The 115,343-nt window shown below is 72.9% G+C and carries 54 protein-coding genes, 1 tRNA gene and 2 pseudogenes (2 of these 57 only partly in view); 24 read left to right on the plus strand and 33 right to left on the minus strand.

The window, feature by feature from the left end; translation table 11 throughout:
• The 11 genes from CG719_RS01850 to CG719_RS01900 form a co-directional block, all read left to right on the plus strand.
• Nucleotides 1–1,875, plus strand: the 3' portion of a protein-coding gene (locus CG719_RS01850; RefSeq protein WP_100566657.1) for a ThuA domain-containing protein. It extends 1,278 nt beyond the left edge of the window; only the last 1,875 of its 3,153 coding nucleotides appear in the window; its start codon lies off the left edge, out of view; it ends in the stop codon at nt 1,873–1,875.
• A 1,108-nt stretch (nt 1,876–2,983) separates the two neighbouring features.
• Nucleotides 2,984–4,108: an inositol-3-phosphate synthase gene (locus tag CG719_RS01855; RefSeq protein WP_100566658.1), complete on the plus strand. Its 1,125-nt coding sequence runs from the start codon at nt 2,984–2,986 to the stop codon at nt 4,106–4,108.
• Nucleotides 4,108–5,289 carry an SCO3242 family prenyltransferase gene (locus CG719_RS01860; RefSeq protein ID WP_100566659.1) on the plus strand — a complete coding sequence of 394 codons (1,182 nt, stop codon included), beginning with the start codon at nt 4,108–4,110 and terminating at the stop codon, nt 5,287–5,289. The genes CG719_RS01855 and CG719_RS01860 overlap by 1 nt, the downstream gene beginning before the upstream one ends.
• The gene (locus CG719_RS01865; protein ID WP_100566660.1) at nt 5,286–6,209 is read left to right on the plus strand and encodes a sugar phosphate isomerase/epimerase family protein; all 924 of its coding nucleotides are present in this window, start codon (nt 5,286–5,288) and stop codon (nt 6,207–6,209) included. The genes CG719_RS01860 and CG719_RS01865 overlap by 4 nt, the downstream gene beginning before the upstream one ends.
• Complete coding sequence (locus tag CG719_RS01870) at nt 6,206–6,916, plus strand: EboA domain-containing protein (protein WP_199836462.1); 711 nt, start codon at nt 6,206–6,208, stop codon at nt 6,914–6,916. The genes CG719_RS01865 and CG719_RS01870 overlap by 4 nt, the downstream gene beginning before the upstream one ends.
• On the plus strand, nt 6,916–7,764 hold the full coding sequence (locus CG719_RS01875) for a TatD family hydrolase (RefSeq protein ID WP_100566661.1): 849 nt from the start codon (nt 6,916–6,918) through the stop codon (nt 7,762–7,764). Before CG719_RS01870 ends, CG719_RS01875 begins: the two co-directional genes overlap by 1 nt.
• 3 nt (nt 7,765–7,767) lie before the next feature.
• Nucleotides 7,768–8,973 (plus strand): metabolite traffic protein EboE, encoded by a 1,206-nt coding sequence (eboE, locus tag CG719_RS01880; protein WP_100566662.1) that lies wholly within the window; start codon nt 7,768–7,770, stop codon nt 8,971–8,973.
• Nucleotides 8,970–10,391 carry a nucleotide pyrophosphatase/phosphodiesterase family protein gene (locus tag CG719_RS01885; protein WP_100566663.1) on the plus strand — a complete coding sequence of 474 codons (1,422 nt, stop codon included), beginning with the start codon at nt 8,970–8,972 and terminating at the stop codon, nt 10,389–10,391. Before eboE ends, CG719_RS01885 begins: the two co-directional genes overlap by 4 nt.
• Complete coding sequence (locus CG719_RS01890; RefSeq protein ID WP_376491652.1) at nt 10,388–11,545, plus strand: sugar phosphate isomerase/epimerase family protein; 1,158 nt, start codon at nt 10,388–10,390, stop codon at nt 11,543–11,545. The genes CG719_RS01885 and CG719_RS01890 overlap by 4 nt, the downstream gene beginning before the upstream one ends.
• 140 nt (nt 11,546–11,685) lie before the next feature.
• A tRNA-Leu gene (locus CG719_RS01895) sits at nt 11,686–11,770 on the plus strand.
• A gap of 143 nt (nt 11,771–11,913) precedes the next feature.
• Nucleotides 11,914–12,372, plus strand: coding sequence for a hypothetical protein (locus tag CG719_RS01900; protein ID WP_234375370.1), 459 nt, complete (start codon nt 11,914–11,916; stop codon nt 12,370–12,372).
• A gap of 187 nt (nt 12,373–12,559) precedes the next feature.
• On the opposite strand, the gene CG719_RS01905 is transcribed toward CG719_RS01900, so the two are convergent.
• The 15 genes from CG719_RS01905 to CG719_RS37285 form a co-directional block, all read right to left on the minus strand.
• Nucleotides 12,560–14,266 carry a PucR family transcriptional regulator gene (locus tag CG719_RS01905; protein ID WP_100566664.1) on the minus strand — a complete coding sequence of 569 codons (1,707 nt, stop codon included), beginning with the start codon at nt 14,264–14,266 and terminating at the stop codon, nt 12,560–12,562.
• Between the two features lie 26 nt (nt 14,267–14,292).
• Nucleotides 14,293–15,468 carry a M20 family metallopeptidase gene (locus CG719_RS01910; RefSeq protein WP_100566665.1) on the minus strand — a complete coding sequence of 392 codons (1,176 nt, stop codon included), beginning with the start codon at nt 15,466–15,468 and terminating at the stop codon, nt 14,293–14,295.
• 157 nt (nt 15,469–15,625) lie between these two features.
• Nucleotides 15,626–16,396: an SDR family NAD(P)-dependent oxidoreductase gene (locus tag CG719_RS01915; protein WP_100566666.1), complete on the minus strand. Its 771-nt coding sequence runs from the start codon at nt 16,394–16,396 to the stop codon at nt 15,626–15,628.
• On the minus strand, nt 16,393–17,433 hold the full coding sequence (locus CG719_RS01920) for an alpha-ketoacid dehydrogenase subunit beta (RefSeq protein ID WP_100566667.1): 1,041 nt from the start codon (nt 17,431–17,433) through the stop codon (nt 16,393–16,395). The genes CG719_RS01915 and CG719_RS01920 overlap by 4 nt, the downstream gene beginning before the upstream one ends.
• Complete coding sequence (locus tag CG719_RS01925; protein WP_159024799.1) at nt 17,430–18,398, minus strand: thiamine pyrophosphate-dependent dehydrogenase E1 component subunit alpha; 969 nt, start codon at nt 18,396–18,398, stop codon at nt 17,430–17,432. The genes CG719_RS01920 and CG719_RS01925 overlap by 4 nt, the downstream gene beginning before the upstream one ends.
• Nucleotides 18,399–18,444: 46 nt before the next feature.
• Nucleotides 18,445–19,347, minus strand: coding sequence for an allophanate hydrolase-related protein (locus CG719_RS01930; protein WP_100566669.1), 903 nt, complete (start codon nt 19,345–19,347; stop codon nt 18,445–18,447).
• 3 nt (nt 19,348–19,350) lie between these two features.
• Nucleotides 19,351–21,135, minus strand: coding sequence for a gamma-glutamyltransferase family protein (locus tag CG719_RS01935; protein ID WP_159024800.1), 1,785 nt, complete (start codon nt 21,133–21,135; stop codon nt 19,351–19,353).
• Nucleotides 21,136–21,229: 94 nt separating this feature from the next.
• Nucleotides 21,230–22,117 carry an SMP-30/gluconolactonase/LRE family protein gene (locus tag CG719_RS01940; protein ID WP_100566671.1) on the minus strand — a complete coding sequence of 296 codons (888 nt, stop codon included), beginning with the start codon at nt 22,115–22,117 and terminating at the stop codon, nt 21,230–21,232.
• The gene (locus CG719_RS01945; RefSeq protein WP_100566672.1) at nt 22,114–23,574 is read right to left on the minus strand and encodes an amidohydrolase family protein; all 1,461 of its coding nucleotides are present in this window, start codon (nt 23,572–23,574) and stop codon (nt 22,114–22,116) included. Before CG719_RS01945 ends, CG719_RS01940 begins: the two co-directional genes overlap by 4 nt.
• Nucleotides 23,571–24,428 carry an ABC transporter permease gene (locus CG719_RS01950; RefSeq protein ID WP_159024801.1) on the minus strand — a complete coding sequence of 286 codons (858 nt, stop codon included), beginning with the start codon at nt 24,426–24,428 and terminating at the stop codon, nt 23,571–23,573. The genes CG719_RS01945 and CG719_RS01950 overlap by 4 nt, the downstream gene beginning before the upstream one ends.
• Nucleotides 24,428–25,246 carry an ABC transporter permease gene (locus CG719_RS01955; protein WP_100566674.1) on the minus strand — a complete coding sequence of 273 codons (819 nt, stop codon included), beginning with the start codon at nt 25,244–25,246 and terminating at the stop codon, nt 24,428–24,430. The genes CG719_RS01950 and CG719_RS01955 overlap by 1 nt, the downstream gene beginning before the upstream one ends.
• Entirely contained in the window at nt 25,243–26,100 is an 858-nt protein-coding gene (locus CG719_RS01960; RefSeq protein WP_234375371.1) for an ABC transporter ATP-binding protein, read from the minus strand. Before CG719_RS01960 ends, CG719_RS01955 begins: the two co-directional genes overlap by 4 nt.
• Nucleotides 26,097–26,885: an amidohydrolase family protein gene (locus CG719_RS01965; RefSeq protein ID WP_100566676.1), complete on the minus strand. Its 789-nt coding sequence runs from the start codon at nt 26,883–26,885 to the stop codon at nt 26,097–26,099. The genes CG719_RS01960 and CG719_RS01965 overlap by 4 nt, the downstream gene beginning before the upstream one ends.
• Before the next feature lie 101 nt (nt 26,886–26,986).
• Nucleotides 26,987–27,964: an ABC transporter substrate-binding protein gene (locus tag CG719_RS01970; protein ID WP_199836463.1), complete on the minus strand. Its 978-nt coding sequence runs from the start codon at nt 27,962–27,964 to the stop codon at nt 26,987–26,989.
• 391 nt (nt 27,965–28,355) lie between these two features.
• On the minus strand, nt 28,356–29,144 hold the full coding sequence (locus CG719_RS37285; protein WP_324838179.1) for a transposase: 789 nt from the start codon (nt 29,142–29,144) through the stop codon (nt 28,356–28,358).
• 16 nt (nt 29,145–29,160) lie between these two features.
• Here CG719_RS37285 and CG719_RS01980 point away from each other — a divergent pair, with 16 nt between their 5' ends.
• Complete coding sequence (locus tag CG719_RS01980; protein WP_100566678.1) at nt 29,161–29,424, plus strand: DDE-type integrase/transposase/recombinase; 264 nt, start codon at nt 29,161–29,163, stop codon at nt 29,422–29,424.
• A 124-nt stretch (nt 29,425–29,548) separates the two neighbouring features.
• Here CG719_RS01980 and CG719_RS01985 read toward each other — a convergent pair whose 3' ends face one another.
• The 3 genes from CG719_RS01985 to CG719_RS35670 form a co-directional block, all read right to left on the minus strand.
• Nucleotides 29,549–31,930 carry a M14 family metallopeptidase gene (locus CG719_RS01985; protein ID WP_159024802.1) on the minus strand — a complete coding sequence of 794 codons (2,382 nt, stop codon included), beginning with the start codon at nt 31,928–31,930 and terminating at the stop codon, nt 29,549–29,551.
• A gap of 392 nt (nt 31,931–32,322) precedes the next feature.
• Complete coding sequence (locus tag CG719_RS01990; RefSeq protein ID WP_107488220.1) at nt 32,323–33,243, minus strand: IS3 family transposase; 921 nt, start codon at nt 33,241–33,243, stop codon at nt 32,323–32,325.
• A gap of 5 nt (nt 33,244–33,248) precedes the next feature.
• Nucleotides 33,249–33,500 carry a hypothetical protein gene (locus CG719_RS35670; RefSeq protein ID WP_199836464.1) on the minus strand — a complete coding sequence of 84 codons (252 nt, stop codon included), beginning with the start codon at nt 33,498–33,500 and terminating at the stop codon, nt 33,249–33,251.
• Nucleotides 33,501–33,548: 48 nt separating this feature from the next.
• On the opposite strand from CG719_RS35670, the pseudogene CG719_RS02000 reads away from it, so the two are divergent.
• Nucleotides 33,549–33,758 (plus strand): annotated as a pseudogene (locus CG719_RS02000) (hypothetical protein); the annotation flags it as partial.
• Nucleotides 33,759–34,431: 673 nt separating this feature from the next.
• On the opposite strand, the gene CG719_RS02005 reads toward CG719_RS02000, so the two are convergent.
• The 6 genes from CG719_RS02005 to glyA are packed head-to-tail and all read right to left on the minus strand — an operon-like array spanning nt 34,432 to nt 42,247.
• Nucleotides 34,432–35,808, minus strand: a complete 1,377-nt coding sequence (locus tag CG719_RS02005) for an L-serine ammonia-lyase (RefSeq protein ID WP_100566681.1) — start codon at nt 35,806–35,808, stop codon at nt 34,432–34,434.
• Nucleotides 35,808–36,425: a sarcosine oxidase subunit gamma gene (locus CG719_RS02010; protein WP_100566682.1), complete on the minus strand. Its 618-nt coding sequence runs from the start codon at nt 36,423–36,425 to the stop codon at nt 35,808–35,810. Before CG719_RS02010 ends, CG719_RS02005 begins: the two co-directional genes overlap by 1 nt.
• On the minus strand, nt 36,418–39,333 hold the full coding sequence (locus CG719_RS02015; protein ID WP_100566683.1) for a sarcosine oxidase subunit alpha family protein: 2,916 nt from the start codon (nt 39,331–39,333) through the stop codon (nt 36,418–36,420). Before CG719_RS02015 ends, CG719_RS02010 begins: the two co-directional genes overlap by 8 nt.
• Nucleotides 39,330–39,665 carry a sarcosine oxidase subunit delta gene (locus CG719_RS02020; RefSeq protein WP_100566684.1) on the minus strand — a complete coding sequence of 112 codons (336 nt, stop codon included), beginning with the start codon at nt 39,663–39,665 and terminating at the stop codon, nt 39,330–39,332. The genes CG719_RS02015 and CG719_RS02020 overlap by 4 nt, the downstream gene beginning before the upstream one ends.
• A 12-nt stretch (nt 39,666–39,677) precedes the next feature.
• The gene (locus CG719_RS02025) at nt 39,678–40,898 is read right to left on the minus strand and encodes a sarcosine oxidase subunit beta family protein (protein ID WP_100566685.1); all 1,221 of its coding nucleotides are present in this window, start codon (nt 40,896–40,898) and stop codon (nt 39,678–39,680) included.
• On the minus strand, nt 40,895–42,247 hold the full coding sequence (glyA, locus tag CG719_RS02030; RefSeq protein WP_100566776.1) for a serine hydroxymethyltransferase: 1,353 nt from the start codon (nt 42,245–42,247) through the stop codon (nt 40,895–40,897). The genes CG719_RS02025 and glyA overlap by 4 nt, the downstream gene beginning before the upstream one ends.
• Before the next feature lie 99 nt (nt 42,248–42,346).
• Here glyA and CG719_RS02035 point away from each other — a divergent pair, with 99 nt between their 5' ends.
• From CG719_RS02035 to CG719_RS02050, 4 genes are all read left to right on the plus strand, one after another.
• The gene (locus CG719_RS02035) at nt 42,347–43,018 is read left to right on the plus strand and encodes a GntR family transcriptional regulator (RefSeq protein WP_100566686.1); all 672 of its coding nucleotides are present in this window, start codon (nt 42,347–42,349) and stop codon (nt 43,016–43,018) included.
• A gap of 376 nt (nt 43,019–43,394) precedes the next feature.
• Nucleotides 43,395–44,708 carry an MFS transporter gene (locus tag CG719_RS02040; protein ID WP_100566687.1) on the plus strand — a complete coding sequence of 438 codons (1,314 nt, stop codon included), beginning with the start codon at nt 43,395–43,397 and terminating at the stop codon, nt 44,706–44,708.
• A gap of 75 nt (nt 44,709–44,783) precedes the next feature.
• Nucleotides 44,784–46,013: a M24 family metallopeptidase gene (locus tag CG719_RS02045; protein ID WP_100566688.1), complete on the plus strand. Its 1,230-nt coding sequence runs from the start codon at nt 44,784–44,786 to the stop codon at nt 46,011–46,013.
• Between the two features lie 92 nt (nt 46,014–46,105).
• Nucleotides 46,106–46,939: an IclR family transcriptional regulator gene (locus CG719_RS02050; protein WP_100566689.1), complete on the plus strand. Its 834-nt coding sequence runs from the start codon at nt 46,106–46,108 to the stop codon at nt 46,937–46,939.
• A gap of 71 nt (nt 46,940–47,010) precedes the next feature.
• Here the strand turns inward: CG719_RS02050 and CG719_RS02055 are convergent, their stop codons facing one another.
• Nucleotides 47,011–47,886, minus strand: a complete 876-nt coding sequence (locus tag CG719_RS02055) for a polysaccharide deacetylase family protein (RefSeq protein WP_100566690.1) — start codon at nt 47,884–47,886, stop codon at nt 47,011–47,013.
• Nucleotides 47,867–49,357, minus strand: coding sequence for a purine-cytosine permease family protein (locus CG719_RS02060; protein WP_100566691.1), 1,491 nt, complete (start codon nt 49,355–49,357; stop codon nt 47,867–47,869). The genes CG719_RS02055 and CG719_RS02060 overlap by 20 nt, the downstream gene beginning before the upstream one ends.
• Before the next feature lie 134 nt (nt 49,358–49,491).
• Here CG719_RS02060 and CG719_RS02065 point away from each other — a divergent pair, with 134 nt between their 5' ends.
• On the plus strand, nt 49,492–51,009 hold the full coding sequence (locus CG719_RS02065; RefSeq protein ID WP_100566692.1) for a PucR family transcriptional regulator: 1,518 nt from the start codon (nt 49,492–49,494) through the stop codon (nt 51,007–51,009).
• 36 nt (nt 51,010–51,045) lie between these two features.
• Here CG719_RS02065 and CG719_RS02070 read toward each other — a convergent pair whose 3' ends face one another.
• The 3 genes from CG719_RS02070 to CG719_RS02080 are packed head-to-tail and all read right to left on the minus strand — an operon-like array spanning nt 51,046 to nt 55,370.
• Complete coding sequence (locus tag CG719_RS02070; RefSeq protein ID WP_324838181.1) at nt 51,046–51,828, minus strand: amidohydrolase; 783 nt, start codon at nt 51,826–51,828, stop codon at nt 51,046–51,048.
• Between the two features lie 4 nt (nt 51,829–51,832).
• Nucleotides 51,833–53,641: an ABC transporter ATP-binding protein gene (locus CG719_RS02075; protein WP_199836465.1), complete on the minus strand. Its 1,809-nt coding sequence runs from the start codon at nt 53,639–53,641 to the stop codon at nt 51,833–51,835.
• Nucleotides 53,622–55,370, minus strand: a complete 1,749-nt coding sequence (locus CG719_RS02080) for an ABC transporter ATP-binding protein (RefSeq protein WP_100566694.1) — start codon at nt 55,368–55,370, stop codon at nt 53,622–53,624. The genes CG719_RS02075 and CG719_RS02080 overlap by 20 nt, the downstream gene beginning before the upstream one ends.
• Before the next feature lie 287 nt (nt 55,371–55,657).
• On the opposite strand from CG719_RS02080, the gene CG719_RS02085 reads away from it, so the two are divergent.
• The 5 genes from CG719_RS02085 (at nt 55,658) to CG719_RS02105 (ending at nt 109,672) form a co-directional block, all read left to right on the plus strand.
• A complete protein-coding gene (locus tag CG719_RS02085) occupies nt 55,658–56,692 on the plus strand; it encodes a GDP-mannose 4,6-dehydratase (protein WP_100566695.1) in 1,035 nt (344 codons plus the stop codon).
• Between the two features lie 163 nt (nt 56,693–56,855).
• Nucleotides 56,856–85,217, plus strand: coding sequence for a type I polyketide synthase (locus CG719_RS02090; protein ID WP_442802692.1), 28,362 nt, complete (start codon nt 56,856–56,858; stop codon nt 85,215–85,217).
• Nucleotides 85,218–85,237: 20 nt separating this feature from the next.
• Nucleotides 85,238–102,121: a type I polyketide synthase gene (locus tag CG719_RS02095; RefSeq protein ID WP_100566697.1), complete on the plus strand. Its 16,884-nt coding sequence runs from the start codon at nt 85,238–85,240 to the stop codon at nt 102,119–102,121.
• Between the two features lie 51 nt (nt 102,122–102,172).
• A complete protein-coding gene (locus CG719_RS02100) occupies nt 102,173–108,325 on the plus strand; it encodes a type I polyketide synthase (protein ID WP_100566698.1) in 6,153 nt (2,050 codons plus the stop codon).
• A gap of 153 nt (nt 108,326–108,478) precedes the next feature.
• On the plus strand, nt 108,479–109,672 hold the full coding sequence (locus tag CG719_RS02105) for a cytochrome P450 (protein WP_100566699.1): 1,194 nt from the start codon (nt 108,479–108,481) through the stop codon (nt 109,670–109,672).
• 305 nt (nt 109,673–109,977) lie between these two features.
• Here CG719_RS02105 and CG719_RS02115 read toward each other — a convergent pair whose 3' ends face one another.
• Genes CG719_RS02115 through CG719_RS02130 form a run of 4 tightly spaced genes read right to left on the minus strand, consistent with a single transcriptional unit; the run spans nt 109,978 to nt 113,895 of the window.
• Entirely contained in the window at nt 109,978–110,178 is a 201-nt protein-coding gene (locus tag CG719_RS02115) for a ferredoxin (protein WP_376491618.1), read from the minus strand.
• A gap of 52 nt (nt 110,179–110,230) precedes the next feature.
• Nucleotides 110,231–111,430: a cytochrome P450 gene (locus tag CG719_RS02120; RefSeq protein ID WP_100566701.1), complete on the minus strand. Its 1,200-nt coding sequence runs from the start codon at nt 111,428–111,430 to the stop codon at nt 110,231–110,233.
• Nucleotides 111,430–112,488 carry a DegT/DnrJ/EryC1/StrS family aminotransferase gene (locus CG719_RS02125; RefSeq protein WP_100566702.1) on the minus strand — a complete coding sequence of 353 codons (1,059 nt, stop codon included), beginning with the start codon at nt 112,486–112,488 and terminating at the stop codon, nt 111,430–111,432. The genes CG719_RS02120 and CG719_RS02125 overlap by 1 nt, the downstream gene beginning before the upstream one ends.
• 15 nt (nt 112,489–112,503) lie before the next feature.
• Complete coding sequence (locus tag CG719_RS02130) at nt 112,504–113,895, minus strand: glycosyltransferase (protein ID WP_100566703.1); 1,392 nt, start codon at nt 113,893–113,895, stop codon at nt 112,504–112,506.
• 381 nt (nt 113,896–114,276) lie between these two features.
• Here CG719_RS02130 and CG719_RS02135 point away from each other — a divergent pair.
• Nucleotides 114,277–115,343, plus strand: a pseudogene (locus tag CG719_RS02135) (type I polyketide synthase); its annotated part runs 3,001 nt beyond the window's last position; the annotation flags it as partial.

Here is a 115,343-nt window from a genome sequence, read left to right on the forward strand (position 1 = left end):
GGTGAGTTCGGCCGCCAGTGGATCAAGCGGATCGAGCAGGACGACGACGGCACCGTCAAGTCCATCAACCCCTTCCCCTGGTCCGGCACCCAGGTGATGGACATGGCCTTCGGCCCGGACGGCGCCCTCTACGTCCTGGACTACGGACTGTCCTGGTTCGGCGGCGACGAGAACTCCGCGCTGTACCGCATCGAGAACGTCACCAACGGCCACGCGCCGACCGTGACCGCCACGTCGGACAGGACGTCGGGCAAGGCGCCCCTGAAGGTGTCCTTCTCCGCGACCGGCAAGGACGCCGACGGCGACGCGCTCACCTACGGCTGGGACTTCGGTGACGGCACCACCGGCACCGGTCAGTCGCCCCAGCACACGTACCGCACCAACGGCACGTACACGGCCACCGTCACGGTGACGGACCCGACGGGCTACACCGCGACCGCCAACGTCCATGTGGTCGTCGGCAACACCGCGCCCACGGTGACCTTCCAGACGCCGGCCGACGGCACGCTGTTCCAGTTCGGTGACACCATCCCGTTCAAGGTGAAGGTCACCGACCCCGAGGACAAGAAGATCGACTGCTCCAAGGTCACCATCCGCTACATCCTCGGCCACGACAACCACGGCCACCCGATCACCTCGGCCACCGGCTGCGAGGGCACCATCACCGCGCCGGCCGACACCGAGCACGACCCCAACGCCAACATCTTCGGCGTCCTCGACGCCGAGTACACCGACAACGGCGGCGGCGGCCAAGAGGCGCTGACCACCCACGCCCAGGTCGTGCTCCAGCCCCGCCACCGGCAGGCCGAGCACTTCAGCGACCAGAGCGGCATCCGCACCTACGACAAGACCGAGGCGCACGGCGGCAGGACCGTCGGCGACATCGACAACGGTGACTGGATCTCGTTCAAGCCGTACAACCTGAGCGGCGCCCAGACGCTCACCGCGCGGGTGTCCTCCGGCGGCGCCGGCGGGTACCTGGAGGTCCGCACCGGAGGTCCCAACGGCACCCTGCACGGCTCCGGGGTCGTCCCGGTGACCGGCGGCTGGGAGACCTTCCAGGACATCGACATCCCGCTCAGCAAGCTGCCGAAGAAGACCACCGAGCTGTACCTGGTCTTCAAGGGCGGTGACGGAGCGCTCTTCGACGTCGACGACTTCATGATCTCCGACAAGAAGCCCGCGAAGAACGACAAGCGCGTCCTGGTCTTCTCCAAGACGGCCGGCTTCCGGCACGACTCCATCGAGACCGGCGTGCGGGCCCTGAAGGACCTCGGCGGGCAGAGCGGCATCACCGTCGACTCCACGGAGGAGGCACAGCAGTTCACCACCGCCAACCTCGCCCGCTACGACGCCGTCGTCTTCCTCTCCACCACCGGCACCGTGCTGAACGCCGACCAGAAGAAGGCGTTCGAGAAGTACATCGCCGGCGGCGGCGGTTACATGGGCATCCACGCGGCCGCCGACACCGAGTACGAGTGGCCGTTCTACGGCGGCCTGGTCGGCGCGTACTTCGACTCGCACCCGCAGATCCAGCAGGCCACGGTCCGGGTGCCCCAGCACGACCACCCGGCCACCAAGGGCCTCGACGACGCGTGGGACCGCACGGACGAGTGGTACAACTACCGCTCCAACCCGCGTGACCACGCCCGGGTGCTGGCCACCCTGGACGAGAGCACGTACCAGGGCGGAACGATGAACGGCGACCACCCGATCGCCTGGTGCCAGGCCTACCAGGGCGGGCGCTCCTTCTACACCGGCCTCGGCCACACCAAGGAGTCCTACGCCGAGGACGGCTTCCGCAGTCATCTGCTCGGTGGCCTGAAGTACGTCACCGGCCAGGAGAAGGCGGACTGCAAGCCGCGCAAGGCCTGACCGCCGCCGCCCGCCGAGGGCGCCCGAATCGGCGGCGGGCGAGAGACGCCGGACTCCCGCCCGCCGCCCCCACCCACCGGCCGGGACCCGCAGGCCCCTCGACGGGGGCCTGCGGCCCCCGCCACCCGGCACCTGGCTCGACCCGGCACCTGGCTCGACCCGGGGCTTGGCTCGGCCCGGCGACCCGGTCCAGACCGAGGCCGGTCCAGAGTCCAGGCCCAGGCCCGGTCTGGGCCCGGGCCCCGCCCGACCAAGGACCGGCGACCCGGTCCAGGCCGAGGGTCGGCGACCCGGTCCAGGCCGAGTCCCGGTCCAGGCCGAGTTCCGGTCCAGGCCGAGTTCCGGTCCAGGCCAAGGCCCGGTCCAGGCCAAGGCCCGGTCTGGGCCCAGGCCCCGCCCGACCAAGGACCGGCGACCCGGTCCAGGCCGAGTCCCGGTCCAGGCCGAGTCCCGGTCCAGGCCGAGTCCCGGCCCAGGCCGGGTCCTGGCTCCGGCCAAGGCCCGGTCCAGGCCAAGGCCCGGTCCAGGCCAAGGCCCGGTCCCAGCCGGGGCCGGACTGGACGGGGACGTGGTGTTGGATCGCGATTCCGGTCTCGGTTCCGGACCGGGGCCGGGTGCTCGATCCGGGCCAGGCTTGCCTCGGCCCCGGCCGGGAGCCGGTTCCTGGGTCCGGTCCCGAGCTTGGTCTCGGCTTGGGCCGAGGCCGCGACCGGCTGGGGATCCGGGCCTGGTCCGGCAGGTCCGGGTTCCGGGTTCCGGGTTCCGGTCTTTGGCCCGGCCCGCGCCGGGGCCTTGCCCGGCCGGAAATCCGGGGCCGGCATCCGATCCCGGTCTCGGACCTCGGCCCGGGCTCCAGTTCCGCTGCTGGTTCCGGGGCCCAGGCCCGGTCCGGCCTTGGCCCGGTCCGGCCCAGGCCCGGTCCGGCCCCCAGGCCCGGTCCGGCCTCGGGCTCGGTCCGGGGCCGGCTTCCGGGACCGGCGCGATCTGGTTCCAGAGGCCGGTTCTGGTTCCGGTTCGAGCCCGGTGCCAGGCGTCGGTGGCTTTTGGAGGCCGCCTGCGCTCGATCACTCGTCCGGCATCCGGTTCGCGTACGACAAGGAGGCTGCCCATGTCCGCCGAACCTTCCGTTTCCCCCTCCCGCACCGGCGTCTGGCTGATCGGTGCGCGGGGCTCCGTCGCCACCACCGCCATCACCGGCTGCGCCGCCGTCTCCGCCGGGCTGCATCCCACCGCCGGCCTCGTCACCGAGACGGAGCCCTTCGCCGCGAGCGGCCTGCCCGCCCTGTCCTCCCTCGTCTTCGGCGGGCACGACACCATGGACTGCCCGCTGCCCAAACGCGCCGAGACCCTCGCCGCCGGCGGCGTCCTGCCGCACGGTCTGCCCTCGGCCGTCCACAGTGAACTGGCCGCCGCGGACGGCGAGATCAGACCCGGCGGCCCGCTCCCCGGAGACACCCGGAGCGAGGACGCCCTCATCGACGCCCTCGCCGCCGACATCCGCGACTTCACCCGCCGAGGCGCCCTCGCCCGCACCGTCGTCGTCAACGTCGCCTCCACCGAACCCGCCCCCGACGGCACCGCCCTGCCCGCCAGCTCGCTGTACGCGGCGGCCGCCCTGCGCGCGGGCTGCCCGTACGTCAACTTCACGCCGTCGACCGGGCTGCACCACCCCGCGCTCGCCGCCGAGGCCCGTGCCTCCGCCCTGCCCTACGCGGGCCGCGACGGCAAGACCGGGCAGACCCTGCTGCGGTCCGTGCTCGGCCCGATGTTCGCGCAGCGCGCGCTGCGCGTGCTGGCCTGGTCCGGAACGAACCTCCTCGGCGGCGGCGACGGCGCCGCCCTCGCCGACCCCGCCGCCGCCGCGGCCAAGAACTCCGGCAAGGAACGGGTCCTCGCCGACACCCTGGGCACGGTCCCCGAGGGAGAGGTGCACATCGACGACGTGCCCGCCCTCGGCGACTGGAAGACCGCCTGGGACCACATCGCCTTCGAGGGCTTCCTCGGCTCCCGGATGACCCTCCAGACCACCTGGCAGGGATGCGACTCGGCGCTCGCCGCGCCCCTGGTCCTCGACCTGGCCCGGCTGCTGGCCCGCGCCCACGAACGCGGACTGACCGGGCCGCGCCCCGAACTCGGCTTCTACTTCAAGGATCCCGACCCGGGCGCCCCCGCCGCGCTGGGGGAGCAGTACGCCGCGCTCCTGGACTTCGGCCGACGGCTGGGGGACCAGTGATGACCCGCCACGGTCTGGTGGCCATCGCCCTGGCGGTGACCGTCGCCGCCGTCGTCGGAGCGCGCGGGTCCTCGGCCCGTGGCCGCCCGCGCCCCCGGCAGGCGGCCGACCCGTCGGAGGGACCATCGCGGCCTGTGCGGGCGGACGACGATCCCGTCGTGTCCGACGACCCGGCAGCCACCCCCACAGCCCGCCGTCCCGCCGCGGACTCCGTCCCCGCACCCACCCGCACCCCGCACCCATCCCAGCGCCCCGCCCTCGGCACCCCCGCCGACTGGGTCGAACTGCTGCGGCTGCCCGCCCTGTTCACCGTCCCCGGTGACGCCCTCGCCGGGGCCGCGGCGGCGGGGCGCGCCCCCGGGGCCCGTACGCTCCTCGCCGTCGGTTCGTCCCTGTGCCTCTACCAGGCGGGCATGGCGCTCAACGACTGGGCGGACCGCGCCGAGGACGCCGCCGAGCGCCCGCACCGGCCGCTCCCCTCCGGGCGGATCGCCCCCGGAGCCGCGCTCGTCGCGGCCGGCGCGCTCACCGCCCTGGGCCTCGCGCTCGCCGCCCGCGCAGGCCGGCCCGCGCTCACCGTCGCCGTACCGCTCGCCGCCACGGTCTGGGCGTACGACCTCGGACTGAAGCGGAACTGGGCGGGGCCGCCGGCGATGGCGGCGGCCCGGAGCCTCGACCTCGTACTCGGTGCCGCAGCGAGCGGCGGCCGGGTCCGCGACGCCGTACCGTCCGCCGCCGCCCTCGGCGTCCACACCCTGGCCGTCACGGCCGTCTCCCGCCGCGAGACCCAGGGCGGTTCCGCCGCCGTACCGCTCGCGGCCCTCGCGGTCACCTCCGGCGTCGCGTACGCACTGGTCCCGCCCGCCGTGGCCCTCCGGCCCCCGGCGGACCGAGGTGGAGCAGCCCCCCTCGGTCCGCCGGGCCTCACCCCGGCACCGGGCGGTGCGCTCCGTGCGGCCCTCGCGCTCGGCTACGCCGCCACCGTCGCCCGCCCCCTCGCCCACGCCGTCCTCAACCCCTCCCCGCCGCTCACCCAGCGGGCCGTCGGCGGCGGCATCCGCGCCATGATCCCGCTCCAGGCCGCACTGTCCGCCCGCGCGGGCGCACCGGTCACCGCCCTGTGCACGGCCGCCCTGGCCCCCCTGGCCCGAAGGTTCGCGAGGAAGGTGAGCGTCACATGAGCCACGGCCCCGCCACGGACCTCCGCTTCGGCTACGGCACCAACGGCCTCGCGGACCTGCGCCTGGACGACGCCCTCGGCCTGCTCGCCGACCTCGGCTACGACGGCGTCGGACTGACCCTCGACCACATGCACCTCGACCCGCTCGCCCCCGACCTGGCCGCCCGCACCCGCCGGGTCGCGCACCGGCTGGACACGCTCGGTCTTGGCGTGACGGTGGAGACGGGCGCCCGCTATGTGCTCGACCCGCGCCGCAAGCACGGCCCCTCCTTCCTGGACGCGGACCCGGAGGACCGCGCCCGGCGCGTCGACCTGCTGCTGCGGGCCGTACGGGTGGCCGCCGACCTCGGCGCACACGCCGTGCACTGCTTCAGCGGCATCACCCCGCCCGGCACCGACCGGGACACGGCGTGGAAACGTTTCGCTGAGTCCCTGGTCCCCGTCCTGGAGGCCGCCGGCGCCTCCGGCGTCCCCCTCGCCGTGGAGCCCGAACCCGGTCATCTCCTCGCCACCGTCGCCGACTTCCACCATCTGCGCCGCACCCTCGGCGACCCCGACAACCTGGGCCTCACCCTCGACATCGGCCACTGCCAGTGCCTCGAACCCCTCCCTCCGGCCGAGTGCGTCCGTGCCGCAGCGCCCTGGCTGCGGCACGTCCAGATCGAGGACATGCGCCGCGGCGTGCACGAACACCTCCCCTTCGGGGACGGCGACATCGACTTCCCGCCCGTGCTCGCCGCCCTGGCCGCCACCGGCTACCAGGGCCTGACCGTCGTGGAGCTGCCCCGGCACTCCCACGCCGGGCCGCACTACGCCGAGCTGTCCCTGCCGTACCTCCGCCGGGCGGCCACCGCAGCCGCACGTACGGGCGAGTGTCCGGCCCCCGAGCATCAGGTCACCCCAGAAGGGAGCACCCGATGACCCACCCGCACGACATCGGCACCGGCACCGCGGGCACCCCCACGGCCGGCACCGCCCCCCGCCCGGCCCCGGCGGACGAGTTGCGTGCCCGCACGGACGCCGGGCTCGCCCCCGCCGCACGCGCCTGGCTCGGCCAGGCGCTCGACGAGGCCGCCACCCACCGCGGCACCCACGGCCCGATCTCCGTGTGGGAGCTGCGCCTGGCCGAGGCCGGCCGCCGCTGCGGCCCCACCCACGCCGACGCCGCCCGCGTCCTCATCCTGCACGCGGCCCGCGCCGACCTGGACGCCCTCACCCGGGTCTACCGCCAGGGCACCGCCGACGAACGCCGCGCCGTCCTGCGCGCCCTGCCCCGCCTCGTGCCAGGACCCGACGCCCTCCCGCTCGTCGAGGACGCGCTGCGCACCAACGACACCCGGCTGCTCGCCGCCGCCGTCGGCCCGTACGCCGCCCGGCACCTGGCACCGCACGCATGGCGGCACGCCGTGCTGAAGTGCCTGTTCACCGGCGTGTCCGTGGACAGCGTCACCGACCTGGGCCGCCGCGCCCGCGGCGACGCCGAACTCGCCCGCATGCTCGGCGACTACGCCGCCGAACGCACCGCCGCGGGCCGCCAGGTCCCCGAGGACCTGCACCGCGTCCTGACCCTCACCGAGCCCGACACCGCGCCGCACGGCCCGGTCGACCCCCACGGCAAGGAGTCCTGATGCGCATCTTCGATCCCCACATCCACATGACGTCCAGGACCACCGACGACTACGAGGCCATGCACGCCGCCGGCGTCCGCGCCCTCGTGGAACCGGCCTTCTGGCTCGGCCAGCCCCGCACCTCGGCCGCCTCCTTCCTCGACTACTTCGACTCCCTGATCGGCTGGGAACCCTTCCGCGCCGCCCAGTACGGCATCGCCCACCACTGCACCATCGCCCTGAACCCCAAGGAGGCCAACGACCCGCGCTGCCTGCCCGTCCTCGACGAACTGCCCCGCTACCTCGTCAAGGACCAGGTCGTCGCCGTGGGCGAGATCGGCTACGACTCGATGACGCCCGAGGAGGACACCGCCCTCACCACGCAGTTGCAACTCGCCGCCGACCACGGGCTGCCCGCCCTCGTCCACACCCCGCACCGCGACAAGCTCGCCGGGCTGCGCCGCACCCTGGACGTCGTACGGGAGTCGGCGCTGCCCATGGACCGCGTCCTGGTCGACCACCTCAACGAGACCACCGTCAAGGAGGCCAAGGACAGCGGCTGCTGGCTCGGCTTCTCCGTCTACCCCGACACCAAGATGGACGAGGAGCGGATGGTCGCGATCCTGCGCGCCCACGGCCCCGAACGGGTTCTCGTCAACTCCGCCGCCGACTGGGGCAGAAGCGACCCCCTCAAGACCCGCAAGGTGGGCGACCTGATGCTCACCGAGGGCTTCACCGAGGACGAGGTGGACCGCGTACTGTGGCGCAACCCCGTCGAGTTCTACGGCCTCAGCGGCCGGCTGAGCCTCGACGTCGCCGCGCCCGGCGCCACCCACGAGGGCAACAGCATCCTGCGCGGCGGGGAGTGAGCGATGCGCTTCCGGCACCCCGACGGCTCCACCGTCCACCTCGCCTACTGCACCAACGTCCACCCCGCCGAGACCCTCGACGGCGTCGTGGCCCAACTGCGCGACCACTGCGAGCCCGTACGCCGCCGCCTGGGCCGCGACCGCCTCGGCATCGGCCTGTGGCTCGCCCGGGACGCCGCCCGCACCCTCGACACCGACCCGTCCGCGCTGCGCGCCCTGCGCGCCGAACTCGACGGGCACGGCCTCGAGGTGGTCACCCTCAACGGCTTCCCCTACCAGGGCTTCGGCGCCGAAGAGGTCAAGTACCGCGTCTACAAGCCGGACTGGGCCGACGCCGCACGCCTCGACCACACCACCGCGCTCGCCCGCATCCTCGCCGGCCTCCTCCCGGACGACGTCAAAGAGGGCAGCATCTCCACCCTGCCGCTGGCCTGGCGCACCGCGTACGACGACTCCCGCGCCGAGCAGGCCCGTACCGCACTGCTCACCCTCGCCCAACGCCTCGACGCCCTGGATGAGTTGACCGGCCGCTCCATCCGCGTGGGCCTGGAACCCGAACCGGGCTGCGTCGTCGAGACCACCCACGACGCCATCGCCCCGCTCACCGCGGTCGGCCACGAGCGCATCGGGATCTGCGTCGACACCTGCCACCTCGCCACCTCCTTCGAGGACCCGCACACCGCCCTGGACGCCCTCACCGCGGCCGGCGTCCCCGTCGTCAAGTCCCAGCTGTCCGCCGCCCTGCACGCCGAGCAGCCCCATCTGCCCGAGGTCCGCGAGGCCCTCGCCGCCTTCGACGAGCCCCGCTTCCTCCACCAGACCCGTACGTCCCCCACTCTCAACTCCGTTCGAGCGGGAGGGGCCCCCATCGCCGCAGGCCTGCGCGGAACCGACGACCTGGGCACCGCCCTCGGCGGCGACGTCCTGCCGGACTCCGCCCCGTGGCGCGCCCACTTCCACGTCCCCCTGCACGCGGCGCCCGCCGAACCCCTCACCTCCACCCTCCCGGTCCTCAAGGCCGCCCTCACACGGCTGGTCGGCGGCCCGCGGCCGCTCACCCGCCACCTGGAGGTCGAGACCTACACCTGGCAGGCGCTCCCGCCCGAGCTGCGCCCCCGCGACCGCGGCCGGCTCGCCGACGGCATCGCCGCCGAACTCGCCCTCGCCCGCGACCTGCTGACCGACCTCGGCCTGAAGGAACTGCCATGACCCGGCCCCAGGCACCGACACCCCTGCTCGTCCTGGACGTCGTCGGTCTCACCCCGCGCATCCTCGACCACATGCCCCACCTCAAGACGCTCGGCCAGTCGGGCTCGCGCGCCGCGCTCGGCACCGTCCTGCCCGCCGTCACCTGCGCCGCGCAGTCCACCTTCCTCACCGGCACCATGCCCGCCGAGCACGGAATCGTCGGCAACGGCTGGTACTTCCGCGAACTCGGCGACGTCCTGCTGTGGCGGCAGCACAACGGCCTCGTCGCCGGCGACAAGCTGTGGGACGCGGCCCGCCGCGCCCACCCCGGCTACACGGTCGCCAACATCTGCTGGTGGTACGCCATGGGCGCCGACACCGACATCACCGTCACCCCGCGACCCGTCTACTACGCCGACGGCCGCAAGGAACCCGACTGCTACACCCGCCCCCCGGCCCTGCACGACGAACTCACCGAGAAACTCGGCACGTTCCCCCTGTTCCACTTCTGGGGCCCCGGCGCCGACCTCGTCTCCAGCCAGTGGATCATCGACGCCACCCGGCACATCCTGCGCACCCGCCGACCCGACCTGACGCTCTGCTACCTGCCCCACCTCGACTACGACCTGCAGCGCTACGGCCCCGACGACCCGCGCTCCCTGCGAGCGGCGGCCGACCTCGACGCCGCCATGGCCCCGCTCCTGGACGACGCCCGCGCCGAGGGCCGTACCGTCGTCGTGCTGTCCGAGTACGGCATCACCCGCGCCGACCGGCCCGTCGACATCAACCGTGCCCTGCGCCGGGCCGGCCTGCTCGAAGTGCACACCCAGGACGGCATGGAGTACCTCGACCCGATGGCCTCCCGCGCCTTCGCCGTCGCCGACCACCAGATCGCCCACGTCTACGTGCGCCGCCCCGAGGACCTGGACGCCACCCGGGCCGCCCTCGACGGACTGCCCGGCATCGAGCGACTCCTCGACGACGAGGGCAAGAAGGCCCACCACCTCGACCACCCGCGCTCCGGCGAACTCGTCGCCGTCGCCGAGCCGGACGCCTGGTTCACGTACTACTACTGGCTCGACGACGAGCGCGCGCCCGACTTCGCGCAGCTCGTCGAGATCCACCGCAAACCCGGTTACGACCCGGTCGAGCTCTTCATGGATCCGCACGACCCCTATGTGAAGGTCAAGGCCGCGACCGCCGTGGCCCGCAAGAAACTCGGCCTGCGCTACCGCATGGCGGTCGTGCCACTCGACGCCTCACCCATCCGCGGCAGCCACGGCCGCCTGCCCGCGAGCGACGACGACGGTCCGCTCCTCCTGTGCTCCACCCCCCGCGCCGTCGGCGACCGCATCGCGGCCACCGACGTGAAGTCCCTCCTGCTCCACCTCGCCGGTCTCGGCCACGCAGACCCCAAGCCCGAAGAGAGGCACCCGTGAACGACATCCAAGCCACCGACCACGGCACCGACGAACAGCTGCGCCGCAGCCTGGGCATCGGCCGCCGCAGTTTCCTCAGCACCTGCACCGCCGTCGCGGCCGGGGCCATCGCCGCACCCGTCCTCGGCGCGGCCCCCGTGCTGGCGGCCCCCGCCGAGTCGAACGGCAAGGCCAAGGGCCACCTGCTCGTCCCCGAGGACAAGCGCGGCATCATCCTCTACACCGTGCGCGACGCCACCGGCCGCGACCCGTACTCCACCAGCCTGCCCTCCGGCTTCCGCGCCGTGTTCGAGCAACTGGCCCGGTTCGGCTACCGGCAGGTGGAGTTCGCGGGCTACGGCCAGCACGCCAACGCCCCCGGCGGCGCCAACCTGGAGAACGTCGAGGGCGCCCGGCTGCTGCGCCGCTGGCTGGACGAGTACGGGCTGCGGGCGCAGGGCAACCACGGCTTCATCCCGGGCTCCTGGCCGCTGACCACCGGCGACCTGGACACCTTCAAGAAGCACCTGGAGATCGCCAACATCCTCGGCATGCAGCACGTGGGGACCGGCAACGACCCCACCGGCAGCAACTACAAGGCCGACTGGGACGCCGCGGCGGAGAAGTGGCACGCCCTCGGCGAGATCGCCCGCCGCGCCGGGCTCAAGCTCTACACCCACAACCACGACGCCGCCTACGGCTTCCTGCTCGACGGCGGTCCGCTCGACGCGCAGGGCCGCCCGACCCGCAGCTCCGGCATCCGCAAGCTGGAGTACTTCCTGTCCATCACCGACCCGAAGCTGATCTGGCTGGAGATGGACATCTTCTGGGCGCACGTGGCCCAGTACAAGTTCCGCACCTACACCGACCACGACGGGGCCACCCGGCAGAACATCTTCGACCCGGCCGGGCTGGTCACCCGCCACAACAAGCGCTACCCGCTGTTCCACGCCAAGGACGGCGTCATCAACAACACCAGCGGACAGGGCTACGACATGGTCCCGTTCGGCACCGGCGTCATCGACTACACCACCTTCTTCACCCGGGTCGGCGACCCGAACTACCACCACCCGATGGTCGAGCAGGACAACGCCCCGAGCTCCACCGACCCGGCCCAGTCGCTGGAACACGCCCGGATCGGCTACCGGAACATGGCCGCGCTGCGCCGCAAGTGACGAACAGGGAGGGGCCCTCCCCGCGACCGCGGGGAGGGCCCCTCCCAGGGGTGGATACGCAGGTGAAACGCACTCCGAAAGCTTGGTATTGTTGTCCATGTCGCCGCGGGGAACGCCCCCGGTCAGGCGGCAGACACCTGGTCCGGGTGGCGGAATGGCAGACGCGCTAGCTTGAGGTGCTAGTGCCCTTTATCGGGCGTGGGGGTTCAAGTCCCCCCTCGGACACTCTCTGTAACGAAGAGCGAGGACCACGACCTTACGGTCGCGGTCCTCGTCGCGTTTCGGACACGGCCCGCCGCTGGTCGGCGACCTGGGCCCGCCTCAGCCGGGCCTGCCACTACCACGGGTACGAGCCGGCTTCCACGCACGTGGAGCTGTGTGCGTGGCGGGACGACGTCGAGCGGGTGATCAAGGCTTTGGCGCCCGGGCTGCGCACGGTCCCGCACCGGGCGCTGGTGCTCGGACCGGTCCTCGCCCAGGTGTGGCGCCCCCAGCCGGCGCTGGTGCATGCCCTGTCCGGGGTGCTGAAGGACTGCACGGTCCCTCAGGCCCGTACGTCGGAGCCGCCCATGCGCGAGACGAAGGCGGGCCGTCCGGAGTGTCTGGCCTGTGCGACGGGCCCGGACCTCGCGGACTGGCGGCGCATCGGCACCGCTCTGGGGCGGGCGGCCCTGCCGGCGAAGAAGAGGCCGGACGCGGTGGACGCCTGGGTGGCCCTGGCAGCGGCCCGGCACGGCAGCGCGGTCATTTTCACCACCGACCCCGCTGACATCCAGGCCTACCTGACGGTCCTCGCGCCGACGGATGTGCACGTGGTCGCCGTCTGACGACCGGGAACCACGATCCGCCCCGTCCGGATGGCCGCGCAGGCGGTGAACGATCCGTCGGCGGCAGGAGCAGGGCGCGGGGCTCGGCCTTCCCCTTACGGTCGGGGTGGCGATGGCAGCGTTGGCGCCGTCTTGTTGACCTGACGCAACGTCTCGACCGGCACCTTGGCGAGCTGCGGCGCGGGGTTCAGTCGCGGATGGCGTCCAGGGCCATCAGTGCCACCTCCAGCGAGACACAGACGTCCTCGGAGTCCAGGTCGACGTCGAGGATGCGGCTGACGCGGGTGAGGCTCTCGTACATCCAGGCGCGTGAGACATGGGCCGCCTCGGCCGCGGCGGTCTTGTTCCGTCCGGATTTCAGGTAGGCGTGCAGCAGCGGTACCAGCGACGTGCCGTTCTTCTCGTCGTACACCAGCAGGGGCCGCAGCTCGCGTTCGGCGAAGGTCTGCAGCCGCGCGTCGTCGCGCAGGAGCTGGAGGAGGCCGCGCAACCGAAGATCCGGCAGGCGGTAGTACAGCCGCCGGTCCGGCAGCCGGGTCGCGGCGTCGGCGACCTGGAGCGTGCTCAGGAGGGCGCGCCGTACCTCGGAGACGGAGGAGACGTAGTCCCCGACGGCCATGATGTAACGATTCTGCGGGATGCCTTGGTGGACCCGGGCCGCGAGCCGTTCGATCGTCGTCGAGGGGTCCTCGCGGGGCCCGAGCGAGACCAGTACACCGATCACGGTCTCCTCGACCGGGCCGACCAGCGCCAGCAGACCGAGCTCGCGGACCGCGTCGGTGGCCACCTGGGCGGTGGTGCGCAGGACGGACTGCCGGTCGAACGCGTTGTCGGGCAGCGTCTCGCGGGTGCGCAGGACCATCGGAAGGAGACGGCGGCCGTCGAGCGGCACACCGATGGCCCGCGCCTCCAGGGCGATCTCCGCGCTGGTCCGCTGGGGCGACAGCAGGCCGGACAGCAGGGTGCGGTGAGTGTGCAGGGCCAGGGTCTCCTGGTCGCGGGCGACCAGCCGGCCCAGGGCGAGCGTGGAGGCGGCCCGCTCGATGAGCATCGTCAGCCGGGGCGAGACGCCCGGCACCGACATCAGGACGAGCCGGCCCCAGTCCTCGCCGCGTGCGCCCACGGTGCTCACCAGCCAGCCGCTCTGCTGGTCGTGGGCGGTGCGGGTGGTGGCCTGGACGCTACGGGACCGGGCTTCCCACTGGCTGAGTACCTCCTGTGCGGGGAGTCCGGCGGTGTTGAAGGCGAGCACCTGGTGGGAGAGGTTCTCCAGTACGGCCGGACGGCCGGACATCCGGGCCGCCTGCCGCAGCACGTCCCCCGGTCCGGCCCCCTCGACCGCGAGTTCGTTGAAGGTCTGGTGGATGCGTTCGGACGCCTGCAACTCCTCGATCCGGTTCTCGAGGATCCTGCGGTGCACATCCTCGGTGATCTCCACGAACCGGGTGGTCCGCAGCAGGACGACCAGCGGCAGGCCGCGCCGCTCGGCAGCGGCCCGCATCTCCTCGGGCAGCGCGTCGTGGAACCGCGGCCCGAGGCCCACCACCACCCCGGCGGCTCCCACGTCGGCGAGGTCGTCGATGAAGCGGGCCAGGGACGCGTCGTCGGAAGGCAGCGCGATACCGGTCGTGAGGATCAGTTCGCCACCGCGCAGCATCGGCGCGATCGTCGGCAGCTCGCTGACATGCACCCAGCGCACGGGCGCGGTCAGTCCGTCCGCACCCGCCACGACCTCGGGCCGTCCCTCCCACAGCGAGGGGAACTCCAGCACCTGGGCCAGGGTGGGCAGCCCCCCGGCAGTGGGGAGGCAGCCGCCCGGACCGCCGTCGGCCTCGCCGTCAGGGCTTCCCGGGGGCTCGGCTCGGTGGTGTGTTTCCTCTCCTGTGTCGGCCATGCCCCTGGCACCCCTTCTCGGTGTTCTTATCCCGGGTTGTTCCGCCAATTGTCCACGAGGGTCCAGAGCACCCGGGCGCCGAGGTCCAGGTCAGCGAGCGGGACGTACTCGTCGGCGGTGTGGGCCTGGTCGGTCGCGCCCGGTCCGAAGACGGTGCACGAGGTGCTGCCGGTGAGCGCCGCCACCATGGAGGCGTCGGTGTACGCCTCGTGTCCGTCGGCCCCTCCGACCGGCACCGACTGGCCGGTGTGCTCCCGGTAGGCGGCTCTTATGCCCCGCACGATCCGTGAGTCGTCGGCAGCGCGGACCGGTGGGCGCTCGGCGCCGAGCGGATCGATCTCGTACCGTGCTCCCGGGTGCTCCTCGATCACGGCCGAGGCGACCCGCTCGACCAGCTCCACGGCGTGCGCGGGGGTCAGCGGGGGGACGATCCGGATGTCCAGGCCGGCCTCGCACACCGGGGGCACGACGTTCGTCGCCACCCCTCCACGCACGGTGCCGCAGGTGAAGCGCGGCCGGCCGAGCAGGGGATCCTCGTAGGGCAGTGCGGCGAAGACCGTCTTCAGCCGGTCCACGATCTTGGCCATCAGGTGGTTGGCGTCGATGCCGAGGTTCGCCCGGCCCGCGTGCGCCATCCGGCCGTGCACGCGCAGGGTCAGCCAGCGCAGACCCATCTGGGCGATCCGCAGCCGCATCCCGGTCGGTTCCAGGGCGAGCACCTGGTCGTCGGGGCGCAGCAGACCGCTCTCGACCAGGCGGTGCGCACCGGCCATGTCCGGGGCCTCCTCGTCCACGGTCGCCACCAGGAGGACGTCTCCGGCGGGCGGACGGCCACTCGCGGTGAGCGCGTCGAGGAGGTTGATCGACAGAGCCAGACCCGCCTTCATGTCGCAGGCGCCGCGCCCGTACAAGCGGCCGTCGGCCACGGCTCCGCCGAGCGGCGGGAAGGTCCAGCCCTCGCCCACGGGCACGGTGTCCATGTGGCTGAGCAGTACGAGCCGGGGGGCGGACCCCTCGCCGGGCACGCGGGCCACGACATTGTCGCGGCCCTCCGCCACCGGCATGCGCTCGGTGGCCACGCCCGCGTCGGTGAGCCGGTTGCCGACCCACTCGGCGCACTTGCCTTCGAGCGGTCCGGGATTCTGGCTGTCGATGCCGATCAGGGTGCGGGTGTCGGTGAGGACGACGTCCGGAGAGATCATCGCGTTCTCCTTGGTTCGGTGCGGCGGGCGCCGAGGACCGGTGGCCGGTCGGCGACCTGGTGCCGGATGGGCGCGGGACGCTGAGCCGCGGGGGTGGGGGCCGGTGTCAGGCGGACGGATCGGCCCGGTGGTCACGGGCCGGCTGGGCGGGAGCTGATCAGCCGGCCGGGGCTGGGCCGTCGACGACAAGGGTCTGGCCGCTGATCCCGGAGCTGTCGGCCGACACGAGCCAGGCACAGGTCCGGGCCACCTCCGCCGGGTCGATCAGACGGCGGAACGCCGAGGCGTCCGCGAACCGGGCCAGGACTTCGGTTTCGGTCGTGTGTTCGCGCTCCGCCACCTGCGCGGCCAGCCGCCGCAGCATGGGGCTGTCCACGTTGCCGGGGCAGACCGTGTTCGCCCGTCCGCCGTATGCGGCGATCTCCGCCGCGAAGGACTGGACGAAGCCGATCAGGCCGAACTTCGAGGCGCAGTACACCGACCCGCCCGCCTCGCCGCGCAGACCGGCGGTGGAGGAGAGGAACACCGCGCCGAACGGGTGCGGGTCCGCGGCCAGCGATCGCGCCAGGGCCTGCCCGGTGCGGAACGCCCCGCGCAGGTTGACCTCCATCAGCCGGTCGTACCGCGACCAGTCGGTGGTCGCCACCGGGCCCGTGTAGTTCACGCCCGCGGCGTACACGAGCCCGTCAAGACGCTCGCCGTCGCCGGCGGCGTCCCGCAGCATCCGCTCGACCGATCCCTGATCGGTCACGTCGACCGGTCCGGCCCGGTGGCCGGGGCCGGGCAGGTCGGTCAGGGCGTCCGACGGATCGACGGTGTCCACCGCCCACACCGTGTGGCCGCGCCGCGCTACCGCCTCGCACACCGCGCGGCCCAGCGCGCCCGCCGCGCCGACGACGGCCACGACGGACCCCGGCTGCCCGGTCACGACGCCCGCCCCATGTCCCGTACGGCCTGGGCGATCGAGGCCCGGCGCGGGACGACGGCCTGCTCGAGACTCAGAGCGGCGGGCACGGGCACGTCGGGCGTGCCGTGCCGGGCGACCTGGCTCAGCGCCCGTGTCCCCAGCCGTTCGACCACCCCGGTCACGACCTCGCCGCTGAGCCCGAACCCCAGGTAGTCCTCGTCCACGACCAGGAGCCGCCCGGTCCGTGCCACCGAGGCGCACACCGTGTCGAGGTCCAGCGGGACGACGCTGCGCAGGTCGATCACCTCGACGTCGACGCCCTCGCCGGCGAGCTCCTCGGCGGCGTGCAGGCTCTCGCCCACGGTGGCGCTGATGGTCACGAGCGTCAGATCGGAGCCGGGGCGGACCACCGAGGCCTGGCCGAGCGGCACCGTGTAGGACTCCTTGGGCACCTGCGCCCCATGGGTGAAGGTGCCCGCCTTCTGCAGCAGCAGGCCCTTGTGCTCGATGAACACCACCGGGTCGTCGCTGCGCACCGCCGCGGCCATCAGGCCCTTGCTGTCGTACGGCGAGGACGGCGCGACCACCTGAAGGCCGGGCAGGTGCGCGAACGTGCCCCACAGGCACTGCGAGTGCTGCGCGGCCGAGCCGATGCAGCCGCCCGCGGTCTTGATCACCATGGGCATGCCCACCCGGCCGCCGGTCATGTACCGGATCTTCGCCGCCGCGTTGTACACCTGCTCGAGGCAGACGCCGATGAAGTCCACGAACATGATCTCGACCACCGGCCGGTAGCCCTCCATGGCCAGACCCACGGCCGCGCCGGTGAACGCCATCTCGGAGATCGGGGTGTCCCGCACCCGGTCCCGGCCGAACGCCTTCTGCAGTCCGCGGGTGCTGCCGAAGACGCCGCCCTGCAGGCCGACGTCCTCCCCGAACACCACGACGCGGTCGTCGCGCTCCATTTCGAGGCGCAGCGACTCGGCGACGCACTGGGAGACGTTGATGTTCCGTACGTCGGTGCCGGCTCGGGCCGGCACCCCGGTCGTGGTGGTCATGCGCTCGGGCCTTTCGCGAAGACGTGGTCACGGGCAGTGGCGGGGTCGGGCATCGGGTCGGCGCGCACCGCGGCGAGGTCGGCGGCGATCGCGGCGGTCACCGCCGCCTCCGCCGCGTCGAGCTGCGCCTCGGTCGCCGCGCCGCGTTCGACGATCCGCGCCCGGGTCAGGGGCAGCGGGTCGTGCTCCTGGCGGCGCCGGTCCTTCTCGCCGGCGGGCCGGTACAGGTCGAGATCGCCCTCGAAGTGGCCCCGGAACCGGTAGCAGGTGGCCTCAAGGACGGCGGGCCCGTTCCCCGCCCGCGCGTGCGCGACCGCCTCGGCGAAGGCCTCCGCGACGGCCTCGACGTCCAGGCCGTCCACCCGCTTTCCCCACGCCCCGTACGCGGCGGCCCGCTCGGCCAGCGTCGCGGTGGACGTCGACTCGGTGAACGGTACGGAGATCGCCCACTCGTTGTTCTCGATGAGCACCACCAGCGGCAGGTTCCAGGCACCGGCCATGTTGAGGCTCTCGTGGAAACCGCCGGTGTTGGCGCCGCCGTCGCCGGTCACGCCGACCGCCACCGAGTCCCGCCCCTCCATCTGCGCGGCCCAGGCGTGTCCGAGCGCGACCGGCAGCGTCGCACCGACGATGCCCGTGGTGGAGAAGCGGCGCTCCAGGTCGAACAGGTGCATATGGCCGCCGTGGCCTCCGCACAGCCCGGTCGCCCGCTCGTAGATCTCCGCCAGCATCGGCCGTGCCGGAACTCCCTTGGCCAGCGCGTGCAGATGGCTGCGGTGCGTGCTGACCAGCGCGTCGTCGTCCCGCAGCGTGCCGATGAGCCCCGCCGCCACGGCCTCCTGCCCGATCCCGGTGTGGAGTTCGCCGTGGATCTCCCGGGTGGGCACGCCTTCCAGGCACGCCTCCTCGAAGCGGCGCATGCGCACCATCTCGGTGTAACGGGCCACAAGCGTGGGTCCGTCCATGATCTTCACTCCTCGTTCCTGGTCGGGATCGTCGGACTCGTCGGCACTAGTGGCACGGCTGCTCCTCCAGTTCGACGACGGTGCGCGAGGGCGTCCAGCAGTAGGCGGCCCGGCCCTCGGCGAACTCGGTGACCTGCCCGATCAGCTCCCCGCCCGCGCTGACGAGCCCGTCGAGCGCGGCGTCGAGGTCGTCCACCAGGTGGGCCGTGTGGGCGACGCCCGGCCAGACCGGCAGCCGGGGGTCGGTACCCGCGGGCACATCCCGGAAGGACAGCAGCTCCAGCCGCACCCCGCTCACCGGGGACACGCACTGGACCAGGTCGCAGCCGAGCCCCGGGATGCCGAGCAGACCGCTGATCAGATCCGTCATGCCGAGGGCCTCGAAGGCCACTTCGAAGCCCAGCACGCGCCGGTGGAAGTCGACCGCCGCGCCCAGGTCCGGCACGACCACACCGCTGTGATGCCAGGCCCAGGTCCCGGCCGTGCCCGCGTGGGCCGGCCGGGGGCGGGCGGCGGTGTAGGCCCGCCAGTCCCCGTACGCGGAGATGTCGAGGTGGCGTCCCTCGGCCAGTTCCCGCGGGTACAGGATGCCGTCCAGGGTGCGGCCGTCCGTCAGTTCGACCGGTCCCCGGTGGAGGCCCGGGGGCTCCCCGGCCTCCACGCGGCGCAGCACATCGGCCGGGACCCGGTAGACCTCGCCGGCCACCGAGACGCCCTGCGCGCCGTCCTCCTCCGGGGCCAGCCGGTACATCCCGGGATGCACATCGCCGATGGAGTGCAGCCGGTACCGGGGCACGGTGCGGGCCTCACCGAGGAATTCGGCGCCCGCGAGGTTGGGGTGCAGCGCGAGCCCGCGCATCAGGGTTCCGTTGACGAACAGGTCGGTCGTCGGTTCGGTCGTCGGTTCGGTGTACACGAGGTTCTTCTCCTGGAGGTCGTCGGCGGGCATCGGCTAGCGGGCCATGGCGTACGCGCTGCGGCGGGGGTCGGCGCCCGCCGCGAGGACCCGGGACCCGTCCGGGGGAGGCGGCACGAGATCGCCCACGGTCTGCACCGATCCGGCGTCGAACTCGTATGCGGGCCACGCCCGTACGTGGTGGCCCCGGGCGGTGAGGCCGTCCCGTACGGCCTGCGGGATCCGGTCCTCCACCAGCAACAGCCCGTCGCCGGACGGGTGCGGGTGGAAGCCCCCGGGATAGCTGGAGCCGAACACCCGTGGCGCCTCGACGGCCTGCTGGGCGGTCATCCCGAAGACGGTCTGGTTCAGGTACGCCTGGAGCATCGCCTGCACGATGACGTCGCCGCCCGGGCAACCCATCGCGGTGACCGCCGGTTCCCCGCCCGTGTCCTGCAGGGCGATCAGCGCGGCGGGCGTCACACAGGGCCGCTTGCCCGGGGCGATCACATTCGGATGACCCGCGACCAGGCGGCTCTGCACGCCGCGCGGGGAGCACAGGATGCCGAGGCCGGGAATGACGGGGGCGCCGTCGAGGGTGTCGCTGGGGGACGTGGCGAACGCGGTGCCCTCGCCGTCCATGACCACGACCGCCGTGGTGCTGCCGAGCCGCGGCCTGCCGTCGGGCAGCGTCGGCAGGTTGGGGAGCGCCCGGTGTCCGATCCTGGCCCGCAGGGCGTCCAGATGGCCGGGGGCGAGCAGATTCCGCGGGTCCACCGTGGTGTGCCGGGGATCCCCGAAGGCCCGCTCACGTTCGGAGAAGGCGAGCTTGAGGGCTTCGGTGACCAGGTGCAGGTACTCCTCGCCGTTGTGCCCGTCGGCCGGGAGGCCGCAGCGGTCCAGAATGCCCAGAGCCTGGGCGACGATCAGCCCCTGGCTCCAGGACGGGGTGACGTGCACGGTGCGGTCCCCGAAACGCACACAGGGCGCGACGGCGACATCCGCGGAGAACCCGGCGAGATCCTCCATCTCCAGGAACCCGCCGGCCGCCCGTACGAACTCGGCGATGCGGGCGGCCGGTTCGCCCCGGTAGAACGCGTCGTGCGCCGCCGTCAGCCCGCCGTGCCGGTCCGCCCCGGCCCGCAGCGCCGCCCCCTCGGCGTCGGCCAGCGAACGCAGCAGCGCGGCGAGGTCCCGCTGGACCAGCCGTTCGCCCGGCCGAGGAGTCCGCCCGAGCGGGCAGTACACCTGCCGGCTGGACTCCCAGGCCGCGAACCCCCGGCCCATCACGGCCAGACTGCTCGCGGTGCGCACATCGACGGGGAAGCCCTCTTCGGCCAGCGCGATGGCCGGAGCGGCGGCCTCGGCGAAGCCGATCGTGCCGAAGTCGCGCAGCGCCGTGATCCAGCCGGAGGGGGCACCGGGCACGATCGACGGGGCCCCGCCCAGCGGAAGCGCCCCGCCGTGCCGGGCGAGCATGGCGTCAAGGGTCGCCCCCCGGCCCCACACCCCGACCCCCGCGACGCTGTGCACCGTGTCCGAACCCGCCGGGCGGATCAGGATGGGAGCGATACCGCCGAAGTTCGCCATGTCGACCTGGACCACATTGGAGGCCAGCCCGGCTGCGACGCCGGCGTCCACCGCGTTGCCGCCACGGCTCAGCACCTCCGCCGCGACCTGGCTGACCAGGGGATGACCCCCGACGACCGCCCAGCGTTCACCGAGCAGTGTGGGGCGCATCGACTCGGGGCCGGGGAAGGCGCCGGGCACGATGCCGCCGCCCATGCCCGCCCCCTGCTCCGCCCCGGCGCCCACGGGTTCGAATCCCTGTGCGATGGTCATCGCGTTCTCCTTCCGTGCTGTCTCGTGCTGTGCACCGACGGATCGGCGCGGCCGGCTCGTGCCGGTGTCCTCCGGCGGACCGCTGGGGTCCGCTTCAGCCCGGGTACGGCGGGACCGGAAGCCCGCACACGCCGACATCCGCCGCGAACACCGCTCCCGCGTCGGGTTCGGCGGCCAGCCACCGGCCCTCCATCTCGACCCGGCCGGTGGTGACGTACAGCCGGTCGAGCCCGGGACCGCCGAACGCGCAACTGGTCACCTGGCGTACCGGCAGCGGCAGCGTCGCGTCATGGCGCGCGCCGGCGTCGTACCTGCGGATCTGGCCGCCCCGCCAGAGCGCGACCCACACCCCGCCCTCGGCGTCCACGGCGAGCCCGTCCGGCACCCCGGCCTCGTCCTCGACGCTCACCCAGGGGCGGCGGTCGCGGGCCTCGCCCGTGGCCGGGTCGAAGTCGAGTACGTCGATGCGCCGGGTCGCGCTGTCCACGAAGTACATCCGGCTGCCGTCCGGTGACCAGCCGAGCCCGTTGGCCACGCTGGTGCGGTGCAGAACCCGCTCCGGAGCCGGGGAGCCCGGCGCCAGCCGGTGGAGGGCGCCACGCCCGGGGAGCATCTCCGCGTCGAGGGTGCCGAACCACAGGCGGCCGGCCGGGTCCACCCCGGCGTCGCCCAGACGGTTGCTCCCGGGCTCGCCCGGCACGGTGATCGTCCGCTCGACCTCGCCGTGGGCATCGAGCAGCAGCACGCCGTGGTGTGCGGCCACGGCCAGGCCGCCCCCGGCCCTGGGCAGCACCGCGCTCACCGCGTGCCCGAACTTCCGGTGCGAGACCTCGCCGGTCGCGGGCGCGTACCGGTAGAGCCGGCCCCGCAGGATGTCGACCCAGAGCAGCTCCTCCCTGGCGCTGTCCCAGGCGGGACCTTCGCCGAGCTGGTCGCGGGTGCGCAGGACGGGTTCCGCCGGCGCGGGCAGCACGCGGATCATGACTCCGCCCTCGCGAGCAGGCCGCGCAGCGGCTCCTCGTACGCGGCCAGGGTGTCCAGCCGGTGCGTCCGCGCCTCCCGGTCCGACTCCAGGACCGCCCGCAGCCGGGCCAGCGCGGCGTCGGCGGCGGGGCGTCCGTACACCGCTCCTGCCGCCACCAGCGGGCGGCCGGAGCGGAACACGTCGGTGACATCGGTCGCTTCCGCGCCGCACACGATCCGCTCCACGAGGCCCGGGTCGGCCTTCGCGCCCGCGTCTCCGGACGCGACGCAGATCAGGTCGGCGCGGAAGCCGGGGGCGATCTTGCCGAGCCGCCCGCCGTGCCCGGTCGCGGCGGCCCCACCCTCGGTGGCCATGGCCAGCGCCTCGTGCGGGGTCAGCGGGCCGCCCGTGCGCTCGGCGGCGGCCAGCGCGGCACGCATCTCCGCGAACATGTCCGGTGCCGCCGTGTGCTGGCTGTCCATCCCCAGCGCCACGTTCACCCCGGCGTCCAGCCAGGACCGCACCGGGGCGTCGCCGGAGCCGAGCCGCGCGTTCGAGACCGGGCAGTGCACGAGCGAGGCACCGCGCCGCGCCAGCAGCGCGATCTCGGAGCCGGTCAGCCAGACACCGTGCGCGGCGGAGAGCCCCGGACCCAGCAGCCCGTGACGGTCGAGCCTGCTCACCGGATCGCCGCCGTCACCGTCACCGAGCCAGGTGCGCTGGTGGCGGCTCTCCAACAGGTGGGTGTGGAGCCGCATTCCGCCGCCGGCGCACCGACGCAGCGCGTCCAGCGCCTCGTCGGAGCACCACTGCGGCGCCACCGGTGCCACCCCGACGCGCACTCCGGGGCACGAGGGGGTCAGCGAGGCCGCCAGGGCCGGAAGGTCCCCGGGAGGCAGGCCCCGTGCGGGCGCGGCCAGTGACCGCGGTGCCCGCGCCGGTCCGGGCCACACCGCCGGCAGCGGCTCGGGCAGGAACTCGGCCCGGTCGGTGATCCCGACCGCGAGTTCGGCCCGCAGCCCGGCCCCGGTCAGCGCGGAGGCGACCGCGCGCACCCCGGCCGCGTAGGCGTCCGCCTCGGCGAAGGTGTGGTGGATCGCCTGCACGGTCGTCACCCCGGTGGCCACCAGAGCCACGGCCGCCGCCAACGCGTCGTCGTACGGGTCGAGCGCGGTGGTTCCGGTGAGCCGTACGACCCAGGTCTCCAGGTCGGCGTCGGCCACGCCCTGTTCGCCGAGCGGCAGGGCACGCAGGTGCGAGTGCGCGTCGGTGAAGGCCGGGAGCACCACGCCGTCGAGTCCGGTCGTGCGGTCGGCGGGTGCGGCGTCGGCCAGTTCGGCGAACGGGGCTACGGCCACCACCGTGCCGTTCTCGACCAGGACACCGGTATCCCGGAGCGGGACGGCCCGCGCGTGGGTCACCAGGGTCCGGCAGCGCAGCAGCAGTGGGCCGACGGGAGACAGGAAGGGAGTCATCGCCGCTCCGCCCAGGGCAGCAGCAGCCGCTCGGCCAGCGTGACCAGGGAGAACAGCAGCCCGGCGACGACCGACGAGGCGAGGATCGCCGCCCACATGGTCGCGGTCTCCAGCGACAGCGCCGCGGTGATCACGAGCTTGCCGAGTCCCTGGCCGCCGATGATCCACTCGGCGGTCATCACGCCGAGGACGGCCGAGGGCGCCGCGATCCGCATCGCGTCGAAGAAGGCGGGCATCGCCGCGGGCAGTCTCACCCGGCGGTAGACGGTGACCGGACGGCAGTTGAGCACATGCATCAGCTCCAGCGCCTCCCGCTCGACCGAACGCAGCCCGAGGAGCACATTGATCAGGGTGGGGAAGAACACGATGAGCGCGGCCACCACGACGGTGAGCGTCGCGCCCCGGCCGAACGCCAGGGTGATGAACGGCGCCAGTGCCACCACCGGGATCGCCCGCAGAGTGAGCGCGAGCGGGTACAGCACGGAGGCGAGGACCGGCGACGCCGAGATGAGCAACGCCAGCGCGAAACCGGCCGCGTTGCCCGCGGCGAACCCGCCCAGGACCGCGAGCACGGTGGACTTCACCGCCTCCAGCACCGCGCCCCAGTCGGCGGCGGTGACGATCTCGCTGGGCGCGGGCAGGGCGTACGACGGCGTACCGGTCACCCGCACCCCGGTCTCCCACACCGCGAGCGCCGCCGCCAGCACCGCGGCGGAGGTGACCGGGCCGCGCCAGCCGGGCAGGGACCGTCCACGGCGCCTCCCCGTACCCACGGCATCCGCACGGCCGGCCGAGGCGGCGGTTTCACCGGGGGAGGGGGCGCTGCCCGGCCGGAACGGTGTCTGCGTCCTCATCAGCGGCGCTCGCTTCCCGCGTCGACCGACGCATGCCACGGGGTGGCGATCCGGGCCACCCATCCGAACGCCGCCGCCAGCAGGCCGGTGATGGCGCTGGACAGCACCAGGGCCGCCCACAGTTGGGGCATCTGATAGCCGAACATCGCGTACAGCAGGGCCAGTCCGAGACCCTGGTCGGCGCCCACCCACTCGGCGATCATCGCCGCGATGAACGCCGCCGGAGCGGCGATCTTCAGGGAGGCGGTGAAGGCCGGGAGCGCGTACGGCAGCCGCAGGAAGCGCAGCGAGCCCACCCAGCCGGCGTTCAGCACCTCGCCGAGTTCCCGCACCCGGCGATCGGTCGAGCGCAGCGCGCCCGTGAGGTTGACCAGCACCGGGAAGAACGCGGCCAGCAGCGCCACCGCGGCCTTGGAGGTGAAGCCGAGGCCGAGCCAGGCGACGAGCGCGGGCGCGAGCGCCACCACCGGGATGCTGTAAATCATCAGGGAGAGGCGGTACACGCCGTCCCCGATCAGCGGCAACCGGTCCATGACCAGGGCCAGCACCACGGCGAGAGCCACTCCGCCGATGAATCCGGCCGCGGCCTCACCGACGGTGGTCAGTGTGTTGCTCCAGTAGGCGGTCCGGCCGTCCCACAGCACACCGAGGATCCGTGACGGGGGCGGCAGCACCCCGCCGGGGCGGTACTGGGCCCGGCCGTAGAGCTCCCAGGCGGCGAGGAGCGCGCAGTAGACGGCGGCGGCGATCAGGGCCGAGGTGCTGCGGTTCAGCGGCTGCCGCCCGAGGGTGCCCGAGGCCGCTGCGTTCCGGCTCACGGTTCGATCTCCCGGTACACCTCGGTCAGCAGGTCGGTGAGCCGCTGCTCGTACGCCGTGAACTCCGGAAGCAGCATCGTCTCCGCCGTGCGCGGGCGCGGCAGGTCGATCTCCAGTTCGGCGATGATCCGGCCCGGTCCACGGCCCAGGACGAACACCTGGTCGGAGAGGAAGACGGCCTCGGACACGTTGTGCGTGACCAGGATCGCGGTCGTTCCGGTCTCCAGCCAGATCCGCTGCAGCTCGTCGTTCATCTGCCGGCGCCGGATCTCGTCCAGGCCGTTGAACGGCTCGTCGAGGAAGAGCAGTCGCGGACGCAGGATCAACGCGCGGGCGATGGCCACCCGTCGGGCCATACCGCCGGACAGCTTCGCCGGCAGCGCCTTCTCGAAGCCTTCCAGGCCGACCAGGCGCAGCAGGTCGCGGGCCTGCCGGCGGCGTTCGTCCTTCGGTACTCCGGCGACCTGCAACGGCAGTTCGACATTGGCCAGCGCGCTGCGCCAGGGGAGCAGCACCGGGTCCTGGAAGACGAAGCCGAACTCCGCCGCCCTACGGGCCTGCGTGGGGGTCCGGCCGAACACCTCGACGGTGCCGGTGGTCGGCTGGACGACGTCGGCGAGGATCCGCAGCAGGGTCGACTTGCCGCATCCCGACGGACCGATGAGCGTGGCGAAGGCGCCCTCGCGGATGGTCAGGTCGATGCCTTCCAGCGCGGTGAAGGGCGAGCCCCCGACATCGAACCGCTTGCCGATGCCCTCGGCGCGGACCACCGCGCCGCTGTCGCCTTCCGCCGCCCCTGCCGCCGTTTTCGCGGCTGCGAGGGTCGGACCGGGGTCCCGGCCCGCGGCCCTCACGCCCGTACTCCGTCGTCCGCGGCGGTACCGGCGCCGGTCGCGCCGGGGCCGCCGTCCAGGCCCAGAAGGCGGGCGAGGTTGGCGCCCTCGACCAGGGCCCGGTCGGCCTCGTCCGGGACTGCCCGGGCGATCTTGGCCCGTTCCAGGTCGAAGTGGCTGCCCGGCCAGTCGGTGCCCATCACCAGACGGGAGGCCCCGAGCCGCCCGTAGGCCATCTGCACCTCGATGAGCTGGGTGCCGGACGTCTCCAGATAGATGTGCTCATTGCGTTCGGCGACCAGGATCGCCTCGTTGACGTTCCAGATCGTGCCCATGTGGGCGATCATCAGAGGTACTTCGGGGAAGCCCCTGGAGATCTCCTCGATGGACAGCGGCGCGCAGAACGGGTCGTCCAGCGCGTTCACCAGGATCATCAGCCCGGCCTCACGGGCGGCCGCGAATACCGGGTCGAGCAGCCCGTGGTCGGCGAAGTGGTAGCCGTGCATGGTGGGGTGGAGCTTGAGACCCTTGAGCCCGTACTCCTGCCCGCACTTCAGGACGGTTTCGACCGCGTCCGGCCGCCGGGGGTCCACCTGGCCGAAGCCGACGATCCGGTCCGGGTGCCGGGCGACCGTCCTGGCGATGAAGTCGTTGTCGATCATCTGGCCGAGGGAGCACCCCACGGCCATGTCGACGCCCGCCGCGTCCATCGACGCGATCATGTTCTCGGGGGTGTAGGACTCGGCCGTGAGGTAGTCCGAAGTCCCCCCGGCCTGCCACACGTTGTTGTACGCGTCGATGATCACGGGTGTTTCACTCCGCTTCGATTGGTTGTCAGGTGCCGGCCGGCCCGGCGGGACGCCGCGGGCCGGGCCGGGCGAGCCGGGTACCGCCGGCCGGGTCGGGCTCAGGCCAGCAGGGAGGTACGCCCGCCGTAGGCGGCTTCGAGGACGGAGGTGTCCACCACGTCCGCGGCCTTCAGCTTCTTGCCGATCGTGCCGACGTCGGCCAGTTGGTCGATGATCTTCTGCATCTTGGCCGGATCGACCTGGAGCACACCCTTGGGCGAGGTGATGAGGGCCTTCTGGAACCTGGCGGTGGCGGCCTCTTCCTCCGGCTTGAGGCCACTGGTGTTCCACTTGGTCGCCACGAGCCGCCCGATCTCGTCGGGGTGGGCGTTCATGTACTCGTAGCCCTTGATCGTCGCGCGGAGGAACCGCACCAGCTCGTCGTGCTGCTTCTCCAGGTGGTCCCGGGTCGTGATCAGCACGTTTCCGTAGCTGGGGACGCCGAGGTCCTCCAGGTACAGCACATGGACGTCGACGCCCTGCCGCTTGAGCGCCACCGCCTGGGAGGTGGCGTAGCCGGAGTAGCCGGACGCCTGCCCGGTGGTGAGCTGGGTCGGGTCGGTTCCGGCGGGTATGAACCGGACGTCCTTGACGCCGGCCTTCTTCACCAGCGACTCGAACTGCTGCCGTGACGCCTCGGTGACGGCGATCGTCCGGCCGGCGAAGTCCTCGACCGACTTGATCGGGTCGTCCGCCTTGCTGATGATCGAGAAGGGCGAGGTCTGGAAGATCGCGCCGTAGATCACCAGGGGCTGGCCCTTGGCGATGGCCACGAGCACATTGGTGTTGTCGTCGTCTCCGGTGAAGGACCTGCCGGAGGCCACCTGCTGCCAGGCCAGGATGTTGGGGCCGCCGGCGGTGAACGACGTACTGATCTTCTCCGCCTTGTAGTAGCCCTTCGCCTCCGCGGCGTAGAACCCGCCGAACTGGGTGAGTTTCAGCCAGCCGAGCTGGTCGTCGATCTTCAGTAGTCCGTCGGCGGACGTCCCGCCGGAAGAGCTGCCTGAACAAGCCGTCAGTAGTCCGCCGGCGGCCATCACGCCGGCTCCTGCCCCGAGCAGCCTGAGAACGTCACGGCGCGCGGGAGTTCCGGGAAATGCGCGTGCTGGGTCCATCCGAATCCTCCACGGGGCGTCAACGAGCAATGCGGCAAGGCCAGGGATCGGTGCAGGTCAGACGGAAGACTTCCGCTGTTCCGTGACGTCATCCTGGCGAACGCCCGGGTGGTCCTCAATGAACAGAATGTCTGCTGATGAAGGGATCACTCAACGAACCGTCCACGCCGCGAGGCGCCCGCGTCCATGGCTGAAAACATCGGGAACCCGGAGGGGCGCCGCCCACATGGATCGAGGGCCGCGACCATGAGGTCGCGGCCCTCGCCCCAACTGCTGTGAGCCAGTACTCGTATGCCTGGTGGCAGGGATCGCGTCAGCACTCGATGACGTTGACGGCGAGGCCGCCGCGGGCGGTCTCCTTGTACTTGGTGGACATGTCGGTCCACCGTCGCACTATGTCCTTGACCTGCATGTTCGAGGGTAGCTGAGTGGCCCTCAACGCCAGCAGGGACTTCTCAGGGACTTTCGGCTGGGAGGGGTCTCGCAGCCAGGCGATGTCCTCGCGTGGGGCGGCGTAGAGCCGGACCCGGCGAATCCGGTTGCCGTCGTGTCGCACTTTCTCGCCCACAGGCTTGATCAGCCCGGCGGCGGCGAGCGCACGCTTCCAGCTGTGGTCGTTCCAGGTGCGGTAGTAGATGCGGTTGCCGTGCGACGAGGTGAGGATCAGGTCGACCGTGATCGGCTTCCGTTGGCGCTCCTCGAGCGCGGTGGTCGGGGCCTCCGGGTTCCGCCAGGGCAGCGTGCAGGAAGTCGAGTCGATCGCGCACCGGGACCAGTCCAGATCGCCGCGGGCTCCGAGTTCGTCGAGGACCAGACGGTGCAGCTTGGCCCAGACCCGGGCCCTCGACCACTCGGTGAACCTGCGGTGGGCCGTCGCTCCGGACGGCCCGAACGACGCTGCGGGCAGCTGCTGCCACGTGCAGCCCGACGTCGCCACGAACACGATCGCGGCCAGCACTTCACGGTCACCGTGCCGGCGTCGGCCGCCGCCCTGCGGCCGCGATGCCGCCTCCGGCACCACTCGCTGGAACAGCTCCCACAACTCGTCCGGCACCAGCCGCTCAACAATCCCCGCCACGACCAACAGCCGGCTGGGCCGCATGAGATGACGTCTTAACATGGCTGCGGCCACCCGCGGCGGTGACGTGCGAGGCGTCAATTTTCATAGTGATCGCGGGAGCGAGTACGGCTACCGCAGGTTCCGGCGGGCCTGCCGCAGGCTGGGTGCCTTCCCGTCCATGGGCCGCGTCGGATCATGCTTCGACAATGCCGTCAGTGAGGCGTTCAACAGCGTACTCAAGGTCGAAGACGTCCACCGGCACACCTTCGCCACCCGCGCCGAGGCCCGGATCAGGATCGCCACCTGGGGCGTCCCCCGGTGAAGTGGGCCGACGGGCCGCATCCGGCACGTTCCCGACCGGCATCGCGGTTGCACCTCAGCAGACAGCCCCGGCACGTGCCTGGGTGGCACGGGCCGGGGCTGGTTGGCCGAGGGTCAGCGGAGGGTTAGTTCGTGCGGCCGACCGTTACGTTCTGCTTGTTGTAGTTCTTGCCGTTGCCGTCGGGCTTGTAGTTCCGCTCGTAGTTGCCCGCGAGGTCCATGGAGAACCACTGGACGACGGTGTTCTTGTAGACCGTGATCTTCTCGGCGCCCTCGCGCATGCCCGCGGCGGCGAGCTTCGGCGAGTTCATCGTCGGGCGGCTGCCGTCGAGCGTGTAGTAGATGTTCGCCGGCTCGTCCACGGTGAAGGTGAACGTCGTCGAGGTGGCGGACGCGTTGGTCACCGCGAGCTTCGACGTGGGCTGCTGGTGGTCCTTGTCGTAGGCGCGGGCGACATCGAGGATGCCGATCTGGCCGTTGGAGAACTCCATGGCCTCCTCGTGGCCCTCGCTGAACGGGGGCTGGAAGCCGACCGCGTTGTACTTCTTGGTGGCCGGGTCGTAGAGGTCCGTGCCGACTTCGAAGTCCCAGCCGATGATGCCGTTGTTGTACCAGAACTCGTCGGCGCTGTTGCCGGCCGCCGAGTACAGCACGTCGACCACGGGGCCGGTGCGTCCCGGCTGGATGCCGGTGCCGCGCCAGTCCTGGACGGCGGACAGGATGTGGGTGGAGGCGTTCCAGAAGTAGTTCTCCGTGCCCATGTCCGTCCGCGGCAGCACCTCACGGCCGGCGGACTTGTACGCTCCCGGGGGCCACATGAAGTAGCCGCCGTAGGAGTGGGTGTTCATCGCGAACTTGATGTTCTTGAAGTTGTTCGCGAGCCACACCTCGTTGCGCGCTTCCGGCTCCGACAGCTCCGACGGACCTGAGTAGGTCTCGCCGGTGCAGCTGGTGCTGCCGCCGGTGTAGCCGTCGAAGCCACTGCCGACGGAGAAGTTGCGGTTGAGGTCGACGCCCCAGGAGTTGCGGCGTGCCGGGTCCGAGTTGTCCGCAGCGCAGTGGTTGACCATGTTCTTACGCTGCATGTTGTAGTCGTACATCGAGTAGTGGGCGCCGTCGGGGTTCATCGTCGGGACGATGAAGATGTCAAGGTCGTCCACCAGCTTCTTGGTGTTCGCGTCCCGCGCGTAGTTGCGCAGCAACCGTTCGGCGGTCTCCACGCAGGTGATCGGGGTCACCCACTCGCGCGCGTGCTCCTGGCAGTAGAGGAACACACCGGTCTTCGAGCCGTCCCGGTGCTTGCCGATCCGGAGCGCCTTCATCTGGAACGGCTCACGCGAGACGCTCGCCGGCGCCTTGAGGCCGTCGGTCAGCGGGGTCGCCGGGGCCGCGGCCACCACACCGGTGCCATTGCTGGTCCGGTAGAGGCTGGCGGTCACCAGCGTCGAGACCGCCGCGTTGGCGTTGATGGCATTCACGACCTGGCCCGCGGTGCTGGTGATCGCGCCGGAGGCGCCCGTGGCCAGGTTGACCACGAATTCCTTGCCGTTGACCGCGACCGACAGCGGAGCGTTGTTCGCTCCCGGGTCCTTCAGCGTGATGCTGAGGCCGTTGCCGCCCTCACTGCCGTACGCCTTGGAGGTCACGTAGAACGTGCTCGCCAGCGCGGTCCCCGAACCCGTGCCGAACTGCGCCTGCGCCTGGCGGCGGTAGCCGTTCGTCTTGTACGGGAGATTGATGATCTCCGAGATCTTCGGGAATTCCTTGGCGAGACCGACGACCCGGTCGGTGACCTCGGTCGGGTCCATGTAGTGGTCGACGAAGTCCGACACGTAGTTCGGGCTCGGCGCCTTGACCGGGTCACCCAGCCACTTGGTCACCGGCACGGTGATCCTGCCGCCGCGGCTGCTGGTGACGGTGACCGTGGCGGGGGCCTCGGTGATCGCCAGCGGCGCGCTGAACCGGTGGTACATGTACGCGCCGGCGTCGGTGAAGCGGGACATCGTCGCCGTCCCGCCGGAGCCCGGCTCGGTGCCCTTGCCACTGTCCCAAGAGGCGGTGAGGACGGTCTGGGCGTCCGTCGCGCTGGACTTCACCTCGACCGACAGGAACCGCTGGTCGTTGAGGCTGGTGAACCACTCGGCGCGCAGGGGCGTGAGCGTGTCAGCCTCGGCCGCGTCGGCGGCCTCGATCGCGACCGCCTGCGAACGGGCGCGCATGTTCGCGTTGTAATCGCCCTGGTCCGAAATGGGGTTCTGGACGTCGAAGCCCTGGTCACGCAGGTTCTCGGTCTCATCAGGGCTGAGGACGGCGTGCACTTCGATGCCGTTGTCGACCGGCTTACTGTATTCGGCCAAATCGACACCCATGGCGTCAAGCTTGTCCACCCCCGACTTATCGGGGACGACGATGCGCATCAGTGCGACACCGTTCTGGGCGGTGCTGGAATCGCGGTCGGGTGTGACCGGTTGGCTCGTGGGGGCGCCGAGCGCCGGAAGGGCACTCATGGTGACCGCCAAGGGAATTGCGAGCAAGAGCGCGTAATGCCGCGCTCTGCGGGGACTCCTCATCGAGTTTCCTCCATCTGGCGCGCCCTCCCGAGACGGGGGTGTCAGTCGGGCGAGGCACCCAAGTTGTGGGAAGTCTGTTGGGAAAGGTAAAGCGCCGTCAAGATCTCTGCGACCCCAAATTGGGATACTTCGCAACGGGGCTATTCACCCTGGGTATTCAGCGGAATTGGGTGATCTGAGAGGACGTTAAGTCCGGTTTTCCTCGGTTCGTGATCGCTCGATCGTGGGACTGTTCGTCTTGCGAGCCGGCCATCGGTCATCGCATGCTGGGATGCGGGCACGGGTCGAAGACCGTATCCGAGTGAACCGTTCCGGGTTTGATCGAGACTCTAGGTTGTGACTGTGACCTGGGGTTTCGTGGTTGCTCGGTAGTAGTTGGTCTCGTATTCGGCGGGTGGGATGTGCCCGATCTCAACGTGCAGTCGGCGGTGGCAGTACCGGTCGACCCATTCGGCGGTGGCCACTTCGACCTCGGAGAGTGTCTTCCAGGGCCGACGGGGCTTGGTCAACTCAGTTTTGAACAGGCCGATCGTGGACTCCAACAGGGCATTGTCGTAGGCGTCGCCGACCGAACCGATGGACGCGGCGATGCCTGCCCGGTCCAGATGCTCGGCGAGCGCGAACGATGTGTACTGCGACCCGGCATCGGAGTGATGTATCAACTCGCCTTCCTGATAAGGGCGTTGATTTCGCTCGCGCTGCCACAAAGCCATCTCGAGGGCGTCCAGGACGAGCCGGGTCTCCTTCGAAGTGGCCGCAGACCAGCCCACGATGCGGCGGGAGAAGGTGTCCACGACGAAGGCGACGCAGACGACGCCGGCGAACGTGGCGACGTGCGTGAAGTCGGCGACCCAGCAGCGGTTCGGGGCCGGGGCGACGAAGTCGCGGTCCACGAGATCCGGAGCCCGTTGCGCACTCGCGTCGGGGATCGTGGTGATCACCCGCTTGCCGCGGACCGCGCCGGTGATGCCGAGTTCGCGCATGAGGCGTTCGATTGTGCACCGGGCCACCGCGACACCCTGCCGGTTCAAGAGCCTCCAGATCTTCCTGGCACCGTAGACACGGTAGTTGGCCTCGTACGACTCCTGGATCAGGGTCTTGAGCTCGCGGTCGCGAACGGTGCGGGCAGCCGGCTCGGCCCGGCGTTTGTGGTGGGCGTAGTACGTGGAAGGGGCGATCTTGCAGTCGTGTGCGCTCAGCACACGGCAGATCGGCTCGACGCCGCCGAAGCGGCCCTTGTGCTCGTCGATGAACGCTACGAGCGTGTGTGTGGCCGGTCGAGCTCGGCGATGCTCCTATGCCAAGCCGCAGGAAGAGCCGCCAGGTCAGGCACGGTTGCGGTGGGCTGAGCGGCGTCCTCGTCGGTGAGCAGGGCCCGGAAGACACGGTCGGAGACGCGCCGCCGTAGCAGGCGTACTGCCTCCTTGGGGGTCTTGCCGCGGGCCAGCTGCTTGGCGAAGTAGTCGGCGCCTTCGCCGCCGCGTCGGACCTGGGTGACCGCGATCATGTGCAGGGCGTGGTTGATGGACCGGTTTCGCCGCGGTTGAGGCGGACGCGGTCGCAGGTGCCCATATGGCGCGAGGGGCTGGCCTGGTCGGTGCTGTCGGTGGACTACCAGCGCATCTTGCAGGTCCTTGCCGATCGGGTCCGGCTCCATCAAGGGCCGCTGGCCTGCCAGGAGATGGCCGCCACCTTCGGGATGGGCGTGGTGCCGGCGCGGGTGGAGGCGCTGCGGTCGAAGGCGAAACGCCTGGTCGCGCGCGGCTGACGCGTTGGCCTAGCAGGCGCAGGTTCATCGGGTAGCCGCCGAGGCCGGGCCAGCAGAACACCGGGGGCAGGAAGCCTTCGGTATGCGGCGCTACGAGGCGGGAGGAGCGTGACGGGGTATCGTCGTCGATGCGGGCGGCCAGGTCTTCGAGCTTCGGCGATTCGAAGATCGCCTGTAGCGGCAGGCTGATCTCGAACTCGCGGTTGACCGTGCTGATGAGAGCGACGGCGTTGTTTCACCGAGCAGCAGGTACGAACCGTCCGCGAGAACGCCGTCCAGCTGAAGTGCGAGGACAGCGGCTTCGAGCAAAGTGGACAGTTGCCGTACGACCCGATCGGATCGGCCGGAGCCCGTTGGGGTAGCCCGCAGCGGTCTGTCCTTCAGGAAGAGATGGCGACTGTTGGTTGAAGGGCCACCCATGGCGTCTCCCTCGTTCGTTGCCCGGCGCGCTCTGCCCATTGATCGCGAGCCCGTCGTGAGCGGCCGGTGGGAACGCTACGGGCCCAGTTCCGACGCCCGGGAATGTTCCACTGGTTCACTCGTGTGAGTGACCGCTCGCGGGTGTCGAGCCAACCCGTTCCTTGGGGCACCCCAGGGACTTTCTGCCAGGTGAGGAGGGAAGGCCCTGACAGCGCTGAAAGAAGCAAACGAGCTGGTCAGGGCCTAGACGTCAGCATTCGGTGATGTTCACCGCCAGCCCGCCCCGCGCCGTCTCCTTGTACTTGGTCTTCATGTCGCGGCCGGTGTCCCGCATGGTCCTGATCGCCTTGTCCAGGCTGACCTTGTGGGTGCCGTCGCCGGCCAGGGCGAGTCGGGCCGCGTTGATCGCCTTGACGCTCGCGACGGCGTTCCGTTCGATGCAGGGGATCTGCACCAGACCGCCCACCGGGTCGCAGGTGAGGCCCAGGTTGTGCTCGATGCCGACCTCGGCCGCGTTCTCCACCTGTGCGGGGCTGCCGCCGAGGACTTCGCACAGCGCCCCGGCGGCCATCGCGCAGGCCGATCCGACCTCGCCCTGGCAGCCGACCTCTGCGCCGGAGATGGACGCGTTCTCCTTGAACAGGATGCCGATGGCGGCGGCGGTCAGCAGGTAGCGGACGACGCCGTCGTCGTCGGCGCCGGGCACGAAGCGCGCGTAGTAGTGGAGGACGGCGGGCACGATCCCGGCCGCCCCGTTGGTGGGGGCGGTCACGATACGGCCGCCGGAAGCGTTCTCCTCGTTGACGGCGAGGGCGAACAGGTTGACCCAGTCCATGCCCCGCAACGGGTCCGTGCTGTCGTGGCCGGCGGCGTTCAGCTCACGGTGGAGCGCCGGTGCGCGGCGGGGGACCTTCAGGCCGCCCGGCAGCACGCCCTCGCGCCGGCAGCCGCGGTCGACGCACGCCCGCATGACCGCCCACAGGTCGAGCAGTCCGGCGCGCACCTCGGCCTCGGGCCGCCACGCCTGCTCGTTGGCGAGCATCACCTCGCTGATCGTCAGGTTCTCGCGGGCGCAGATGCCGAGCAGTTCGGCACCCGAGCGGAACGGGAACCGCACGGGCGTGGTGTCCGCGACGACGAGGTCGGCGCCGGTGGCCTCCTCGTCGACGATGAAGCCTCCGCCGACGGAGTAGTAGGTGCGGGCGGCCAGTTCCCGCCCGGCCGCCGCCAGGGCCCGGAACACCATGCCGTTGGGGTGGGCGGGCAGGGACCTGCGCCGGTGCAGCACCAGGTCCTTGTCGCTGTCGAAGCGGATCCGGTGCTTGCCGCCGAGCAGCAGGGTGCCGTCGGCACGGACCCGCGCCACCCGGTCGTCGGACCGGTCGGTGTCGACGGTGGCCGGGTCCTCGCCCTCCAGGCCGAGGACGACGGCTTTGTCGGAGCCGTGTCCCCGGCCGGTGGCGCCGAGCGAGCCGTACAGCTCCGCCCGGACGCCGACCACGTCGTCCAGCAGCCCGTCCCGCTCCAGTCCCTCGACGAAGCGCCGGGCCGCCCGCATCGGCCCCACCGTGTGGGAGGAGGAGGGGCCGATGCCGACCGAGTAGAGGTCGAAGACGCTGAGGGCCATCAGGGCACCTCGGGGCCCTGGTACTCGCTCATCGCGTCGATGAGCCAGCGGGCCAGGTAGTCGGCGAACGAGGACCGGGGGAAGAGCCGGTACGTCGTGTCACCGGTCTGCCAGAGCACCACCGGGACCGGTCCGACCTGCGTGGACACCGCACGGCCCGGCCCGAAGGAGCGCGGGTGCAGGTCCAGGACGCAGCCCTTCTCCAGGACCTGGCGGGCCGAGGGGCCGCTCAGCTCCAGCGTGGTCCGGTTCGCCGACACGTCGACGACCGAGCCCGGGTCCCCGGCGAGCGCGTCCAGCAGTTCGGCGGCGAGCACCGGCCCGTCGCCCTGGGACAGCACGAGCCACTCGTCGGGCCCGAGCCACACCGCGGTGTGCGGGCCGCTCCGCGCGGTCTGGCCGCAGTGGTCCGGCAGCGGTGCGCCGAGCACCGAGCCGATGCGGCCGGCCGCCGCGGAGGCGGGGTCGACGCGCAGGCTCACCATGGTGATGAAGGGCCACTCGGTCAGCGACACACCGCGCTCGCCGGTGACGCCGGCGGCGCGCATCCGCTCCTGAAGGTGCGTCAGCGGGCTGCGGCGCAGCGTCGCCGGTCCCGCGTCGATCGGCTCAGCCATCTCGCTTGGTCCCTTCGGGGTCGTAGAGCACGGGTTCGGCCACCAGGACGGGCACCAGGGTGTCGCCGACGGGGGCGATCAGGGTCTCGCCGATGCGGTTGCGCCCGTCGGCGACGAGCGCGAGGGCGAACGGCCTGCCGAGCGCCTGGCTGTGGTAGCTGGAGGTGACGTGGCCGAGCATCGGCACCGGCCCGTCCTGCGGGGTGACGGGGACGTCGGGCGCGACGATCTGGGAGCCCTCCGGCAGCCGGGTGGTGCCGTCGGCGGGCAGCAGGCCGACCAGGTGTTTGCGGTCGGTGCGCGCGGTGTCGGGGCGGCTGAAGGAGCGTTTGCCGATGAAGTCCTTCTGCTTGGAGACCGCCCAGGCCATACCCGCGTCGTGCGGGGTGACCGTCCCGTCGGTGTCCTGGCCGACGATGACGTAGCCCTTCTCGGCGCGCAGGACGTGCATGGTCTCGGTGCCGTAGGGGGTGATGCCGTACTGCTGTCCGGCCGCGTGCACCTGCTCCCAGACGGAGAGCCCGTACCACGCGGAGACGTTGATCTCGTAGGCGAGTTCGCCGGAGAAGGAGATCCGGCAGACGCGGGCGGGGACGCCGGAGACCAAGGTGGTCTCGCGGAACGTCATGAACGGGAACGCCTCGTTGGACAGGTCCAGGTCCGGGGCGAGCCGGGCGACGACGTCACGGGACTTCGGGCCGACGACGGCGATCGTGCTCCACTGCTCGGTCACCGAGGTGCAGTGCACGTCGAGTTCGGGCCACTCGGTCTGCAGCCACTCCTCCAGCCAGTCCAGTACGCCGGCCGCGCCACCGGTGGTGGTGGTCATGAAGTAGCGGCCCTCGTCCAGGCGCAGGGTCACGCCGTCGTCGAAGATCATGCCGTCCGGCTTGCACATCACGCCGTAGCGGGCGGAGCCGGGCTTGAGCTTCTTGAAGGCGTTGGTGTAGACCCGGTTGAGGAATTCGCCCGCGTCCGCGCCCCGGATCTCGATCTTGCCGAGGGTGGAGGCGTCCATGAAGGCGACGCCCTCGCGGGCCGCGCGGCACTCGCGGGCCACCGCGGCGTCCATGTCCTCCCCCTCCTGGGGGAAGTACCACGGCCGCTTCCACTGCCCGACGTCCTCGAACTCCGCGCCGTGGGCGACGTGCCAGCTGTGGATCGATGTCATGCGCTCGGGGTCGAACAGGTCGCCGCGCTCACGTCCGGCGAGGGCGGCGAAGGCCACCGGGGCGTACGGCGCCCGGTAGGCCGTGGTGCCGATCTCGCCCGGTGAGGCGCCGTCGCCGAGGGCGGCGGCGATCACGCCGATCGCGTTGACGCCCGAGGTCTTGCCCTGGTCGTTGGCCGTGCCGAGCGAGGTGTAGCGCTTGACGTGCTCGACGCTGCGCATTCCGGCGCCGACGGACCGCCACACGTCCGCGACCGTGACATCGCGCTGCAGGTCGACGAAGTGGGTGTCCCAGGTGCCGGGACCGGAACCGGAGCCGTCGGAGCCGTTGCCGGGCGCGGGCACCAGCCACAGCGCGCGCACCGCGGCGCGGTCGGCGGCGTCGGCGGGCGCGTCGGGCACGGGCACCGGGAACCCGGCATCCGTCGCGGCCCGCGCACCGGCCCGCGCGCCCTCGGCGAGCGCGCCGTCGAGGGCGTAGGTCCCGCGGGCGGCGCCGGCGACCTGCTGGTCGCGGACCGTGCCGTCGGGCACGAAGGCGGCGAGTTCGCCGTCCCAGCGCAGCTTGCCCTGGCGCTGGCTGTGCAGGTGCACCACCGGGCTCCAGCCGCCCGAGACGGCGAGCAGGTCGCAGTCGAACGAGACGGGTTCGCCGGTGAGTTCGCCCTGGTCGTCGAGGCCCTGGACGGTGACGCCGGTGAGGCGCCTCTCGCCCGCGGTGCCGGTCACCGCCCTGCCGGTCAGCACCTTGACGCCGGTGGCCGCGGCGACCTCGGCCGCCCGCCGGGACAGCTCGGGGCGGGCATCGACGACGGCGGCGATCCCGACGCTGGCCGCGTGCAGGTCGGCCACGGTGTCGTAGGCGCTGTCGTTGGTGGTGCTCACGACGGCGCGCGAGCCGGGTGCCACGGCGTAGCGGTTGACGTAGGAGCGGACGGCGGAGGCGAGCATCACGCCGGGGCGGTCGTTGCCGGCGAACACCAGCGGTCGCTCGTGGGCGCCGGGGGCCAGGACCACCTGGCGGGCCCGGATGTGCCACAGCCGCTGGCGCGAGACGCCGTCGGCCGGGGCGGGGGCGTCGGCGCCGAGGTGGTCGGTGCGCCGCTGCAGGGCCAGGACGTAGTTGTCGTCGTAGGAGCCGAAGGCGGTGGTGCGGGGCAGGACGACGGTCTCGGGGGCCGCCTCCAGGACCGCGCGGACCTCGGCCACCCACTCCAGGGCGGTCCGCCCGCCGACCGTCTCGGTGCGCCCGGACAGCAGCGAACCGCCGGGTTCGGGCTGGTCGTCGAGGAGGATCACCCGGGCGCCGGAGCCGGCCGCCGCGGCGGCGGCCGCGAGTCCGGCCGGGCCCGCGCCGACGACCAGGACGTCGGTGTGCACGTACTTCTTGTCGTAGACGGCCGGGTCCGGGGCCGGATCGAGGACGCCCATACCGGACAGGGTCGTGGCGGACAGCCCGTCGTACAGCTCCACGGTGGTGGCGGGCAGCATGCCCTCCGAGCACGGTCCGTCGATCTGGAGCAGGGCGTTGGGCTCCTCGACGCCGGCGGAGACGATGCCGCGGGGACGGCCCCGGTAGAGGGACGGCCCGACCTCGACGGCACCGTGGGCCAGCATCGCGGAGGCGACGGTGTCGCCGGGGTGGCCGGTCAGCTCGCGGCCGTCGACGGTGAACCGCAGCACGGTGCCGCGGTCGACGCGGCCGCCGCTCGGCAGACGGAATTCCTGGTCGGTCATCGGTTCCCTCCGGCCGGATCGGCGGACTGGCGAAGGTCGTCGGGCCCGGACAGCCCGGGGATCTCCGGACGGGGCTCGTCGAGCCGGTAGACGGCGAGCACGTCGTAACTGACGGTGTCCCGTACGACGTTGAACCAGCGGCGGCAGCCCGTGGAGTGCACCCACCGCTCGGCGAAGGGGCCCTTGGGGTTGTCCCGGTAGAAGACGTACTCGGCCCACTGCTCGTCGGTGAGGTCCCCGGCGGTCTCGGGGAAGGGGATGTGGGCCTGGCCCCCGTAGTGGTACTCGGTCTCGTTCCGAGGACCGCACCATGGGCAGTTCAGCAGCAGCACGGTGTCCTCCTCTCAGTGGGCCACGGCCGCGGCGCCGTGTTCGTCGATCAGGGCGCCCGTGGTGAAACGCTCCAGGGCGAAGGGCTTGTTCAGGGGATGCGGCTCGCCGGTGGCGATGGTGTGGGCGAAGGTCCAGCCGGCGGCCGGGGTGGCCTTGAAACCACCGGTTCCCCAGCCGCAGTTGACGAAGAGGTTCTCCACCGGCGTCGTGCCGATGACCGGGGACGCGTCCGGGGTGACGTCGACGATGCCGCCCCAGGTCCGCAGCACATGGGCACGGGCGAAGACGGGGAACAGCTCCACCGCGGCGGCCATCTGATGCTCGATCACATGGAACGAGCCGCGCTGGCCGTAGCCGTTGTACGTGTCGACGCCCGCGCCCATCACCAGTTCGCCCTTGTGCGCCTGCGAGACGTAGACGTGCACGTGGTTGGACATCACGACGGTGGGGTGCACCGGCTGGTGCAGTTCGGAGACCAGTGCCTGCAGCGGGTGCGACTGCACCGGCAGCCGGAACCCGGCCCGTTCGGCCAGCACGCTGCTGTGCCCGGCGGCAGCCAGACCCACCCGGCCGGCCAGGATGCGGCCCCGGCTGGTCTCGACGCCGACGACCCGGTCGCCGTCCTTGACGAACCCGGTGACCTCGCAGTTCTGGATGAGGTCGACGCCCATCTCGTCGGCGCGGCGGGCGAGCGCCCAGGCGACGTGGTCGTGCTTGGCGATGCCGGCGCGGGGCTGGTAGGTGCCGCCGAGCACCGGGTAGCGGGTGCCGGGCGAGACGTTGACGATCGGGCAGACCTTGGCGACCTCGTCCGTCTCGAGCCACTCGGCGTCGACTCCGTTGAGGCGGTTGGCGTTGACGCGGCGTACGCCCTCGCGGACGTCCTGCAGGGTGTGCGCGAGGTTGAGGACGCCACGCTGGCTGAACAGGAAGTCGTAGTCCAGCTCTTCGGGCAGTCGCTCCCACAGCTTGAGGGCGTGCTCGTAGATGGCCGCGCTCTCGTCCCACAGGTAGTTGGAGCGGATGATGGTGGTGTTGCGGGCCATGTTGCCGCCGGCCAGCCAGCCCTTCTCCAGTACGGCCACGTTGGTGATGCCGTGGTTCTTGGCGAGGTAGTAGGCGGTGGCCAGGCCGTGGCCTCCGGCGCCGACGATGACGACGTCGTAGGAGGGGCGGGGGTCGGGGGTGCGCCAGAGCCAGTCGGGGTGCTCCGGCAGCGGTGCGGCGGTCATCCGGCGGTTCCGTTCTGGTCGGCGGGTCCGGTCGGCGCGGCGGGGGCGGTCCGCTCGGCGTAGAGCGGGAACTTCCCGGCGAGGGCGGTGACCCGGTCGCGCAGCAGGGCGGCGTTCTCGTCGGTGAGGTCCTCCTCCTTCAGGGCGCAGGCGATGACGTCGGCGACCTCGCGGAACTCCTCGGCTCCGAAACCCCGGGTGGCCAGGGCGGGGGTGCCGATCCGCAGGCCGGAGGAGACCATCGGCGGGCGGGGGTCGAACGGCACGGCGTTGCGGTTGACGGTGATGCCGACGCGGTGCAGCCGGTCCTCGGCCTGCTGCCCGTCGAGCGCGGAGTCGCGCAGGTCGACGAGGACGAGGTGGACCTCGGTGCCGCCGGTGAGGACGGAGATCCCGGCCTCGGCGACGTCGTCGGCGAGCAGCCGGCCGGCGAGGATCCGGGCGCCCTCCAGGGTGCGCTGCTGGCGCTCCTTGAACTCCTCGCCCGCCGCGACCTTGAAGGCGACCGCCTTCGCGGCGATCACGTGCTCCAGCGGCCCGCCCTGCTGTCCGGGGAAGACCGCGGAGTTGATCTTCTTGGCGAGGGCGGCCCGGCTGAGGATCACACCGCCGCGGGGCCCGCCGAGGGTCTTGTGGGTGGTGGTCGTCACGACGTCCGCGTACGGCACGGGGCTCGGGTGGAGACCGGCCGCGACCAGCCCCGCGAAGTGCGCCATGTCGACCATGAGGTACGCGCCGACCTCGTCGGCGATGCGCCGGAAGGCCGCGAAGTCGAGCCGGCGCGGATAGGCCGACCAGCCGGCGACGATCAGCTTCGGCCGGTGCGCGCGGGCCAGCTCGGCCACCTCGTCCATGTCGACGCGCAGGTCGGACTCGTGGACGTGGTACGGCACGACGTTGTAGAGCTTGCCGGAGAAATTGATGCGCATGCCGTGCGTGAGGTGCCCGCCGTGCGCCAGGTCGAGACCGAGGATGGTGTCCCCGGGGTCGAGCAGGGCGAACATCGCGGCGGCGTTGGCCTGGGCACCCGAGTGCGGCTGGACGTTGGCGGCCTCGGCGCCGAAGAGGGCCTTGACCCGGTCGATCGCAAGCTGTTCGACGACGTCGACGTGCTCGCAACCGCCGTAGTAGCGGCGGCCGGGGTATCCCTCGGCGTACTTGTTCGTCAGGACCGAGCCCTGGGCCTGCATCACGGCCGCCGGGGCGAAGTTCTCGGACGCGATCATCTCGAGTGTCGTCTGCTGGCGCCGGAGTTCCTCGGAGACGGCGGCGGCGATCTCGGGGTCCAGTGCGGCCAGGGGGAGGGAGAGGAGGCTGCCGTCCTCCGTCGTCGACGGACTCGCTGCCATGGTGAGCACCACCTTAATATGCGACTGCTCCAACACTGATATATCAGTGTGTGCGGTAACGTAGGACAGGCTGACGGAAAGGGTCAAGGGGGTAGCGGAATGAATCAGGTACAGCTTTCGCGGGGAGCCGGCGAGGAGACGTTCACCCTCGCCGAGCGTGCGTACCGCGACATCCGCGACCGCCTGATCATGCTGGAGATCCCGCCCGGCGCACCGGTGAACGAGGACCTGCTCGCGCAGAGCGTCGGCTTCGGGCGCACGCCGGTGCGTGAAGCCCTCAAGCGCCTGCAGCACGAGCGGCTGATCGTGACCTACCCCCGGCGCGGCACCTTCGCCACCGAGGTCAACATCACCGACCTCGCCCACATCTCCGAGGTCCGGCGTCAGCTGGAGCCGATGGCGGCGGCCCGCGCGGCCGAGCGCGCCACCGCCGCCGACCGCGAGGCGCTGGTCGCGCTGCTGCGCGGCCTGGAGGGCGAGGGTGCTTCCGCACAGGGCGCGGACGCCCTCATGCGCCTCGACCTGCGCGTGCACCGGGCCATCTACGCCGCCACGCACAACCCTTACTTCGAGGACACCCTCATCCGCTACGACAACCTGGCCACCCGGATCTGGTGCCTGTTCGTGGACCGGGTGCCGGGCATGGCGGGACACGTCGTCGAGCACGGACCGCTGCTGCGCGCCATCGTCGACGGCGACCCCGAGAAGGCCTCGGAGCTCGCGCGGAGCCATGTCGTGGGCTTCGAGCGGGCGATCCGCGAGGCGATCTGAGCCGGCCCTCCCGCGGCCCGCTGAGCGGCATCGGCCCGCGCTGACCCGCGACAACCCCATCACGGAGCCGCCGTAGCATCGCTACGGCGGCTCTGCGTCGTCCGTTTCCGACACCGCCTGATGTCGCGCGTGTCGCAACCCAACTGCACACGGTGCAACAGGGCGAACCCGACGTGATGCCGCACGGTCTTTGGTTGTCAACCGGCAAAACAAAAAAGAAGCCGCCCGCCACGCCTTGTCGACTCCCGTACACACTCCTATGGTGTGCAACACCGTTGCGGCACACGCAACCTCATGCTTGGGAGCCGGTTCCATGAGCGACCAGCCGAGCCTCTCTGGGCAGAACGCCCCGCCCATCTCCTCCGTTGCACCAGTCATGTCCCCACCCGACATCTCCGGCCCGCCGGACGCCGACATCGATCCCTACACGCGCCGTCGCGTGGTGGCGGCGAGTTTCATCGGCAACTTCGTGGAGTGGTTCGACTACGCCGCCTACGGATACCTGGCGGCGACCATTTCCACGGTCTTCTTCCCCGACACCGACCGCACGACGGCCCTGCTGGCGACCTTCAGCGTCTTCGCCGTCTCCTTCTTCGTCCGCCCCTTCGGCGGCTTCGTCTGGGGGCACATCGGCGACAAGGTCGGCCGCCGCAGCGCCCTGTCACTGTCCATCGTGATCATGTCAGTGGCGACCTTCTGCATCGCCCTGCTGCCCACCTATCGCGCGGTCGGCCTGCTCGCACCGGCCCTGCTCCTGGTGGTCCGGGTCGTCCAGGGCTTCTCCGCCTCCGGCGAGTACGCGGGCGCCTCCGCCTTCCTGGTCGAGTACGCCCCCGCCGGCAGACGCGGCCTGTACGCCTCCGTGGTTCCGGCGAGTACCGCGTCCGGCCTGCTGCTGGGTTCCCTGCTCGCGGCGCTGCTCACCGGAGTCCTCTCCGAGGGGGAGATGCACAGCTGGGGCTGGCGCCTGCCCTTCCTCCTCGCCGCTCCGATGGGTCTGATCGGCCGCTACATCCGGCTGCGCCTGGAGGACACCCCCGCCTTCCGCGCCCTGGAGGAGCAGCAGGAGGTCGCGCCGACCCCGGCCAGGCGGATGCTGCGCGCCAACCGGCGCCCGCTGATCCTCGCGATGGGCGCCACCGTGCTCAACGCGGTCGCCTTCTACATGCTGCTCAGCTACATGCCGACGTACCTGTCGGAGGAGCTGCACTTCGGCGCCACCGAGTCGTTCCTGGCCACCACCGTCTCGCTCGCCACGTACATCGCCTTCATCTTCTTCACCGGCCTGGCCTCGGACCGGTTCGGCCGGAAGAAGATGCTGATCACGGCGTCCGTCCTGTTCACGCTGTGCACCGTCCCGGCGTTCATGCTGCTGGACGGCGCCGGACTGCTGACCGTGATCGCCATCCAGGTGCTGCTCGGCGGGATGCTCACGCTCAACGACGGGACGCTGCCCAGCTTCCTCGCCGAACTGTTCCCGACCCGGGTCCGCTACAGCGGCTTCGCCATCAGCTTCAACCTGGCGAACGCCCTCTTCGGCGGCACCGCGGCGTTCGTCGCCACGCTGCTCATCTCCTGGACCGGAAGCCCCCTCGCCCCCGCCTGGTATCTCGTCGCCGCCGCGCTGTGCTCGCTGTGGGCCGTCCTGCGGTCGAAGGAGACCTCGCGCGAGCCGCTGCGCGAGGAATGAGAAGCGGTCCCACCCCCGAACCACTCCACCCCGCCCATCGGGGAAGAGAAGCCGAACCCATGAGAAGGAGTAACCATGTCCGCTGCCGAGCTCGAGCGCCTGAAGCTGATCCACAACGGTGAGAAGGAGCGGCTGACCTTCTCCGACGCGGAGATGGGGCGCCGGCTGTCGCTGCTCCGCAAGGCGATGGCCGAGGCCGGCGTCGACGTCGTCCTGTTCACCTCGTACCACAACATCAAGTACTACTCCGACTTCCTGTACACCTCCTTCGGCCGCCCCTACGCGCTGATCGTCACCGGGGACGACCAGATCACCGTCTCCGCCAACATCGACGCCGGCATGCCGTGGCGGCGCACCTTCGGCGACAACGTCGTGTACACCGACTGGCACCGGGACAACTACATCCACGTCATCCAGGAGACGCTGAAGGGGCGGGGCGTCGCTCCGCGCTGGATCGGCGTCGAGCACGACAGCCTGCCCCTCGACACCCTGCGGAAGTTCGAAGCCGCCTTCCCCGGCGCCGGGTTCACCGACATCGCGCAGGCCGCCATGCGGCAGCGGATGGTCAAGTCGGACGAGGAGATCGCCCTCATCAAGGAGGGCGCACGCGTCGGCGACCTGGGTGGCGAGGCCATCCGCGCGGCCATCCGTGAAGGCGTCCCGGAGTACGAGGTCGCGCTGGCCGGCACCGACGCCATGGTCCGCGAGATCGCCCGCACGTACCCGCACACCGAGATCCGCGACACCTGGGTCTGGTTCCAGTCGGGCGTCAACACCGACGGCGCCCACAACTGGCCGACCACTCGCAAGGTGGGACGCGGCGACATCCTCAGCCTCAACTGCTTCCCGATGATCTCCGGCTACTACACCGCCCTGGAGCGGACCCTCTTCTACGGCGAGCCCGACGCCCGGTCCCTTCAGCTGTGGGAGATCAACGTCGAAGTGCACCGCCGTGGTCTGGAACTGATCAAGCCCGGCATCAGCTGCGCCGAGATCGCCCATACCCTCAACGAGATCTACATCGGTCACGGTCTGCTGCCCAACCGGACCTTCGGCTACGGCCACTCGTTCGGCGTGCTGTCCCACTACTACGGCCGGGAGGCCGGACTCGAACTCCGCGAGGACATCGACACCGTGCTCGAACCGGACATGGTGGTGTCCATGGAACCGATGATCATGGTGCCCGAGGGAGAGCCGGGCGCCGGTGGTTATCGTGAGCACGACATTCTGGTGGTGACCGAGAACGGCGCCGAGAACATCACCAGGTTCCCCTTCGGCCCGGAGCACAACATCCTGGGCGTGTGACCGGGGAACCCGACGCCACACGGTGCCGCTCCGGCCACTTGGGCCGGAGCGGCACCGTGCCGTCGCCGTCCATGCGGCACGATGGGAGCACCATGGCAGACAACCAGCCGGACAAGAACGGCGACGACACGGGCGTGGGCGAGAACCGCGGGATCTCCGTCCTGCAGAACGGCATCTCCGTACTGCTCAGCTTCAGCGCCGAAGAGCCCCAGCTGGGGGTCACCGACATCGCCGCCCGGGTCGGACTGCACAAGAGCACCGTCTCGCGCATTCTCGCCACGCTGCAGCAGGCCGGCCTGGTGGAACGGGCCGCGGACTCCCGGCGTTTCCAACTGGGTCTGGGCGTCATCGCCATGGCCGGACCGCTGCTCGCGGACCTCGACGTGCGCCGCGTCGCCCACCCGGTGCTGCGGGAGCTCAGCCGGCGCACCGAGGAGACCGCGGCGCTGATGCTGTGGAACGGCTCCGAGGCCGTGTGTGTCGAGCAGGTGCCCAGCCGCCACGAGGTCAAGCACACCACTCCGCTGGGCACCCGCTACAACACCGCGGCCAGCTCGTCGGTGCAGGTGTTCCTGGCCCAGCTGCCCGCCTATACCGCGCGTGCCCTGCTGACCAACGGCACGCTGGTCTTCCCCGGGCTCGACGACGCGGCGCTCGAGGCGTACCTGACCCGGCTCGACGAGAGTCACGAGCAGGGCTACGCCACCAACTACGGGGAGACCTCGTTGCAGGAGGTCGGCGTGGCTGCGCCGGTCTTCGACCACCGCGGTGAGGTGGCCGCGGCCGTGCTCGCCTCGGCACCCCGCTTCCGTGTCTCCCCCGAGCAGCTGCCGGTACTCGGCGAGGCGGTTCGCGCCGCCGCCGACCAGGTGACCCGACGCCTCGGCGGGCACGGCCCGGGAAACCTTGAGGACGGTCCCGCCTGAAACGGCCGAACGCGCCGGGCTCCCGCGGTTCCGCGGGAGCCCGGCGCGTACGCGTGACGGTGTCCGGCCGGCTACTCGCGGTTCGTCGCGAGTGCGCCGGGTGCCTCGATCCGGTCGACGCGCCGGACCTCCTCGACGGCCCCGGCGGTGTGGGCCGCGATCTCCCCCAGCGTGGTGACCCACATGCCGTCCAGGGCGCGTACGTCCTCGATCAACCGCTCCAGAGCCGCAGCCCGGGAGGGACGACCGGAGATGAAGGGGTGGTTGGTCAGGACGAAGCAGCCGCTCTCGGCGTGGTGCGCCCGCGCCTCCAGCAGCCACATCTCGTGCACCTTGCGCGGGCTCTCGATCACCCCGCTGCCGGTCCAGCCGGGGTAGAAGGCGTACTGCTCCCAGTCGTCGAGGCCCCAGTCGACGGGGATCTCGACCAGGTCGCCCGCCGTTTCGGTGCCGTGCAGCCGGTACGGGGTGTCGCCGTCGAGCAGGCTGGAGTCGTACTGGAAGCCGCGTTCGATGAGCAGGTCCGGCGTGTGCCAGTTCATCTCCCACCACGGGGCGCGGTAGCCGGCCGGGCGGATGCCGAGCCGGTCCAGCGCTTCCAGGCCGCGGTCGAGGTACTCGGCCTCCCGCGCCGCGTCGATCCCCTGCATCGGCTCGTGGAGATAGCCGTGGTGCGCCACCTCGTGACCTTCGTCGATAATGCTCCGCACCATGTCGGGATAGGTGTCGGCGGTGAACCCCGGGACGAAGAACGTGGCCTTCACTTCCTGCCGCCGCAGTACCCGCAGCAGCCTGGGCACTCCGACCCGCGGACCGTAGGCCTGATGGGTCATCAGCGACATCCGCGACGAGGCGGAGGGGTCGTGGGCGAGGACGCACGACTCGGCGTCGACGTCGAAGGTGAAGGCCGCGGTAGCGCGAACGCCGTCAGGCCAGGGGAAGTTCATCGTCGGTCCTTTCCGCAACGGAGGGGAGGGCGGAGACCCGGGCCGGTCGGGCGGCACGCGGTCCGAGCACCGCGTAGACCGCCGCGCTGGTGAGCCCGCCGGCCAGCCACGAGAGGTCCACACCGCCCAGGGCGACGGCGATCGGGCCCTGGAAGAACGGGATCAGCCCGTACATGAACAGCCAGGTGGCGAAGACGCCGGTGAAGAAGGCGGTGTACCCGGCCCAGTTGACATCGGGCAGCCGCCGGGTGCCCACGGGGTCGAAGAGCCGGTCGACCCGGATCGAGCCGCGCTCGACGCGGTAGTAGTGGACGAGCATGATGCCGCCCCAGGTGGAAACCCACGCCACGAGCCCGACCAGCCAGGTGTCGAGGACGGAGGCGAAGTCCTCCTGGTAGATGAAGAAGACCACGGCGGCCATGGACAGCACACCCACCACACTGCTCAGCGTGCGCCTCGGCACCCGGACGTCGAGGGCCTGGGTGGCGACGGTGAAGGTGTAGATGTTCAGGATGTTGGTCGCGACCGGGCCGTGCAGGACCAGCAGGAGTACGGGGATGGCGAGCGCCCCGAAGTTGTCGACGATGAGGCGGCCCGGGTCGACGGAGCCGTTCTTGGTGGCGAGGGTGGCGCCGAGGACACCCAGCCACACCACGGGGATGAACTGGCCCAGGGTGCTGGCGAGGTAGAGCCTGCGCCGGGGCATGTCCTTGCTGACGAAGCGTGAGTAGTCCGCGGCGTAGGTGAACCAGGTGATGCCCCAGCCGATGCCGATGGCGGTCATCACACCGGTCATCGCGGCCAGCCGCGCGCTGCCGGTGAGCACCTGTCCGGGCGGGCCCGCGTACGACCAGTCGATGTGGAGGAAGAACCAGGCCACCACCGACATCACCACCAGGACCACGATGGTGGGCGGTACCGTCCAGCGTTCGAAGGCGGAGATCGCGCGGTAGCCGATCCAGGAGATGCACACCTGGATCACCATGATCACGGCCGCGACCGCGATCTTCCACACGTGGTTGGTGCCGTGCGGATCGACCAGGCCGATCTTGCCCAGCAGGGCCATGACCAGGTCCAGGACGATCCAGGTGTTGACGGAGCTCCAGCCGATCGCCAGGCACGCCTGGATGGCGGCCGGCAGATAGTTGCCGCGACGCCCGAAGGCGGCGCGCCCCAGGACCATGCCGGTCACACCGGTGCGCTGGCCCATGAGGACGAACACGCCGAAGAAGGCCATGCCGATGAGGTTGCCGACGACCAGCACGACGAGCGTGTCGGACAGCCCCAGACCGAGTTTGACGCCGAGCGCCCCCAGGACCCAGTTGATGGGGGCGATGTTGGCGCCGCACCAGATCCAGAACTGGCCGGACACACTGTTGGACCGGGCCGATTCCGGGACGGGCTGCAGCGCGGCCTCGACCTCCGGGACGGTGGACGGTGGCGGGGAAGAGGGTGCGGAGGAAGCTGACATGGGTGGACCCCCAGATTGAGACGGCCTTTCGCGCACAGAGACGGGCCGCTTGACCGGCAATCCTGGTGGCCACGGTCACACAGAACAAGAAACGAACTGTCATACAGTTGTGCTTCTGTGCTACACAAAACGTCATGCTGATGTCGCTGGAACGGGTCCTCGCCCACCCGAGTCTCGCCCCGGCCGAGCCGCGGGTCCTGACCGGTTCGCGAGGTCTGGAGCGGCGGACCGTGCGATGGCTCCACTCCAGCGAAGTCCTCGAGGTGGCACCGCTGTTGCGCGGCGGCGAGCTGCTGCTGACCGGCGGCACCATGCTGGCCCGCGCGAACGAGGACGAGCAGCGCGCGTACGTCCGCAGCCTGGCCGCGCGGGGAGTCGCGGGCGTCGCGATCGAAACCGGCGGCGAGCTCCTGGAGGTTCCGGCACCTCTGGTCGAGGAAGCGGCCGCGACGGACTTCCCGGTCGTCGAGCTGCGGCGGGTCGTCCCGTTCGTCGAGGTCGCCGAGGTGATCAACGGCGCCCTGGTCAACGCGTCCGTGACGCGGCTGCGCTCGGTGGGCGTGCTCTCCCACGAGCAGTCCGAGGCGCTCGCCGAGGGCGGTGGCGTACAGGAGGTGCTGGACGCGCTCGTACGGCACACGTCGACCGCGGCCGCCGTCTTCGACGCCACCGACCGGCTCATCGCCGCCAGCAGGCCGGCGGAGAGCCCCGGGGGCGGCCCCGCCGGTGAGGCGCCGACTCCGTTCGAGGGCATGGGGACGGGGCTGACGATCCGCGGGGTCCCCGCCGCCACCCTCGTGCTCTACCCGGACGCCGACGCGGATGTCGAGACGCTGGAACTGGCACAGGACCGGACGATCGAGGCCCTGAAGCTGGCGCTGCTGCGCTTCAGGCCGCCGGGCCCGCGCGAGTTCGCCTCGAGTGAACTCGTCCGGCTGGCCGCGGCCGACGGCACCCACCCGCAGCGGATCCGCCGGCTCGGCATGTCGATCGGCCTCCGCGCCGAGGCGCCGGTCATCGGAGTGGCCGCCCGCGCCACCGGGCCGTCGGCCGAACTCCGCCGCCTGGACGACCTGTTGTCCCGCTACGGCCGGACCGCGGTCGACGTGCCTTCCCCGCTCGCCGTGCACACGCTCGTGTCACTGCGTGACCGCGACGGGGCCGCCAACCTCCGGACCCGGCTCGTCGCCGACCTCACCGCTTGGCGCACGTCCGACCGGACGGCGATCGCGGTCGGCCCGGTGATGCCGTCCCTGGAGGACGCCGCCGTCTCACTGGGCGCGGCGCTGGAGTGTCTGCGGCGCCCCACGCGCGCCTTCAGGGCCGGTGTGGTCGACGCCGCCGAGCTGAGTGCCGAGCGGCTGCTGCTCGACAACGAACTGCGTGTCCCGGCGGAAAGACTCGTACGGGAGCAGCTCGGACTCCTGCTCACCCTGCGCGACGAGGAACGCGACCTCCTGCTCACCACCTTGGAGACGTATTTCGAGACCGGCTTCAACAAGACCCGCACGGCGAGCAGACTGCACCTGCAGCGCCAGTCGCTCTACGCGCGGCTGCACCGCGCCTTCGACCTCCTGGGCGGCGACCCGGTGGGAACACCGCGGGCACTCGCCGTCCACCTGGCGTTGCGCGCCCACCGCCGACTCGTCTGACCGCGGCCCCCCTTCCAGGATGTCCGCGTGGCGGCGTCAGGCCGGGAAGTTCAGGGCGCCCGCGTCGTACGCCACCCGTCCGCCGACGACCGTGGCCCCTACCGTCAGGGCGGCGATGCGGTCCGGGGTCACGCCGAGGAGGTCGTCGCTGAGGACCGCGAAGTCGGCGAGCATGCCACGGGCCAGGGTGCCCTTGATGTGCTCCTCGTGGACGGAGTGGGCCGAGCCGACCGTGTACGCGTGCAGCGCCTGCCGTGCCGTGACCGCCTCGTGCGGGCCGATCGGGGCGCCCGAGGCCGTGCGGCGGTTGACCATGTCGGCAATGCCGAGGAGCGGGTCGGAGGCGACCACGGGGGCGTCGGACGAGCCGGGAAGCACCACACCCGCATCGAGGAACGACCGCATCCGGTTGGCCAGTTGACTGCGGACCGGGCCGAGCGCGGTGAGGAGCCCGTCGCCGATCTCGGACAGGAACCGGCCCTGCGGTACCGGGATCAGGCCGAGCCGGGCGATGCGGGCGACCTGCGCGTCGCTGGTCACCGCCGCGTGCTCGACGCGGTGGCGGACGTCGGCGCGCGGATGCAGCCGCCGCGCCTCCTCGTACGCGTCGAGTACGACGTCGAGGGCGGCGTCCCCGATGGCGCGCGTGGCGATCTGCCGGCCGCAGCGGTGCGCCTCGGTGATGCGGCGGCGGATCTGCCCGGGCTCGTGCTGGAGCAGTCCGCTGTTGCCGGGCGCGTCGTGGCAGTCGCAGCACATCGCCGCCGACCGGCCGATCAGCGAGCCGTCCGACATCATCTTGGTCGGCCCGATCCGCAGTCACTCAGCCCGTCGGCACCTCGGCCGTCGGGGCGTTCGCGCGGGACGCGTGCAGGCGGGCGTACGCGCCCTGCGCCGCGAGGAGTTGGCCGTGGGTGCCTTGTTCGACTATGCGGCCGGAGTCCATGACGACGATGACGTCGGCGTCGCGGACGGTGGACAGGCGGTGGGCGATCACGAAGCTCGTCCGGCCCGCCCGCAGGGTGTTCATGGCCCGCTGGATCAGCAGTTCGGTGCGGGTGTCCACGGAGCTGGTCGCCTCGTCCAGGACGAGTACGGCGGGCCGGGCGAGGAACGCCCTCGCGATCGTGATCAGCTGCTTCTCCCCGGCGCTGACACTCCCGGACTCGTCGTCCAGGACCGTGTCGTACCCCTGCGACAGGGTGCGGATGAAGCGGTCGGCGCAGGTCGCGCGGGCCGCCTCCACGACGTCCGCGCGGGTCGCGCCGGGGGATCCGTAGGCGATGTTCTCGGCGATCGTGCCCTTGAACAGCCAGGTGTCCTGGAGGACGAGGCCGAAGCGGGAACGCAGGTCGTCGCGGTTCATCGCGGCGGTGTCGGTGCCGTCCAGGAGGATGCGGCCCGAGTCGATCTCGTAGAAGCGCATCAGCAGGTTGGCGACCGTGGTCTTGCCGGCGCCGCTCGGGCCGACGATCGCGACGGTGCTGCCGGGTTCCACGGACAGGGACAGCCCCTCGATGAGCGGCACGTCGGGGGAGTAGCGGAACGACACGTCCTGGAACTCCACCCGGCCCTCGGCGCGCCTCGGAGCGAGCGGGCTGCGCGGTTCGGGTTCCTGCTCCGGCGCGTCGAGCAGCGTGAACACCCGCTGCGCCGAGGCCACCCCGGACTGGAGGCGGCCCGCGACCGAGGCGATCTCCACGATCGGCTGGCTGAACTGCCGCGCGTACAGGATGAACGCCTGCACATCGCCCAGGGTCAGTGAGCCGTTCACGACCTTCCAGGCACCGACGACGGCGACCGCGACATAGCCGAGGTTGGCGACGAACATCATCACGGGCTCGATCGCGCCGGACGCGAACTGCGCTCCGGCACCGGCCCGGTACACCGCCTCGTTGCGCTCGTCGAAGCGCCGCTCGGCCTCCGCCCGCCGGTCGAAGGCCTTCACCAGCGCGTGCCCGGCGCACATCTCCTCGACATGCGCGGTCAGACTGCCGCTGGCGGACCACTGGGCGGCGTACCGCGGCTGGGCCCGCTTGGCGATCCAGGCGGCGAGCAGCCCCGACACCGGGACGCTCAGCAGCATCACCACGGCCAGCGAAGGGGAGATGACCAGCATCAGGGTCAACATGATGACCAGCGAGAACACCGAGCCGATCAGATCGGTCAGGGTCTGCTGGAGCGTCTGCTGAAGATTGTCGATGTCGTCCGTGCTGCGACTGAGCGTCTCGCCGGCCGGCTGCCGGTCGAAGTGGCGCAGCGGCAGCCGCGCCAGTTTCTCCTGCGCCCGGTGCCGCAGGTCGTGGATGAGGAGGCGGACCGCCGAGGCCACCAGCCAGTTCTGCAGCAGCATGAACACCGATGCCGCCACGTACAGGACCAGCAGGATCATCAGCAGTCTGCCGAGCGCCCCGAAGTCGACGCCCGGGGCCGGTCCGCCCTTCCCGAGGACGCCGTCGGCGATCAGGTCGGTGACGCGGCCCAGCAGCAGCGGGCCGAAGGCGTTGAGGAGGATGCCGACGACACCCGCCGTCAGGGCGAGGCCCACGGACCGGCGGTGCGGGCGCAGCAGACCGACGAGCCGGCGAACCGGCCGGTCCGATTCGTGCTCCTCAGGAACGTCCGGCGCCATGAGCGGCTTCCTCTCGGGTGCGCTGCGAGAGCGCGATCTCGCGGTAGGTGGGACTGTCACGCAGCAGCGCGTCATGGGTGCCGGTGGCGGCGATGCCACCCTGGTCCAGGACGACGATCCGGTCGGCGCCTCGTACGGAGGCCACCCGCTGCGCCACGGTGATCACGGTGGCGCCCGCCGTCCAGGGCACGAGGGCCTCCCGCAGGGCCGCCTCCGTGCTCTGGTCGAGCGCCGAGAAGGAGTCGTCGAAGAGGTAGACGGCGGGGCGGCGCAGCAGCGCCCGCGCGATCGCCAGCCGTTGGCGCTGGCCGCCGGAGACGGTGGTGCCGCCCTGGGTGATCTCCGCGTCGAGGCCGCCGAGCCGGGTCACGAAGCCGTCCGCCTGGGCGACCCGCAGCACCTCCCACAGCTCCTCCTCCGTGGCGTCCGGCCGGCCGAAGCGCAGATTGGTCGCGACGGTCCCGGCGAACAGGTACGGCCGCTGCGGTACGTAGCCCACGGCGTCGGCCAGCACCGACGGGTCCAGTTCACGCACATCCGTGCCGCCGATCCGTACCTCGCCCGCGGTCGCGTCGACCAGCCGCAGGATCAGGTTCAGCAGCGTGGTCTTGCCGGAGCCGGTGCTGCCGAGGATCGCGACCCGCTCACCGGGCCGCAGCGTCAGTGACAGGTCCCGCAGTACGGCGTTCTCGGCGCCCGGGTAGCGGAACTCGGCGTCCAGCAGCTCGACCTGCCCGGCGGGGCCCGTCATGGGCCGCGGCGCGGCGGGCGGGACGACATCGGTCTCCGCTTCGAGGACCTCCGTGATCCGCTCCGCGGACACCCGGGCCCGCGGCACGTTCAGGAACACGAAGGCGAGCATCACCACGGACATGAGGATGAGCGACAGATAGCTGAGGAAGGCGCTGAGCGAGCCGATCCGCATGCTGTCCGAGTCGATCCGCCGGGCCCCCACCCACAGCAGCGCCAGGGTGAAGAGGTTCATCAGCAGCAGGACCGTCGGCAGCATCACCGCGATGAGCCGGCCCACTCCCAGGTTCAGGCCGAGGAGTTCGTCGTTGGTGCGGGTGAAGCGCCCGCTCTCGTAGGAGTCGCGGGCGAAGGAACGCACCACGCGCACGCCGGTGATCCGCTCCCGCAGCAGCCGTCCCAGCCGGTCCAGCGTCACCTGCAGCCGGGCGTACAGCGCGGCCATGCGGGCCAGCAGGAAACCGAAGCCGGCGCCCACCACCAGCACCATCAGGACGAGGACCAGGGCCATCGGCACGTCCTGGCGCAGTGCGAGCATCACACTGCCGAGGCACATCAGGGGAGCCGCGACGAAGATGCCGAGCCCGGACTGGGCGAGGTTCTGCACCTGCTGCACGTCGTTCACCGAGCGGGTCAGCAGCGACGGGGTGCCGAAACGGCCGATCTCGCGGGCGGAGAAGTCCAGCACGCGGCGGAACACGGCGGACCGCAGGTCCCGCCCCAGGGCGGTGGAGGTACGCGCGCCCAGGGCCGCGGCACCCAGCGCCGCGGCGATCTGGACCAGCGCCACCACCGCCATCGTCGCGCCGATGACGCCGATGCGATCGCTGTCCTCGCGGACGACTCCCTCATCGATGAGCGCGGCGCCCAGCGTCGGCAGCAGCAGCGTGCCGAGGATCTGCACCAGGTGCAGGGCGACCAGAGCGACAACGGATCTCGCGTAGGGGCGCAGTCGTGTGCCCATGAGTTTCAACAGCACGGAATGACACCCCGGTCGACGGTGGGCAGGAGCCGCCCATTGGAGCGGAGTCGGCCGGCACACCGACGGGGTCATTCGACCCCATGCCGCACCCGGATTTCCCTAGTGTTCGTCCCGGCCGCATCGGCACTCGCCGGGAATTCCCTAGTAACTCCGAGAAGCGTTGACATTGACTTCCGCCGCTTGGGAACGTGCCGGTGTCTATCGTCCGGACAGCTTTCTCCCGCCGAGGTCGTCGACCGAGCGCAGCGTTTGGACGGTCTCTTCGCGGTCGAGATGGGGATGACATGCCCAAGCGCGCACTGATCACTGGAATTACCGGCCAGGACGGGTCCTATCTGGCGGAACACCTGCTGTCGCAGGGGTACCAGGTATGGGGCCTTATCCGTGGCCAGGCCAACCCGCGCAAGTCCCGGGTGAGCCGGCTCGTTTCCGAAGTCTCCTTCGTGGACGGCGACCTCATGGACCAGGGCAGCCTGGTCTCCGCGGTCGACAAGGTACAGCCGGACGAGGTCTACAACCTCGGCGCGATCTCGTTCGTGCCGATGTCCTGGCAGCAGGCCGAGCTGGTCACCGAGGTGAACGGCATGGGCGTGCTGCGGGTTCTCGAAGCCATCCGCATGGTGAGCGGGCTGAGCATGTCCCGCACCGCGGGCCCCGAGGGCCAGATCCGCTTCTACCAGGCGTCCTCCTCGGAGATGTTCGGCAAGGTCGCCGAGACGCCGCAGCGGGAGACCACGCTCTTCCACCCGCGCAGCCCCTACGGCGCGGCCAAGGCGTACGGCCACTTCATCACCCGCAACTACCGCGAGTCGTTCGGTATGTACGCGGTCTCCGGAATGCTGTTCAACCACGAATCCCCCCGCCGTGGCCAGGAGTTCGTGACCCGCAAGATCTCCCTCGCGGTCGCCCGCATCAAGCTGGGACTCCAGGACAAGCTGGCCCTCGGCAACATGGACGCGGTCCGCGACTGGGGTTACGCCGGCGACTACGTCCGCGCCATGCACCTGATGCTCCAGCAGGACGCCGGTGACGACTACGTCATCGGCACCGGGGAGATGCACACGGTGCGCGACGCGGTCCGCTACGCCTTCGAGCACGTGGGCCTCGACTGGGAGGACTACGTCGTCATCGACCCCGACCTCGTACGTCCCGCCGAGGTCGAGGTGCTGTGCGCCGACAGCGCCAAGGCGCAGGTCCAGCTGGGCTGGAAGCCGAGTGTCGATTTCCCCGAACTCATGCGAATGATGGTCGACGCCGACCTCGCGATGGTTTCGCGGCAGAACGAACTCGACGAGCTTCTGCTGACGCACAGCTGGTAACGGGCGAAAGCCCCTCCAACTACTAGGGATTTCCTGCCGGACTTCCGGCCAGACTCGCCTCATGGCTTCTCCCGCCGGGGAGAGCCATGAGGCGAGTCGGTGTTCTGCAGCACGGCGCAGAAATTTCGGCGATGCGTGTACGGCCGTCGGCCGTCGGGATGGGTTGAGGATGGACAACGAACAGAAGCTCCGGGATTACCTCAAGCTTGCGACCGCCGATCTCCGACGCACGCGGCGGCGCGTGAGCGAGCTGGAGTCGGCGGCCCAGGAACCGATCGCCATCGTCGGCATGACATGCCGCTACCCCGGCGGTGTCGGCAGCCCCGAGGACCTGTGGCGGATGGTCGAGGCCGGCGAGAACGGCGTCACCCCGTTCCCCGCCGACCGCGGCTGGGACATGGAGGCGCTCGCCTCCTCGCCGACCTCCCGGGGCGGATTCCTCCACGACGCGACGGACTTCGACGCGGACTTCTTCGGCATCTCGCCGCGCGAGGCGGTCGCCATGGACCCGCAGCAGCGGGTCGTCCTGGAGTCCGCCTGGGAGGCGTTCGAACGCGCCGGCATCGACCCCACCTCCGTCAAGGGCAGCCGCACCGGCGTCTTCATCGGCGCCATGGCCCAGGACTACCGGGTCGGCCCCGCCGACGGCGCCGAGGGCTTCCAGCTCACCGGCAACACCGGCAGCGTGCTGTCCGGCCGCATCTCGTACACCTTCGGCACGGTGGGCCCCGCCGTCACCGTCGACACCGCCTGCTCCTCCTCCCTGGTCGCCGTCCACCTCGCTACCCAGGCGCTGCGCGCGGGCGAGTGCACCCTCGCCCTCGCGGGCGGCGTCACCGTCATGTCCGGCCCCGGCACCTTCATCGAGATGGGCCGCCAGGGCGGACTGTCCGTCGACGGCCGCTGCCGCTCCTTCGGTGACACCGCCGACGGCACCGGCTGGGCTGAGGGCGTCGGCATCCTCGTCCTGGAGCGCCTCTCCGACGCCATCCGCAACGGCCGCGACATCCTCGCCGTCGTCCGCGGCACCGCCGTCAACCAGGACGGCGCCTCCAACGGCCTCACCGCCCCCAACGGCCCCTCCCAGCAGGCGGTCATCGAGCAGGCCCTCGTCAACGCCCGCCTCTCCGCGAGCGACATCGACGCCGTCGAGGCGCACGGCACCGGCACCACCCTCGGGGACCCCGTCGAGGCGCAGGCGCTGCTCGCCACCTACGGCCGGCACCGCGACGAGGACAAGCCGCTGCTGCTCGGCTCGGTGAAGTCCAACATCAGCCACACCCAGGCCGCCGCCGGTGTCGCCGGTGTCATCAAGATGGTCATGGCGATGCGGCACGGCGTGCTGCCCCGCACCCTCCTCGCCGAGGAGCCCACCCGTCACGTCGACTGGTCCCAGGGCGCCGTCCGCGTCCTCACCGAGAACACCGACTGGCCCGCCACCGGCGCCCCCCGCCGCGCGGCCGTCTCCTCCTTCGGTATCAGCGGCACCAACGCCCACACCATCGTCGAGCAGGCCCCCGAGCCGGAGCCCGCAGACACCGAGGACGACACCCCGGGCACCCCGGCCGCCGTCACCGGCGTGGTTCCCGCGCTGCTGTCCGGACGCAGCCCCGAGGTGCTGCGCGCCCAGGCCGCCGCACTGCTCACCGCCCTCGGCACCGGCACCCCGCCCGCGCTCCTCGACACCGCCTACTCGCTCGCCACCACCCGCACCGCCTTCGAGCACCGGGCCGTCCTGCTCGCCGCGAGCCTGCCCGAGCTGACCGAGCGGCTCACCGCGATCGCCGACGGAACCGACCCGGCCGCCCTGGCCGGGGCCGTCACCGGCACCGCCCGCACCGAGACCCGCCTCGCCGTCCTGTTCACCGGACAGGGCGCCCAGCGCCTCGGCGCCGGCCGCGAACTCGCCGCCCGCTTCCCGGTGTTCGCCACCGCCCTGGACGCCGCCCTCGACGCCTTCACGCCCCATCTGGACATGCCGCTGCGCGAGGTGCTGTGGGGCGAGGACGCCGCCCGCCTCGACCGCACCGAGTACGCGCAGCCCGCACTGTTCGCCGTCGAGGTCGCGCTCTACCGCCTCCTGGAGTCCTTCGAGGTCAAGCCGGACCACCTGGCCGGCCACTCCGTCGGCGAGATCGCCGCCGCGCACGTCGCCGGCGTGCTCTCCCTCGACGACGCGGCCACCCTGGTCGCCGCCCGCGGCCGCCTCATGCAGGCGCTGCCCGAGGGCGGCGCGATGGTCGCCGTGCAGGCGAGCGAGGACGAGGTCGCCCCGCTGCTCGCCGGCCACGAGGACCTGGTGTCCCTCGCCGCCGTCAACGGCCCCTCCGCCGTCGTCCTCTCCGGCGACGAGACCACCGTCACCGAACTGGCGGCCCGCCTCGCGGCCGACGGACGCAGGACGAGCAGACTGCGTGTCTCGCACGCCTTCCACTCGCCGCTCATGGCCCCGATGCTCGACGAGTTCCGGAGCGTCGTCGAAGGCCTCACTCTGCACAGCCCGCTGCTGCCCGTCGTGTCCAACGTGACCGGCGAGCCGGCCACCGTCGCCCAGCTCACCTCGCCCGACTACTGGGTCGACCACGTCCGCCACGCCGTCCGGTTCGCCGACGGCGTCGACTGGCTCGCCCGGCACGACGTCACCGCCTTCCTCGAACTCGGCCCCGACAGCGTCCTGTCCGCCATGGCGCAGAACTGCCTGGACGCCGCCGGCTCCGACGCCGTCACCGTGCCCGCGCTGCGCGAGGGACGCCCCGAGGACCACACCTTCACCGCCGCGCTCGCCGCGCTGCACACCCACGGCACCACGCTGCGCTGGGACGCCTGCTTCACCGGCACCGGCGCCCGCCGCACCGACCTGCCCACGTACACCTTCCAGCGCCGCCGCTACTGGCCGCGCGCCGTCCAGGGCAGCGCCGCGGACCTGCGCTCCGTCGGACTCGGCGCCGCCCACCACCCGCTGCTGTCCGCCGCGGTCTCCCTCGCCGACTCCGAGGGCGCCCTGCTGACCGGCCGGATCTCCCTGCTCAGCCACCCGTGGCTCGCCGACCACACCGTCCGCGGCACCACCCTGCTGCCCGGCACCGCCTTCCTGGAGCTGGCCGTCCGCGCCGGCGACGAGGTCGGCTGCGACCGCGTCGACGAACTGACCCTGGCCGCGCCGCTCGTCCTGCCCGAGCAGGGCGGCGTCCAGGTGCAGCTGTGGATCGGCAACCCGGACGAGTCCGGCCGCCGCAGCGTCACCGTCTACGGCCGTCCCGACGCCGACGAGGACGCCCCCTGGACTTCCCACGCCACCGGTGTGCTCTCCTCCTCCCGCGCCGCCACCGACTTCGACGCCACCGTCTGGCCCCCGGCCGACGCCGAGGCCCTCCCCGTGGACGGCCTCTACGACCGGCTCGCCGAGGGCGGCTTCGGCTACGGCCCGCTCTTCCAGGGCCTGCGCGCCGCCTGGCGCCGCGGCGACGAGGTGTTCGCCGAGGTCGTCCTGCCCGAGTCCGGCCACACCGACGCCGAGTCCTTCGGCCTGCACCCCGCGCTTCTCGACTCCGCCCTGCACGCGGCGTCGTTCGTCGACCTCGACGAGCGCGCCGCCGGCGGACTGCCCTTCTCCTGGGAGGGCGTCAGCCTCCACGCGAGCGGCGCCACCACCCTGCGGGTGCGCCTGGCCCCGGCGGCCGGTGACGCCGTCGCGATCGCCGTCGCCGACGACGCCGGACAGCTCGTCCTGTCCGCCGACTCGCTGATCCTGCGCGCGGTCGCGGCCCGCGAGATCGACGCCGCCGCCGCGCTCGTCCGCGACGCCCTGTTCCGCCTCGACTGGGTGACCGTCACGGCAGCCGCCGCCTCCGGCACCGCCGTCCTGGTCGGCGAGGACACCTTCGGCCTGCGCGCCCTGCCCCAGTTCGGCGACCTCGCCGTCCACCCGGACCTCGCGGCTCTCGCCGCCGCCGGCGGAGCGATCCCGGACACCGTCCTGCTGCCGCTCACCGGCACCGGCCCGGACGCCGATCCGGTCACGGCCGCACACCGCGCCACCACCGACGCCCTCGCCGCCGTACAGACCTGGCTCGACCAGGACGAGCGGTTCGCCACGTCCCGGCTCGTCCTGGTCACCCGGGGCGCGACCACCGGCCACGACCCGGCCGCCGCCGCGGTCTGGGGCCTGGTGCGCTCCGCCCAGTCCGAGAACCCCGGCCGCTTCTTCCTCGTCGACCTCGACGCCGAGCAGGACACGCCCGCCCTTCCGGCCGCCGCGCTCGCCTCTGACGAGCCGCAGCTCGCTGTGCGCGGTGACGAACTGCGTGCGGCCCGTCTGGTGCGCCGTCCCGCTCCCTCCACCGAGGCGGTCTCCGCGTTCGGCGGGGAGGGTGCGGTGCTGGTCACCGGTGGTACCGGTGGTCTGGGTGCGGTGCTGGCGCGTCATCTGGTGGCCGTGCATGGTGTGCGTGATCTGGTTCTGGTCAGTCGTCGTGGTGGTGAGGCCGCGGGTGCGGTCGAGCTGGTCGCGGAGTTGGCGGAGTCGGGTGCGCGGGCCACTGTCGTCGCCTGCAACGTGACGGATCGTGCGGCGGTTGCCGAGCTGGTGGCCGCGCATCCGGTGTCGGCGGTGGTGCACTCCGCGGGTGTGCTGGACGACGGGATGGTCGCCTCGCTCACTCCGGAGCGGCTGTCGGCCGTGTTGCGTCCGAAGGTGGACGCGGCGTGGAATCTGCATGAGGCGACGCGTGGTCTGGACTTGGACGCGTTCGTGGTGTTCTCGTCGGTTGCCGGTGTCTTCGGTAATGCGGGTCAGGCCAACTACGCGGCCGGCAACGCGTTCCTGGACGCCCTGATGGAGTACCGGCGTGCGGCCGGCCTGCCGGGTCTGTCGCTGGCCTGGGGCCCCTGGGAGCAGACCGGTGGCATGACCGGCGACCTCTCCGAGGACGACCTGCGCCGCCTGGCCCGCATCGGCACCCCCGCCCTCACCGTCGAGCAGGGCCTCGCCCTCTTCGACGCCGCCCTCGACGGCGACGACGCCGCGCTCGCTCCCGTCCGCCTGGACCTCTCCGTCCTGCGCGCCGCGGGCGACGTGCCGCCGCTGCTCCGGTCGCTGATCCGGGGTCGTTCGCGCCGTGCCGCCGTCGCCGGGTCGGCCACCGCCGGCGGCCTCGCCCAGCGCCTGGCCCGCCTGGACCGCGAGAGCCGCGACGAACTGGTCCTCGACCTCGTCCGCGGCCAGGTCGCCCTGGTGCTCGGCCACGCCACCGGCGCCGACATCGACGCCGGCCGCGCCTTCCGCGAGCTGGGCTTCGACTCCCTCACCGCCGTCGAGCTGCGCAACCGCCTGAACACGGTCACCGGACTGCGTCTGCCCGCCACCCTCGTCTTCGACTATCCGACAGTCAGCCACCTCGCCACGTACGTCCTCGACGAACTCCTCGGCACCGAGGTCGAGGCGGAGGCCGTGCAGCGCGGCACGGCGGTTGTGGCGGACGACCCGATCGTCATCGTGGGCATGGCCTGCCGCTACCCGGGTGGGGTCGCCTCGCCCGAGGACCTGTGGCGCCTGGTCACCGAGGGCACCGACGCCGTCTCCGGCTTCCCCACCAACCGCGGCTGGGACGTCGAGAACCTGTACCACCCGGATCCCGACCACCCCGGCACCGCCTACACCCGTTCCGGTGGATTCCTGCACGAGGCGGGGGAGTTCGACCCCGGCTTCTTCGGGATGAGCCCCCGCGAGGCGCTCGCGACGGACTCGCAGCAGCGTCTGCTGCTTGAGTCGTCGTGGGAGGCGATCGAGCGGGCCGGCATCGACCCGGTCAGCCTGCGGGGCAGTGCGACCGGTGTGTTCGCCGGTGTGATGTACAGCGACTACAGCGCGATGCTGGCGAGCCCCGAGTTCGAGGGCTTCCAGGGCAGCGGCAGCTCCCCGAGCCTCGCCTCTGGCCGCGTCTCCTACACGCTGGGCCTGGAGGGTCCCGCGGTCACGGTGGACACGGCGTGCTCGTCGTCGCTGGTGGCGATGCACTGGGCGATGCAGGCGCTGCGCTCGGGCGAGATCTCGCTCGCCCTGGCCGGCGGTGTGACCGTGATGTCGACGCCCGCCGTGTTCGTGGACTTCGCGCGTCAGCGGGGTCTGTCGCCCGACGGCCGGTGCAAGGCGTTCTCGGACTCCGCCGATGGTGTCGGCTGGTCCGAGGGTGTCGGCATGCTGGTGCTTGAGCGGCAGTCGGACGCGATTCGCAACGGTCACGAGATCCTCGCGGTCGTCCGTGGTTCGGCCGTCAACCAGGACGGTGCCTCCAACGGTCTGACGGCTCCGAACGGTCCCTCGCAGCAGCGGGTGATCCGTCAGGCGCTCGCCAGCGGCGGGCTGTCGGCGGGTGACGTCGACGTCGTCGAGGCACATGGCACCGGTACGACGCTGGGTGACCCGATCGAGGCGCAGGCGTTGCTGGCGACCTACGGTCGTGACCGTGACGCGGAGCAGCCGCTGCTGCTGGGTTCGGTGAAGTCGAACATCGGTCACACGCAGGCCGCGGCCGGTGTCGCCGGTGTCATCAAGATGGTCATGGCGATGCGCCACGGCGTGCTGCCGCGCACCCTGCACGTGGACGCCCCGTCCTCGCACGTCGACTGGACCGAGGGCGCGGTGGAACTGCTCACCGAGCAGACCGCGTGGCCCGAGACCGGCCGCCCGCGCCGCGCCGCCGTCTCCTCCTTCGGCATCAGCGGCACCAACGTCCACACCGTCCTGGAGCAGCCGCCCGCCCTCGCCGCGCCCGCCCCGGCCGCGCCCGAGCGCACCGCCGGAGCCGTCCCGCTGCTGCTGTCCGGCCGCACCCGCGACGCCCTGCGCGCCCAGGCCGCCCGCCTGCTCACCCACCTCCAGAACCACCCCGAGCCGTCCCTCGCCGACCTCGGCCACTCCCTGGCCACCACCCGCTCCCGCTTCGAGCGCCGCGCCGCGGTGATCGCGCAGGACCGCGACGGACTGCTCGCCTCCCTGACCGCGCTCGCCGCCGGCCGCCCCGACCCGGCCGTCGTCGAGGGCGAGGCCGCGGGCCGTGCCCGGATCGCCGTCATGTTCTCCGGCCAGGGCAGCCAGCGCGCCGCCATGGGCCGCGAACTGTACGAGACCCAGCCCCGGTTCGCCGCCGCGTTCGACGAGGTGTGCGCCGCCCTCGACCCGCTGCTCGACCGGCCGCTGCGCGAGGTCGTGTTCGCCGACGAGGGCACCGACGAGGCCGGCCTGCTCGACCGCACCGGCTTCACCCAGCCCGCGCTGTTCGCCGTCGAGGTCTCCCTCTACCGCCTCGTCGAGAGCTGGGGCGTCCGCGCCGACTTCGTCACCGGCCACTCCATCGGTGAGATCGCCGCCGCGCACGTCGCCGGGGTGTTCACCCTTCAGGACGCCGCCCGCCTGGTCGCCGCCCGCGCCACCCTCATGGAGGCGCTGCCGTCCGGCGGCGCCATGATCGCCGTCCAGGCCACCGAGGACGAGGTCGCCCCGCTGCTCGGCGAGGGCCTGTCCATCGCGGCCGTCAACGGCCCCACCTCCGTCGTCGTCTCCGGCGACGAGGACGCCGCCGTGGAACTCGCCGCCGAGTTCTCCGGCCGAGGGCGCCGCACCAAGCGTCTGCGGGTGAGCCATGCCTTCCACTCGCCGCACATGGACGCCATGCTCGACGCGTTCCGCACGGTCGCCGAGACGCTGTCCTACGCCGCCCCGCGCATCCCGCTCGTCTCCGACCTGACGGGCCGCAGGGCCGACGACGCCGAGGTGCGCACCGCCGACTACTGGGTGCGCCATGTCCGCGAGGCCGTCCGGTTCGCCGACTGCGTCCGCACCCTGCGCGACGCCGGCGCCACCCTCTTCCTCGAACTCGGCCCCGACGGACTGCTGACCGCCATGGCCGAGGACACCCTCGGCGACGACCACGGCTCCGTGCTTGTCCCGCTGCTGCGCGCCGACCGCTCCGAGGAGACCGCCGCCGCCACTGCCGCGGCCCGCCTCCAGATCCACGGCGTCGACCTCGACTGGAGCGCGTACCTCGCCGGCACCGGCGCCCGCCGCACCGACCTGCCGACCTACGCCTTCCAGCACGCCCACTACTGGCCGCAGCTGCCCTCCGCCGCGCCCTTGGCGACCGGCGATGTGGCCGACCAGAAGCTGTGGGCCGCCGTCGAGCGCGGCGACGCCGCCGAACTCGCCGCCGTCCTCGGCCTCGACGACGACAGCCTCACCCCGCTCGACTCCCTGCTGCCCGCGCTCAGCTCCTGGCGCCGCGGCAACCAGGAGAAGGCGCTCCTCGACACCCTGCGCTACCGCGTCGAGTGGACCCGGCTGCGCAAGCCCGCCGCGCCCGTCCTCGACGGCACCTGGCTGCTCGTCTCCTCCGACGCCACCGCCGACGACGAGACCGAGCTGCTTGACGGCCTCGCCGAGGCGCTCGGCGCGCACGGCGCCCGGGTCCGCCGCCTCGTTCTGGACGCCGACTGCGCCGACCGGGCCGTGCTCGGAGCCCGCGTCGCCGACACCGAGGACGTCGACACCAGCGCCCATGTGCTGTCCGTGCTGCCGCTCGACGAGCGCCCCACCGACGGCCCCGCCGGCTTCACCCAGGGCCTCGCCCTGACCATCGCCCTCGTCCAGGCCCTCGCCGACACCGGCGCCCGGGGCCGGCTGTGGACCACCACCCGCGGCGCCGTCTCCACCGGCCCCGCCGATCCGGTGACCCGCCCCGCCCAGGCCGCCGCCTGGGGCATGGGCCGCGGTGTCGCCCTGGAGCACCCGCGCCTGTGGGGCGGCCTCGTCGACCTCCCGGCCGACTTCGACCGCCGCGCCGGACAGCGCCTCGCCGAAGTCCTCGCGGTCAAGGACGCCCCCGACGGCGAGGACCAGGTCGCCCTGCGCGCCACCGGTGTGCACGGCCGCCGCCTGGTCCGCCACACCGTCGACGAGCTGCCGTCCGCCGACCAGTTCACCGCCTCCGGAAGCGTCCTGATCACCGGCGGCACCGGCGGCCTCGGCGCCGAGACCGCCCGCTGGCTGGCCCGCTCCGGCGCGGACCACCTCGTCCTCACCAGCCGCCGCGGCCCAGACGCCCCCGGCGCCGCCGAACTCCGCGCCGAGCTGACCGACCTGGGCGCGAGCGTCTCCATCGTGGCCTGCGACGTCGCCGACCGCGACGCCCTCGCCGCCGTCCTCGACGGCCTGCCCGCCGACCAGCCCCTCACCGGTGTCGTGCACACAGCGGGCGTCGGCCACTACGGGCGGCTGGACGGACTGACGCCCGCCGAGTTCGCCGGCCTCACCGCCGCGAAGCTGGCGGGCGCCGCCCACCTCGACGACCTCCTCGGCGACCGCGAACTGGACTTCTTCATCCTGTTCGGCTCCATCGCCGGCGTCTGGGGCAGCGGCGACCAGAGCGCCTACGGCGCCGCCAACGCCTACCTCGACGCCCTCGCCCTGGCCCGCCGCGCCCGCGGCCTCGCCGCGACCTCCATCGCCTGGGGTCCGTGGGGCGGCAGCGGCATGGCCGCCGACGACGCCGTCTCCGACACCCTGCGACGCCAGGGCCTGCGCCTGCTCGACCCCGCGCACGCCCTCACCGAGATGCGCCGCGCCGTCGTCCGCCAGGACGTCGCCGTCACCGTCGCGGACGTCGACTGGACCCGCTACGCCCCGCTGTTCACCTCCGTCAGGCCCAGCGCCCTCATCAGCGACCTGCCCGAGGTCCGCGCCCTGGCCGCCGAGAACAGCCCCGCCGGCACCGGCGACGCGTCCGAGATCGTCCAGCGGGTCCGCTCGCTGTCCGAGCCGGAGCAGCTGCGCCTGCTCACCGAGATGGTGCGCGCCGAGGCCGCGACCGTGCTCGGTCACGCCTCCGCCGACGCCGTGCCGGAGGGCCGTGCCTTCCGCGACATCGGCTTCGACTCGCTGACCGCCGTCGAACTGCGCAAGCACCTCGGCGCCGCCACCGGCCTCTCCCTGCCGAGCACCATGGTGTTCGACTACCCGACCCCGCTGGAGCTGGCCCAGTACCTGCGGGCCGAGATGGTCGGCTCCGTGCTGGAGGTCGCGGGCCCCGTCGCCACCGGCGCCGCCGACGACGAGCCCATCGCCATCATCGGCATGAGCTGCCGCTACCCGGGCGGCGTCAGCTCCCCGGAACAGCTGTGGGACCTGGTGCTCTCCGGCACCGACGCGATCACCGACTTCCCGGTCAACCGCGGCTGGAACACCGCCGGGCTCTACGACCCCGACCCGGACCACCCCGGCACCACCTACTCCAGCCAGGGCGGCTTCCTGCACGAGGCCGACGAGTTCGACCCGATGTTCTTCGGCATCTCGCCCCGCGAGGCGCTCGTCATGGACCCGCAGCAGCGGCTCCTCCTGGAGACCACCTGGGAGGCCTTCGAACGCGCCGGACTCACCCCCGACACCCTCCGCGGCAGTCTGACCGGAACCTTCATCGGCTCCAGCTACCAGGAGTACGGAATGGGCGCCGGCGACGGCACCGAGGGTCACCTGGTCACCGGCACCAGCCCCAGCGTGCTCTCCGGCCGTCTCGCCTACGTCTTCGGCCTGGAGGGCCCGGCGGTCACCGTCGACACCGCCTGCTCGTCCTCGCTGGTCGCGCTGCATCTGGCCTGCCAGGCGCTGCGCAACGGCGAGAGCAACCTCGCGGTCGCGGGCGGCGCCACCGTCATGACCACCCCCAACGCCTTCGTGGCGTTCAGCCGGCAGCGGGCCCTCGCCCAGGACGGCCGGTGCAAGGCGTTCTCCGAGAGCGCCGACGGCATGACCCTCGCGGAGGGCGTCGGCATCGTCCTCGTCGAGCGGCTCTCCGACGCCCGCCGCAACGGCCACCCGGTGCTCGCCGTCATCCGCGGCTCCGCCATCAACCAGGACGGCGCCTCCAACGGCCTCAGCGCCCCCAACGGCCCCTCGCAGCAGCGCGTCATCCGCCAGGCCCTCGCCAACGCCCGCGTCGCCCCCGGCGAGATCGACCTCCTGGAGGCCCACGGCACCGGCACCCCGCTCGGCGACCCCATCGAGGCGCAGGCCCTGTTCGCCACCTACGGCCGCACCCGTACGCCCGAGACCGCACTGCACCTCGGCTCGGTGAAGTCGAACATCGGCCACACCCAGTCCGCCGCCGGTGTCGCGAGCATCATCAAGATGGTCATGGCGCTGCGCCACGGCGTGATGCCGCGGACCCTGCACGCCGACGAGCCCTCCAGCCACGTCGACTGGAGCCCCGGCACCGTGCGGCTGCTCGGCGACAACACCGCCTGGCCCGGGACCGGCCGTCCGCGCCGGGCCGCCGTGTCCTCGTTCGGCATCAGCGGCACCAACGCCCACGTCATCCTGGAGCAGGAGACCGAGGCGCCCGCCGCCGACGACGAGCAGCCCGCCGTGGCGCCCGTGCCGGTCGCCGCCGGTGTCGTGCCGTGGGTCCTGTCCGCCCGCGCCGCCGCCGCGCTGCGCGAGCAGGCCGACCGGCTCCTCACCCACCTCGTGACCGCCGACCCGGCGGCCCGCCCGATCGACATCGGCCTGTCCCTGGCCACCTCCCGCGCTCTCTTCGAGCACCGCGCCGTGGTCGTGCCGCCCGCCGGCACCGACCCGCTTCAGGCGCTGCGCGCCGTCGCCGCCGACGGGCCCTCGGGCGTCGTCGCCCGCGGTGTCGCCGACGTCGACGGCCGCACGGTCTTCGTGTTCCCCGGTCAGGGTTCCCAGTGGGCGGGCATGGGTGCCCAACTCCTTGATGAATCACCGGTGTTCGCGGAGCGGATCGCCGAGTGTGCGGACGCGCTCGCCGAGTTCACCGACTGGAACCTCGTCGACGTCCTGCGGGGCGTGGAGGGTGCTCCGACGCTTGAGCGCGTCGATGTGGTCCAGCCCGCGTCGTTCGCGGTGATGGTGTCGCTGGCCGCGGTGTGGCGTGCGCAGGGTGTGGAGCCGGACGCGGTGGTGGGTCACTCGCAGGGTGAGATCGCCGCTGCCGTGGTGTCCGGTGCCCTGTCGTTGCGTGACGGTGCGCGGGTGGTGGCGCTGCGCAGCCAGGCCATCGGGCGCAGCCTCGCCGGCCGGGGCGGGATGATGTCGGTGGCGCTGCCCGTCGCGGACGTGGAGGCCCGTCTCGAGGCGTTCGGCGGGCGGGTCTCCGTCGCCGCCGAGAACGGACCCCGCTCCTCCGTCGTCGCGGGCGAGCCGGAGGCCCTGGACGAACTGCACGCGCAGCTCACCGCCGAGGAGATCCGGGCCCGCCGGATCGCCGTGGACTACGCCTCGCACTCCCACCACGTCGAGGACCTGCACGACGAGATCCTCGAACTGCTGGCGGAGGTCGCGCCGGCCGCGTCCGAGATCCCGTTCTTCTCGACCGTCACCGGTGACTGGCTCGACACCACCCTCATGGACGCCGGCTACTGGTACCGCAGCCTGCGCGGACGCGTGCTGTTCGCGGACGCCGTCCGCGACCTGATCGCCGCCGAGCACCGCGCCTTCGTCGAGGTCAGCTCCCACCCGGTGCTGTCGATGTCCGTCCAGGACATGCTCGACGACGCCCAGGTGGCTGGTGTCGCCTCCGGCACCCTGCGCCGCGACAACGGCGGCCTGGGCCGCTTCCTGCTGTCCGCCGCCGAGGTGTTCGTCCGCGGCGTACACGTCGACTGGGCCGCCGTGTTCGAGGGGACCGGTGCGTCCCGCGTCGACCTGCCCACCTACGCCTTCCAGCACGAGAACCTGTGGGTCGTCCCGGCCGTCCAGGAGGCCGTCACCGCGGCCGACCCCGAGGACGCCGCGTTCTGGACCGCCGTCGAGGACGGGGACGTCTCCGCCCTGACCGCGGCCCTCGGCACCGACGAGGACTCCGTCGCCGCCGTGCTGCCCGCGCTGTCCTCCTGGCGCCGGTCCCGCCGTGAGCGCTCCACCGTCGACTCCTGGCGCTACCGCGTCACCTGGAAGCCCGTCACCAAGCTCCCGCAGCGCGCCCTCGACGGCACCTGGCTGCTGGTGTCCGCCGACGGCGTCGACGACACCGACGTCGCCGAGGCGCTGGAGACGGGCGGCGCCCAGGTGCGCCGCCTCGTCCTCGACGAGAGCTGCACCGACCGCACCGTCCTGCGCGAGCGCCTCACCGACACCGACGGCGTCACCGGCATCGTCTCCGTCCTCGCCGGAGCCGAGCGGACCGACGCCGTCCCCGGCACCGGACTCGTCCTCGGGGTCGCCCTCACCGTCGCCCTCGTCCAGGCGCTCGGCGACGCCGGCATCGAGACCCCGCTGTGGGCGCTGACCCGCGGCGCCGTCTCCACCGGCCGCGCCGACAAGGTCACCGCGCCCGTCCAGGCCCAGGTCACCGGCATCGGCTGGACCGCCGCGCTGGAGTGCCCGGGACGCTGGGGCGGTGTCGTCGACCTGCCCGAGACGCTCGACGCCCGCGCCGGCCAGCGGCTCGCGGCCGTCCTCGCCGGCGCGCTCGGCGACGACGACCAGGTCGCCCTGCGCTCCTCCGGCGTCTTCACCCGCCGTATCGTCCGCGCCGACGCCGCCCCCGAAGGCCCCGCCCGCGACTGGAAGCCCCGCGGCACCACCCTCGTCACCGGCGGCTCCGGCACCCTCGCCCCCCACCTGGCACGCTGGCTCGCCGAGCAGGGCGCCGAGCACCTGGTCCTCGTCAGCCGGCGCGGCCCGGAGGCGCCCGGCGCCGCCGAACTCCGTGCCGAGCTGGAGGAACGCGGCACCGCCACGACCCTCGCCGCCTGCGACATCACCGACCGCGACGCGGTCGCCGCCCTCCTCGAAAGCCTGAAGGCCGAGGGCCGCACCGTCCGCACGGTCGTGCACACCGCGGCCACCATCGAACTGCACACCCTCGACGCCACCACCCTCGACGACTTCGACCGCGTCCTCGCCGCCAAGGTCGCCGGCGCGCAGATCCTCGACGAACTCCTCGACGACGAGGAGCTGGACGACTTCGTCCTGTACTCCTCCACCGCCGGCATGTGGGGCAGCGGCGCGCACGCCGCCTACGTCGCGGGCAACGCCTACCTGGCCGCCCTCGCCGAGCACCGGCGGGCCCGCGGACTGACCGCCATGTCGCTGTCCTGGGGCATCTGGGCCGACGACCTCAAGCTCGGCCGCGTCGACCCGCAGATGATCCGCCGCAGCGGCCTTGAGTTCATGGACCCGCAGCTCGCGCTGAGCGGCCTCAAGCGGGCCCTCGACGACGACGAGCACGTCATCGCGGTCGCCGACGTCGACTGGGAGACGTACCACCCCGTCTACACCTCGGCCCGGCCCACCCCGCTGTTCGACGAGGTCCCCGAGGTGCGGCAGCTCACGGCCGCCGCCACGCAGAGCGCCGGGACCGCCGCCCACGGCGAGTTCGCCGCCGCGCTGCTGGCCCTGCCCGCCGCCGAGCAGCACCGCAAGCTGCTGGAGACCGTCCGCAACGAGGCCGCCTCCGTGCTCGGACTGGCCTCCGCCGACGACCTCACCGACCAGCGCGCCTTCCGCGACGTCGGCTTCGACTCGCTGACCGCCGTCGGGCTGCGCAACCGGCTCGCGTCCGTCACCGGGCTGACGCTGCCGTCCACGATGGTCTTCGACTACCCGAACCCGGCCGCCCTGGCCGGCTTCCTCCACTCCGAACTGGCCGACGTCCACTCCGCGGGCGCCATCGCCGTGACCGCCGGGGCGCCCGTCGACGACGACCCGATCGTCATCGTCGGCATGAGCTGCCGCTACCCCGGCGGCGTCACCTCCGCCGAGGAGCTGTGGCGGGTCGCGCTGGACGAGGTCGACGCGATCTCCGTCTTCCCGGCCGACCGCGGCTGGGACGCCGAGGCCCTCTACGACCCCGACCCGGACGCGTCCGGCCGCACCTACTCGGTGCAGGGCGGCTTCCTGCGCGACGTCGCCGACTTCGACCCGGGCTTCTTCGGCATCTCGCCCCGCGAGGCCCTGTCGATGGACCCGCAGCAGCGCCTCCTGCTCGAGACGGCCTGGGAGGTCTTCGAGAACGCCGGCATCGACCCGGTCGCCCAGCGCGGCAGCCTCACCGGCACCTTCATCGGCGCCAGCTACCAGGACTACGGCGCCGCCGTACCCGGCAGCGAGGGCTCCGAAGGCCACATGATCACCGGCTCGCTCCCCAGCGTGCTGTCCGGCCGCGTCTCCTACCTGTTCGGCTTCGAGGGCCCCGCCGTCACCCTGGACACCGCGTGCTCGTCCTCGCTGGTCGCCATCCACCTGGCCTGCCAGTCGCTGCGCAACGGCGAGAGCTCCCTCGCTCTCGCCGGCGGTGCCAGCATCATGTCCACGCCCATGTCGTTCGTCGGCTTCAGCCGGCAGCGGGCCCTCGCCGAGGACGGCCGCTGCAAGGCGTACGCCGAGGGCGCCGACGGCATGACTCTCGCCGAGGGCGTCGGCCTGATCCTGCTGGAGCGGCTCTCCGACGCCCGCCGCAACGGCCACGAGGTCCTCGCCGTCATCCGCGGCTCCGCCATCAACCAGGACGGCGCCTCCAACGGCCTCACCGCCCCCAACGGCCCCTCCCAGCAGCGCGTCATCCGCCAGGCCCTCGCCAACGCCGGCGTAGAGGCGGACGACATCGACGTCCTGGAGGGCCACGGCACCGGCACCTCCCTCGGCGACCCGATCGAGGCGCAGGCCCTGTTCGCCACCTACGGCAGGGACCGCGACCCCGAGCGGCCCGTGCTGCTCGGCTCGGTGAAGTCCAACATCGGCCACACCCAGATGGCCTCCGGCGTCGCCAGCGTCATCAAGCTGGTCCACGCCCTCAACGAGGGCGTCGTCCCCAGGTCGCTGCACATCGACGAGCCGTCCACCCACGTCGACTGGTCCTCCGGCACCATCCAGCTGCTCACCGAGCGCACCGAGTGGCCCGAGACCGGCCGCCCGCGCCGCGCCGCCGTGTCGTCCTTCGGCCTCAGCGGCACCAACGCCCACACCATCCTGGAGCAGGCCCCCGCCGAGACCGCCCCGGCCGCCCCCGAGGAGGACACCCCCGCGCCGCGGGACGCCCTCGTGCCCGTCCTCGTCTCCGGACGCGGCGAGGCGGCCCTGCGCGCCCAGGCCGGAGCCCTGCTCGACCTGCTGGCGGGCCGCCCCGGCATCCACCCGACCGACCTGGCGTTCTCCCTCGCCACCTCGCGCGCCGCCCTCGAGCACCGCGCCGCGGTCGTCGCCGACGACCACGAAGGACTGGTGCGCGGCCTGACCGCACTGCGCGACGGACTGCCCGGCGCCGGTCTCGTCCAGGGCCGCACCGGACGCGGACGCACCGCCTTCCTGTTCACCGGACAGGGCAGCCAGCGCCTCGGCATGGGCCGCGAACTGTACGAGCGCCACCCGGTGTTCGCCGACGCCCTGGACGCGGTGCTCGCCCGGATCGACGGCACCACCGAACGCCCCCTTCGCGACGTGCTGTTCGCCGCCGAGGGCACCGAGGACGCCGCCCTGCTCGACCGCACCGGCTACGCGCAGCCCGCGCTGTTCGCCCTCGAAGTGGCGCTGTTCCGGCTGCTGGAGTCGTGGGGGATCACCCCCGACTACCTGGCCGGCCACTCCGTCGGCGAGATCGCCGCGGCGCACGTCGCCGGCGTCCTCGACCTCGACGACGCGTGCGCCCTGGTGGCCGCCCGCGGCCGGCTGATGCAGACGCTGCCCGAGGGCGGCGCGATGGTCGCCCTGGAGGCCGCCGAGGACGAGGTGCTGCCGCACCTGGAGGGCCTCGCCGACCAGGTCTCCGTGGCCGCCGTCAACGGGCCCCGGTCCGTCGTCGTCGCCGGTGTCGAGGAGCCCGTGCTCGCCGTCGCCGCGCACTTCGCCGAGCAGGGGCGCCGCACCAAGCGCCTGCGGGTGAGCCATGCCTTCCACTCGCCGCTCATGGACGCCATGCTGGACGACTTCGCCGCCGTGGCCCGCACGCTGACGTACCACGCGCCGGCGATCCCGTTCGTCTCCAACGTGACCGGCACCCTCGCCACTCCCGAGCAGGTGTGCGGCGCCGACTACTGGGTCTCCCACGTCCGCTCCGCCGTCCGCTTCGCCGACGGCATCGGCTGGCTGTCCGCCCAGGGCGGCGTCCAGACCTTCCTGGAGCTCGGCCCCGACGGCGTGCTCACCGGAATGGCCCGCGAGAGCCTCACCGACGCCTCCCGCACGGCGCTGCTGCCCACGCTCCGCGGCGACCGCCCGGAGGAGCAGGCCCTCGTCACCGCCGTCGCCGCGGCCCACGCCCACGGCTTCGACGTCGACTGGGCCACCTGGTTCGAGGGCAGCGGCGCTCGCCGTGTGGCCCTGCCCACCTACGCCTTCCAGCGCGAGCGGTACTGGCCCGACACCACCGCGGCCGGCACCACCACCGTCGCACCCGGCTCCGCGCTCGACGCCGAGTTCTGGGCCGCGGTGGAACACGCCGACGTCGCCTCGCTCGCCGCCTCACTCGGCCTGGACGACACGACCGTCACCGCGATGGTCCCGGCGCTCACCGCCTGGCGGCGGCGCCGCGGCGAACAGTCCGCGCTCGACTCCTGGCGCTACCGCGTCACCTGGAAGCCGCGCGGCGGCGCCCCCGCCGCCGCACCCACCGGACGCTGGCTCGTCCTCGTCCCGGCCGCGTACCGCGACGAGGCCACCGCCGCCTGGGCCGCCGACGTCGAGGCCGCCCTCGCCACCGCCACCGTCCGCGTGGAGGTCACCGGCACCGACCGCGCCGCCCTCGCCGCCCGCCTCACCGAGGCCGCCGACGGCGACACCTTCCAGGGCGTGCTGTCGCTGCTGCCGCTCGCGCCCGGCGACGCCGGGCACCCCGGCGCCCCGGCCGCGCTCACCCTCACCGCCACCGCCCTCCAGGCGCTCGGTGACGCCGGCCTCGACGCCCCGCTGTGGAACGTCACCCGCGGAGCCGTCGCCGTCGGCCGCTCCGAGCAGGTCACGGCACCCGAGCAGGCCGCGGTGTGGGGCCTCGGCCGGGCCGCCGCCCTCGAACTGCCCGCCCGCTTCGGCGGCAGCGTCGACCTCCCGGAGAACCTCGACACGCAGGCCGCCCGACGGCTGCGCGGCATCCTGGCCGCGGGCGACGGCGAGGACGCCGTCGCCGTCCGCGCCGGCGGTGTCTTCCTGCGCCGCCTGGCCCACAGCCCCGTCGCCGACACCGTCCGCCCCGCCTTCGACCCGGCGGCCGGCACCGTCCTGATCACCGGCGGCACCGGCGGCATCGGCGGACACCTCGCCCGCCGCCTCGCCCGCGACGGCGCCGCCCACCTGCTGCTCACCAGCCGCCGCGGACCCGACGCCCCGGGCGCCGCCGAACTCCGCGCCGAACTCGAGGAGTCGGGCGCCCGCGTCACGATCGCCGCGTGCGACGCCGCCGACCGCGACGCGCTCGCCGCACTCCTCGCCGAGGTGCCCGAGGACGCGCCGCTCACCGCCGTCTTCCACACCGCGGGCGTCGTCGACGACCACGTGGTGGACGAGCTGACCCCGGCGAGCTTCGCCACCGTCCTGCACGCCAAGACGGTCGCCGCCCGCCATCTGCACGACCTCACCGCCGGACTCGACCTCGCCGCGTTCGTCCTGTTCTCCTCGACCGCCGGCCTCATCGGCGCCGCCGGACAGGGCAACTACGCCGCCGCCAACGCCCAGCTCGACGCCCTCGCCGAGCAGCGCCGCGCCCAGGGCCTGCCCGCCCTGTCCGTGGCCTGGGGCCCCTGGGCCGGCTCCGGCATGGTCGCGGACGCCGCCGAGATCGCCGCCCGCGTGCGCCGCGGCGGATTCGAACCCCTCGACCCCGCCTCCGGCGTCGCCGCGCTGCTGCGCGCCGTCGGCAACGGCGACACCACCGTCGCCATCGCCGACATCGACTGGGAACGCTTCCTGCGCGCCTTCGCGGCCGGCCGCCCGCTGCCGCTCGTCGCCGACCTCCCGGAGACGGCCGGCGTCACCGCCCCGGCGGCGGCCACCGCCACCGGGTCGGGCCTGCGGCAGCAACTCGCCGGGATGCCCGCCGAGGAGCGCGCCGCACACGTCCTCGACCTGCTGCGCACCCAGGTGGCGGCCGTGCTCGGCCACACCGACGCCCGCACCGTCGACGACGACCTGGCCTTCCGCGACCTCGGCTTCGACTCGCTCACCGTCCTCGAGCTGCGCAACGCGCTCAACGCCATCACCGGCCTGAGCCTGCCCGCCTCCCTCGTCTACGACCACCCCACGCCACGCGAGATGGCGGACTTCCTGCTCGCCGAACTCCTCGGCACGCTCCCGGAGTCCACCGCCCGCACCGTCGCCACCCGGGCCGTCGACGACGACCCGATCGCGGTCGTCGGCCTCGCCTGCCGCTTCCCCGGCGGCGTCACCACGCCCGAGGAGCTGTGGCGGCTGCTGACCGAGGGCCGCGACGGCATCACCCCCTTCCCCGACGACCGCAACTGGGACATGGCGGCGCTCGGCGCCGGCGCCTCCGACACGCTGCACGGCGGATTCCTCGCCGGGGTCGCCGACTTCGACGCCCGCTTCTTCGGTATCTCGCCCCGCGAGGCGCTCGCCATGGACCCGCAGCAGCGGCTGCTGCTCGAAACCACCTGGGAGGCGCTGGAGCGGGCCGGCATCGACCCGGCCGCGCTGCGCGGCTCCACCACCGGTGTCTTCGTCGGCACCAACGGCCAGGACTACCCGAACCTGCTGCGCCGCTCCGCCTCGGACGTCTCCGGCTACGTCGCCACCGGCAACACCGCCAGCGTGATGTCCGGCCGCCTCTCCTACGCCCTCGGCCTGGAGGGTCCCGCGGTCACCGTCGACACCGCCTGCTCCTCCTCGCTGGTCGCCCTGCACTGGGCGGGCCGCGCGCTGAGCGCCGGCGAGTGCGACCTCGTCGTCGCGGGCGGCGTCTCGGTGATGTCGACCCCCGACTCCTTCGTCGAGTTCAGCACCCAGGGCGGACTGGCCCCCGACGGGCACTGCAAGCCGTTCTCCGACGACGCCGACGGCACCGCCTGGTCCGAGGGCGTCGGCATGCTGGTCCTGGAACGGCTCTCCGACGCGATCCGCAACGGCCACGAGGTCCGCGGCATCATCCGCGGCACCGCCGTCAACCAGGACGGTGCCTCCAACGGCCTGACCGCCCCCAACGGCCCGTCCCAGCAGCGCGTCATCCGCCAGGCCCTGGCGGACGCCCGCCTCGCGCCGTCCGACATCGACGCGGTCGAGGCGCACGGCACCGGCACCACCCTCGGCGACCCGATCGAGGCGCAGGCCCTGCTCAACACCTACGGCAGGGACCGCGACGCCGAACAGCCGCTGCTCCTCGGCACCATCAAGTCGAACATCGGCCACACCCAGGCCGCCGCGGGCGTCGCCGGCGTCATCAAGATGCTGCTGGCGATCCAGCACGGCACCCTGCCGCGCACCCTGCACGTCACCAGCCCCACCAGCCACGTCGACTGGAGCAGCGGCGCCGTGTCGCTGCTCACCGAGGAACGCGACTGGCCCGGGACCGGACGGCCGAGGCGCGCAGGCGTCTCCGCCTTCGGCGTCAGCGGCACCAACGCGCACGTCATCGTGGAGCAGGCTCCCGCCGACGAGCCCGCGCCCGCCCCGGCCGACGAGCCCGCCCCCGCCGCCGAGGTCACCACCGTCCCGTGGATCGTCTCCGGCCGCAGCCGCGAGGCCCTCCAGGAGCAGGTCGACCGGATCACCGCGTACGCCGCCGCCCACCCGGAGCTCTCCCCGCTGGACGTCGGCCGCTCCCTGGCCACCGACCGCACCCTCTTCCCGCACCGCGCCGTGCTGCTCGCCGGCCCCGACGGGGTGCGCGAGACGGCCCGCTCGGTCGCGTCCCGCACCCCCGGCCGCACCGCCTTCCTGTTCTCCGGCCAGGGCGCCCAGCGCGCCATGATGGGCCACGGCCTGTACGAGCGGTTCCCGGTGTTCGCCGACGCGCTGGACACGGTCCTCGCGCAGTTCGACACCGCGCTGGACTTCTCGCTGCGCCAGGTCCTGTTCGCCGCGCCGGGCACGCCCGACGCCGAGCTGCTCGACCAGACCGGCTGGACCCAGCCCGCGCTGTTCGCCGTCGAGGTCGCCCTCCACCGGCTCCTGGAGTCGTGGGGCCTGACCCCCGACCACGTCGCCGGCCACTCCGTCGGTGAGATCGCCGCCGCGCATGTCGCCGGGGTGTTCTCGCTGGAGGACGCCTGCCGGCTGGTGGCGGCCCGCGCCTCACTGATGCAGGAGCTGCCGCGGGGCGGTGCGATGCTCGCGGTGCGTGCCACCGAGGAGGAGGTGCTTCCGCAGCTCACGGAGCGGGTGTCGATCGCCGCGGTCAACGGGCCCTCGTCGGTGGTCGTCGCCGGTGACGAGGACGAAGTCGCCGCGATCGCCGCGCACTTCGAGGCACAGGACCGCAAGGCCACCCGGCTCAAGGTGAGCCACGCCTTCCACTCGCCGCTCATGGACCCGATGCTGACCTCCTTCGCCCGGGTCGCGGAGTCCCTCACCTACCACCAGCCCCGCATCCCCCTGGTCTCCACCGTGACCGGCGCCCGCGCCGGAGCCGAACTCCTCACCCCCGCCTACTGGGTGCGGCACGTCCGCGAGACCGTCCGGTTCGCCGACGGCGTGCGCGCCCTGCGCGAGGCCGGCGTCACCGCCTTCGTCGAGATCGGCCCGGACGGCCGGCTCACCGCCGCCGCCCAGCAGACCCTGGACGCGTCCGCCGACGGGGCACCCGCCACCGCCGTCCCGCTCCAGCGCCGCGACCGCGCCGAGGAGACCACCCTCCTGGACGGGCTGGCCACCCTGCACACCCAGGGCAACGGACCCGACTGGACCGCCTGGTTCGCCGGCACCGGCGGGCATCGCGTCGAACTGCCGACGTACGCCTTCCAGCGCGAGCGCTACTGGCCCGAGCCCGCCGCGCCCGGCGCCACCGGCACTCCGGACCCCGTCGACGCCGCCTTCTGGGCCGCCGTCGAGCGGGAGGACCTGGAGAGCCTCACGGCCTCCCTGGGCCTGGACGGCGACACCGTCACCACGATGGTGCCCGCGCTGTCCGCCTGGCGCCGACGCAACGACGCCCGCTCCACCGCCCGCGACTGGCGCTACCACGAGAGCTGGGCCGCGCTCGGCACCCCGGCGCACGCCGCCCCGGCCGGCCGGGTCCTGGCCCTCGTGCCCGCCGAGCACGCGGGCGCCGACTGGGCGGAGACGCTCGTCACCGCCCTGGGCGCCGACCCGCTCGTCGTCGAGGGAACCCCCGGCTCCCTCGCCCGGGAACTCGCGGACGTCGACCCGGCCGGCTGGACCACGGTGGTCTCGCTGCTCGCCGCGGGCACCGGCACCCTGCCGGCGCCCGACGCCGCACCGGCCGCCGTCCTTCAGGCACTGCGGGCCGCCGGTGTCGACGCCCCGCTGTGGTGCGTCACCCGCGGCGCCGTCTCCGTCACCGGGGATGCACCCGCCGCCGTCGGCCAGGCCGCCCTGTGGGGCATGGGCCGGGTCGCCGCGCTTGAGCACCCCGAGGGCTTCGGCGGCCTCGCCGACCTCGCGCCCGACGCCGACGCCGCCACCGCGGCCCTGCTCGCCGCCCACCTGACCGGGCCCGGCACCGAGGACCAGATCGCCGTCCGCGCCGCCGGCCTGTTCGGCCGCCGCCTCGTGCGCACCGCCGTCGCCCCCGGCGACGCCGGATGGCGCCCGCACGGCACCGTCCTCGTCGTCGGCGGCACCCGCACCATGGGCGCCCACGCCGCCCGCTGGCTCGCCCGCGAGGGCGCCACCCGCCTCGTGCTGACCACCTCGCCCGCCGACGGCGGCACCGGCACCGAGGAGCTGCGGGCCGAACTCGCGCGGCTCGGCGCCGAGGTCACCGTAGCGGTCCACGACACCGGCGACCGGGACGCGGCCACCGCGCTCCTGGACGGTCTGAGCGACCTGACCGCGGTCGTGTACGCCGACGACACCCCGGCGGACGGCCCGGCCGCCGCCCTCGCCCCGGTGGACGCCCTCGCCGAGGCCGTCACCGGCCGCTCCCTGGACGCGTTCGTCCTCTTCGGCTCCATCGCCGGGGTCTGGGGCGTGCGCGGCAGGTCCGACGAGGCCGCGGGCGGCGCCTACGTGGACGCCCTCGCCCGCGCCCTGCGCGCCGGCGGGACGCCCGCGCTGGCCGTCTCCTGGGGTGCCTGGGCCGAGCTGGCCGACCCGTCGACCACCGCCCACCTGCGGATGAACGGGCTGCCGGTGATGGACGCCGACGCCGCCCTGACCGCCCTTGCCGGTGCCGTCGCCGACGGCTCCGCCGCGGTCACCGTCGCCGACGTCCGCTGGGACACCTTCGCCCCGGCGCACCACGAGGCCAGGACCACCGCGCTGTTCGACGGCCTGCCCGAGGCCAGGACCGCCCTCGCCGGCGCGGCCCGCACCCGTACCGAGGAGGCCGCCGCCTCCGGCGGCTACGGCCAGTGGCTCCTGGAGCAGCCCGCCGCCGACCGGGACGACATCCTGCTCGCCCTCGTCGGCGAGAAGGCCGCCCTGGTCCTCGGCCACGCGGACACCGCGCTCGTCGAACCCGACCTGCCCTTCCGGGACCTCGGCTTCGACTCGCTGACCGCCGTCGACCTGCGCAACCAGCTCACCACGGCCACCGGCATCACGCTGCCCGCGACCCTGGTCTTCGACCACCCCAACCCCGCGGCGCTCGCCGCGCACCTGCGCACCGAACTCCTCGGCGGCGCCACGGACACCGCCGCCCCGGTGGCCGCGCCCGTCGCCACCGGCGACGACCCGGTCGTCATCGTCGGCATGGCCTGCCGCTACCCCGGCGGCGTCAACTCGCCCGAGGACCTCTGGCAGCTCCTCCTCGACGAGGTCGACGCCGTCGGCGACTTCCCGGCCGACCGGGGCTGGGACCTCGACGCCCTCGCCGCGGACGGCCCTGGCCGCAGCGCCACCGACCAGGGCGGATTCCTCTACGACGCCACCGACTTCGACCCCGGCCTGTTCGGCATCTCGCCGCGCGAGGCCATGGTGATGGACCCGCAGCAGCGGATCCTGCTCGAGGCGTCCTGGGAGGCCCTGGAGCGGGCCGGCATCGACCCGGTGACCCTGCGGGGCAGCGGCACCACCGGCGTCTTCGTCGGCGGCGGCTCCGGCGACTACCGGCCGCCGGCCGAGTACGGCCAGTGGCAGACCGCCCAGTCCGCCAGCCTCCTGTCCGGCCGCGTCGCCTACACCCTCGGCATCCAGGGCCCCACGGTGTCCGTCGACACCGCCTGCTCCTCCTCCCTGGTCGCCCTGCACCTGGCCGCCCAGGCCGTGCGCTCGGGCGAGTGCTCGATCGCCCTGGCAGGCGGTGTCACCGTGATGGCCACCCCGGTCGGCTTCGTCGAGTTCAGCGCGCAGGGCGCGCTGTCGCCCGACGGCCGCTGCCGCGCCTTCTCCGAGGACGCCAACGGCACCGGCTGGTCGGAGGGTGTCGGCATGCTCGTCGTCGAGCGCCTCTCCGACGCCCGCCGCAACGGCCACCGCGTGCTCGCCGTGCTGCGCGGCTCCGCCATCAACCAGGACGGCGCCTCCAACGGCCTGACCGCGCCCAGCGGCCCCGCCCAGCAGCGCGTCATCCGCCAGGCCCTCGCCAACGCCCGCCTCGCGAGCGCCGACGTCGACGCCGTCGAGGCGCACGGCACCGGCACCAAGCTCGGCGACCCGATCGAGGCGCAGGCCCTGCTGGCCACCTACGGCCAGGACCGCGAGCGGCCCGTGCTGCTCGGCTCCCTGAAGGCCAACATCGGCCACACGCAGGCCGCGTCCGGTGTCGGCGGCGTCATCAAGATGGTGCTCGCCATGCAGCACGGTCTGCTGCCGCGCTCGCTGTACGCCGAGAACCCCTCCTCGCACGTCGACTGGACCGCGGGCAACGCGCGCCTGCTCACCGAGCCCACCGCCTGGCCCGAGTCGGAGCGGGTGCGCCGGGCCGCCGTCTCCTCCTTCGGGGCCAGCGGCACCAACGCCCACCTGATCCTGGAGCAGCCGGAACCCGCCAAGCAGCCCGCGCAGACCGCCCAGCCCGCCGCGGACGGTTCGCCCGTCCCGGTCCTGCTGTCCGGCCGCTCGGAGAACGCGCTGCGCGCCCAGGCCCGCAAGCTCCTGGCCCACGTGACCGGCCACCCCGAGGAGACGGTCACCGACCTGGCCCGCACCCTGGCCACCACCCGCGCCGTCTTCGAACACCGGGCCGCGGTGACCGCCGCCGGCCGGGACGCGCTGCTCGCCGGGCTCACCGCCGTCGCGGAGGGCACCACCGCCGCGCACGTCGTCGAGCACCATGTGGAGCGCACCGGCAAGCACGCCGTGCTCTTCTCCGGCCAGGGCTCCCAGCAGCTCGGCATGGGCCGGGACCTGTACGAGCGGTTCCCGGTGTTCGCCGAGGCGTTCGACGCGGTCCTCGCCCGGCTCGACGGCCACCTCGGCGCCTCGCTGCGGGAGATCGTCTGGCACGGCGACCAGGAGACCCTGAACGAGACCGGGCACACCCAGCCCGCGCTGTTCGCCTTCGAGGTCGCCCTGTACCGCCTGGTGGAGTCCTGGGGTGTGACGCCGGACTTCGTCGCCGGCCACTCCGTCGGCGAGATCGCCGCCGCCCATGTCGCGGGGGTCCTCTCCCTGGACGACGCCTGCCGGCTGGTCGCCGCACGGGCCCGCCTGATGCAGGAACTGCCGCGCGATGGCGCCATGGTCGCGGTCGAGGCCACCGAGAAGGAGGTCGCCGCCGAACTCACCGACGCGGTGTCGATCGCCGCGGTCAACGGCCCCACGTCCGTGGTGCTCGCCGGTGAGGAGGACGCGGTGCTCGCCCTGGCCGCCGTCCTCGCCGAGCGGGGCCGCCGCACCAACCGCCTCAAGGTCAGCCACGCCTTCCACTCGGCGCTGATGGACCCGATGCTCGCCGAGTTCCGCAAGGTCGCCGAGAGCCTGCGCTACGACGCACCCCGCATCGCCGTCGTGTCCAACGTGACCGGCGACGTGGCGGGCGCCGACGAGCTGTGCGACGCCGACTACTGGGTGCGCCATGTGCGCGGCACCGTCCGGTTCGCCGACGGCGTCACCGCACTGGCCGGCCGGGGCGTCCGCGTCTTCCTCGAACTCGGCCCCGACGCGGTGCTGTCCGCGCTCGCCGAGCAGAGCGCCCCGGACAGCGCCGGCATCCCCGCGCAGCGCCGCAACCGCGACGAGGTGGAGACCCTGGTCGCCGCCCTCGGCCGGCTGCACGTGCACGCCGCCGGACCCCGCTGGGACACCTTCTTCGACGCCGCCCCCGGCTCCTGGCTCGACCTGCCGACCTACGCCTTCCAGCGCGGCCGGTTCTGGCCGGACACCCTGCCCGCCACCGCGCAGGGCACCGTGTCCGCCGGAGAGGCCGAAGGCACCGACACCGCCTTCTGGGACGCCGTCGCGCAGGAGGACTTCGGCTCGCTCGAGTCCGTCCTCGACGTCGAGGGCGACGCCCTGTCCAAGGTGCTGCCGGCCCTGCTCGACTGGCGCCGCCGCAAGTCCGAGGAGACACAGCTCGACAACTGGCGCCACCGCATCGTCTGGAAGCGTCTGACCGGCGCGGCGATGGCTCACCGCAAGCCGCTCACCGGCACCTGGCTGGCCGTCGTCCCCGAAGGCCTCGGCGAGGACCCGTGGGTGACGACCGCGCTGGACGCCCTGGGCACCCGGGTGGTGCGCGCCGAGGCCGGCAGCGCCGACCGGGCGGCCATGGCCGCCACCCTGCGTGAGGCCACCGCGGAGGGCACCCGCTTCGCCGGCGTCGTCTCCCTGCTCGCCCTGAGCGAGACGGTGCACGGCGACGTGCCCGAGGGCGTCGCCCTCACCGGCACGCTGCTCCAGGCCCTCGGCGACGCCGGGATCGAGGCCCCGCTGTGGTGCGTCACCCGCAGCGCCATGTCCGCCAACCGCACCGACCGCCCGCGCCGGCCGCTACAGGCCGCCGTGTGGGGCCTGGGCCGGGTCGCCGCGCTGGAGTACCCGCACCGCTGGGGCGGCCTGGTGGACCTGCCGGAGCGCGCCGACGAGCGTGCCGCCGCCGGACTGGCCGCCGTCCTCGCCGGACTCGACGGGGAGGACCAGGTCGTCGTCCGCGGCTCCGCCGTCCTCGCCCGCCGCCTCGTACCGGCACCGGACCGCGGGCAGACCGGCGCCTGGGACCCGACCGGCACCGTGCTGATCACCGGCGGCACCGGCGCCCTCGGCGCCCATGTGGCCCGCCGCCTGGCCAAGGAGGGCGCCCAGCACCTGGTGCTGCTCGGCCGCCGCGGACCCGAGGCGCCCGGTGCCACCGCCCTGCGCGACGAACTCCAGGCGCTCGGCACCGGCGTCACCCTCGCCGCCTGCGACGCCTCCGACCGGGATCAGCTCACCGCGGTGCTCGACGCGATCCCGGCCGACCGGCCGCTGACCGCGGTGATCCACGCGGCGGGCGTGCTCGACGACGGCGTCATCGACCGGCTCACCCCGGAGCGGTACCAGCAGGTGTTCCGCGCGAAGGTCACCTCGGCGCTGCTGCTCGACGAGCTGACCCGCGACCTCGACCTGACTGCGTTCGTCCTGTTCTCGTCCGCCTCCTCCGCGGTCGGCAACCCCGGCCAGGCCAACTACGCGGCGGCCAACGCGGTCCTGGACGCCCTCGCCGAGATCCGCCGGGCGCAGAACCTGCCCGCGACCTCCGTGTCCTGGGGCGCCTGGGCGGGCGGCGGCATGGCCGAGGGCCACGGCGCGGACGAAGCGGCCCGCCGGGCCGGTGTCGGCGCCATGGACCCGGACCTCGCCGTGGAGTCGCTGCTGCGGCTGGTCACCGGCAAGGAGCCGACCGCGGTGGTCGCCGAGGTCGCCCTCGACCGGTTCGCCTCCGCCTTCGGCGGCAGCCGGCCGAGTGCCCTGCTGCGGGAGTTCCCCGGCTACCGGGAGACCGTCGCCGCGGCGGCGCCCGAGTCCCCGGAGGGCACCCTCGCCGACCGGCTGGCGGGCATGCCGCAGGCCCGCCGGCTCGACACCGTCGTGGACCTGGTGCGCACCCGTGCCGCGCAGGTCCTCGGCTACCCGGACACCGGCGCCGTCGGCGCCGAACGGTCCTTCCGGGACCTCGGGGTGGACTCACTGGGCGCGGTCGAGCTGCGTAACCAGCTCGGCGCCGCGACCGGCCTGAGCCTGCCCGCGACGCTGGTCTTCGACCACCCGACGCCGCTGGCGCTGGGTGAGTTCGTCCTCGCCCGGCTCGTCCCCGACGAGCCGGCCGTGTCCGACGAGGAGACCGAGATCAGGGCCGTACTGGCCTCCGTCCCGCTCGACCGGCTGCGTGAGATCGGCGTCCTGGAGCCCCTGCTCCAGCTCGCCGGACGCGGCGGTGGGGCCGGCGATGACGAAGACGACGAGTCCGTCGACTCGATGACAGTGGCAGACCTGGTGCGGGCCGCGCTCAACGGCCAGTCCGACCTGTAGCGCGAAGTGATGGAGCAGAGATGAACGCCCCTGCTGAGAACGTAGTCGAGGCACTGCGCGCCGCGGTCAAGGAGACCGAGCGGCTGCGGCGCCGCAACCGGACGATCGTGGCCGCGGCCCGGGAGCCCATCGCCGTGGTCGGCATGGGCTGCCGCTTCCCCGGCGGCGTCGACTCCCCACAGGCCCTGTGGGAGATGGTCGCCGGCGGCACCGACGTGATCTCCGGGTTCCCGGACGACCGCGGCTGGGACCTGGAGGCGCTGCGCACCAGCGGCACCGACGACCGGGACACCTCGGTCAGCCAGCGCGGCGGGTTCCTGGACTCGATCGCCGGCTTCGACCCCGGCTTCTTCGGGATCTCGCCGCGCGAGGCCGTCACCATGGACCCGCAGCAGCGGCTGCTCCTGGAGACGTCCTGGGAGGCGATCGAGCGCGCCCGCATCGACGCCACCGGGCTGCGCGGCACCCGCACCGGCACCTTCATCGGCACCAACGGGCAGGACTACGCCTACCTGCTGGTGCGGTCGCTCGACGACGCCACCGGCGACGTCGGCACCGGCATCGCCGCCAGTGCCGTCTCCGGCCGGCTGTCGTACACCTTCGGCCTGGAGGGGCCGGCGATCACCGTCGACACCGCCTGCTCCTCCTCGCTGGTCGCGCTGCACCTCGCCGTGCAGTCGCTGCGCAACGGCGAGTGCACCCTGGCGCTGGCCGGCGGCGTCAACGTGATGTCGACGCCGGGCTCCCTGGTCGAGTTCAGCCGCCAGGGCGGCCTCGCCCGCGACGGCCGCTGCAAGGCGTTCGCCGACTCCGCCGACGGCACCGGCTGGTCGGAGGGCGCGGCCGTGCTCGTCCTGGAGCGCCTGTCCGACGCCCAGCGCAACGGCCACCCCGTGCTCGCCGTCGTCCGCGGCTCCGCCGTCAACCAGGACGGCGCCTCCAACGGCTTCACCGCCCCCAACGGCCCCTCCCAGCAGCGCGTCATCAGGCAGGCCCTGTCCAACGCGGGCCTGAACACCGGCGACGTGGACGCGGTCGAGGCGCACGGCACCGGCACCCCGCTCGGCGACCCCATCGAGGCCCAGAGCATCCTCGCCACCTACGGCCAGGACCGCGAACAGCCCCTGCTGCTCGGCTCGGTCAAGTCGAACATGGGCCACACCCAGGCCGCGTCCGGCGTCGCCGGGATCATGAAGATGGTCATGGCGATGCGCAACGGGGTGCTGCCGAAGACCCTGCACGTCGACCGGCCCTCCACCCACGTCGACTGGACGGCGGGCAAGGTGGAGCTGCTCACCGAGAACCGCTCCTGGCCCACCGCGCCCGACCGGCCCCGCCGCTCCGGCGTCTCCTCCTTCGGCGTCAGCGGCACCAACGCGCACGTCATCGTCGAGCAGGCGCCCGAGACCCCCGTGGCCCAGCCGGAAGAGGCACCTGCCGCCCCCCGCACCGCGGGCGTCCTGCCCTGGGTGCTCTCGGCGCGCTCCGCCGCCGCCCTGCGCGAGCAGGTCGCCGCCCTCGTCGCCCATCTGGACACCCCCGGTGCCCCAAGCGCGCTGGACACCGCGTACTCGCTGGCCACCACCCGCGCGGCCCTGGAGCACCGGCTCGCCGTCGTCACCGGCGCGGACGGCACCGCCGGCCGCGAGGCGCTCACCTCCTGGCTGGTGGGCGGCCCCGCCCCGGACGCCCACGAGGGCCAGGCCGTCGCCCGCACCCGTACCGCATTCCTGTTCTCCGGGCAGGGCGCCCAGCGCCTCGGCATGGGCCGTGAACTCCACGCCTGTTTCCCGGTGTTCGCCGAAGCCCTGGACCGCGTCCTCGACCTGCTCGACGAGGAACTCGGCGCGGGCCTCGGCGACATCATCTGGGGCGACGAGGAAGCCCCGCTGAACGAGACGGGGTTCACCCAGCCCGCTCTGTTCGCGATCGAGGTCGCCCTGTACCGGCTGGTGGAGTCCTGGGGCGTCACCCCCGACTTCGTCGCCGGCCACTCCATCGGCGAGATCGCGGCCGCGCATGTGGCGGGGGTGTTCTCGCTGGAGGACGCCTGCCGGCTGGTGGCCGCGCGTGCGGGTCTGATGCAGGCGTTGCCGCGTGGCGGTGCCATGGTCGCGGTGGAGGCGACCGAGGACGAGGTGCTGCCGCTGCTGACCGAGGGTGTCGCCGTCGCGGCGGTCAACGGTCCTACCTCCGTTGTGGTGTCCGGTGAGGAGGCGGCCACTCTCGCGGTCGCCGAGCAGTTGGCGGCGAAGGGGCGCCGTACCAGCCGCCTGCGGGTGAGCCACGCCTTCCACTCGCCGCTGATGGACCCGATGCTGGAGGACTTCCGCGCGGTCGCGGAGACGCTCTCCTACGACGAGCCGCGCATCCCGGTCGTCTCCAACCTCACCGGCGCCGTGGCCGCGGACGGGCAGCTGACCGACCCCGAGTACTGGGTGCGTCATGTCCGCGAGGCCGTGCGGTTCGCCGACGGCGTCCGCGCGCTCGCCGAGGCCGGCGCCGACGTCCTGCTCGAACTCGGCCCCGACGGCGTGCTCGCCGCCCTGGCCCAGCAGTCGGCCACCGCCGTCACCGTCCCGTTCCTGCGCAAGGACCGCCCCGAGGAGCACAGCGCGGTCACCGCGCTGGCCCGGCTGCACACGGCCGGCGTCACCGTCGACTGGGCGGCGTTCCACGACGGCACCGGCGCCCGCACCGCCGAACTGCCCACCTACGCCTTCCAGCACGAGCGCTACTGGCCCAAGGCGACCGCGACCGCCGTCGACGCCACCGGCCTCGGCCTCGCCTCCGCCGACCACCCGCTGCTCGGCGCCGCCATGTCGGTGGCCGGTTCCGACGAACTCCTGCTCACCGGCACCCTCTCGCTCGCCACCCACCCGTGGCTCGCCGACCACAGCGTCGGCGGCACGGTCTTCTTCCCCGGTACCGGATTCCTGGAGCTGGCCGTGCGCGCCGCCGACCAGGCCGGCTGCGACCGGGTCGAGGAACTGGCCGTCGACACGCCTCTCGCGCTGCCTCCCGCGGGCGCCGTGCAGATGCAGATCTCCGTCGGTTCCGCCGACGAGGACGGGTCGCGCGAGCTGCGGTTCTTCACCCGGCCCGGCGATGACTTCGACGCCGAGTGGACCCAGCACGCCACGGGCCGTATCGGCTCGGGTGAACACCTCATCGGCTTCGACACCACCGTATGGCCGCCGCGTGACGCGGAGGCCGTCGACATCGAGGGACTGTTCGACCGTTTCGCCTCGGACGGCCTGGACTACGGTCCGGTCTTCCGCGGAGTGCGTGCCGTGTGGCGCCATGACGACACGGTCTACGCCGAGGTCGCGCTGCCCGACTCGGTCGAGGACGCCGGTGCCTTCGGTCTGCACCCGGCGCTTCTGCACGCGGCCCTGCACGGCACCGTGTTCCTGTCCGACGACAGCAGCCTGCTCCCCTTCGCCTGGGAGGGCGTGTCCCTGCACGCGGACGGGGCGAGCACCCTGCGGGTGCGGATCGCCTCGTGCGGCGAGGACGCGGTGCAGATCGCGGCGGTCGACCCGGCGGGTCAGCCGGTCGTCTCCGTGGAGTCGCTGACGCTGCGTGCCGCGGACGCGGAGGCCGGTGCCCGGCCGCGTCGCGATGACGCCAACTCGCTCTTCCGCGTCGACTGGACCCCCCGTACGGTCGCCGCCCCGGCCGCTCCCGCCACCTGGGTTGTGCTGGGCGATGACCCGTTCGGTCTGACGGCTGTGTTCGCCGCGGACTCCGAGACGGTCGCGGGCGTGCACGCTCCGGCCGCCACGCTCGAGGAGTTGGCTTCCCGGAGCGGAGCCGTTCCCGACATGGTCGCGGTGACGGTCCGTGGCGACGCCGATCAAAGTCGCGAGACCGCACATGAGTTGGCCCGTGAGGTGCTTGCTCTGGTGCAGGAGTGGCTGGCCGAGCCCGCCTTCGCCGCCTCCCGGCTCGTCGTGGTCACCCGCAGCGCTGTCGCCGACGGCGAGCACGGCCCGCTCGATCTGGCCGCTGCCCCTGTGTGGGGTCTGGTGCGCTCCGCCCAGTCCGAGAACCCGGGCCGGCTGCTTCTGGCCGACGTCGACGACACGGCCGAGTCCATGGCCCGACTGCCGCTCCTCACAGGGCTGTTCGACGCGGAGGAGCCGCAGGCCGTCGTCCGCGAGGGCATCGTCCGCGTCGGCCGGCTCGCCCGGCTTGAGTCCGGTGGCTCTCCCGTCCGGCCCCTGGATCCCGAGGGCACCGTCCTGGTCACCGGTGGCACCGGTGGTCTGGCTTCCGAGCTGGCCCGTCACCTGGTCGCCGAGCACGGCGTCAAGCACCTGCTGCTGACCAGCCGCCGCGGACCGGACGCCCCCGGTGCCGCCGAACTCGTCCAGGTGCTGGCCGGCCTCGGTGCCGAGGCCACGGTCGCCGCCTGCGACGCCGCCGACCGTGACGCGCTCGCCGCGCTGCTCGCCTCCGTCCCGGCCGAGCACCCGCTGACTGCCGTGGTGCACACGGCGGGTGTCCTCGACGACGGCATCGTCGCCTCCCTCACCCCCGACCGCCTCGACACCGTGCTGCGGCCGAAGGTCGACGCGGCCTGGCATCTGCACGACCTCACCCGCGACCTCGACCTGGCCGCCTTCGTCGTGTACTCCTCGACGGCCGGTGTCATGGGCAGCCCCGGGCAGGCCAACTACGCGGCGGGCAACGCCTTCCTGGACGCCCTCGCCGCCCACCGCCATGCTCTCGGCCTGCCCGCCACCTCGCTCGCCTGGGGCGCCTGGGAGCAAGGCGTCGGCATGACCGGCCAGTTGAGCGGCCAGGACGCGCGCCGGATCAGTGACGCCGGTGGGATGCCGCTGCTGTCCGTCGAGCGGGGCCTGGCCCTGTACGACGCCGCCATGCTCGCCGACGAGCCGCTCGTGGTGCCGCTCGGTCTGGCCGGCGGTGGCCCGTTGCCCGCCGGTGCCGGCGTTCCCGCCCTGCTGCGCGGACTCGTCCGTACCGGTGGGCGCCGGGCCCGGGCGGCCACCGCCGCGGTCGCCCGCGCCGGACTGGCCGAGCGTCTCGCGGTTCTGCCCGAGGAGCAGCGCCGGCCGTTCGTCGTCGACCTGGTGCGTGCCGAGGCCGCCGCGGTCCTCGGGCACGGTTCCGCCGACGCCGTGGACGCCCGCCGGGAGTTCCGCGGTCTCGGTTTCGACTCGCTCACCGCGATCGAACTGCGCAACCGGCTCGGCAAGGCGACCGGTCTCACACTGCCCGCCACACTCGTCTTCGACTACCCGACGCCCGAGCAGCTCGCCGACCATCTCCTGGACGAGCTGCTCGGCGCCGATGCCGTCGAAATCTTCGCCGCCCCCCGGACCGCTGCCGAGGTGACCGACGATCCTGTCGTCATCGTCGGGATGGGCTGCCGCTTCCCGGGCGGTGTCGGATCGCCCGAGGAACTGTGGGACCTCCTGGCGTCCGGTGCCGACGCCATCACCGGCTTCCCCGCCGACCGTGAGTGGGAGTCGTCGGCGCTCCTCGGCGGTGAGGCCGGTGCCGTGGCCGCGCGGGGCGGATTCCTGCGCGACATCGCCGGCTTCGACGCCGGGTTCTTCGGCATCTCGCCGCGTGAGGCCCTGGCCATGGACCCGCAGCAGCGCATCCTCCTCGAGGTGGCCTGGGAGGCCGTGGAGCGCGCCGGTGTCGATCCGGCCACCCTGCGCGGCTCTCGCACGGGTGTCTTCATGGGCGTCAACGGCCAGGACTACTCCAGTCTGGTCATGAGCTCCCGCGACGACGTCGCGGGCCACGCCACCGCGGGCCTCGCGGTCAGTGTGGTCTCGGGACGTCTCTCCTACGCGCTCGGCCTCGAGGGTCCCGCCCTGTCGGTCGACACGGCCTGCTCCTCGTCGCTGGTGTCCCTGCACCTCGCCGCGCAGGCGCTGCGGGCCGGGGAGTGCAGCATGGCGCTGGTCGGTGGTGTCACCGTGATGACCACCCCCGCCAACTTCGCCGGGTTCTCCCGGATGGGCGGTCTCGCCCAGGACGGCCGCTGCAAGGCGTTCTCCGACTCCGCCGACGGCACGGGCTGGTCCGAGGGCGCGGCGGTGTTCGTGGTGGAGCGTCTCTCCGACGCCCGTCGAGCCGGGCACCGCGTGCTGGCCGTGGTGCGTGGTTCCGCCGTCAACCAGGACGGTGCCTCCAACGGCCTGACCGCCCCCAACGGCCCCTCCCAGCAGCGGGTGATCCGGCAGGCGCTGGCCAACGCGGGCCTGAACACGAGTGATGTCGACGCCGTCGAGGCGCATGGCACCGGCACCCCGCTCGGCGACCCGATCGAGGCGCAGGCCCTGCTTGCCACCTACGGCAGCGACCGCGACCCGCAGCAGCCGCTGCTGCTCGGCTCGGTGAAGTCGAACATCGGCCACACCCAGGCCGCGGCCGGTGCCGCCGGGCTCGTCAAGATGGTCATGGCGATGAGCAAGGGCATGCTCCCGCGCACCCTGCACGTCACCGAGCCGTCCACGCACGTCGACTGGTCCCTGGGCGCAGTGCGGCTGCTCATCGAGGAGACGGTGTGGCCGGAGACGGGACGGGCCCGCCGGGCCGGTGTGTCGTCGTTCGGCATCAGCGGCACCAACGCCCACGTCATTCTTGAGGGCGCTCCCGAGGAGCCGGTGCCCGCACCGGCTGCCGGCCGGCCGGTGCCCGGCGCGATCGCCTGGCCCGTCTCCGCGAAGTCCGAGGCCGCGCTCGACGCCCAGGTGGAGCGGCTGCGGGAGTCCGCCGACGCGCTGCCCGCGCTCGACACCGCGTACACCCTGGCCACCGGCCGCTCCGGCTTCGAGCACCGGGCCGTCCTGCTCGCGGCCGACGGCACCCTCACCGAGGCCGCCCGGGGTGTCGCCGAACCGCGCCGTACCGCGTTCCTGTTCTCCGGGCAGGGCGCCCAGCGCCTCGGCATGGGCCGTGAACTCCACGCCCGTTTCCCGGTGTTCGCCGAAGCCTTCGACTCCGTCGCCGCCCTCCTGGAGGCCGGGCAGGGTACGTCCGTCCGCGACGTGATGTGGGGCACCGACGAAACGGCCCTGAATGCCACCGCGTTCACCCAGCCCGCCCTGTTCGCGGTTGAGGTCGCCCTGTACCGGCTGGTGGAGTCCTGGGGCGTCACCCCGGACTTCGTGGCCGGTCACTCGGTCGGCGAGATCGCGGCCGCGCATGTGGCGGGGGTGTTCTCGCTGGAGGACGCCTGCCGGCTGGTGGCCGCGCGTGCGGGTCTGATGCAGGCGTTGCCGCGTGGCGGTGCCATGGTGGCGGTGGAGGCGACCGAGGACGAGGTGCTGCCGCTGCTGACCGAGGGTGTCGCCGTCGCGGCGGTCAACGGTCCGACGTCCGTTGTGGTGTCCGGTGAGGAGGCGGCCACTCTCGCGGTCGCCGAGCAGTTGGCGGCGAAGGGTCGCCGTACCAGCCGCCTGCGGGTGAGCCACGCCTTCCACTCGCCGCTGATGGACCCGATGCTGGAGGAGTTCAGGACCGTCGCGGAGACGCTCTCGTACGACGAGCCACGTATCCCCGTCGTGTCCAACCTGACCGGCGAGGTCGCCCCCGCGGGCACGCACACCGACGCCGACTACTGGGTGCGTCATGTCCGCGAGGCCGTCCGGTTCGCCGACGGTGTCCGCGTCCTCGCCGACCGGGGCGTCACCGCCTTCCTGGAGATCGGCCCCGACGGTGTGCTCTCCGCGCTCGCCGCCGCCTCCCTGACCGACTCCGAGGCGGTCGTCGTGCCGGCGCTGCGCAAGGACCGCGACGAGACCGTGTCCCTCCTCAGTGGCGTCGCCCGGCTGCATGTCGCCGGTGTCGACGTCGACTGGTCGGCCCCCCTGTCCGGCACCGGCGCCCGCATCGTCGAGCTGCCCACCTACGCCTTCCAGCACGAGCGTTACTGGCCCAAGGCGGCCCTTGCCGCCCTGGACGCCTCCGGCCTCGGTCTGGCCTCGGCCGACCACCCGCTCCTCGGCGCCGCCATGTCGGTGGCCGGTTCCGGTGAACTCCTGCTGACCGGCTCCCTGTCGGCCGCCACCCATCCGTGGCTCGCCGACCACGTCGTCGGCGGCATGATCTTCTTCCCTGGCACCGGCTTCCTGGAGCTGGCCGTGCGCGCCGCCGATCAGGCCGGCTGCGACCGGGTCGAGGAACTGATGATCGCCGCACCGCTCGTGCTGCCCCCCACGGGCGCCGTACAGGTGCAGATCTCCGTCGGCGCGGCGGACGAGGACGGCTCGCGCGAGCTGCGGTTCTTCACCCGGCCCGGCGAGGACTTCGACGCCGAGTGGACCCAGCACGCCACGGGCCGTATCGGCTCGGGCGAACACCTCATCGGCTTCGACACCACCGTATGGCCGCCGCAGGACGCGGAGGCCGTCGACATCGACGGCATGTTCGAGCGCTACGCCGCCGACGGCTTGGAGTACGGTCCGGTCTTCCGTGGACTGCGTGCCGTGTGGCGCCAGGACGACACGGTCTACGCCGAGGTCGCGCTGCCCGACTCGGTCGAGGACGCCGACGCGTTCGGTCTGCACCCGGCGCTCTTCGACGCCGCCCTGCACTCCACGGTCTTCCTGTCCGCCGAGGGCGACGACCGCAGCCTGCTGCCGTTCGCCTGGGAGGGCGTGTCCCTGCACGCGGGCGGGGCGAGCACCCTGCGGGTGCGGATCACCTCCTGTGGTGACGACGCCGTGCAGATCGCCGCGGTCGACCCGGCGGGTCAGCCGGTCGTCTCCGTGGAGTCGCTGACGCTGCGTGCCGCGGGCCCGGAGCCCGAGTCGCGCCGTGACGACGCCAACTCGCTGCTCCGCGTCGACTGGACCCCCCGTACGCTCGCCGCTCCGGCTGCTCCCGCCACCTGGGCCGTGCTGGGTGATGACCCGTTCGGTCTGGCCGCCGTGCTCGCCGCGGACTCCGAGGCGGTCGCGGGCGTCCACACCCCGGCCGCCACGCTCGAGGAGCTGGCCGCCCGGAGCGGGGCCGTTCCGGACATGGTCGCCGTCACGGTCCGCGGCGATGTCGACCAGCGCCCGGAAGCCGCGCACGAGTTGGCCCGCGAGGTGCTTGCTCTGGTGCAGGAGTGGCTGGCCGGACCCGCTTTCGCCTCCTCCCGGCTCGTCGTGGTCACCCGGAACGCCGTCGCCGACGGCGAGCGCGCGCCGCTCGATCTCGTGGCGGCGCCCGTCTGGGGTCTGGTGCGCTCCGCCCAGTCCGAGAACCCGGGCCGGCTGCTCCTGGCCGATGTCGACGAAACGGCCGAGTCCATGGCCCGACTGCCGCTGCTTGCAGGGCTGTTCGACGCGGAGGAGCCGCAGGCGCAGGTGCGCAAGGGCACCGTCCGCGTCGGCCGCCTCGCCCGCCTTGAGTCCGGTTCCTCTCTCGTTCCGCCGGCCGGGACGCCGTGGCGGCTGGGCAGCCGCGTCAAGGGCAGCCTCGACGGTCTCGCCCTGCTGCCGCATCCGGAGGCTCTGGAGCCGCCGGCCGGCCGGCAGGTGCGCATCGGGATCCGCGCCGCGGGCCTCAACTTCCGCGACGTGCTCAACGCTCTTGGCATGTACCCCGGTGAGGCGGGCCTGTTCGGCTCCGAAGCCGCAGGCGTCGTCACCGAGGTCGGCCCGGACGTGACGGGGCTCGCTCCCGGTGACCGGGTCATGGGCATGGTGTTCGGCGGGTTCGGTCCGTCGGGTGCCGCCGACGAGCGCCTGCTGACCCGGATCCCCGACGACTGGTCCTGGGAGACCGCGTCGTCCGTGCCGCTGGTGTTCCTCACCGCCTACTACGCGCTGAAGGATCTCGCCGGGCTGAAGGCGGGGGAGAAGGTCCTGATCCACGCCGGTGCCGGTGGTGTCGGCATGGCGGCGATCCAGATCGCCCGCCACTTCGGCGCGGAGGTCTTCGCGACGGCCAGTGAGGGCAAGTGGGACGTGCTGCGCTCCCTCGGGGTCGCCGACGACCACATCGCCTCCTCGCGCACCCTCGACTTCGAGGCGGCCTTCACGGAGGTCGCGGGGGACAAGGGCCTCGATGTCGTCCTGAACGCCCTGGCCGGTGAGTTCGTCGACGCGTCGATGCGGCTGCTCGGCACGGGCGGCCGGTTCCTGGAGATGGGCAAGACCGACATCCGGGACGCCGGCTCCGCCTCGGACGGCATCACCTACCGGTTCTTCGACCTGGGCATGGTCGACTCCGACCACATCCAGGAGATGCTGCTCGACCTCGTCGGCCTCTTCGAGCGGGACGTGCTGTCCCCGCTTCCGGTCCGAGCCTGGGACGTCCGCCGCTCCCGTGAGGCCTTCCGCTTCATGAGCATGGCCAAGCACATCGGCAAGATCGTGCTGACCATTCCCCGGCCCCTGGACCCCGAGGGCACCGTCCTGGTCACCGGTGGCACCGGTGGTCTGGCTTCCGAGCTGGCCCGCCACCTGGTCGCCGAGCACGGCGTCAAGCACCTGCTGCTGACCAGCCGCCGCGGACCGGACGCCCCCGGTGCCGCCGAACTCGTCCAGGCGCTGGCCGGCCTCGGTGCCGAGGCCACGGTCGCCGCCTGCGACGCCGCCGACCGTGACGCGCTCGCCGCGCTGCTCGCCTCCGTCCCGGCCGAGCACCCGCTCACCGCGGTCGTACACACGGCGGGTGTCCTCGACGACGGCATCCTCGCCTCCCTCACCCCCGACCGCCTCGACACCGTGCTGCGGCCGAAGGTCGACGCCGCCTGGCACCTGCACCACCTCACCCGCGACCTCGACCTGGCCGCCTTCGTCCTGTACTCCTCGACCTCCGGCGTCTTCGGCAGCCCCGGACAGGCCAACTACGCCGCGGGCAACACCTTCCTGGACGCCCTCGCCGCCCACCGCCAGGCCCTCGGCCTGCCCGCCACCTCGCTCGCCTGGAACGCCTGGGAGCAGGGCAGCGGCATGACGAGCGGACTGAGCGACGAGGACATGCGCCGCATCAACGACAACAGCGGCATGCCGCTGCTGTCCGTCGAGCGGGGCCTGGCCCTCTACGACGCCGCCACCCTCGCCGACGAACCGCTCGTCGTACCACTGGGCCTCGGCGGCAACGGCTCGCTGCCCCCCGGCATGAGCGTCCCCGCGATCCTGCGCGGACTGGTCCGCACCGGTGGGCGCCGGGCACGGGCCGGCACCGCCGCGGTCGCCCGCGCCGGACTGGCCGAGCGTCTCGCGGTCCTGCCCGAGGACCAGCGCCTGCCGTTCCTGGTCGACCTGGTGCGTGCCGAGGCCGCCGCGGTCCTCGGGCACGGTTCCGCCGACGCCGTCGACGCCCGCCGCGAGTTCCGCGGTCTCGGCTTCGACTCGCTCACCGCGATCGAACTGCGCAACCGGCTCGGCAAGGCCTCCGGCCTCACCCTGACCGCCACTCTGGTCTTCGACTACCCGACGCCCCAGCAGCTCGCCGACCATCTCCTCGACGAACTGCTCGGCGCCGACGCCGCGGAGGCCTTCACCACCCCGCAGAACGCTGCCGCCGCGTCCGACGACGACCCCGTGGTCATCGTCGGGATGGGCTGCCGCTTCCCGGGCGGTGTCGGATCTCCCGAGGAACTCTGGGACCTCGTGGCGTCCGGTGCCGACGCCATCACCGGCTTCCCCGCCGACCGTGAGTGGGAGTCCTCGACGCTCGGCGGCGAGCTGGGCGACCTGTCCGGACAGGGCGGATTCCTGAGCGACATCGCCGAGTTCGACGCCGACTTCTTCGGCATCGCGCCGCGCGAGGCCCTCGCCATGGACCCGCAGCAGCGCATCCTGCTCGAAGTCACCTGGGAGGCCGTGGAGCGCGCCGGGCTGGACCCGGCCGCGCTGCGCGGAAGCCGCACCGGTGTCTTCATGGGTGTCAGCGGCCAGGACTACTCCGGCCTGGTCATGAGGTCCCGCGACGACATCGCGAGCCACGCCACCACCGGTCTCGCCGTCAGCGTGGTCTCCGGCCGCCTCGCCTACACGCTCGGCCTGGAGGGCCCCGCCCTCTCGGTCGACACGGCCTGCTCCTCGTCGCTGGTCTCCCTGCACCTCGCCACCCAGGCGCTGCGGTCGGGGGAGTGCAGCATGGCGCTGGCCGGCGGTGTCACCGTGATGACCACCCCCGCCAACTTCGCCGGCTTCTCCAAGATGGGCGGTCTCGCCCAGGACGGCCGCTGCAAGGCGTTCTCCGACTCCGCCGACGGCACCGGCTGGTCCGAGGGCGCGGCGGTGCTCGTCCTCGAGCGCCTCTCCGACGCCCGCCGCGCCGGACACCGGGTGCTCGCCGTCGTGCGCGGCACCGCTGTCAACCAGGACGGTGCCTCCAACGGCCTGACCGCCCCCAACGGCCCCTCCCAGCAGCGGGTGATCCGCCAGGCGCTGGCCAACGCGGGCCTGCGGCCCGGCGACGTCGACGCCGTCGAGGCGCACGGCACCGGCACCCCGCTCGGCGACCCGATCGAGGCGCAGGCCCTGCTCGCCACCTACGGCTCGGACCGCGATCCGCAGCAGCCCCTGCTGCTCGGCTCGGTGAAGTCGAACATCGGCCACACCCAGTCCGCGGCCGGTGCCGCCGGGCTCGTCAAGATGGTCATGGCGATGCGCAATGGCGTGCTCCCGCGCACCCTGCATGTCACCGAGCCGTCCACGCACGTCGACTGGTCCCTGGGCGCGGTGCGGCTGCTCACCGAGGAAGCCGCCTGGCCGGAGACGGGACGGGCCCGCCGGGCCGGTGTGTCGTCGTTCGGCATCAGCGGCACCAACGCCCACGTCATCCTGGAAGGCGCCCCCGAGCCCGCCGCGGCCGAGCGTCCCGCAGAGGACGCCGTGACCCCCGCCGTCACCCCGTGGGTCGTCTCGGCCCGCTCCGGGCAGGCGCTCGACGCCCAGCTGGAACGGCTGCGCGCCCATGCCGCCGCACACCCCGAGGTGTCCGGCGCCGACATCGGCCTGTCTCTCGTGACGAGCCGGTCCTCCTTCGAGCACCGGGCCGTCCTGCTGGCGGGCCCCGACGGCGTCACCGAGGCCGCGCGCGCCGAGGCCGGCGCCCGTACACCGGCGTTCCTGTTCTCCGGGCAGGGCGCCCAGCGCCTCGGCATGGGACGCGAACTCCACGCCGGCTTCCCGGTGTTCGCCGAGGCTCTGGACACCGTCCTTGACCTGCTCCACGCCGAACTCGGCTTCTCCCTGAGGGAGATCATGTGGGGCGACGACCCGGAACAGCTCAACCGCACCCGCTGCACCCAGCCCGCGCTGTTCGCGGTCGAGGTCGCCCTGTTCCGCCTGGTGGAGTCCTGGGGCGTCACCCCGGACTTCGTGGCCGGTCACTCGGTCGGCGAGATCGCGGCCGCGCATGTCGCCGGGGTGTTCTCGCTGGAGGACGCCTGCCGGCTGGTCGCCGCACGCGCCCGCCTCATGGACGCGCTGCCCGAGGGCGGCGCCATGGCCGCCGTCGAGGCCACCGAGGACGAGGTACTGCCGCTGCTCGCCGACGGCGTCGCCGTCGCCGCCGTCAACGGCCCCGCCTCCGTCGTCGTCTCCGGCCCCGAGGACGGCGTCGGGCAGGTCGTCGCCCGCCTGGAGTCGGCCGGCCGCCGCGTCACCCGGCTGCGGGTGAGCCACGCCTTCCACTCGGCCCTGATGGAGCCGATGCTGGACGAGTTCCGCACCGTCGCCGAGAGCATCGCCTACGACGAGCCGCGGATCCCGGTCGTGTCCAACCTGACCGGCGAGGTCGCCCCCGCGGGCACGCACACCGACGCCGACTACTGGGTGCGTCACGTCCGCGAGGCCGTCCGGTTCGCCGACGGCGTCCGCGCCCTCGCCGACCGGGGCGTCACCGCCTTCCTGGAGATCGGCCCCGACGGCGTGCTGTCCGCGCTCGCCGCCACCTGTCTGCCCGACACCGGAACGGTCGTCGTGCCGGCGCTGCGCAAGGACCGCGACGAGACCGTGTCCGTCCTCACCGCCCTGGCCCGGCTGCACACCGCCGGCCTCGACGCCGACTGGACCGCCGTCCTTGCCGGCACCGGCGCCCGCACCGTCGAACTGCCCACCTACGCCTTCCAGGGCACCCGCTTCTGGCCCGACACCACCGCCGCCCCCGGCGACGCGGGCGGACTGGGCCTGGACGCCGGAGGGCACCCGTTGCTCACCGCCGCCACGGCGGTCGCGGGCTCGGACGAGACGCTGCTCAGCGGACGCCTGTCCGCCGCCGCACAGCCCTGGCTCACCGGCCGCGTGAGCGACGGCACCACCACCCTGCCCACCGCGGTCCTCGCCGAACTCGCGCTGCACGCCGCCGACGCCTGCGACCGCACCACCGTCGAGAACCTCACCGTCAGCGCGCCCCTGGTGCTCACCGAAAAGCGCCCCCAGCGCCTCCAGGTACTGGTGGCCGCCCCCGACGGGACCGGCCGGCGCACCCTCACCGTGCACACCCGCGCGGACGGCGACGGCGCCCCGTGGATCGAGCGGGCCACCGCGGCGCTCACCGACGCGCCCGCCGCCCCCGCCGCGGCGGACACCGTATGGCCGCCCGCCGACGCCACCCCGGTCGACGACCTGCCCGAACCCACCGGCGCGGCCGTGCTGCGCGCCGCCTGGCGGCGCGGCGAGGACCTCTTCGCCGAGGTCGAGATCACCGAACAGAGCCCGGCCGAGCAGGCGTTCGCCCTGCACCCGGCGCTCCTGGACACCGCGGTCCGCGCCGCCGCCGTCCTCAACGGAGACGGCGACGACACCCTCGACGCCGTCGCCTGGGACGGGCTCGTCCTGCACGCCGCGCACCCCGCCCTCCTGCGGGTACGGCTCACCGCCGCCGGCGACGACACCTGGGCGCTGGAGGCGACCGACCCGCAGGGCGGCCCCGTCCTCTCGGTGGCCTCGCTCACCCTGGGCGCCACCGCCGCCGCACACGGCACGGACGCCCCCACCGCGGACGACGCCGCACTGCTCACCCTCGACTGGGTCGCGCCCGCTCCGGCCCCGCACCCCGGCGGCAACGCCCTGTGGACGGTGCTCGGCGACGGACTGCCCGCACTGGACACCGCGCTCGCCGCGGCGGACGGCGTCCTCGCCACCCGCGCGCACTCGCTCACCGAACTGCTGGACAGCGGTGCACCCCTGCCGTCACTGATGCTCCTGCCGGTCGAGGGCGACCCCGCCGCCGGGGACGACCTGCCCGCCGCGGTCCGCGCCGCCACCGCGACGGTGCTCGACCTGCTGCGCGAGTGGACCTCCGAACCCCGCACCGCGGACTCCCGCCTCGTGATCGTCACCCGCGGCGCCGTCGCGGCCGGCCGGGAGGACGTGACCGACCTGGCGACGGCAGCCGTCTGGGGCCTGGTCCGCTCCGCCCAGTCCGAGAACCCGGGCAGCTGCCTGCTCCTGGACCTCGACCCGGCCACCGGCGCCGACGCGACCGCCGCCGACGTCCTGGCCTCGCTGCCCGCCCTGTTCGACGCGGGCGAGACCCAGGCCGCCGTCCGCGGCGGCGCGCTCACCGTCGCCCGCCTCACCCGCACCGAGTCCGCCACCACCCCGGCCGCCGACCAGGTCCGTGCCTGGGACCGCGACGGCACCGTACTGATCACCGGCGGCACCGGCGGCCTCGGAGCCGTCCTCGCCCGCCACCTGGTGACCGGCCACGGCATCAAGCACCTGCTGCTGGCCGGCCGCCGCGGACCCGACGCACCCGGCGCGACCGCCCTGAGCGAGGAACTCTCCGCGCTCGGCGCCGAGGTCACCGTACGGGCCTGCGACGTCTCCGACCGGGCCGCCCTCGACGCGCTGCTCGCCTCGCTGCCGACCGAGCACCCGCTGACCGCGGTCGTGCACACGGCCGGTGTCCTAGACGACGCCACGATCGGCTCGCTCACCGCCGACCGGTTCGACACCGTGCTCCGCCCCAAGGCGGACGCCGCCTGGCACCTGCACCGGGCGACCTCGGCCCTGCCGCTCGCCGGATTCGTCCTGTACTCCTCCGTGGCCGGCGTCACCGGCGGCCCCGGACAGGGCAACTACGCCGCCGCCAACACGTTCCTCGACGCGCTCGCCGCGCACCGAGCGGCCCGGGGCCTGCCCGCCCTGTCGCTCGCCTGGGGACCCTGGGGCCAGGGCGCCGGCATGACCGGCACGCTCACCGACGCCGACATCGAGCGCATGGAGCGCTCCGGGATGCCGCCGCTCACCGAACGCCAGGGCCTCGCCCTGTTCGACGCGGCGAACGGCCAGGACGAGGCACTCGCCGTGGCGATCCGGGTCGCCCGGTCCGCCGCGGCCCCCGACACCGGCGACGTCCCCGCGGTGCTGCGCTCCCTGGTCCGCACCCGGCGCCGCGCGGCGGCCACGGCCGGCGCCGACGGGCTCGCCCGCAGGCTGGCCGGCCTCGGCGCCGAGCAGCGGCACGAGACCCTCGTCGCCCTGGTCCGCCAGGAGACGGCCGGGGTGCTCGGCCACTCCGGTGCCGACGCGGTCCCTGCCGACCGGGACTTCAGCCGGCTGGGCTTCGACTCGCTGATGGCGGTCGAACTGCGCACCCGGCTCTCCGCGGCCACCGGTGTGCGGCTGCCGTCCACGCTCGTCTTCGACCACCCGACGCCCACCGCCGTCGCCCGGCACCTGGCCGGCTCCCTGGTGGGCGGGGAGCGGAGCGGCACGGCCGCGTCCCCGCTGGCGGCGCTCGACCGGCTGGAGGCGGAACTGTCCGCCGACGGCATGGACGAGGCCACCCGCCGCGGCGTCGCGGGCCGGTTGCAGCGGCTGCTGGCCGCCTGGGACGGCTCGGGCCCGGGCCCGGACGGGGACGGACCGGCCGTCGGTGAGCGGATCGAGGCGGCGAGCGCCGAGGAGATCTTCGCCTTCATCGACAACGAACTCGGCCGGTCGTCGAACTCCTGACCCGGGCCCACCGCAACTACGCGAGAAACATCTGAGGAAGGTTCACGGACGATGCCGGACGAAAGCAAGCTCGTCGATTACCTGAAGTGGGTCACGGCGGATCTCCACCAGACCCGCAGGCGCCTCCAGGAAGCCGAGTCGGGCCGCCACGAGCCCGTGGCGATCGTCGGCATGGCGTGCCGCTTCCCGGGAGGCGTGCGATCCCCGGAGGACCTCTGGGAGCTGCTGGCCGACGGCGGCGACGCCATCGGCGGGTTCCCGGCCGACCGCGGCTGGGACCTGGAGACGCTCGCCGGTGACGGAGAGGGCCGCAGCAGCACGCAGAAGGGAGGATTCCTGCACGACGTCGCCGACTTCGACCCCGGCTTCTTCGACATCTCGCCCCGCGAGGCGCTGGCCATGGACCCGCAGCAGCGGCTGCTCCTCGAAACCGCCTGGGAGGCCGTGGAGCGCGCCGGGATCGCCCCCGGCAGCCTGCGCGGCAGCCGCACCGGCGTCTTCGTCGGCACCAACTCGCAGGACTACGCCCACCTCGTCCTCGCCTCCGACGACGACATGGGCGGCTACGCGGGCAACGGCCTCGCCGCCAGCGTGATGTCCGGCCGGCTGTCCTTCGCGCTCGGCTTCGAAGGACCCGCCGTCACCCTCGACACCGCGTGCTCCTCGGCCCTGGTCGCCCTGCACCTGGCCGCCCAGTCCGTACGCTCCGGCGAGGCCGACCTCGCGCTGGCCGGCGGTGTCACCGTCATGACCACCTCGTCCAGTTTCGTCGGCTTCAGCCTCCAGGGCGGCCTCGCCGCGGACGGCCGCTGCAAGGCGTTCGCCGACTCCGCCGACGGCACCGGCTGGTCCGAGGGCGTCGGCATGATCCTCGTCGAGCGGCTCTCCGAGGCCCGGCGCAAGGGCCATCCGGTGCTCGCCGTGCTGCGCGGCTCCGCCGTGAACCAGGACGGTGCCTCCAACGGCCTCAGCGCCCCCAACGGGCCCGCCCAGCAGCGCGTCATCCGCGACGCGCTGGCCTCCGCCGGGCTCTCGCCCGCCGACGTCGACGCCGTCGAGGCGCACGGCACCGGCACCACCCTCGGCGACCCCATCGAGGCACAGGCCCTGCTCGCCACCTACGGCCAGGACCGTGACGCGAGCCGCCCGCTGCGCCTCGGCACGGTGAAGTCCAACATCGGCCACACCCAGGCCGCCGCCGGTGCCGCGGGCGTCATCAAGATGGTCCTGGCCCTGCGCCACGGGCTGCTGCCCCGCACCCTGCACGTCGACGCGCCCTCCACGCACGTCGACTGGGACGCCGGCCACGTCAGCCTGCTCACCGAGGCCACCCCCTGGCCCGAGGGCGAGCAGGTGCGCCGGGCCGGTGTGTCGTCCTTCGGCATCAGCGGTACCAACGCCCACGTCATCCTCGAAGAGGCCCCCGCGGCCGAGGAGGACAAGGACGCCGGGCAGCGGCCCGAGCCCGCGGTCCCGCGCGCCGTGCCGTGGCCCGTGTCGGCCCGTACCGCCGCCGCCCTCGACGCCCAGCTGGTACGGGTACGGCCGCTCGCCGCGTCCGGCGCCGACCCCGTCGCCGTCGGCCACGCGCTGGTTGCCACCCGCACCCCCTTCGAACACCGGGCGCTGCTCGTCGCCGCGGACGGCGGCCTCACCGAGGCCGCCCGCGGCACCGTCCCCTCCGGCGACGGCCCCGGCCTCGCCGTGCTGTTCTCCGGCCAGGGCGCCCAGCGTCTCGGCATGGGCCGTGAACTCCACGCCCGTTTCCCGGTGTTCGCCGCCGCCCTGGACGAGACCCTCGACCTCCTCGACGAGCGCCTCGGTCACTCGCTGCGCGACGTCATGTGGGGCGAGGACCCCGCGGCCCTCGACGACACCGGCCACACCCAGCCCGCCCTGTTCGCCGTCGAGGTCGCCCTCTACCGCCTGTTCGCCTCCTGGGGGGTGCGCCCCGACCACCTCGCCGGGCACTCCGTCGGTGAGATCGCCGCCGTGCACGTGGCCGGCGCGCTGTCCCTTCAGGACGCCTGCACGCTGGTCGCCGCCCGCGCCGGCCTCATGCGGGAGCTGCCGGCCGGCGGAGCCATGGTCGCGCTGCACGCCACGGAGGCCGAGGTGCGGCCGCTCCTTGACGAGCGGGTCTCGCTCGCCGCGGTCAACGGCCCCGAGTCCGTGGTGGTCTCCGGCGCCGAGGACGCCGTCCTCGCCGTCGCCGAGCACTTCCGTGAGCAGGGCCGGCGCACCACGCGGCTCTCCGTGAGCCACGCCTTCCACTCGCCGCTCGTCGACCCGATGCTCGACGCGTTCCGGGACGTCGTCGCCGATCTCACCTTCGGCGAGCCGTCGGTCCCCGTCGTCTCCACCCTCACCGGCGGCGTCGTCACCGCCGAGGAACTGGCCACGCCGCACTACTGGGTGTGCCACGCCCGGCAGGCCGTCCGCTTCGCCGACGCCATGCGCACCCTCGTCGACGAGGGCGCGCGGACCTTCCTCGAACTCGGCCCCGGCGGTGTGCTGTCCGCGCTCGTCGGCGAGAACACGCAGACCGCCGATATCGCCGCCGTCACCGACGTCACCGCCGTGCCCGCCCTGCGCAAGGACCAGCCGGAGGAGGCCGCCGCGCTCGGCGCGCTCGGCACCCTGTGGACCCGGGGCACCGGGGCCGACTGGGACGCCGTGTCCGAGGGCACCCTCCCCGCGCGTCCGGCCCCCGTGGACCTGCCGACGTACGCCTTCCAGCGCGACCGGTACTGGCCGAACGTGCGCGCCCGCTCCGGCGACCCCGCCGGCCTCGGCCTCGGCGCCGCCGCGCATCCGCTGCTCGGTGCCACCGTCGCCCTCGCCGACGCCGACGAGTCCGTCCTCACCGGACGCCTCTCGCCGCTGACCCACACCTGGCTCGCCGAGCACCGCGTCGACGGCCGGATCACCGTCCCCGGCACCGCCTTCGTCGAGATCGCGGTCCGCGCCGGCGACGAGAACGGCACCCCGCGCCTGGACCGCCTCGACCTGCTCGCCCCGCTCACCCTCGGCGACCGCGACGCGGTCCTGCTCCAGGTGCGCGTCGGCCCCGCGGACGCCTCCGGCCACCGGACGCTCTCCGTGCACGCCCGCCCGGCGACCGCGGACGACGCACCCTGGACCACGTACGCCCGTGGTGTCCTCGCCCCCGACGAGGGCGCCGAGTACGCCGAGTACACCGAGAACACAGCCACGGACCTCGTGGAGTGGCCGCCCGCCGACGCCCGCCACGTCCCGCTCGAGGAGCTGGAGTCCGACGGGCGCACCCTCGGTCCGCTGTTCAGCGGCCTGACCGGGGCGTGGCGGACCGAGGGCGAGGTGTTCGCCGAGGTCGAGCTGCCCGCAGGGCCCGACAGCGGCTTCGGACTGCACCCCGCGCTCCTGTCCACCGCCCTGCGCGCCGCCGCCGCCCTCGACGGCGCCGCGGTTCCCGAGCCGGCCGGCTTCGACGGGCTCACGCTGCACGCCACCGGCGCCACCGCGCTGCGCGTGCGGCTGAGCACCACCGGACCCGACACGGTCGCCCTCACCGCCGCCGACACCGCGGGCAACCTCGTCCTGACCGCCGACACCGTGCGCCTGGGCACCCCGGACGGCACCGCCGGGACCCCGGCCGCCACCGGCCAGGGCGACCTGTTCGCAGTCAAGTGGGCGCCCGTCAAGGCCTCCGCCCGCGCCACCGGCACCCGCTGGGCCGTCGTCGGCTCCGACGAACTCGACCTCGGCTACGCCATGCACCGCGCCGACGAGACCGTCACCGCCTACGCGGAGTCGCTGGGCGACGCCATCGGCGACAGCGGTGTCGCGCCCGACGTGTTCCTGATCCCGCTGGCGGGGGGCCTCCCGGGGGACAAGGACGCCGGAGCGGACGGCGTGCACGCCCTCACCGCCCGCGTCCTCGGCCACCTCCAGGAGTGGCTGTCCGAGCCGCGGCTCGCGGGCACCCGCCTCGTCTTCGTCACCCGCCGCGCCGTCGCCCTCGACGACGAGGACGTACTCGACCCGGCCGGCGCGGCCGTCTGGGGCCTGGTCCGCTCCGCGCAGACCGAGAACCCCGGGAGCCTGCTGCTCGTCGACCTCGACGACACGTTCCTCTCCGCCGGCGTGCTGCCCGACATCCTGACGCTCGACGAGCAGCAGCTCGCGGTCCGCAACTACGAGGTGCGCGCCGCCCGGCTCGCCCGGCTGCCGCGCACGGCCGACGACGCCCCCGCCGCCGACTGGAACCCGGACGGCACCGTCCTGATCACCGGCGGCACCGGCGGTCTCGGAGCCGCGCTCGCCCGTCACCTGGTCACCGCCCGGGGCGCCCGGCACCTGCTGCTGGCCGGCCGCCGCGGCCCGCAGGCACCCGGCGCGGCCGAACTGGTCGCCGAACTGACCGGCCTGGGAGCCCAGGTGACCGTCTCCGCCTGCGACGTCGGCGACCGCGACGCCGTCGACGCGCTCGTCGCGTCGGTCCCGGCCGAGCACCCGCTGACCGCCGTCGTGCACACCGCGGGTGTCCTGGACGACGCCCTGATCGGCTCGCTCACCCCGGAACGACTGGCCGGTGTGCTGCGTCCCAAGGCCGACGCGGCCCACCATCTGCACGAGGCGACCCTCGGCCAGGACCTCGCCGCGTTCGTGCTGTACTCGTCGATCTCCGGCGTCATCGGCGGCCCCGGCCAGGGCAACTACGCCGCCGCCAACGCCTCCCTCGACGCGCTCGCCCACCGGCGCAGGGCGGCCGGTCTGCCCGGCGTGTCCCTCGCCTGGGGCCCCTGGGGCCGCGGCAGCGGAATGACCAGCCAGGTCAGCGACACCGACCTGGGGCGGATGGACCGCGGCGGCACCCCGCCGCTGAGCGTCGAGGACGGCCTCGCCCTGTTCGATGCCGCCCTCGCCCGGTCCGAGCCGGTCGTCGTGCCCACCCGGGTCAACGTCGCCGGACTCCAGGTCCAGCAGACGCTGCCCGCCCTCTGGCGCGACCTGGTGCCGCGCACCCGGCGCGCCGCCGCCGCGGACCGCTCGCCCAGGACCGTGCTCGACGGGCTGCGCACGCTCGACCCCGCCGGCCGGGAGAAGCTGCTCACCGAACTGGTCGTCGGCTTCACCGCGGGCCTGCTCGGCCACGCCGACCCCTCCGCCGTCGACCCCGAGCGCGGTTTCCTGGAGCTGGGCTTCGACTCGCTGGTCTCGGTCAGCCTGCGCAACCAGCTCGGCGAGCTCCTCGGCCTTCGCCTGCCGACGTCGGTGGTCTTCGACAGCAAGACGCCGGTGAAGCTGGCCCGCCACCTCGACGAGGAGCTGGGCGACCTGTCCGCTTCCGGCCCGGCGTCCGCCGCCGCCGTCGCCGGCACCACGGTGCACCCCGACGACACGCTGGTCGGCCTGTTCCACAACGCGGTGCGCGACGGCAAGCTCGTCGAGGCGATGCGGATGCTGAAGGCGGTCGCCAACACCCGGCCCACCTTCGAGACGCCCGCGGACCTGGAGGAGCTGTCCGAGGGCGTCACCCTGGCCACCGGTCCCGGCTCCCCGCGCCTGATCTTCGTCAGCGCGCCCGGCGCCACCGGCGGTGTCCACCAGTACGCGCGCATCGCCGCCCATTTCCGCGGCAGGCGCCATGTGTCGGCGATACCGCTGATGGGCTTCGCCCCCGGCGAGCTGCTGCCCGCCGACAGTGACGCGGCGGCCCGGATCGTCGCCGAGAGCGTCCTGATGGCGAGCGACGGCGAGCCGTTCGTGATGGTCGGTCACTCCACCGGTGGCTCCCTGGCCTATCTCGCGGCCGGTGTCCTGGAGGACACCTGGGGCGTGAAGCCGGAGGCGGTCATCCTGCTCGACACGGCGTCCATCCGGTACGACCCCTCGGAAGGCAACAACCTCGACCAGACGACCCGCTTCTACCTGGCCGACATCGACTCGCCGTCCGTGACGCTCAACAGCGCCCGGATGTCCGCGATGGCGCACTGGTTCATGCTGATGACGGACATCGACGCGCCCGCCACGACCGCCCCCACCCTGCTCCTGCGCGCCGCGCAGGCCAGCAACGGCTTCATGCTCGACACCTCCGCGGTGCCGGCCGACGCCGTACGCGACATCGAGGCCGACCATCTGTCCCTGGCCATGGAGCACTCGGCGCTGACCGCCGAGGCCATCGAGAGCTGGCTCGCCGGACTTCCGGACGGCGACGCCTGATCCGGGCCCGGCCGGCGCACGGCAACCCGGCCGGGTCCTTGTCCCCCCACCACATCCGGGGCGCCGCCCTCCCACACGGCGCCGCCCCGGGTGCGACCGCGGACCCCGCAGTCGGGGACCCGCGCACACCCCCCACATAAGGAGAGCAGTCCCATGGGCAACCCCACACCGCCGCCCTGCTTAGACGACGGCGCCGCGCCCTCGGTGCTCCACCTCAGCCCGCTTCTGCGCGAGCTCCAGTTACGCGCTCCCGTCACGAGGATCACCACCCCGGCCGGCGACGAGGGCTGGCTGGTGACCCGGCACGCGGAGCTGAAGCAGTTGCTGCACGACGAGCGTCTGGCCCGCGCGCACGCCGACCCGGCCAACGCGCCCCGCTACGTCAAGAGTCCGCTGATGGACCTGCTCATCATGGGCGACGTCGATGCGGCCCGCGCCGCGCACACCGAGCTGCGCACCCTGCTCACCCCCCAGTTCTCCGCCCGCCGGGTGCTGAACATGACGCCCATGGTGGAGGCCGTCGCGGAGCAGCTCCTGACCGGCTTCGCCACCCAGGAGCGCCCCGCCGACCTGCGCAGCGACTTCTCGCTGCCGTACTCGCTGACCGTGCTGTGCGCCGTGATCGGCATCCCGGTGCAGGAGCAGGGCCGGCTGCTGGCGGTGCTGGCCGAGATGGCCACGCTGAACGACGCGGAGAGCGTCGCCAGGAGCCAGGCGGAGCTGTTCGGGCTGCTGGTCGGGCTGGCCGGCCGCAAGCGGGCCGAACCCGCGGACGACGTGATCTCCCGGCTGTGCCAGACGGTCCCGGAGGACGAGCGCATCGGCCCCATCGCCGCGAGCCTGCTCTTCGCCGGCCTCGACAGCGTCGCCACCCATGTCGACCTGGGCGTCGTGCTGTTCACGCAGTACCCGGACCAGTTACAGGCGGCACTCGCCGACGAGAAGCTGATGAAGAGCGCGGTCGAGGAGATCCTGCGGGCCGCGAAGGCCGGCGGCTCGGGTGCGGCGCTGCCGCGCTACGCCACCGACGACATCACCATCGGCGACGTCACCATGCGCACCGGCGACCTGGTGCTGCTCGACTTCACGCTGGTCAACTTCGACGAGGCGGTCTTCGACGAGCCGGAGGTCTTCGACATCCGCCGCGCGCCCAACGAGCACCTGACGTTCGGGCACGGCATCTGGCACTGCATCGGGGCCCCGCTGGCCCGGACGATGCTGAAGACCGCCTACACGCAACTGTTCACCCGGCTGCCCGGTCTGAGGCTGGCCCGCCCGGTGGAGGAGCTCCAGGTGACGTCGGGCCAGCTCAACGGCGGCCTCACCGAACTCCCCGTCACCTGGTGACACCCGGCCCCCCGAGACCGGCGGCGGCCCCCACTGCCTGACGAGTGGGGGCCGCCGCCTTTTCCGTACTCGGGCCGTAGTCGGACCGTACTCGGGCCGTACGAGAGGACCCAGGGCCTCTCGTTTGGATCATGCCGGGCTCGCGGGCCCTGGCACCGTGCCTCGCGGCGTTGTCGTCGGTTGGCAGGGCTCCGCCCTGCCGCCCTCCTCCGCCTTGCGATGCTCCCCCACTGCCTGAACGGCGTGGGAGGTGCCCCCAGCACCAGACCCCGCTCCCTGATCCGGCCTGATCCAAACGAAAGACCCTAGTCCTCCACGACCGTGATCGCCATCGAGGGGCAGACCACGGCGGCCTCGCGGACCGCGTCCAGCGTCTCCGGGTCCGACGGCTGTACGAGGACGGTCACCAGGCCGTCGTCGTCCTGGTCGAACACGTCCGACACGGCCAGCACGCACTGTCCGGCACCGACGCAGCGATCGGTGTCCACGTTGACGCGCACCATCATTCCTCCAGGGTCGTTCCACCGGGCCGGCCGCCGCAGCGGACCGGCCCGTCGCTCAGCTCCAGGTGACGGGCAGCTCGTGCAGACCGAACAGCACGCCGTCGTACTTCAGGGACAACTCCTCGACCGGCACGCCCAGTTCGAGGGTCGGGATGCGCTCGAACAGGGTGCGGTAGGCGATCTCCATCTCCATCCGCACCAGGTTCTGCCCGAGACACTGGTGGACGCCGTACCCGAACGCCACATGCGAGCGCGCGGAGCGCTCCGGGTCGAACTCGTCGGGCCTGTCGAAGACCGAACCGTCGTGGTTGGCCGCGGCGAGCAGCGGCACGATGCCCTCACCGGCCCGGATCAGCTGGCCGCCGATCTCCACGTCCTCCACCGCGACCCGGAAGGACACCAGGTCGGCGACCGAGTAGTAGCGCAGCATCTCCTCCACGATGCGGTCGTCGCCGATCCACTTCGGGTTGGTCAGCAGCTGGACGACGCCGAGGCCGATGTTGTTCGCCGTGGTCTCGTGCCCCGCGATGAGCAGGAGCATCGACACCCCGGACAGCTCCTGCCGGGACATGGTGCCGGCCTGGATCAGCCGGCTGATCAGGTCCTTGCCGGGGCGGCGGGTCTTGATCTGGATGAGCCGGGTCAGATAGCGCAGCAGCGCCTTGGAGGCCTCGTCGCGTTCCTCGTCGGTGGAGGAGAGGGTCACCAGGACCCTCGTCCTCGCCTCGAAGAAGTCCCGGTCCGCCTTGGGGACTCCGAGCAGGTCGGAGATGACCAGCGACGGCACGGACAGCGCGAAGTCCGCGATCAGGTCGGCCGAGTTGCCCGCGGCGAGCATCGCGTCGATCCGCTCGTCCACGATCTGCTGGATCGCCGGACGCAGCTCCCGCACCTTGCGCACGGTGAACTCCGGGATCAGCGTCTTGCGGAACCGGTCGTGCTCCGGGGGGTCCAGCGCCACGAACCAGCCCGGGATCTCCGACTGCGACGGTGCGCCGCCGGTGCGCCTGGCCCTCGGGAAGCCGGGGTGGGAGGGGTCCGCGCTGATCCGGGAGTCCGTCAGCACGGCCCGCACGTCCTGGTGCCGGGTCACCAGCCACAACGGGCCGCTGGCGGGCAGTTCGGAGCGGACCAGGCCCTCGCCCGCCCGGTAGTCGGCGTACTCCGGCGGCGGGAACGGACGTCCCGGCTGGCGCAGCGGGAAGGCGACCGGGCAGCCCGGAGCGTACGTCGTCGTCTCCGTGTCGGCCGTCATCACTTGGCTCCGTAGAAGTCGCGAATCCGGTCGGTGATGAACTCCTGGTCCTGCGCGGTCAGTCCGGTGTGCGTCGGCAGGTAGAACCCGTCCTCGCTGAGCCGGGAGGCGTTCAGCGACGGCCAGTCGGCGTCGTAGTAGCCCGGCTGACGGCTCATCGGCTTGAAGAACACCCGGGTCTCGATGCCCTGGTCGGCCAGGTACGCGCACAGCTCCTCGCGCCGCTCGGCCCGCAGGTCGTACATCCACAGCACGTCGCGGGCCGGCATCAGCGTGATGCCGGGAACGTCCCGCAGCGCCTCGTCGTAGCGCTTCTCGATGTCGCGGCGGGTCGCGAGGATGGTGTCGAGCTGCTCGGTCTGCGCGAGCGCCACCGCGGCCTGCATGTTCGTCATGCGGTAGTTGTAGGCCAGCTTCTTGTGCAGGAAGCTGTGGTCCTTGGTGAACGCCATCGCCCGCAGATGCGCCATCTGCTCGGCCAGATGGGCGTCCCTGGTCAGGCACACGCCGCCCTCGCCCGCCGTGATGATCTTGTTGGCGAAGAGGGAGAAGCAGGCGATGTCACCCACCGGCCGCACCCCGTGCGCCTCCGCCGAGTCCTCGACCACCCGCAGGTTGTACTCGTACGCCAGGTTCATGATGGCGTCCATGTCGCACTGCCGGCCGTAGATGTGCACCGGCATGATCACCTTCGTGCGCGAGGTGATCTTCTCCTCGATGCGGGAGACGTCGATGTTCAGGTCGTCGCCGCAGTCCACGAACACCGGGGTGGCCCCCGTGTAGGTGACCGCCCACGCGGAGGCGATCATCGTGAACTCCGGGACGATCACCTCGTCGCCGGGGCCGACGCCCAGCGCGCGCAGAGCCAGCGTCAGCGCGGTGGTGCCCGAGGAACAGGCGACACCGTGCGGCATGTCGTTGTAGGCGGCGAACGCCTCCTCGAACTGCCGGACGTAGGGGCCCTGCGACGAGATCCAGCCGCCGCCGACGGCCTCCGTCACATACTCGAGTTCGCGGCCCTTCAGCCACGGCATGGAGACCGGATACGTATAGGACATGCTTGACTTCCTCGGTCAGTCGTTTGCCAGGACGGGGAGGCCGAGCAGCAGGTCCGCGGCGGCGGTACGGCCACCCGCGTCCTTCAGCAACCCGGCGTAGTACTCGGCGCGTTCGGTGAAGGACGGCTCGTCGAGCACGCGGGTGATCTTGTCGAGGACGTCGTCCGTGTCCACGGTCTCGGGGTGGTCGACGGACAGGCTGACGCCGAAGTCCTGGCCGCGCACGGCCTGGTCGTCGCAGTCCACCCACAACGGCCGTACCACCAGCGGCTTTCCGAAGTACAGACCCTCGTGGTAGCCGTTGCCCCCGGCGTGCGTGAAGAACACCTTGACGTTCGGGTGCGCCAGCACGTCCAGTTGCGAGGGCACCCAGTTCTCGATCCGCAGGTTCGCGGGCAGCTCCCCGGCCGGGGGCAGCAGGTGCTGCTGCTCGCGCGGCAGCTTCCACAGCACCTGGTGGCCCTCGCCCTCGAGCCGGCGGGCCACCTCCACCAGCGAGGCGACCTGTTCCCGGGTGAGGCGGGTGATGGTGCCGAAGCCCATGAAGACCACGGACTTCTGCTCCGTCAGCCAGTCCGACAGCCCGTCGTCGTCCGGCGCCTGCGGCAGCGGCGGCACCAGCGTGCCCACCAGCCGCACCTTCTCGTGCATCGGGAACGGGTAGTCCAGCTCGGCCACCGAGTAGCACAGCACCTGCTCGGCGTGGTCGATGCGCGCCATCATCTGCCGCGCCTCGGGGGAGATGCCCAGCTCGCCGCGGATGCGGTTGTCCTTCTCGACGACCTCCCGTATCTCCTTCGTCATGAACATCCCGAGCGTGCGCACCCGGAACAGCTCGTTCTCCACCCGCTGGGCGATCGTCATGTTCCCGGGCAGGCCCGAGTGCGGCACCGGGAACCCGGACGGCGTGTACGACTTGGCGAACGGCACGTGCGAGGTCAGCACATTGCTCGGCAGGAACGGCACCCCGAGCACGAACGGGATCTTCTTGGTGATCGCCAGCTCGTACCCGAACTGGCACATGCTCTCGATCACCATCAGGGCGGGCTGGACCTCCTCGACGATCTTCTCCAGCGCCCGGTACTTCTCCACCCGGGTCTCGGGCGCGAAGGAGTGCCGGATGACCGCGCGGTGCGCCTTGAAGCGGGAGCGCTGCGTCACCTCGGCATAGGTGTCGTCGTCCCAGGTGACCGCCGACATCTGCGACACGGTGTCGCCGAGCGAGGCGAACCGCAGCGGACTGTCGACCGAGGACGACTCGATCTGGTCCCGCGCCTTCTCGTCCGTGGCGAACCACAGATCCTCCACACCGCGCCGGGACAATTCCTCGGCCAGTACGAGCAGCGGATTGAGAAGGCCGCTTTCGGCATAACTGACGAACAGGATCGGCCGCCTGTGCGCGCCCATGGACAACACCCTCCGGAAAGTGGCGGACCACGCGGGCCCGCACGCCTCGCGCCCACCCACCGAATGTCGCCGGATGATCGCATTCGCCGACGCCGCCGCCTGTCGCGCACGCCGTCAGCAGGACACCGCCGACCCCGCCGCGCGGCGCACCGTGCCGCGCGGGAGAAGCGTGCCGCTGACTTCTTCTCACGCCAGGGTCCGGGGAATCCCTAGTCTTCGCCCCGGAGCGGGGGTTTTTCGTGCCGTCGGGGCGCGGGCGGGCTCCGAACGGAGGGATTCCTTTAGGGAAAAGTACAGCCTTTGCGCCTCTACGATCCGGCAGGCAGAGGTGGCAGAGGTGTCCACAGGACCGACTTTTTCCGCAGGGGTGAGCGAGGCATGACCATCGGAGCCGACGAGGACCCGGTAGTGGTCGTCGGAATGGCCTGCCGCTTTCCGGGCGGCGTCGAAGGGCCCGAGGACCTGTGGGAGCTGGTCAGCGCCGGCCGCGACGCCACCGGGCCGTTCCCCGGCGACCGCGGCTGGGACCTGGCCGCCCTGACCGGCGACGGGCCCGGCCACAGCGTGACCCACCGGGGCGGATTCCTCGCCGCGGCCGCCGACTTCGACGCCGGCTTCTTCGGGATGTCGCCCCGTGAGGCCGTCTCCACCGACCCGCAGCAGCGGCTCGTCCTGGAGACCTCCTGGGAGGCCCTGGAACACGCCGGCATCGACCCGCAGACCCTGCGAGGCACCCGCACGGGCGTCTTCGTCGGCACGGGCGGCCAGGACTACGCGACCGTCACCAACGCCTCCTCCGAGGACCTCGCCGGACACGCCCTCACCGGCCTGTCGCCGAGCATCGCCTCCGGGCGGCTCGCCTACTTCCTCGGGCTCGAAGGACCCGCCGTCACCCTCGACACGGCGTCCTCCTCGTCCCTGGTCGCCCTCCACTACGCGCTGCGCTCGCTGCGGTCGGGGGAGTGCGCCACCGCCCTGGCCGGCGGCGTCACCGTGATGTCCACGCCGGTCGGGTTCGTCGCCTACACCCGGCAGGGCGGTCTCGCCGCCGACGGCCGCTGCAAGGTCTTCTCCGACGACGCCGACGGCACCACCTGGGCGGAGGGCGCCGGCATGGTCGTGCTGGAGCGCCTGTCCACCGCCCGCGCCGCCGGGCACCGGGTGCTCGCCGTGCTGCGCGGCTCCGCCGTCAACCAGGACGGCGCCTCCGACGGTCTCACCGCCCCCAGCGGACCGGCCCAGGAACGCGTCGTCCGCGAGGCCCTCGCCGACGCCGGGCTCTCTCCCGCCGACGTCGACCTCGTCGAGGCGCACGGCACCGGCACCCGGCTCGGCGACCCCGTCGAGGCCCGGTCCCTGATCGCCACCTACGGCCAGGACCGCGACGGCGGACAGCCGCTGCGCCTGGGCTCCCTGAAGTCGAACATCGGGCACGCACAGGCCGCCGC

Source organism: Streptomyces sp. CB01373 (assembly GCF_002803075.1).
In the GTDB taxonomy this organism is placed as follows: domain Bacteria; phylum Actinomycetota; class Actinomycetes; order Streptomycetales; family Streptomycetaceae; genus Streptomyces.

Bases quoted from the DNA above. Each gene is read 5' to 3' on its own strand.
- CG719_RS02125 (WP_100566702.1), bottom strand. From the start codon at position 112,488: ATGTCCTATACGTATCCGGTCTCCATGCCGTGGCTGAAGGGCCGCGAA.
- CG719_RS02115 (WP_376491618.1), bottom strand. From the start codon at position 110,178: ATGATGGTGCGCGTCAACGTGGACACCGATCGCTGCGTCGGTGCCGGA.
- CG719_RS02035 (WP_100566686.1), top strand. From the start codon at position 42,347: ATGAATCAGGTACAGCTTTCGCGGGGAGCCGGCGAGGAGACGTTCACC.
- CG719_RS02075 (WP_199836465.1), bottom strand. From the start codon at position 53,641: ATGGCGCCGGACGTTCCTGAGGAGCACGAATCGGACCGGCCGGTTCGC.
- CG719_RS02105 (WP_100566699.1), top strand. From the start codon at position 108,479: ATGGGCAACCCCACACCGCCGCCCTGCTTAGACGACGGCGCCGCGCCC.
- CG719_RS01875 (WP_100566661.1), top strand. From the start codon at position 6,916: ATGCGCATCTTCGATCCCCACATCCACATGACGTCCAGGACCACCGAC.
- CG719_RS02100 (WP_100566698.1), top strand. From the start codon at position 102,173: ATGCCGGACGAAAGCAAGCTCGTCGATTACCTGAAGTGGGTCACGGCG.
- CG719_RS01925 (WP_159024799.1), bottom strand. From the start codon at position 18,398: ATGGACGGACCCACGCTTGTGGCCCGTTACACCGAGATGGTGCGCATG.
- CG719_RS35670 (WP_199836464.1), bottom strand. From the start codon at position 33,500: ATGATCGCGGTCACCCAGGTCCGACGCGGCGGCGAAGGCGCCGACTAC.
- CG719_RS02060 (WP_100566691.1), bottom strand. From the start codon at position 49,357: ATGTCAGCTTCCTCCGCACCCTCTTCCCCGCCACCGTCCACCGTCCCG.
- CG719_RS01980 (WP_100566678.1), top strand. From the start codon at position 29,161: ATGGCTGCGGCCACCCGCGGCGGTGACGTGCGAGGCGTCAATTTTCAT.
- CG719_RS01985 (WP_159024802.1), bottom strand. From the start codon at position 31,930: ATGAGTGCCCTTCCGGCGCTCGGCGCCCCCACGAGCCAACCGGTCACA.
- CG719_RS01910 (WP_100566665.1), bottom strand. From the start codon at position 15,468: ATGATCTCTCCGGACGTCGTCCTCACCGACACCCGCACCCTGATCGGC.
- CG719_RS01865 (WP_100566660.1), top strand. From the start codon at position 5,286: ATGAGCCACGGCCCCGCCACGGACCTCCGCTTCGGCTACGGCACCAAC.
- CG719_RS02065 (WP_100566692.1), top strand. From the start codon at position 49,492: ATGCTGATGTCGCTGGAACGGGTCCTCGCCCACCCGAGTCTCGCCCCG.
- CG719_RS02050 (WP_100566689.1), top strand. From the start codon at position 46,106: ATGGCAGACAACCAGCCGGACAAGAACGGCGACGACACGGGCGTGGGC.
- CG719_RS02025 (WP_100566685.1), bottom strand. From the start codon at position 40,898: ATGACCGCCGCACCGCTGCCGGAGCACCCCGACTGGCTCTGGCGCACC.
- CG719_RS01860 (WP_100566659.1), top strand. From the start codon at position 4,108: ATGACCCGCCACGGTCTGGTGGCCATCGCCCTGGCGGTGACCGTCGCC.
- CG719_RS01920 (WP_100566667.1), bottom strand. From the start codon at position 17,433: ATGACCACCACGACCGGGGTGCCGGCCCGAGCCGGCACCGACGTACGG.
- eboE (WP_100566662.1), top strand. From the start codon at position 7,768: ATGCGCTTCCGGCACCCCGACGGCTCCACCGTCCACCTCGCCTACTGC.
- CG719_RS02005 (WP_100566681.1), bottom strand. From the start codon at position 35,808: ATGGCCCTCAGCGTCTTCGACCTCTACTCGGTCGGCATCGGCCCCTCC.
- CG719_RS01935 (WP_159024800.1), bottom strand. From the start codon at position 21,135: ATGACCATCGCACAGGGATTCGAACCCGTGGGCGCCGGGGCGGAGCAG.
- CG719_RS01945 (WP_100566672.1), bottom strand. From the start codon at position 23,574: ATGACTCCCTTCCTGTCTCCCGTCGGCCCACTGCTGCTGCGCTGCCGG.
- CG719_RS02120 (WP_100566701.1), bottom strand. From the start codon at position 111,430: ATGACGGCCGACACGGAGACGACGACGTACGCTCCGGGCTGCCCGGTC.
- CG719_RS01940 (WP_100566671.1), bottom strand. From the start codon at position 22,117: ATGATCCGCGTGCTGCCCGCGCCGGCGGAACCCGTCCTGCGCACCCGC.
- CG719_RS02010 (WP_100566682.1), bottom strand. From the start codon at position 36,425: ATGGCTGAGCCGATCGACGCGGGACCGGCGACGCTGCGCCGCAGCCCG.
- CG719_RS01855 (WP_100566658.1), top strand. From the start codon at position 2,984: ATGTCCGCCGAACCTTCCGTTTCCCCCTCCCGCACCGGCGTCTGGCTG.
- CG719_RS02085 (WP_100566695.1), top strand. From the start codon at position 55,658: ATGCCCAAGCGCGCACTGATCACTGGAATTACCGGCCAGGACGGGTCC.
- CG719_RS02015 (WP_100566683.1), bottom strand. From the start codon at position 39,333: ATGACCGACCAGGAATTCCGTCTGCCGAGCGGCGGCCGCGTCGACCGC.
- CG719_RS01930 (WP_100566669.1), bottom strand. From the start codon at position 19,347: ATGCCCGCCGACGACCTCCAGGAGAAGAACCTCGTGTACACCGAACCG.
- CG719_RS37285 (WP_324838179.1), bottom strand. From the start codon at position 29,144: ATGCGGCCCAGCCGGCTGTTGGTCGTGGCGGGGATTGTTGAGCGGCTG.
- CG719_RS01870 (WP_199836462.1), top strand. From the start codon at position 6,206: ATGACCCACCCGCACGACATCGGCACCGGCACCGCGGGCACCCCCACG.
- CG719_RS01950 (WP_159024801.1), bottom strand. From the start codon at position 24,428: ATGAGGACGCAGACACCGTTCCGGCCGGGCAGCGCCCCCTCCCCCGGT.
- CG719_RS02040 (WP_100566687.1), top strand. From the start codon at position 43,395: ATGTCCCCACCCGACATCTCCGGCCCGCCGGACGCCGACATCGATCCC.
- CG719_RS01905 (WP_100566664.1), bottom strand. From the start codon at position 14,266: ATGGCCGACACAGGAGAGGAAACACACCACCGAGCCGAGCCCCCGGGA.
- CG719_RS02055 (WP_100566690.1), bottom strand. From the start codon at position 47,886: ATGAACTTCCCCTGGCCTGACGGCGTTCGCGCTACCGCGGCCTTCACC.
- CG719_RS01970 (WP_199836463.1), bottom strand. From the start codon at position 27,964: ATGGCCGCCGGCGGACTACTGACGGCTTGTTCAGGCAGCTCTTCCGGC.
- CG719_RS01885 (WP_100566663.1), top strand. From the start codon at position 8,970: ATGACCCGGCCCCAGGCACCGACACCCCTGCTCGTCCTGGACGTCGTC.
- CG719_RS02045 (WP_100566688.1), top strand. From the start codon at position 44,784: ATGTCCGCTGCCGAGCTCGAGCGCCTGAAGCTGATCCACAACGGTGAG.
- CG719_RS02130 (WP_100566703.1), bottom strand. From the start codon at position 113,895: ATGGGCGCGCACAGGCGGCCGATCCTGTTCGTCAGTTATGCCGAAAGC.
- CG719_RS02095 (WP_100566697.1), top strand. From the start codon at position 85,238: ATGAACGCCCCTGCTGAGAACGTAGTCGAGGCACTGCGCGCCGCGGTC.
- glyA (WP_100566776.1), bottom strand. From the start codon at position 42,247: ATGGCAGCGAGTCCGTCGACGACGGAGGACGGCAGCCTCCTCTCCCTC.